A 113,263-nucleotide genomic window follows, 5' to 3' on the forward strand; every position below is an offset into this window, starting at 1 on the left:
AATAAGCCGATATGGCCAGAAAACCCGCCTCAATCGGCCAAAATCCCACCGCACGACAGCCAGTCTGTAAAAAAATCAGACCCACAGCAAGCAACTGCGCCAACGCAGAGCGAATTTCAGCAGCCTGCTAATTCATTTCCATTTGTCGCGCGCCGCGTCGTCGGCGTCTCTCGCCGTGACCCACTCGCCGGTGGCGCCATCCCGACCATGCTCCTTCTTCCAGAAGGGGGCTGCGGTCTTCAGGAAATCCATGACGAAATTGGCGCCGTCGAACGCCGCCTGCCGGTGCGGCGCCGCTGCAATGACGAGCACGATATTCTCGCCCACGGCGATCTTGCCGTAACGGTGGATGGCGGTGAGGCCGAGAAGCCCGAAACGGGCAATGGCGAGATCGCCGATGCGGGCCATCTCCGCTTCGGCCATGCCGGGATAATGTTCGAGTTCGAGCGCCGAGAGCGCCCCGCCTTCATCGCGGCAGAGGCCGGAAAAGGTGACGACGGCGCCGATGCCGGGCCTGTCCTTGGAGAGGCGGTCGACCTCGGTTTGAAGGTCGAAGTCCTCATGCTGGACGCGGATGGTGGGGGTGATGATCATGATAACATCCCCAACTGTTTTGATGCAGTAGCGGAAACTATGGAGAGGGCGTGCCCTGCCAACCCTCCTCTGCCTTGCCGGGCATCTCCCCCACAAGGAGGGAAATTACGGGCGGCTTGACCATCGTGCCCATCTTCTGTTTTTCCGGGCTGCGAGGTTGATTGGTTGGGGAAGTTCGTGCTTCCAGCCAATCTCCCTCCTTGTGGGGGAGATGTCCGGCAGGACAGAGGGGGGTAGCGACACGGCACCACCATCACTGTCTCACCCCCCCGTCATCGGAGGAAATATCCCGATCTCGCGCGCGCCTGATATCGGCTCGTCATGCTCGACATGCTCCATGTCGAGCGCCACGCGGATCACCTCGGGATATTGAAGCGCGGTCTCATATTCTTCGCCCAGCGTCTTCAAATGATTCAAGAGATCGGTAACGGTAACGACGGAGGAGGGGAGGTCGATATCCTCCTCGCTCTTGCCGATGCGCTCACGCACCCATGCGAAATAGACCAGCCGGGTCATTCCTCGTTATCCACGATATGTTTCACCCCGGCGCGGAAATAATCATAGCCGGTATAGATGGTCAGCAGCGCGGCGATCCATAAGAGCGCGATGCCGGTCTGCGTCGTGTAGGGGAAAATCTCGTCGCCGGCCGGGCCGGCGAGCAGGAAGGCGATGGCGACGAGTTGCAGCGTCGTCTTCCACTTGGCAATGCGCGTCACCGGCACGCTGACCTTCAGCGCTGCCAGATATTCGCGCAAGCCCGATACCAGGATCTCACGGCAGAGAATGGTGATCGCAGCCCAGATCGACCAGCCGGCAATCGTCTGGTCGGCGGCGACCAGGAGAAGGATCGAGGCGACCAGCAGCTTGTCGGCGATCGGATCGAGCATGCGGCCGATATTCGACGTCTGGTTCCAGATGCGCGCGAGATAGCCGTCGAGAAAATCGGTGATCGAGGCGATGACGAAGATCCACAGCGCCACCCAGCGCGCCGTGTTGCTGATCGACAGCTTACCCTCGATGAAGAAGCAGAGAACGATCAGCGGTACGGCGAGAATACGGCCGTAGGTCAGAAGATTGGGAATGCTGTACGCACGCGATGCCATGGGATCGTTTCTCTGAATTGATGCGCCGCTACAGCGCCGCGCGGCTTTTCAGACGCGCAAAGGACGCTGTAACACTTTGAACCTGCGCATCGTGCTTTCCAATCGATTCCGATTTTCGGGCCGATGCGGTAGATGACGGCTTTGGCTGCGGACCGTCAACATTCTTTCTGTCTTTTCACTGCCTTTGCGTGGAATTTGCGACGGACACCGGTTATTTCGCGGCGTCGTCGTGGAAATGGTTATAGACCTGCTTGGCGACGGCTTCCGATATGCCTTCGACCGTCATCAGGTCGGAGAGCGCCGCGCGAGAAACCGCCTTCGCCGTGCCGAAATGCTGGAGCAGCGCGCGTTTGCGCGATGGCCCGATGCCGCCGATCTCGTCGAGCGGGTTCTTGATCATTTCCTTCTTGCGCCGTGCCCGGTGCGAGCCGATTGCGAAACGATGCGCCTCGTCGCGCATGCGCTGGACGAAATAGAGCACCGGATCGCGCGGCGGCAGGGTAAAACTCTCGCGTCCCGGCGGGAAGAAGCGCTCGCGCCCGGCATCGCGGTCGACGCCCTTGGCGATGCCGATCGCCGTCACGCTGTCGGTGATGCCGAGCTCGGTGAGGATGGCGCGTACCGCGGCCATCTGCCCCTGGCCGCCGTCGATCAGGATCACATCGGGCCAGGCCGGGAAGGGCATGTCGGCGGCGTCGGGCGCGGCGGTCTGCGCCGTCCGGTCGGGAATGCCTTCGTCCTTGATCAGCCGCGAAAAGCGCCGCGTCATCACCTCCTTCATCATGCCGAAGTCGTCGCCGGGGGTGATGTCGGTCGATTTGATGTTGAACTTGCGGTACTGGTTTTTGACGAAACCTTCCGGCCCCGCGACCACCATGCCGCCGACGGCATTGGTGCCCATGATATGCGAGTTGTCGTAGATCTCGATGCGCTGCGGTGCATAGGCAAGCCCGAACGTGTCCTTGAAACCTTCGAGCAGCCGCGATTGCGACGCCGTCTCGGCGAGCTTTCGCCCATGCGCCTCGCGCGCATTGCCGACGACATGGTCGACCAGATCGCGCTTCTCACCGCGCTGCGGCGCGAGGATCGAAACCTTGTGAGCGGCCTTTTGGCTGAGTGCGGCCGCGAGCAGTTCCATCTCCTCGATCGTTTCCGACAGCATGATCTGCTTCGGCACCGGCTTGTCGTCGTAGAACTGAGCGAGAAAGGCATTCAGCACTTCGGCGCCGGAAAGCTGCGGATCGGCCTTCGGGAAATAGGCGCGGTTGCCCCAGTTCTGGCCGGTGCGGAAGAAGAACACCTGGATGCAGGAAATGCCGCCCTCATGGTGGATGGCGAAAACATCCGCCTCCTCGACGCCGGCTGGATTGATGCCCTGATGGCTCTGCACATGCGAAAGTGCTGCCAGGCGGTCGCGATAGATCGCCGCCCGCTCGAAGTCGAGGTCCTCGGCCGCCTGGTTCATCGCTTCGGCCATATGCGACTTCACCTTCTGGCTCTTGCCGGACAGAAAGTCCTTCGCCTCCTGCACCAGTTCGCCGTAACCACCATCGCTGACCTCGTGGGTGCACGGCCCGGAACAGCGCTTGATCTGGTAGAGCAGGCAGGGGCGGGTGCGCGTTTCGAAGACGCTGTCGGTGCAGGTGCGGATCAGGAAGGCGCGCTGCAGCGAATTGATCGTCCGCCCGACCGCGCCGGCCGAAGCGAAAGGTCCGAAATAGTCGCCCTTTCGCGCTCTCGCACCGCGATGCTTGAAAATGGCCGGCGCCCGATGGTCGCCGGTGATGAGGATATAGGGAAAGGACTTGTCGTCGCGCAGCAGCACGTTAAAGCGCGGCCGCAAGCGCTTGATCAGATTCGCTTCCAGGAGGAGCGCTTCGGTTTCCGTGCGCGTCGTCACGAATTCCATGTTCGCCGTCTGCCGCACCATCTGGGCGATACGGTTGGAATGCACGCGGCCGACGGCGTAATTGCCGACGCGCTTCTTCAGGCTGCGCGCCTTGCCGACATAAAGCACGTCGCCGTCGGCATTGAACATGCGGTAGACGCCGGGGCTGTTCGGCAGCCGCTTGACGAATTCGCCGATCAGTTCCGCGCCGATGAGCCCGGTCTCGTTGAGGCTGCCCGCGTTCCAGTCGACCGCAGTCGCAAGCGGGGCGGCGGCGGAAACATCGCCTTCCACCTCGATATCGTCTTCGCTCTCATCCGTATCATCGTAGAGAACGCCGCCATCCGGCAGCTTTCGTCCGTTCATTCCGTAATCTCCGCCACATCGGGCGTCTGCCAGGCGAGGTGCTGGCCGCCATCGAGGGCAATCATCTGGCCGGTGATCGAGGGCGTGTCGAAGAGAAAGCGAATCGTCTGTCCGAACTCGCCGAATCCCGGCCCCGCCTTCATGATAAGCCCGTCGATCTGTGCCTGGAAGTCCTCTTCCGACTGCCGCGCGCTACGCACCGTCGGACCGGGGCCGATGGCGTTGACGCGCAGCTTCGGCGCAAAGGTCTGTGCCATCGTCTGCGTCGCCGTCCAGAGTGCGCCCTTCGAAAGCGTGTAGGAATAGAAGCCGGGGTTGAGCGCCCAGACCCGCTGGTCGATGATGTTGACGATCAGTCCGTTCGCATCGTCGGGCAGTTGTTCGGCAAAACCCGCAGCGAGAATCGAGGGCGCCCGCACATGGATGTCGAAATGCTGCGCCCATGCCTGCGCATCGAAACTGCGGGCCGAATCCTGGCGGAAGATCGAGGCGTTGTTGACGAGCAGGTCGATCGACCCGAGAGCTTCTGACGCTCTTTTCATGAGCGCGCTTGTTTCGCCGATATCGGTAAGATCGGCCATAAGCGCGATCGCCCGATATCCCTTCTGCCGCAATTCCGCCGCCAGCTCTTCGGCTTCATCGATGGAGCCGTTCGCGTGGATCGCAACGGAAAAGCCATTTGCAGCAAGGTCTTCGGCGATTGCCCTGCCTATTCTTTTAGCGGCCCCAGTTACAAGGGCCGAGCGAAGTCTTTTGTGGTTCAAAATCCTGCCTTCTGATCCCGCGAGTCTGTCTGCTGACTATATAGGCGCGGGCGGAGATTATATAAATAGGCCGTCGCGGTTGCGTCCGTGAGCAGGATATTCTATGTATTATTTAAGAATGCGATTTCTTAAAATAAGTATTTTAAGATTAACTCTTCGGTATGGTTAATGAAGTGTATGTTGCACTCAAGCAACATCGAATTTCGGCCACGCGGCAGCCACAATGATATCACAATTTGGCTCTTTCAAATCCGCATTTGAGTTCCAATTTCAGTCTCGATCCGGAAGGGACATCTGGCAATATCCCGCCAATGCTTCACTGATAGACAGATGGCAAGCAAAGCGGGACTGAAAGGAGACTAAGTATGCGTGTACTCATTGCTGGCCTCATGGCCTCCGTTTTTGCAATTGCGGGCGTCTCGGCAGCTCAGGCGGCCGATGCCGTCGACCAGGTTCCGGAAGCACCGGTCGCCCAGGACGCTCCGGTCAAGCCGGCCGGTAGCTGGGAAGGCTTTTACCTCGGCGGCGCCGGCACCTACAACATGGGGGACTTCGGTTCCGACCGTCACACCTATGGTTTCGGCGGCCAGGTCTTCACCGGTTACAACTGGCAGCAGGGCCAGATCGTTTATGGCGTTGAATCCGATCTCGGCTACAGCGGCGACGACGTCTCCTCAGACGGCGTCAAGAACAAGTATGGCTGGAACGGCTCCGTCCGTGGCCGCGTCGGCTACGACATGAACCCCTTCCTGCTCTACGGCACCGCCGGTCTTGCCCTCGGCAACGTCAAGGTTTCCGACGGCACCTCGGATGAAAGCAAGACGAACTACGGCTATACGGTCGGCGCTGGCGTCGAAGCCTTCGTGACCAACAACATCACGACGCGCCTCGAATATCGCTACACCGACTACCAGAGCAAGGACTACGACCTCGACTCCGGCAGCTTCTCGCGCGGTTACGACGAGAACAGCGTCAAGCTCGGTATCGGCGTCAAGTTCTAAGCCGAACAGAACCGTCCAAGCATGGAAAAGCCGGGCACGTTGCCCGGCTTTTTGCTGCTTCCTTGTTGTTGCCGGCGCTCACGCCCGACGAGCCGACTGCTCTCAGCCCTGGGCTTTCAGTTCGCCATGGGCGGGGAATTTCTTGTCGAACTGCCGCAGCCAGTCGACCAGCGGCGCATGATCGGCTTCCCACTGGTCCTTGAAGCGCAGCTCGAGATAATCGAGCGTCGCGGCCAGCGCGAAATGCCCGCCGCTGAGCTTCTTGCCGAGCTTCGGCGGATCGGCGCTGAGGTGAGCAAGCCCGCTCGTCGCCTTTTTCCATTGCCGGTCGATCCAGGGCTGATGGACCTTTTCCTCGTCGCGGAAGCGTCGCTCGTAGATGATGGCGAGCAGGCAGTCACAGATGCCGTCGCAAAGCGCCTCGAGGATTTCCGCATCCGTGCGCTTGCCCTTCTTCGCAGGATAGAGCTTGCCCTTCGTCAGCCGGTCGAAATAATGCATGATCGCCACGCTGTCGTATATCGACACTCCGTCATCGGTCAGCAGCGTCGGGATCTTGCCGAGCGGATTGTTGTCCACCAGGATCGCCGGTCCGGTATTGGTGTCGACCCGAATGGCGTTCACCCCTAGGCCGAGAAAATGCGCGGCCATCCGCACCTTGTTGGAATAGGGCGAGGCGGGCGAACAGAGCAGCTTCATGGGATACCTGATCAGATTGTGGACCTGTGGCGCGGACTATTCCCGAACCCGGTTGCCGGGTCAATCGTCCTTGATCGCCGCCTTGTTCTCGCCGCGCAGCCAGAAGGCCCGGTGCGAGGCAAAACGGTCTTGCGCCAGATGGTCCTTCAATGCCGGCAGCAATTGATGCAACTCGTCCTTCAGCGTGAAGGGCGGGTTGACGATGACGAGGCCTGAGCCCGTCAATCCGGTGATGCCGCGGTCGCTGCGGACCGCGAGTTCGGCGCAGAGCATTTTCGGGATGTCGAGCGCCTGCAGCGCCTCGTGGAATTCCTTGATCGGCGCACCCTTCTTCAGCGGATACCACAGGCAATAGGTGCCGCCGGGAAAACGGCGATAGGCCTTTTCCAGTCCCTCGGCGAGGCGCTGATATTCGTCCTCTTCCTCGAAGGGCGGATCGACGAGCACGATGCCGCGCTTCTCCTTCGGCGGCAGGTGCGCGCCGAGCGCCAGCCAGCCGTCGAGCTCGGTGATGCGGGCGTGGTGATCGCCCTCGAACAGCCGGTGCAGCCTGACGAAATCTTCGGGATGGAGTTCCATTGCCGACAAGCGATCCTGTGGCCGGAACAGCAGCCGCGCAAGTTTCGGCGATCCGGGATAGAAACGGACGCCGCCCTCAGGGTTGAGTTCGCGGATGGCGGAGAGATACGGCTCCAGCAGTTCGGAAACCTGAGGGCCGAGATCGGCCTCCATCAGCTTGCCGATGCCTTCGAGCCATTCGCCGGTTTTCTGCGCTTCTTCGGACGAGAGGTCGTAGAGCCCGATGCCGGCATGCGTGTCGAGCACGCGGAATGCCCCATCCTTCTTTTGCATGTAGCGGATCAGCCGCGCCAGCACGGCATGTTTCAGCACATCGGCAAAATTGCCCGCGTGATAGATGTGGCGGTAGTTCATTTTCGCTGATGTCCGTATGAATTCGCGTCATGGGGAAGTTTTGTGGCTTTTGGCCGTGCAAGCCTTGGAATATACAAATGCCATGAACATTGCGACCCCCATCCACGCCAAATCCCCGAAGTCGGACACCAGGGTAGGCCACACGGCCTGTCCGCACGACTGTCCCTCCACCTGCGCGCTGGAGGTCGATATAGCAGAGGATGGCCGCATCGGCCGCGTGCGCGGCGCCGGCGACCATTCCTATACCTCCGGCGTCATCTGCGCCAAGGTCGCCCGTTATGCCGAGCGGCTCTACCATCCCGAGCGGCTGATGCATCCCTTGCGCCGCGCCGGCGCCAAGGGGGCAGGGCAGTGGCAGCAGATTTCCTGGGACGATGCGCTGGATGAGATCGCCGAAGCCTTCGTGAAGGCCGAGGCAAGGGACGGCAGCGAGGCGATTTGGCCCTATTTCTATGCCGGCACCATGGGCTGGGTGCAGCGCGATTCGATTGATCGCCTGCGCCATGCCAAGCGCTATTCGGGCTTCTTCTCTTCGATCTGCACCAACCCCGCCTGGACCGGCTTCACCATGGCGACCGGCACGCTGCGCGGTCCCGATCCGCGCGAGATGGGCCGCACCGATTGCGTCGTCATCTGGGGTACCAACGCGGTCTCGACGCAGGTCAACGTGATGACCCACGCCATCAGGTCGCGCAAGGAGCGCGGCGCGAAGATCGTCGTCATCGACATTTACGACAATCCGACGATGAAGCAGGCCGACATGGCCTTGATCGTCAAGCCGGGCACCGATGCGGCACTTGCCTGTGCCGTCATGCACATCGCCTTCCGCGACGGCCATGCCGACCGTGACTACATGGCGAAATATGCCGACGATCCCGCGGGGCTCGAAGCGCATCTGAAAACCAGGACGCCGCAATGGGCAGCAGATATCACCGGCCTTTCGGTCGAGGAGATCGAAGCCTTCGGCCGCCTCGTCGGCACGACGAAAAAGACCTTCTTCCGCCTGGGCTATGGCTTCACCCGCCAGCGCAACGGCGCCGTAGCCATGCATGCGGCCGCCTCGATCGCCACCGTTCTCGGTTCCTGGCAATATGAGGGCGGCGGCGCCTTCCATTCGAACAGCGATATCTTCCGCATGAACAATGCGGAGCTGACCGGCCGGCCGATGAAGGATGCCGATATCCGCATGCTCGATCAGTCGCAGATCGGCCGCGTGCTCACCGGCGATGCTGTGGCGCTACGCCATCGCGGCCCGGTGAGAGCAATGCTGATCCAGAACACCAACCCGGCAAACATCGCTCCCGAACAGCGCCTCGTCAGACGCGGCTTTGCCCGGGACGACCTCTTCGTCGCCGTGCACGAGCAGTTCATGACCGAGACGGCTGATATCGCCGACATCGTCATCCCGGCGACGATGTTCGTCGAGCATGACGACATCTACCGGGCCGGTGGCCAGAACCATATCCTGCTCGGGCCGAAGCTGGTCGAGCCGCCACCTAGCGTGCGCACCAATCTCTTCGTCATCGAGGAACTGGCCAAACGCCTCGGCGTCGCCGATCGACCCGGCTTCGGTTTTTCTGCCCGCGAAATGGTCGACCGCGTCCTCGAATCGAGCGGCCTGCCGGATTACGACCATTTCCTCGAACACAAATGGTTCGATCGTCAGCCCGCTTTCGAGGAGGCGCATTATCTGAACGGCTTTGCCCATCCGGATGGCAAGTTCCATTTCCGCCCGGACTGGATCAATCAGCCGGCGCCGAACAAGCCGCCGGCGGCGATCGGCGTGCTCGGGCCGCATGCCGAGCTTCCGGCTTTCCCCGATCAGGTCGATGTCATCGAAGTTGCCGATCGCGAACATCCCTTCCGTCTCGCCACGTCGCCCGCCCGCAATTTTCTGAATTCGAGCTTCTCCGAGACCAAGACGTCTCGTCAGAAGGAAGGCCGTCCTGAGGTGATGATCAATCCCGCCGACGCTGAAGCCAATGGCATCGCCCACGGCGATCTCGTCCGCATCGGCAACAGTCGCGGCGATCTGCGCATCCACGCCCGCATCACCACCGAGGTGAAACCTGGCGTTTTGATCGCCGAGGGCCTCTGGCCGAACAAGGCGCATGTCGATGGCGAGGGTATCAACGTCTTGACCGGCGCCGACCCGGTCGCGCCCTATGGCGGGGCGGCCGTGCATGATAACAAGGTCTGGCTTCGCAGGGACGCAGCATGATGCAGCCGAAATCGCGGGTGAAGATCGTCAGCGAGGAAACGCTGTCGAATGGTTGGACAAAGCTGAGCAGTTATCTGCTCGATTATATCGACCGCAAAGGCGCGACCCAGCGCTTGAAGCGGGAGGTTTATCACCGCACGCCCGCCGCCTGCATCCTGCTTTATGATCCGAAGCGGGATCTCGTCGTTCTCGTCCGCCAGTTCCGGCTTGCCGTGCATCTGAACGGCGATCCGGCCTGGATGATCGAGGTGCCGGCCGGCCTTCTCGATGACGACCATCCCGAACAGGCGATCCGCCGCGAGGCGATGGAAGAAACCGGTTACCACCTGCGCGATGCGCGTTTCCTCTTCAAATGCTACCCGTCGCCGGGCGCGGTCACCGAAGTCGTCCACTTCTTCGTCTCCCTGATCGACATCGCCGACCGGGTCGCGGAAGGCGGCGGCCTGGACGAGGAGCACGAGGATATCGAGGTTCTCGAAGTCCCGCTCGACGAAGCCGCCGGAATGATCGAAGACGGCGAGATCTTCGACGCCAAGACGATCATGCTGCTGCAATGGGCCATGTTGAACAGGAATGATCTTCGATAGCGGATGCGGCGATCGAGGCCTCGTTCGCCAAATTGCCTGCGGGGCGATCCCATTACCCGCGATCGTCTTAGTTTTCGCCGCGAACTCGCATCATCTGCCGAAAGGCACGTCGCTTTAATACAGGTGTTGCGTTGATGATGCGCATGACGCCGCGCATGGCAGCGAGCTGGACTGTGCCGACAATCGGCCGATGAGCCGGATCGCTGGCATCCATATGCCTTTTCGATTCGAGTACTGCTTCGGTACTGTAGCGAAGCATTTCGGCTTCATAGGCGCGTATGGCTTCGACGAGCGGCTTTTGACCTCGGTCCGCCTCGACCAGCATATGCCCAAGCAGAGCGGCATCGCGAAGCGCCGTATTGGCGCCGGCGCCGCGTCCAGGTGTCATCGTATGGACGGCGTCACCGAGCAGTGTGACGTTCGAACTCGTCCAAGGTTTCAGCGGCACGGAAGTCCTGACCTTGACATCGTGGATGGTCGCGGGCTCCGTCATACGGATGAGCGCGCGCAAGTGCGGATGCCAGTCCCGAGCAAGCTCCAGGCCCAATTCTCTCAATTGCTCTCCGCTCAGGCCGGCCGTATCCCGCGGGCAATTCTGCCGAGCGCCCCAGATGCCCCAGCCGATACTGTCCTCGTCGAGCGCTTCGACGAAATCCGGCCAGCGAGCGGCAAAATCAGGGTTGCTGCGGCTGTCGGCGAACTCGAGCGAGTGAATAATCGCGCCGAACCCCATCGGCGCCATAATCATCGACATGCCTTTCAGCATCTTGTCCGACAGCAGAGCTTTCGCCTCGACCGTCATAGGAATTTTGCCCCCGAGCGACACGATCCCCGTGTCTTCCAGACGCGCTTCCGGCAAGTATTGCCTGCGCACAGCAGAGTTCGTGCCGTCAGCGCCGACCAAAACATCTCCCGTCGCCAGACTTCCATCCTGAAAGCAAGCGGTGACGGACCCGTCGGCGTTACGTCCGTACCCCTGAAGCGCTTTGCCGAAGGAGACGTTGTCTTCAAGCCCCCTGAGCAGAACCCGCCTCAGCGTCTTTCGAACGACGTTCTTTTCACCGTCAAGAGTATTCGCAGCCGCATCACCGATGTCGAAGCTCAGCACCTCACCAAGCTGTTCCGTCAACATGTTGAAATAGCATGGCGACCTGGCGCATGTGGTAAGATAGAGGTCGTAGAGTTCGTTGGGTATACAGGCCTTTAGCGCTCGGCTCCCAGCCGGGCTGATACCGACGCGATAGCCGCCGGTGTCGGCGTTCGGTGCGATGTCGCGCTCATACACCGCAATGCAAACGCCAGCCTGTTTAAGCAGATGAGCGAGTGCCAAACCGCCAGTCCCGGCGCCGATAATCAAAACCTTCATGGTGCTAGTCCTTGTCGAGCTTGGAGTGGGTGGAGAACTCGACGGCAATCTGCCTGAGCCACTCGTCTGTCCAGGTGATGCGCCCGGCGCGCAGGTCCCCGATGACGCCATTGACCCAAGACAACTCGGTCGCGTGAAGCGCTCGGAGATATTCCATCTCAAGTAGGAAGAGCCTTGGTACGGCCTGCGCCTCCCGCAGGAGCCCGTCGATCCGCCGAAGTTCCGACTCGATGGCTTTTGCCCGGTGCTCAAGCAGACCCAACACATCGTTCGGCGTCAGCAGAGCAAGAAATGATACGGCTGCGGGGAATTCCGGATATTCCCGCGTCAAGGTCGACAACATCTCGCGGATCCATGCCAGCGCAACGTCGCGGCCCTTTTCGGTGATCTCGTATACGGTCCGCTCGGGACGCTTGTCATCCCGGACTGTTTTCTGCTGGGCAATCAATGCCTCGCGCTCGAGCCGATGGATGGTTTGATAAAGGCTCGCCCTCTGCGTGACGTTGATCACTTCATCCTTGCCGCGCTCCTTGATGAGCCGCTGCATTCGGTAAGGATGCAGCGGCTCTTCCATGAGCATTGCAAGGACAGCGAGCGCGACTGGTGAGCGTTTGATTAAGGTCATAGTCATAGTATTACTAGTTAAGTTATAACTAGTCAACTGGCTGTTGGACAGGGTACTCGGTTGGATCGGTGACCGTGAATTCGTGGAGCGGCGCATCGGACCATTTCCAAAGCGCAAGTTTCCGCTTTAAGGTGAGTGTGCTCGAAATTTCATACGACTGTCACGAAGCGGTTCTATCCGCTGCGGTCTGTCAATCATCCGATGCGGTCAGGAGAAAGCCCATGTGGCTCAGCAATTTCACCCTCGTTCTCCCAAACGAGGTGGTGAGTGAAGGTTCCGTGCGTGTTGAGGACGGCGTCATTGCCGAGATCAGGCCGGAGCCGGTTGCCGGGGCGGCGATCGACGGCGGCGGCCGGCTGCTGATGCCGGGCTTCGTCGATCTGCACGGCGACATGATCGAGCGCGAGATCGCGCCGCGCCCGAACGCGACGATGCCGATCGATTTCGGCATTCATGAACTCGACAAGAAGCTTGCCGCCGCCGGTGTCACCACGGCCTTTGCCGCCGTCTCCTTCGCCACCGAAAGCGTCTATGGTCACGTCCGCTCGTTGGAGACGACCTCGGCGGTCATCGAAGGCATCAACCGCTTGCGCGACAATCTGCTGATCGATCACCGCGTTCACGCCCGCTACGAAATCACCAATGTCGGCGCCGCTCCGGCGCTCGAACGCCTGCTGAATGCCGACCAGATCGACATGGTTTCGCTGACCGACCACACGCCGGGCCAGGGCCAGTACAACAACCTGCAAAGCTACATCCTCAGCATTTCCGAGCGCCGCGCCGTCTCCGAGGAAATGGCAGCCGAGATCGTCGCCAAGCGCATCGCCATGCGCAACAATCCTGACATCGAGGCCAAGCTGAAGGAGATCGTCGCGCTGTCGCTGAAGCACAAGCTGTCGCTGGCCTCGCATGATGATGACAGCGTCGAAAAAGTCGCCGAGATGCACGACCTCGGCGTCACCATCAGCGAGTTTCCGGTGACGGCGCCCGCCGCAGAGGAGGCGCGCCGGCGCGGCCTCTGGACGCTGATGGGAGCGCCGAACGCGCTGCGCGGCCAGTCGATGTCGGGCAATCTCAGCGCCCTCGATGCCGCAAGGGCCGGTCTCCTCAGCGTCATCGCCGCCGACTATCACCCGGCCGCCTTCGTGCCGGGCATCTTCAAGCTCGCCGACATGGTGGAGGGTGGACTGCCGGCCGCCGTCGCCATGGCCACCGGCAATGCCGCCCGCTCCGCCGGCCTCCTGGATCGCGGCGAAATCGCCATCGGCCAGCGCGCCGATCTGGTCGTGGTTGAGCCAGGCGAGGTCCATCGCATCCGTGCGACGTTCCGCGCCGGCCGCTTCGTCTACAGCGACGGCACGCTGCATCCTATACATGCGCTGGCGGCATAGCTCAACTCCCTGCTGAGGTGCCTGGAACGTCTGCGAAGTCACGGTGCATCACTCGTCCAGTGAGCGCATAAATTTCACTTGCAATTGAAAATTCAATTTGTAATCTACGCTCGTCGACAACGGTTACCGCAATTGCAACTTCAGGGCGCTGGATTCCGTCCGGCGGGCCACTGGGCTGGGGAAATATGAATAGCTTTGGGACCGGCAAACGTTGAGTCCGAATGCCTCGATCGAGAGAGTCGACGCCGTCGACGATTCTGACTTGTCACACGGCATCACTATCCCAGCGCCAGCTGATGGGGATCTCGATATGATGAGCCAAGGTTTGGGTGAGCCATTGCCAAGTCCCGGTCGGACTGCACGATGGTGGCTCAGCGTACCATACGGTTTGGTGATGCGAGTCTCGCTAGCAAGGCTCGCAAATTGAAGAACTACTTTTTCTTTCTGGATGAACTTCGGGGGGTAGCTGCGCTATCCGTGGTTCTCTTGCATGCCAGCCAGGCTTTCGGATTCGGCCTTAATTCCCACGCCTCTCTGGCCGTGGATTTCTTTTTTTGCCTTAGCGGCTTCGTTCTCGCTCATAGGTACGATCAAAAATTAAAGTCGGGCGTTCTGCGGAGCAGTGCATTCTTCCTGAAGCGTCTATTGCGCCTTTACCCCTTGATCGTGGCTGGTGTCGGCTTGGGCGTTGTCGCGTCGCTATTTACTTCAACACCGAGTATCCCACTCGCCGACGTCCCGATTCTGGCTCTAGGTGCACTACTCCTATTGCCGTTAGGGCTTCTGGCGGGGCAAGAGGCGTTCGCGATCAACAACCCACTTTGGTCGCTCTGTTTTGAGATGTTCGCCAGCGGGGTGTACGGATCAGCCGCTCGCCGGAGAATTCGTTTCCAGCATGAGGCAGCGGCGCTCATATTATTGGCAGCAGCGCTTTTCCTGGTCGTCACCATCGAAGGTTCTATTGGTCCGGTCGGCTTTGCCAGCTGGCAAGCGTTCCTTGAAGGGTTTGTCAGGGTCGGCTTTTCGTTCCTTGGTGGTGTTCTGATTTTTCGCTGGAAAATCAGTCGTCTTGTCGGAACGGTTCCACCTCAGATCCCGCTTTTCATCCTGATAGGGGTTTTATTTTTCCCCTTTGCTGTCTCCAAAAACATGTACGATTTCTTCTGTATCGCTATCATAATTCCGATCGTGGTCGTGCTAGCGGTTGCAGTTCCGCTGAACAAGGAGCGGCCGTTAGCGGCATATCTGGGACGGTTGTCCTATCCGCTCTATATTGTTCATCAGCCCATCATTCGACTCGGCGCTGAGTTCCAAAACCTTGGCGACGGAAGTGTGCCATTGCCGATTGCGGTAAGCGGCACCCTCTTAGCTGCCGTTGGGGCGGCACATTTTCTATCCACCCGTTTCGATGAACCGATTCGCGCCTACATCGGTCGGAAATTTTCGACAGAGATATAAGTGACGCCTTTGAATAGGAAGTTGACGGCGGTCGCCCTCAGCATCGTCGTCCTGCTTGGCAGTGTAGCGGCAGGTCTCGCCGCCGCGACACATCCTTCGGCGCCGTCATTGCCTCTGGAACGGTCGTTGTTGCCCTAAGCGCGGTCGCCGATCAGCGAAATCAGTTGGGCCTGGGGCGCAGCGGCCGAAGCTTCGGCGCCGACGGCCTTGCCGCCTTCCATCGTCACGCGGCCTTCGGCAAAGAGCCGCAGCCCTTGCGGATAGATCTGGTGTTCGATGGTGAGCACGCGCGCGGCAAGGCTTTCGGCCGTGTCGCCTGTGAGAATCGGGACGGCGGCCTGGCCGATCACCGGCCCTTCGTCCATGCCTTCGGTGACGAAATGCACCGTGCAGCCGGCGATCCGCATGCCGGCGTCGATCGCCCGCTGATGTGTATGCAGGCCCGGAAACAGCGGCAGCAGGGAAGGGTGGATGTTGAGCATCCGGCCTTCATAACGCTGGATGAAGGTAGGCGTCAGCAGCCGCATGTAGCCTGCCAAGCAGAGAATGTCGGGGGACAGCGTGTCGAGCGCGGCAAAGATCGCCGCCTCGTGCGCTTCCTTGCTGGCATAATCCTTGCGGGGAAAGGCGAAGGTGGCGATACCCTCGGCTGCCGCCTTGGCGAGCCCGCCGGCATCGGCCTTGTCGGAGATCACGCCGACGATTTCTGCGGGGTAGTCGGCGGCCTTCGCCGCCGCAATCAGCGCCATCATGTTCGAGCCGCCGCCGGATATGAAGACGACGGCGCGTTTGCGCGGCGAACTCATATGGCAAGCGTGCCCTTATAGACCGTGCCGGCAGAACCCTCATCGCGGGCGATCATGCGCCCAAGCGTGACGACGGTCTCGCCCTCGGCTTCGAGTGCGGCGGAAACGGCCGCGACATTCTCGGCGGCGACGACGGCGATCATGCCGACGCCGCAGTTGAAGGTGCGCAGCATTTCATTCGCTTCGACGCCGCCGGTCTTGGCGAGCCACGAAAACACCTTGGGAACCCTGACGGCGGCAAGATCGATCTCGGCCGCCAAATGCTTCGGCAGCACGCGCGGAATATTTTCCGGGAAGCCGCCGCCGGTGATGTGCGCCAGCGCTTTGATGGCGTCGGTCTCGCGGATCACCTTCAGAAGCGGCTTCACATAGATGCGGGTCGGCTCAAGCAGGGCCTCGCCGAGCTTCTTGCCGTCGGCGAACGGCGCCGGCGCATCCCAGTCGAGACCGGACAGTTCGACGATCTTTCGCACCAGCGAGAAGCCATTCGAATGGACGCCGGAGGAGGCAAGCCCGAGGATCACGTCGCCCTCGGCGATATCGCCGGAGGGGAGCAGCTTGCCGCGTTCGGCAGCACCGACGGCGAAACCGGCGAGATCGTAGTCGCCGGAGGAATACATGCCGGGCATTTCGGCGGTCTCGCCGCCGATCAGCGCGCAGCCGGCCTGCCGGCAGCCGGCGGCAATGCCGCCGACGATGGCCGCGCCCTGGTCGGGGTCGAGCTTGCCGGTGGCGAAATAATCGAGGAAGAATAGCGGCTCGGCGCCCTGCACGACGAGATCGTTGACGCACATGGCGACGAGGTCGATGCCGACGGTGTCGTGGTAATCGGCATCGATGGCGATCTTCAGCTTTGTGCCGACGCCGTCATTGGCGGCGACCAGAACCGGGTCGGTAAAGCCGGCGGCCTTGAGGTCGAACAGCCCGCCGAAGCCGCCGATCTCGCCGTCGGCGCCGGGGCGGCGCGTCGAGCGCACCGCCGGCTTGATCTTCTCGACGAGGAGGTTGCCGGCATCGATGTCGACGCCCGCATCGCTGTATGTCAGGCCGTTTTTCCCAGACTGGCTCATGCTGGTCTCCGATGGCTATTTCTGGCGGCAGACGCGCCGCGTCATCTGCCGGTCGCAATTGCATGACAGGGGCCTTTATGCAAGCGCCGCATGGCAAAAGCCCCCAATTTCCCGCGTCTTCCCCGAGCCTTTTCGGGATTTGGCGCGGCAGGGTTGACCATCTTTGCGCCTGCATCCTATGTGCTGAATGGCCGCTTCGGTTCGGATGCGGCTTTTGGTCGGCGGCGAGCGAACAGCGGGGAAGCGATGCCACAGCAAGTCAGCGGCAACAGTCTCAAGCGTCAGATATTCTTCTGGCTGGCAGTGCTCGTCTTCTTCATCGTCTTTCTCTATGTCTTCAGCTCGATCCTGCTGCCTTTCATCGCCGGCATGGCGATCGCCTATTTCCTCGATCCGGTGGCCGATCGGCTGGAGCGTCTGGGCCTGAGCCGCATGATGGCGACGGTCGGCATCCTCATCTCTTTCGTCATTATCTTTGCGCTGGCGCTGATGATCCTCATTCCCGTGCTCGTCAGCCAGTTCAACGATTTCGCCGAGCGTCTGCCGACTTATATCAGCCAGCTGCAGCAGTTCATCAGCCAATCGCAGAATTCGCTGCTGCCGGATTGGGTCAAGAGCCAGGCCGGCACGATCAAGGACAATTTCTCCGGCATTCTCTCCGAAGGCATGGGCTTCTTGACCGGGCTCTTCGCGCAGATCTGGAATTCCGGCAAGGCGATCGTCGACGTCATATCGCTGCTTGTCGTCACCCCCGTCGTCGCCTTCTATATCCTGCTCGATTGGGACCGCATGGTCGACAAGGTCGATCAGTGGATCCCGCGCGACTATATCAGCGATGTCCGCCAGATCGCCAAGGAGATCGACCAGGCGATCGCCGGCTTCATCCGCGGCCAGGGCTCGCTCTGCCTCATCCTCGGCATTTATTATGCTGCGGGCCTGTCTCTCGTCGGCCTGAACTTCGGCCTGCTGATCGGGCTCTTTGCCGGCATGATCAGTTTCATTCCCTATGTCGGCTCGATGGTCGGCCTCGTTCTCGCCATCGGCGTGGCGATCGTGCAGTTCTGGCCGGATTATCCCTGGATCGGCCTGGTGCTCGCCGTCTTCTTCAGCGGCCAGTTCCTCGAAGGCAATATCCTGCAGCCGAAGCTCGTCGGCTCCAGCGTCGGCCTGCACCCGGTCTGGCTGATGTTTGCGCTGTTTGCCTTCGGCGCGCTCTTTGGTTTCGTCGGTCTTCTGGTCGCCGTGCCGGCCGCCGCCGCCGTCGGCGTGCTTGTTCGTTTCGCGCTTTCGCGTTACCTTCAGAGCGATCTTTATTTTGGCGTGTCGCCCACTGGCCGCACCCGAAAGACGAAATCAGTTCCCAATGAATGACGTGAACAACGCTGATCCGAAGCGCAAGGCCGGAGAGCAGCTACCGCTGGTCTTTTTGCACGATGCTGCAAGCGGGCGCGACGACCTCCTGGTCTCGGAGCGTCTCGCCGCCGCCGTTTCGATCGTCGATGCCTGGCCGGCATGGCCATCGCCGGTCGTCGTGCTCGCCGGCCCGGTCGGTTCGGGAAAATCGCATCTCGCCCGCATCTGGCGGGAACTGAGCGGCGCAGTCGACATCCATCCCGAACTTGGCTCAGACGCCGCGGTTGCTGCCGCCGCCGGTCCCGTACTGTTCGAGGACGCCGACCGCCTTGGCTTCGACGACAATGCGCTGTTTCACGTCATCAACAGCGTGCGCGAAAATGGCACCGGGCTGTTGATGACCAGCCGTCTCTGGCCGATGTCCTGGCCGGTTTTGCTGCCCGATCTGCGCTCGCGCCTGAAAGCTGCAACCGTCGTCGAAATCGGCGAACCCGACGAGGCGTTGTTGTCGCAGGTGATCGTCAAGCTCTTTGCCGACCGGCAGCTTTATATAGATGACAAACTCGTGCTCTATATCGTTAACCGGATGGAGCGGTCGCTGAATGCCGCCCAGACGATCGTCGAAAGGCTTGACCGGCTGGCCCTGTCGCGGGGCACGAAAATCACCCGGTCTCTGGCCGCCGAAGTATTGAATGAATTGGGAAATTCGGAGCCGGCCGATTGACTGTCACAGTTCCGTCGTGAAACTGATATAATTGCCTTCGGCGATTGAGAACGGGGTAAACGGTCTATGGATAGCGCAGTCGCAGAACATCAGGAACTTACTCCGCAATCCAACGACAACACTCCCCCGCTGGAAGAGCTGCTTAAGAGCCCCGAGCGCTTCATCAACCGAGAATTCTCTTGGCTGCAGTTCAACCGCCGCGTCCTGGAAGAAACGTTGAATACCGAGCATCCGCTGCTCGAGCGCGTTCGCTTCCTGTCGATCTCGGCCGCCAACCTCGATGAATTCTTCATGGTGCGTGTCGCCGGCCTCGAGGGTCAGGTGCGCCAGAACATCGTCATCCGCAGCCCCGACGGCAAGACGCCGGCCGAGCAGCTCGATTCGATCCTGCAGGAAATCGACCATCTGCAGATGGAGCAGCAGGCCTCGCTGGCCGTGCTGCAGCAGTATCTCGCCAAGGAAGACATCCTGATCGTCCGCCCCGGCGCTTTGAGCGATGCCGATCGCCAGTGGCTGGCCGCCGAATTCGAACAGGCGATCTTTCCTGTCTTGACGCCGCTGTCGATCGATCCGGCCCATCCGTTCCCGTTCATTCCAAATCTCGGCTTCTCGATCGGCCTGCAACTCGTCAGCAAGAATGGCCGCGATCCGATGACGGCGTTGCTGCGCCTGCCGCCGGCGCTCGACCGCTTCGTCCGTTTGCCGGATGATGGAAACACGATCCGCTACATCACTCTGGAAGATGTCGCCAACATCTTCATCCACCGGCTCTACCCGGGTTACGAGGTGCAGGGCTCCGGTACGTTCCGCGTCATCCGCGACAGCGATATCGAAGTCGAGGAAGAGGCCGAGGATCTTGTCCGCTTCTTCGAAACGGCGCTGAAGCGGCGCCGCCGCGGCAAGGTCATCCGTATCGAGACCGACTCGGAAATGCCGGCCTCGCTGCGCCAGTTCGTCGTTCAGGCGCTTAATATCCCCGACAATCGCGTCGCCGTTCTGCCGGGCCTTCTGGCGCTGAACACTCTGTCCGAGATCACTAAGGCGCCGCGCGAGGATCTCAGGTTTCCTTCCTACAATGCGCGATTTCCCGAGCGCGTCCGCGAACATGCCGGCGATTGCTTCGCCGCCATCCGCGAAAAGGACATGGTCGTCCATCACCCCTACGAATCTTTCGACGTGGTGGTCCAGTTTCTTCTCCAGGCTGCGCGCGATCCTGACGTCCTGGCGATAAAGCAGACGCTGTACCGCACCTCCAACGACAGCCCGATAGTCCGCGCGCTGGTCGACGCCGCCGAAGCCGGCAAGTCGGTGACGGCGCTGGTCGAGCTCAAGGCTCGGTTCGACGAAGAGGCGAACATCCGCTGGGCGCGCGATCTCGAGCGTGCCGGCGTGCAGGTCGTCTTCGGCTTCATCGAACTCAAGACCCACGCCAAGATGTCGATGGTTGTCCGCCGCGAGGAAGGCAAGCTCAGGACCTATTGCCACCTCGGAACCGGCAACTACCACCCGATCACCGCGAAGATCTACACTGACCTGTCCTATTTCACCTGCAATCCGGTCATCGCCCACGACATGGCGAACATCTTTAATTTCATCACCGGCTATGGCGAGCCGGAACAGAGCATGCAGCTCGCCATCTCACCCTATACGATGCGCCCGCGTATCCTGCGCCACATCGACGAAGAGATTCAGCACGCCAGGAACGGCGCCCCGGCGGCGATCTGGATGAAGATGAATTCGCTTGTCGATCCCGACATTATCGATGCGCTCTATCGCGCCAGCCATGCCGGCGTCGAGATCGATCTCGTCGTGCGCGGCATCTGCTGCCTGCGTCCGCAGGTGCCCGGCCTTTCGGAAAAGATCCGCGTCAAGTCGATCATCGGCCGCTTCCTCGAACATAGCCGCATCTTCTGCTTCGGCAACGGCCACGGCCTGCCATCCGACAAGGCGCTGGTTTACATCGGTTCGGCCGACATGATGCCGAGAAACCTCGATCGCCGCGTTGAAACCATGGTTCCGCTGACGAATCCGACCGTTCACGAGCAGGTCTTGTCACAGATTATGCTCGGCAACGTGATTGACAATCAACAAAGCTACGAGATATTGCCCGACGGTACGTCGCGGCGCATGGAAGTGCGCAGGGGCGAGGAACCGTTCAATGCGCAGCAGTATTTCATGACCAATCCGAGCCTGTCGGGCCGTGGTGAAGCTCTGAAGTCCAGTGCGCCGAAGCTGATCGCCGGCCTGCTCGAAGGCCGCAACAACAAGTAAAACTGGACCAAATGGTTGAATCTGAAGCCCAGGGGCGCCTTCCGGGGATCGCCCCGGTCTCCGTCGTCGATATTGGATCGAATTCCATTCGTCTAGTCGTCTACGAAGGCATGTCCCGTTCGCCAACCGTCCTCTTCAACGAAAAGGTTCTCTGCGGCCTCGGCAGGGGTATTGCCCTTAGCGGCAAGATGGATGAAGACAGCGTCAGTCGGGCTTTGGTGGCGCTGCACCGTTTCAAGGCGCTGTCCGATCAGGCGCGCGCCGCCACCATGTATGTATTGGCGACGGCCGCCGCGCGCGAGGCGAGCAACGGTCCTGATTTCATCCATCAGGCCGAAACCATCCTTGGCCGCAAGGTCCGCGTGCTCTCGGGCGAGGAGGAGGCGAAATTCGCCTCGCTCGGGATCATCAGCGGCTTTTACAATCCCGATGGCATCGCCGGCGATCTCGGCGGCGGCTCGCTGGAGCTGATCGATATCAGGGGCAAGGAAGTCGGCAAGGGCATCACGCTGCCGCTCGGCGGCCTGCGCCTGTCGGAATATGCCGGCGGCTCGCTGTCCAAAGCCCGGACCTTTGCCCGCAAGCAGGTGAAGACGGCAAAGCTGCTGTCGAAAGGCGAGGGGCGCACCTTCTACGCCGTCGGCGGCACCTGGCGAAATATCGCCAAGCTGCACATGGAGCTCACCAACTATCCGCTGCACATGATGCAGGGCTATGAGGTCTCGCTCGAAGCGATGATGCTGTTCCTCGAACAGGTGGTCAGCGCGCGCGATTCCAAGGAGCCGGCGCTGCAGGCGGTGTCGAAGCACCGCCGTTCGCTGCTGCCCTTCGGCGCCGTCGCCATGAAGGAAGTGCTGAGCGCGATGAAGCCGTCGGTGATTTCCTTCTCGGCGCAGGGTGTGCGTGAGGGATATCTCTATTCGCTGCTGTCGGAGGGCGAACGTCGCCTTGATCCGCTGCTTGCCGCTGCCGGCGAACTGGCGATCCTGCGTGCGCGTTCGCCCGAGCATGCCCGCGAACTGGCGGAATGGACCGGCCGCATGATGCCTCTCTTTGGCGTCCAGGAAACGCAAGAGGAAAGCCGCTACCGTCAGGCCGCCTGTCTGCTTGCCGATATCAGCTGGCGTGCCCATCCCGACTATCGCGGCCTGCAGGCGTTGAACGTCATCGCTCACTCTTCCTTCGTCGGCATCAGCCATCCCGGCCGCGCCTTCATCGCGCTCAGCAACTATTACCGTTTCGAAGGGCTACACGACGACGGCGCAACAGGCCCGTTGGCGCAGATCGCCACACCCCAGTTCATCGAGCGCGCCAAGCTGCTCGGCGGCATGCTGCGCGTCGTCTACCTCTTCTCGGCCTCGATGCCCGGAATCGTCAAGAACCTGATCTTCCGCAAGTCGTCGAACCCGGACATCGACCTCGAATTCGTCGTGCCCCCCGAATACCGCGATTTCGCCGGCGAACGCCTGGACGGCCGCCTGCAGCAGCTGTCGAAGCTGACGAACAAACGGCTGGCGTTTCTGTTCGAGTAGGGCGGTGCAACGGTCGCTGTGCCGTGCCGGCCCCCTCTGGCCTGTCGGCCATCTCCCCACAGGTGGGGAGATCGGCTGGGCGCAACGGTTTCCCAAAACAATTGCCGTTGCAGCGCGACGAAACGGTAGAGAGGTGGGAAGGCCAAGCCGCTTGTGATCTCCTGTGGGGGAGATGCCCGGTAGCGCAGAGGGGGGGCTGGCACGGCATGCCGTACGATGTACCCGCCCAACCAGACGAAAAAGACGGCGCTCACGCACCGCCCCTCCATCTCCCATCAAACCCAAATTACTTCGCGTTCAAAAACTCACCAACCTCAAGCAGGCTGAACTCATTATTATCGGCCTTGTCGACGGCGCGGCCGGCTGAAAAGGGCAGGTTGTTGTCGTTGCCGATGATGATGTGGGTGGCGTCGACGCGGTCGACGTTTTCGATCGTCACGAACGGCATGTCGTAGACGCCATCCTTGCTGCCGGCCTTCTTCTTGTTGTCGGGGTCCTGAATATTCAGGAGGTCGATATAGCCGATCTTGCGGACGGCCTTGCCAACATTGGCGTCGTTGAACTCGATCTTGTAGACACGCTTCAGCTCGGCCGGGGCTTCGAAGCAATCCGGCTTTGGCTGCTTCGGGTCGGCGCAGGCCTTGTCCTTGGTGCCGGCGCCGCTGTCGCGCTCGATGACGAGAGCGGTGCTGTCGTCGAGCATGTTGAAGTCGCCGATCGACACGCCCTTGTCTTCGAACGGATAGAGCCAGCTGCGGCCGGTCCACTTCTTGGCGGCGACGTCGAACTCGATCACGCGGACGGCGGTGTGGCCATCGGCCGTTTCCATCTGGCCGTCATCCTTGTAGATGGCGCCTTCGAGCAGGCCGTAGAGCTTGGAGCCATCCCTAGACATGGAGAGGCCCTCGAAACCGCCGGAGCGCTTCAGGTTGAAGACCGGCATCTTCGCGGTCGGGTTGCCCGGAAGCTGGATCAGCGGATTGTCGGGCGAAAGCACCGGCTTGCCGTCGAGCGTCGTCGCGATGACGTCGGTGAGGCGGCCTGCCGTGTCGAACTTCAGGATATAAGGACCGAATTCGTCGCCGAGCCAGAAACCGTCGGCAACCGGCTGGATCGATTCGATGTCGAAGTCGGCGCCGGTGAGATAACGCGTGTCGGTGCCTTCGAGCACGATCGGGAAGGGGGCGATCTTGTTGGGATCGGAGAGGAAGAGGTTCTTGACGACGTCAGCCTTGTTGGTCGCCCAGTCGAATTTCATCTGGTGCAGGAAGAGCATGGAGTCGGAGGAATTGGCCTTCGAGCCGAAGCCGTTGTCCGTGAGCGTCCAGAAGGTGCCGTCGGCCATCGTCTTGATGCCCGAGAAGCCTTGGATCGCTTGACCGTCGAAGGGAAGCTTCAGTTCGGTGACGCGTGCGCCATCCTTGCCGGGCACCGTGCCGAGCGCCTCGGTGCGCTTGCGGTCCGCCGTCGTGAACTTGCCGGAATGCTTGAGGAACTCAGGAGCATCGGCCGGAGCTGGAACCATGGTGTTGGCAGGAAGGATCGCCTGGCCGGCGAGCTTGGCCGGGAACTGCTGTTGGTCGGCGTAAGCGGAGCCCGCGACCAGAATGAAAAGCGATACGGAAGCAAAAAGAATGGTCTTCATAATATCCCCATGGAACGGATGCGAATGGCTTCCGCTTAGCAGGGCTTCCGTGTCAGCGAATTGACGGTTGGGTGAAGCTTTGGTGACGCGCAGCAGAACGGTCGCTCAGCCGTGCAGAATGACCGCCGGCTTATTCAGCACGGTGACCGCACGCGAAGAAAGCGCCATGACGCCGAGCGCCTGGCCGCGTCCCTTGACGGCATGGGTGCCGAGATCCTCGCAAGCGATGTCGTCGGGAAAGTTCATGCGTCGGGCAAGCTCAGTGGAGATCAGCACCGGCCGGTTCAGAGTGCGGCAGAGCGTCTCCAGCCGGGCGGTGGTGTTCACCGTATCGCCGAAATAGCTGATCTTGTGATGGTCGACGCCGATTTCGGCGGTGATGATCTCGCCGCCGTGAAGAGCGGCCCGCAGCTTCGGTACATGTCCGTAGCTTTTCCGCCAGCCGGCGGCATTGGCTTCGATATCGGCGAGGATGTCGAACATACAGCGCACGCAACGCGCATTCTTGACGCCGCGGGCAAGCGGCCAGGTGATGATCGCCGCATCGCCGACATAGTCGTTGATCATGCCCTTGTGGCGCCTGACCGGCTCGGCGAAGGTCGCAAACAGCGAGCTCAGCAGCTGCTGCGCGCGGAGGTCGCCATGCTTTTCGGCAAAAGCAGTCGAATCGACCAGATCGATGAAGAGGAATACACGCTCTTCCCTGACCGGATTGCGATAGCGGCTGACCAGCATGCTGAGGAATACCTCGCGGCCGAGCAGTTCCCGCACGCGCAGGATGAAGATCAGCGCCGAGCAGACGGCAAGCGCATAGAGGAAGACCTCGTAGGGCATGATGACGAGATCGAGGAACGACGTCGGCTTCACCATGCCGACTGCCGAGAGCAGCAGTGCGGCGCAGGCAAAGCCGAGGCTCATCAGGATTTCGTAGATCACCAGTTCGCTGATGATGAAGGCGAAGGTCGGCAGCCTCTGGATACGTCTGTACATCCCGCGGAACAGCGCCTTGCGCTCGAAGGCGACGATCGGCATGCCGATGAACAGCGCGAAGATTGCGCCGACAACGGGCGTCTGATTGGAGTAGAACATCAGATCATAGACGACGCCGCTGGCGGCCAGAACGATCGTGATCAGGATCCAGTTCTGCGTCGGAGATATTTCCCGCATGCCGTCCTTCGCCAAATAATGGTTCTTCCAGCCATTGTTTCAGCTGGGAAAAAAGCGTCAAGCGAATTCGATGCGGTCTTACAGCGCCGCGCGTCAGACAGACGTGCGGAGCTGTAACACTTTGAAATCACGCTAGAGGCTGATGGTCTCGACCTTCCGGTCGACGAAGCGCAGAGCGATCTCACCCTGGATTAGTTGCAGCGCCGGCTCGCCGAAAAGATCGCGCCGCCAGCCGTGCAGGGCAGAGACTTCGGCCTTCTCGCCTTCGGCGGCGATCCTGTCGAGATCCTCGCTGTTGGCGATCACCTTCGGCGCCACCCCGTGCTTTTCCGAAATCAGTTTCAACAGCACTTTCAGCAGTTCGACGGCAGCAGCGGCCCCTTCGGGCGCCTGCGCCTGGCGCGGCACATGTGGCATATCGGCCTTCGGAAGAGCGAGTGCTGTGTTGACGGCCTCGATGACGGCGGCGCCGGAGGTCGAGCGCTCCCAGCCTTTCGGAATGGTACGCAACCGGCCAAGCGCCTCGGTATCCTTGGGCTGCTGCTGGGCGATCTCGTAGATCGCGTCATCCTTCAGCACCCGCGAACGCGGCACATTGCGCGCCCGCGCCTCGCGTTCGCGCCAAGCGGCAACATATTTCAGGATCGCCAGTTCCTGCGGCTTGCGCAATCGCATCTTCAGCCGCTGCCAGGCATCGTCGGGATGCATGTCGTAGGTTTCGCGCGCCTCGAGAATGTCCATCTCCTCGGAGAGCCAGGAGGTGCGGCCTTCGCGATCGAGTTCCGCCTTCAGCGACAGGTAGACATCGCGCAGATGGGTGACGTCGGCCAGCGCATATTCCAGCTGTTTGTCGGAAAGCGGCCGGCGGCTCCAGTCGGTGAAGCGCGACGACTTGTCGATGTGGACGTTCTTGATCCGGCTGACCAGCTGGTCATAGGAAACGCTGTCGCCGAAACCGCAGACCATGGCGGCGACCTGCGTGTCGAAGATCGGATGCGGAATGAGATTGCCGCGATTGAAGATGATTTCGATATCCTGACGCGCCGCGTGAAAGACCTTCAGCACCTTCGGATCGGCCATCAGCTCGAAGAAGGGGGTGAGGTCGATGCCCTTGGCCAGCGGATCGACGAGGACTTCGGTTGTCGGGCTTGCCATCTGGATCAGGCAAAGCTCCGGCCAGAAGGTCGTCTCACGCAGGAATTCGGTGTCGATGGTGATGAAGTCGGACTTGGCCAGCTCTTTGCAGGCGGCCGCCAAATCGGCGGTGGTTTCGATCATATCATTTCATTCGCAAGGAAAAGGTCGGTTGAACCTTCCTTCTCCTTTCGCTTCGATATGTCAATACAACAGCATACGCTTCGAGCATTGCTGGGCAAGAATCACGTCGAAACTGAGGCAAGGCCAAGACCGCCGCCGTCGCAACGAGCGCACGCTGCCTCAACTCACCCTGAGATAGCTGGTCATCCCGGTTTTCTGATGCTCGATGATATGGCAATGCAGCAGCCAGTCGCCCGGATTGTCGGCGACGAAGGCGAGCTGCACCTTCTCGTCAGGCTGGATGAGATAGGTATCGGAGACGAGCGGCATCACCTGCCTGGTCGAGGAGATCACCGTGAAGCTCATCCCGTGCAGATGGATCGGATGTGCGTGCGGCGTGGTATTCTCTAGGTTGAAGACATAGCTCTTGCCGAGCTTCAGTTCCGCCAGCGGTGCTGTCGGATCGGGCGTGTCGCCCGGCCACGGCACCTTGTTGATTGCCCAGAAACTGTAGCCGAGCGTGCCGCAGATGCTCTCGACGGCGGTGTTCTCGGCCGTGGCGCTCAGCACCAGCGGGATCTGCTCGGCGGCGGAAAGATCCGCCTTCGCCACCGGATTTTCGGCAAGCGGCCCGAGATCGCCGATATCGCGCTTCAACGATGATCCGACTGCGCGCAGGCTGGCGATCGTCTTCGGCGTGGTGCCGCGTATATCTTCGAGCGTCGCGACAGCGCCTTCGCTGTCCGGTATGCGCACGGCAAGATCGAGCCGCTGACCTGGGCCGATCTGCAGGAGATCGAGCGGAAAACGCTTCGGTACCGGATTGCCGTCGATCGCAATTACGCTCGCAACCGCCCCTTCCATCTTCAGTGAAAAGATCCGCGTCACGTCGGTGACGGCGATGCGCAGCCGCACCAGCCCGCCCGCGGGCGCGTCATATTGCGGCTCCTGCTGCCAGTTGGCGGTGCGCACGGTGCCGTAGGTCCCCGATTTGGCAGCGTCGCGCGGCTTGAAAGCGGCGATGAACTGCCCGTCGCCGCCGAGCCGCCAGTCACGCAGGTTCAGCACTATTTCCGCATCGATTGCTGGATCGGCCGGATCTTCGACGACGATGACGCCGGTCATGCCATGGCCCATCTGCGTCAGCGTGTTGCAATGCGGATGGTACCAAAACGTGCCGGCATCGGGCGGCGAGAAGGCATAGTCGAAGCTGTCGCCGGTATAGATGTAGGGCTGCGTCATGAACGGCACGCCGTCCATGCGGTTGTCGATGCGAAGCCCATGCCAGTGGATCGTCGTCGGCTCGTCGAGTTCGTTTTTCAGCCGCGCCGCATAGGGTCGCCCCTTTTTCATCCGGAGAACCGGCGGCATGCCGTCCTGGCCCCAGCTCATAATGTCCCGGGTCGGTCCCGCCTCGGTCAGCATGGCCTCGGTCTTTACCGCCGTCAGCAGCTGCGGCTCGGGGGCTGCCTCGGCAAGCCCGAATTTACCGGCAATGCCGATACCGACGCCATAGGCGCCCGCGACAGCGGATGCCTTGAGAAGGTTGCGGCGGGTCAGGAGAGGCATGCGGAGGCTCCACAGTGATAATGCCAAATCCTTTTAAAGTTGACCCGCTCCTTCATCAATACGGGAAGTGCGGCCAATCTGCCGCGGCATATGGGGCGCGCCCCCGCCACAAACGGGTGCCAAACGCGCGGGTGGCACGCGCCAAGCCTTGACAAATCGGAGCGTCCATGCGCTTTTCCGCCCGATTTTCTTGTCGGCGCTTGAGGGTTCTTGGAGCCCTTGCTGCCGTCTTAAGCCACATGCCAGGATTTGAGATCATGCATCGCTATCGCAGCCACACATGCGCCGCCCTCCGCAAGACGGATGTCGGCTCGACCGTCCGCATCTCCGGCTGGGTCCACCGGGTCCGCGACCATGGCGGCGTTCTCTTCATCGACCTTCGCGACCATTACGGCATTACCCAGGTCGTCGCCGATCCCGACAGCCCGGCCTTCAAGATGGCGGAGACTGTGCGCGGCGAGTGGGTGATCCGCATCGACGGCCTCGTCAAGGCCCGCACCGACGACACCGTCAACAGGACCATGGCAACCGGCGAAATCGAGCTCTACGCTCAGGAGATCGAAGTGCTCTCCGCCGCCAAGGAATTGCCGCTGCCGGTCTTCGGCGAGCCGGACTATCCGGAAGACGTTCGCCTCAAGTACCGCTTTCTCGATCTTCGCCGCGAAACGCTGCATAAGAACATCGTCAAGCGCACCCAGGTCATCTCGGCGATGCGCCGAGAAATGGGCAATGTCGGCTTCACCGAATATACGACGCCGATCCTGACGGCCTCTTCGCCGGAAGGCGCACGCGACTTCCTCGTACCCTCGCGCATCCATCCCGGTACCTTCTACGCTCTGCCGCAAGCGCCGCAGCAGTATAAGCAGCTGCTGATGGTGGCGGGTTTCGACCGTTACTTCCAGATCGCGCCGTGCTTCCGCGATGAAGACCCGCGCGCCGACCGCCTGCCGGGCGAATTCTACCAGCTCGACCTCGAAATGAGCTTCGTCACCCAGGAGGACGTCTGGGACACGATGGGCCCGCTGATGACAAGCGTGTTCGAGGAGTTTGCCGAAGGCAAGCCGGTCACCAAGGAATGGCCGCGCATCCCCTATGACGAGGCGATCCGCAAATATGGTTCGGACAAGCCGGACCTGCGCAACCCGATCGTCATGGAAGCCGTGACCGAGCATTTCGCCGGCTCCGGCTTCAAGGTCTTCGCCGGCATGATCGCCTCGAACCCGAAGGTTCAGATCTGGGCGATCCCGGCCAAGACCGGCGGCTCGCGCGCCTTCTGCGACCGCATGAACGCCTGGGCGCAGAGCCAGGGCCAGCCCGGCCTCGGCTACATCTTCTGGCGCAGCGAGAACGACAAACTCGAAGGTGCCGGCCCGCTTGCCAAGAACATCGGCGAGGAGCGCACGGACGCCATCCGCACCCAGCTCGGTCTCGGCGATGGCGATGCCTGCTTCTTCGTCGCCGGCGAGCCGGAAAAATTCTACAAGTTTGCCGGCGAGGCTCGCACCAAGGCTGGTGAGGAACTGAACCTCGTCGACCGCGACCGCTTCGAACTGTGCTGGATCGTCGATTTCCCCTTCTTCGAATGGAGCGAGGAAGACAAGAAGGTCGATTTCGCCCACAATCCGTTCTCGATGCCGCAGGGCGGCCTGGACGCACTGCAGAACCAGGATCCGTTGACGATCAAGGCTTTCCAGTATGACGCCGTCTGCAACGGCTTCGAAATCGCCTCGGGCTCGATCCGTAACCAGTCGCCGGAAACCATGGTCGCCGCCTTCGAGAAGGTGGGCCTCAGCCAGCAGGATGTCGAAGACCGTTTCGGCGGCCTCTACCGCGCCTTCCAGTACGGCGCACCGCCGCATGGTGGTGCTGCCTTCGGTATCGACCGCGTTGTCATGCTGCTCGTCGGCGCGAAGAACCTGCGCGAGATCTCGCTGTTCCCGATGAACCAGCAGGCCCAGGATCTGTTGATGGGCGCGCCGAGCCCGGCAGCGCCGACACAGCTGCGTGAACTCTCGATCCGGCCGATCCCGCTGGTCAAGAAGGACTGAGGATCGTCTGATCCCCAATGCAAATGCCCGGCGACCGATGTCGTCGGGCTTTTTGCTGTCGTTCACAATGCCGCGTAGATCGCCTCGCGTAGATCGACCGTGAACTTGCCCCACATGCCCTCCAGCGTCGTGTTCGTCAGCGCAACGACGGTCAGCCCGTTGACCGGGTCGATGAACCAGCTGTGGCCATAGACGCCGCCCCATTTCAGCGTGCCCTTGGGGAAGGGGACGCCCGCCTCGGCCGGATCGGTGATGACAGACCAGCCGAAGCCAAAGCCGGAGCCGGGTTCGTGCTGCTGGCGGTGCCCGCCGGCCTGGTCTGTCATCATTATCCGTACGGTTTCCGTCGATAGCAGCGGCGCGCCACCGCTACGGATGGTTTCGAGTACGGAAAGCACGTCAGCCGCCGTTCCCGCCATGCCGGCGCCCCCGGAATGATAGGAAGCGGGGTCGAAGATGCGGTTCGGCGCGAAACGGATGGGACCCATCTGCGACATCACCAGCGCATTCTCGCCCATCAGCGCCGGTTCCGGCGAAGCGTCCATATAGGCCGCCGCAAGCCGGTTGCGGTCACGAACCGAAAATGCGGTGCCGGCAAGCCCAAGCGGTCTCGTCACCAGTTCGGCAACGGCCCCACCCAAGGGCATGCCGGTTTCCGCCTCGATGATGCCGCCGACAACATCCATGGCAAGGGAATACTGCCAGTCGCTGCCCGGCGCGAAACGCAGCGGCACGCTGGCGATCCGCCGCAGATTTTCGGCGAGCGGCAGTCCCGGTTGATCGAGGCCGTCGGAAATGCCGGCGCTGATATAGGGGCCGCCGTCCTCTTCGGAGAAGCCGTAGCCGAGGCCTGATGTGTGGGTCAGCAGGTGGCGGATGCGAATGGTTGCTTCGCTGCCGTCGGGCAGCCTCGGGCGGAACTCCGGCAGCCATCGGGTCACCGGGTCGTCGAGCCCGATTCTCGCCTGCTCGACGAGCCGCATCGCAGCGATGGTGACGATTGGTTTGGTGATGGAGGCTAGCCTGAAAATCGTGTCCTCGCCCATTGCCAGATCGTTTTCGCGGTCGGCGAGGCCGGCTGCGCGGCGATGGATGATCTCTCCGTCGCGGGCGACGAACACGACCGTCCCGACCAGCCGCTTTTCGTCGAGCGCGTCTGCTATTGCCGTATCGACGGCAGCCGAAAGCAAGGAATTCCTGTCGGCATTCGCCGTTTCGAGGGGAAGACTCATCAGATCAAACCTTCTATAATCACAATGACCATTCCTGAATTAGACAAGTGGAGCGGGATTTCTAGAGTGATCGTTGTGAAAAATAGTGCAGACGTGAAAAATCCTACCGCCCGCCGCCGCGGTCGCCCCCCCGCCTTCGACCGTGAGACGGTTCTTTCAGCCGCCCGCGAGACCTTCTGGGCGCACGGATACGAGGGCGCCTCGATTGCCGATCTGACGGCGGCCATGGGCATCACGCCGCAAAGCCTCTATGCCGCCTTCAACTCGAAGGCCGATCTCTATCGTGCGGCGCTGGAGCAATATCGGGCGCTGGGCGCCGAAACCTCTTCCGCGCTCGGCGAGCCGATCGATACCGTCTCCGCCTTCGAGCGGATCTTGCGGGGCTCGGCCGCAAGGTTTTCGGCGCCGGAACATCCGAAAGGCTGCATGATCTCGACGGCTGTGCTGAACTGCGCCAGCGAGAACGATCTGATCGCCGACCACGTGGCGGCGCTGCGTCGTCGGTGGCTGGAGGCCTATGCGGCAAGGATCGAGCGCGGCATTCGCGAGGGCGACATCAGCGCCGAGGCGAAGCCTCGCGCACTTGCGCGGTTCCTCGGCGCTATCGTCCAGGGCATGTCGGTGCAGGCGAGGGACGGCGCATCGCTTGAGGAATTGCTGGAGATCGCAAGTCTCGCCATTGCCGAACTCGCCCGCCACCGCGCCTGAAAACGAGAAGGCCCGACAGATCGTGACTGACACCAGCTATTGGGGTCAGTCACGCACTGCCGGGCCTTTCGTCATCAGATCGATGCGATCAGTCGTTGGCCGAAACCTTGACGCCGAGCACCTGCGGCAGCGTATTCGGAGCGCCCATGGCGGCACCGACGATCGTCGGGAACGGCACCGGCTTTTCAGGAGCGGCCTTGACAGTCAGGCTCTTCGGATCGTCGAGGAAGGTATTGACCGCTGCCGAAACGGCATTCTGCAGTTCCGGGATATTGAGCTGCGCCAGCATGATCGGCGTCATCGCCTTCAGCGAATCCGCCATCTGCTTGCCCGACATGTTCTGCTGCGAGCCGGCATAATCCAGCGCACGCTTGGTGATCGAGGCATCTTCGAAACGCACCTGCGCGGCCTCGAAGGAAAGCTGCTGCATCAGGCCGAGCATGGCGAGGCCCAGCGCCTGCTGCGACTGGTCCTTGTTCGCACCAGCTTCGGATTCCTTCATCGCATCCTGCATCGATTTCATGAAGGCCATCGTATAGCCCGAGATCTTGAAGCCGAGGTTCAGCTTGCCGACGTTGGTGAAGTCGAAGGCGAATTCCGAAACGTCGATCGTGCCGGGGGCGAGTTCCCAGGCGCCCTTCATGGTGATGTCGCCCTGGACGTGTTGCAGGGCGAGCTTCTCGATCGCATCCTTGCTCTGCGCATCCTCGGTCTTGGTGAGATCGGCCTTCATGCTTTTGAAGGCGCCGTCGAAATCGAAGCCGGATTCGTCTTCGCGCAGCGTCAGGTTCATGTTGGTTTCGAGCAGCGAGAACACTTCCGCCCCGTCCTTGACCACCTTCACCGGGCCGGTGTGGGCGGTTTCATAGAGCATCATCGTGTCGAGCGTGTCGCCGCCCGCCGTTGCCGGCACGGAGATGCCGCCGAGCGTCAGCTCCTGCGCCGTCACGGTAACGCCGTCTCCCGTCTTGTTGATGTCGGGGAAGGCCGCTTCTTCGATGTAATAGCCGCCATCCTCGTCTTCTTCGACGCCGGAAAGGGTGATTTCGCCGATCGGCAGGCTTTCGCCACCGGTCGGCTTGACGGTGACATTCTTCAACGTCACGGTCGTGCCGTCGATATCGACGGCCTCAGCGGCAATCGTCCCGCCCTGGGCGGCATAGGCGGCATTGATCTTTTTCAGCAGATCGGTGCCATCGAGAGCGAAAGCCGAGCCGGCGAGCGAGAAAATGGCGGCGCCCGACAGCATCAGCCGCGTTGTCCGGTAAAAGTTCATGGGGTGATTCCTCTGGTGGCGTGATGGCGGTTGGAAATCTGCAGTTACGCTACTACGGATTGGGCCTGCTTTATATTTGCGGACTTCTAAATTTCCGTTGAAAGGAACGGCAAACGAAATCCGAATTGCGGCGGAACGTTTGTCTCATCCTTTGATGTCGGTGCCAAGACTTCATCCACAGCTGCTATGACCTGGATTCCTTGCCCAGCAGCCTCTTCTGGGCTAGTCAGAACCTATGGGACAAGAGATTTTGCCGCCTTCCGGCGGAGACGACGATCACATCCAACCGGTCGACCTCAAGGCGGCGCTCGAGCAGCGCTATCTCGCCTATGCGCTGTCGACCATCATGCACCGCGCCCTGCCTGACGTGCGCGACGGTCTGAAGCCCGTTCACCGCCGCATCGTCTATGCGATGAACGAGATGGGCTTGCGGCCGACTTCGGCCTTCAGGAAATGCGCCAAGATCGTCGGCGAGGTGATGGGTAACTACCATCCGCACGGCGACCAATCGATCTACGACGCGCTTGCTCGTCTCGCCCAGGATTTCTCGCAGCGCTACACGCTGGTCAACGGCCAGGGCAATTTCGGCAATATCGATGGCGACAGTCCAGCCGCCATGCGTTACACTGAATCGAAGATGACGGCGGTCTCCGAACTGCTGCTCGAAGGCATCGATCAGGATGCCGTCGATTTCCGCGATACCTACGATGAGTCGAATTCCGAGCCGGTCGTCCTTCCCGGCGCCTTCCCGAACCTGCTCGCCAACGGTTCCTCCGGCATCGCCGTCGGCATGGCGACCTCGATCCCGTCGCACAATGCCCACGAACTTTGCGACGCCGCACTGCATCTGATCAAACATCCCGATGCGACCGTCGAAAAGCTCGTCGAATTCATTCCCGGCCCGGACTTCCCGACCGGTGGCATCATCATCGACAGCCGCGACAGCATCATCGAGAGTTACCGCACCGGCCGCGGCGGTTTCCGCGTACGGGCGAAATGGCAGACGGAAGATCTCGGCCGAGGTGGCTACCAGATCGTCATCACCGAAATTCCCTTCCAGGTGCAGAAATCGCGGCTGATCGAGAAGATCGCCGAACTGCTGATCGCCCGCAAGCTGCCGCTGCTGGAAGATATCCGCGACGAATCGGCCGAGGACATCCGTGTCGTCCTGGTGCCGAAGACCCGTAGCGTCGATCCGACGATCCTGATGGAATCGATGTTCAAGCTGACGGAGTTGGAAAGCCGCTTCCCGCTCAACATGAACGTGCTGTCCATGGGCCGCATCCCGCGGGTCATGGCGCTGAACGAAGTGCTGAAGGAGTGGTTGGATCACCGCCGCGAGGTCCTGCAGCGCCGCTCGCGCTTCCGCCTGGCGGCGATCGACAGGCGCCTCGAAATCCTCGGCGGCCTTCTGATCGCCTATCTCAACATCGACGAGGTGATCAAGATCATCCGCGAGGAGGATGAGCCGAAGCCGGTGATGATGGCGCGCTGGGATCTCAGCGACATTCAGGTCGAGGCGATCCTCAACATGCGGCTGCGCGCCTTGCGCAAGCTCGAGGAGTTCGAGATCCGCAAGGAATTCGACGAACTCACCAAGGAAAAGGGTGAGATCGAGGCGCTGCTTGCCTCCGACGACAAGCAATGGCAGACGGTCGCCTGGGAAATCGGCGAAGTGAAGAAGAAATTCGCCAAGGCGACCGAGGTCGGTCGCCGCCGTACCCAGTTTGCCGACGCACCCGAAACCGACGAGGAAGCAATCCAGCAGGCGATGATCGAGAAGGAACCGATCACCGTCGTCATTTCCGAAAAGGGCTGGATCCGCGCGCTGAAGGGCCATATCGCCGATACGGCGACGCTGACCTTCAAGGAAGGCGACGGCTTGAAGCTGGCCTTCCCGGCGCAGACGACGGACAAGATCCTGATCGTCACCACAGGCGGCAAGGCCTTTACGCTCGGCGGTGACAAGCTGCCGGGCGGTCGCGGTCACGGCGAGCCGCTGCGCATCATCATCGACATGGACAACGACCAGGCGGTGCTGACCGCTTTCGTTCACGATCCCTCGCGCAAGCGGCTGATCGTCTCCACAGCCGGCAACGGCTTCGTCGTTCCGGAGGCCGAGCTGGTCGCCAATACCCGCAAGGGCAAGCAGATCATGAACGTCGCGCTGCCCGAGGAAACGCAGCTGCTCGTGCCCGTCGGCGGCGATCATGTCGCCGTCGTCGGCGAAAACCGCAAGCTGCTGGTCTTTCCGCTGGCGCAGGTGCCGGAAATGTCGCGCGGCAAGGGCGTGCGTCTGCAACGCTACAAGGATGGCGGCATTTCCGACGTCCGCTGCTTCGCGATATCAACCGGCCTCGTTTGGGAAGACAGCGCCGGCCGCACCTTCACGAAGAACAAGGACGAGCTTGCCGAATGGCTGTCCGACCGCGCCACCGCCGGCCGCACCGTGCCGAAGGGTTTTCCGCGCAGCGGTAAATTTGCCGGCTGAGGCGAGACGTCTTGGCTGTAACGCTTTGATTTTCTGCATAATTCTTTAGATCAGTACCGATTAGAGGAATTATATTTCCGTGCCCGGCTCTTGGCGGGCGTGGCAAATCCTCTATCTAATTCCTGTCAGCAAAAATAGGATAAGGCCGGTTTTCGCAGGCGGGCGAAATGGCCGCGACCCGTGCACTTGAAAAAGTGCGCGCGCCCTTACCGGAGGAAAATCGATGCCCGCCAGCACCATCAAATTGCATGTGAGCCAAACCTACAGCGTGCCGCCGTCTGTGGTGTACGACGCCTGGCTCAACCCCGAAATCGCCCGCCGCTTCCTGTTTGCCACCGACGACGGTCATGTCATCCGCGCCGATATCGATCCGCATGTCGGCGGTCGTTTCTTCGTCGTCGACCGCCGTCCCACAGGCGACGCCTTTCACCAGGGTGTCTTCCTGGAACTGAAGCGCCCGCAACGCATGGTCTTCAGCTTCTCCGTCGAAGAGCATGATCACAATTGCGACCGTGTCGAAATCGACATCGAGCCTCTCGGCGGCGGCAGCCGTCTGACGCTGACCCACGAAATGTGCGCCGAGTGGGCCGAACACGAGGAGAAGACCCGGCGAGGCTGGGCGCATGTGGTCGAAGGGCTGGGCAGGGAGCTGGAACAGCAGCAGATGAAGGCTACGGGTTGAGCGGTACGCTGAAATCCCTGAGGAAGCGGGCAGCACCTTCTTCGTCGATCTCGCCGGCGGCGACGGCAAGCACGAAGGCGTAGAGATTGGCGTCGGTCGTTTCGATCTCGTAGCCGTTTTCGAGAAGGAAAACACCTGCAGTTACGATCGTAATCCGCTTGTTACCGTCTACGAAGGCGTGGTTGCGGGCAAGGCCGAAAAGATAGGCGGCGGCGAGTTCGATGACGTCGTCGCAGCCACAATGCGCCTTGTGCATCGGCCGGTCGAGAGCAGACCCCAGCGCGCCATCGTCACTCAATCCAGCAAGTCCGCCGAAGCGATCGATCTGCATTTTCTGCAGGCTCTCGACCAAGGGCCTCGTCAGGAATTTGAAGGCCATTATTCGGCGAGCTTTTTCAAAGCGACCTTATACTTGTCCATGAAATATCGTGCGGCCTCGAGCTGACGCGACAAATCCTCGTCAGTCGGCTTCAAAGTGATGCCGCCATTTTCAACCTGCATTTCCAGCGAATCACCGGTCTTCAATCCAAGCCGGTCGAGAACCTCCTTGGAGATGATAATTCCCTCGGAATTGCCGATCCTACGGATCGTGACGTTCATCGTTTTACCCTCAGTGTAATAACGACGTTATAACATGGAGACAAAGAGAGGACACATCTACTCCGCCGGTTGCGGGATGCTTCTCCGCCGCGCCATCCAGACCGAATGTGCCGCGATCGCCGCCACCAGGATGCCACCACCGACCAGGGTCATGGTTGCCGGGGTTTCCGCAAAGATCAGCCAGACCCAGATCGGTGCGAGCACGGTTTCGAGCAGGTAGAACATGCCGACTTCGGGCGCGGAGAGGTAACGCGGCCCCGTCGCCAGACACCAGAAGGCAAGCGGCATCACGACCGCGCCGTTAAAGAGGATCCAACCGGGATGCTCGATCGAAAAACCGCCGGCCGGCATGACCAAGGCGAGTCCGACCGCCGCCGGCAGCACCGTCGAAAGCAGCGAGGCAAAGCCCATGTCGCGGCGGGAAGCGCGGCTGATGGTGATGGCGGCGGCAATGATGAAGGCGGTCAGCAGCGCCATGATGTCGCCGAACAGATGGCCGCCCGAAAGCCCGTCCCGCACGATCAGGCCGACGCCGAAGATCATCGTCGCCATGGCGATCAGCGTTGCCGGCGCCGGCCGTTCTTTCAGGAAAATCCAGGAAAGAAGGGCGGCGAACATCGGATTGAAGGCGACGATGAACACGACATTGGCCGTCGACGTGTTGAAGACGGCGAGAAGAAAGATCACCGTCGTCAGTCCGTAGAGCAGGCCGGTGACGAGGCCCGGCCAGCCCGGCACGAGCAGCGGCCAGCGCCCGTTCAAGATCCGCAGCACTGCGACGACCAGCAACGTCACACCCAGCGTCGCGATGCTCCTCGCGGCAAGGATCGACCACAGCTCGCCGTCCGCAAGCCGCATCAGCGGAATATCCATGGAAAGCGCCAGCCCGCCGATCGCCGTCAGCAGGAGGCCCTTCCGGTGATCGGAAAGAGCGGTGGAGAACATTCAGTCGTGGGGGCTTTCGGGCATGGATGCGGGATCGAAACGTTCCCAGCCGCGCGGCGTCAGATGTTCCTGCGGCTGGAAGCGTGTCTTGTAGTCCATTTTTCGCGATCCTTGAACCCAGTAGCCGAGATAGACATGCGGTAGGCCGAGCGCCTTCGTGCGCCTGACATGGTCGAGAATCATGAAGGTGCCGAGCGAACGCCGCTCGAGATCGGGATTGAAGTAGGAATAGACCATCGATAGCCCGTCGCTCATCGTGTCGGTAAGAGCGGCGCCAAGCAGCTCGCCCTTCGGCCGCTGCTCCAGTCCGGAGCCTTCTTCACGCTGGCGGTATTCGACGATTCTCGTATTCACATGCGTGTCTTCGACCATGATCGCGTAGTCGAGCACCGTCATGTCTGACATGCCGCCCTGCTGGTGGCGATAATCCAGATAACGCCGGAAAAGCGAATATTGCTCGCTGGAGGGCTGGGCTGTAAATTCGGTGGCGATGACATCGGAGTTGGCGGCAAGCACCCGCTTCATCGATTTTGTTGGCTCGAATTCCTGGGCGAGAATGCGCACGGAAACGCAGGCGCGACAGGATTCGCAGGCCGGGCGGTAGGCGATATTCTGGGAGCGGCGGAAACCGCCCTGCGTCAAGATGTCGTTCATCTCGGCAGCGCGGGGCCCTACCAGATGGGTAAACACCTTACGCTCCATCTCATGCGGCAGATACGGACACGTAGCCGGAGCCGTCAGATAAAACTGCGGAGATGGCGTTGTCTGCGTATTCATCTGTCGCGGAAATTTCCTTTGTCGAGACCGTGCCGTTTCCTGACAGCATGACCTAAGAATAAAAAACGTCAACAGCGGGACGGTTCTCGCCGTTCATATCGGTCTTCTAATTTTAGATATGGAGCGCTCGCGCCCCCGGGCAAAGAGAAAGCGGAGACTTTATTTCGTCTCCGCCTAGTGGTTTCAGCCGTGATCTCGGCCCAACGCTCAGGCCGTGCGGACCGTTGCGGTGCCGACCAGCAGGTCGTGGATGAGACGGCTGCGTTCGGTAAACAGGCCGGCAAGCAGGATGAGCGGCGTCAGCACCGAGTTGAGGATCCAGAACAGCGCCAGATGCACGATTGCCGTCAGGAAATCCATCGGCCGACCGTCGACGCGCACGATGGCGATCCCCATTGCGCGCATGCCGAGCGAGGCCTGGCTCCGCCCGCCGACAGTCAGGCCGAAGTAGATGCCGGCGACGATGACGAAGAGGGCAGGGTAGAGCAGGAAGCCGAGCCCGAGCGTGACGATCGACAGGAAGAACAGCACGATCGCCGCGGGGATGCACAGCAGCAGCACGATCAGATAGTCGAGGATGAAGGCGAAGACACGGCGGCTCAACACGCCGCTATAGGTGCGCCAGTCCTCCGGTGCGGCATAAAGCGGATTGGGGTTGTAGCTCATCTCAATCTCCTGCGGAAAAGCGATGCCGCAGATATGGTATCGGCAGAACCAAATACAACATTTCTGCCGGATTCATCGCCTGCTGAGGATTTTCGCCACCTCGATCGCGAAATAGGTGAGGATACCGTCGCATCCCGCCCGCTTGAACGACAGCAGCGTTTCGAGCATTGCCCGTTCGCCATCGATCCAGCCGTTCATCGCCGCCGCCTTGATCTGGCTGTACTCGCCGGAGACCTGGTAGGCGAAGGTCGGCAGGCCGAAGGCCTCCTTCATCCGCCAGCAGATGTCGAGATAGGGCAGGCCGGGCTTGACCATCAGCATGTCGGCGCCTTCCTCGACGTCCAGGGCCGCATCGCGGATCGCCTCGGTGCCGTTGGCCGGGTCGATATAATAGGTCTTCTTGTCGCCTTTCAGCAGCCCGCCGGTCGAGATCGCCTCGCGATAGGGGCCGTAGAAGGCGGAGGCGAATTTCGTCGCATAGCTCATGATGCCGACGCTCTGGTGGCCGGCCGCATCGAGCGCCATGCGGATCGCACCGATGCGTCCGTCCATCATCTCCGATGGCGCAATGATGTCGGCGCCCGCATCCGCCTGCATCACCGCGGCACGTGCTACCTGATCGACCGTCTCGTCGTTGACGATCTCGCCGTCTCTCAGAATACCGTCATGGCCGTGGCTGGTGAAGGGATCGAGCGCGACGTCGGTGATGACGCCGATATTGGGCACCGCCTTCTTGATCGCCGCCGTCGCCTGATTGATCAGATTGTTGGCTTCGAGGCTGTTCGAGCCGGTCTCGTCGCGCAGTTCCATCTCGATGTTCGGAAAGGTGGCAATCGCGGGAATGCCGAGGCCGGCCGCTTCGCGTGCGGCCTCGACCGCCTTGTCGATGCTCATGCGGTTGACCCCCGGCATGGCCGCGATCGGATCGACGATGCCGGAACCTGGCACGATGAAAATCGGCCAGATCAGGTCGTCGACCGTCAGCCGGTTTTCCTGCACCAGCCGGCGTGTCCAGTCCGACTTGCGGTTGCGCCGCATGCGGCGATGGCCGGTGATGTCGTCGACGAGATGCGTCCTGTCCTGCATGATATCTGCCCCCTGGGCCATTCCATTTATTGGAGCGCTCATTATCATGGCGCCTTGAAAATCCAAACCGGGCGATTGGCCGCGGCGGAAAAACCTGGCGCATAATGCCGAAATCAAAGTCGATTTTTCGGCATTATGCGCGCACTCGATATGATAGAGCGTCGTTTGCGCGTCGACAGACGCGTGGCGCTCTTTAAGAAGATGCAACCCCAAACCGATGTCTGCGCTATGGAAACCGATTCCCCGACGATACCGAAACGCACACTGGCGGATATCCTCTTCATTCTCTTTCTGAGACTGGTTGCCATATCCTGCTTCTGGTTCGGCCTGCAATATTGGGCAATGCTCGTCGGCTATTCGCTGGTCGGCGCCGGCCGCTTCGATCTTTTGAGCCTGCCATGGAAGGTGGCGAGCACCAGCCTCGCCGTACTTTTTCCCGTCGCCTCCCTCGGCCTCTGGCTCACCGTCTCCTGGGGTCCGGTCATCTGGGTGCTGGCTGCCGGCGGGCAAATCCTGATGTATGGCCTGTTGCCGGATATTTTCGGCCCCAACAGGCTGATCATCCTGCTGCATGTCATTGTCGCCGTGGTTTACTGGATTTTCCGCCTGCTGCTCTGGTTGGAAAAGCGCCGCCATCGCCGCCAGGTAAGTGTTGATTTACCCTGAGACAACGTGGGGTTACCGGTAAGGCTCCGTTAAGCCTGCGGTTTAAGTCGAATTTTATATGTATTCGATAGGGTCTCACTCAAGGCGGGAAGAAAACACACCGCCAAACAAACAGTGAGGCAGTCAATATGAACACGAAAATCAAGCCGCAGGCGGTATCGAACTTCCGTGACCAGCAGGATCAGGGCATCCGTGATCTTTACATGGAATCCCTTCATCTTGTTGAACGTCTTCACCGCCGTCTTCTCGACGTCATCAAGGACGAGTTCGACCGTCAGGGTCGCAGCGACGTCAACGCCATCCAGGCGCTGCTCCTTTTCAACATCGGCAATTCCGAGCTGACCGCCGGCGAGCTGCGCTCGCGTGGCTACTATCTCGGCTCCAACGTTTCCTACAACGTCAAGAAGCTGGTCGACCTCGGCTTCATCAACCACCAGCGCTCGCGCATCGACCGTCGCTCGGTCCGCATCAGCCTGACCGAAACCGGCCAGGACATCGCCGAAACGGTCGGCAAGCTCTACGAACGCCACATCACCTCGATCGACAAGGTCGGCGGCATCGGCACCGACGAATTCACCCAGATGAACAAGCTGCTCCAGCGTCTGGACCGCTTCTGGAACGACAGCATCATGTATCGCCTCTAAGACCCTTGACCTCCTTCAGGGTTGCAGAAAACCGGACGTGTCCCTGCGCGTCCGGTTTTGCCGTTTGCTGTCGAGTGGCATCTTTGCAACGCAAAGGCGGGCAAGCATTATCGCGGTATTCAAGCCGTCTTTTAGCCGTTATTAACCGGCACGGTTTAGCGCGTCATGGTTCGTTGTGTCGTATTTCCGGTAGCCGGGTCATCCGTCTTTCGGCCCGATAACACGAATTGGCCATATTGGTGTGGCAGCGGAAGGCTTAACAACCGGCGCTTTCAATGGACCGATCAGGACGCTCAGGCTGTCGCATCGCAATCTTGTGATGGGGCAAGCGGAAAGTTTTGATGTGCCGGGACAACAAATGCACGGAGATCTGCGTTAAAGCGCAGTGATATCTCAAAGAGCCGCGGCTTCTCTTTATCGCCGCATTCAGTGGTTGGGACTATGTCGAAGAAAAACGGAATTGAAGCTCTCTCGCGCCGCGCTTTCCTTGCGTCCGCGGCAACGGTTGGCGCCAGCGCGATTGCCGCACCGGCCTTCGCGCAATCGGCGCTCGATACGCTGATCAATGCACCGCGCCGCGGCAACTGGGACGACCAGTTTGACGCCAAGGCGGCTTCGCGTACGGCAAGCGCCGTCGTTTCCAATACCCCGATCCTTGGGCCCCAATCGGTCGCCAGCGCCCAGCAGGCGATCACGCAGTATCAGCAGATCGCGGCTGCCGGCGGCTGGCCTGAAGTCAATCCCGGCGACCAGCGCCTGCAGCTCGGCGTCAGCCATCCCGCAGTCCAGGCGCTACGCCAGCGTCTGGCGATAACCGGCGACTTGCCGCGCGAGGCCGGAATGTCGAGCGCCTTCGATTCCTACGTCGACGGCGCCGTCAAGCGCTTTCAGGCACGCCACGGCCTGCCGTCCGACGGTGTCCTCGGCGAATTCACGCTGAAGGCGCTGAACATCCCGGCCGACGTTCGCCTGCAGCAGCTGAACACCAATATCATCCGCCTGCAGACGTTTCCCGAGGACCTCGGCCGCCGCCACGTGATGGTCAACATTCCGGCTGCCTATGTCGAGGCCGTTGAAGACGGCAGTGTCGCAACGCGCCACACCGCGGTTGTCGGCCGCTTGAGCCGCCCGACTCATCTCGTCAACTCGAAGATCTACGAGGTCATCCTCAATCCTTATTGGACCGCGCCGCGCTCGATTGTCGAGAAGGACATCATGCCGCTGATGCGCAAGGATCCGACCTATCTCGAAAAGAACGCCATCCGCCTGATCGACGGCAAGGGCAATGAAGTCGCCCCCGAGACCGTCGACTGGAACGGCGAGGCGCCGAACCTGATGTTCCGTCAGGACCCCGGCAAGATCAACGCCATGGCGTCGACCAAGATCAACTTCTATAACAAGAACGGCGAGTACATGCATGACACGCCGCAGCAGGGCCTGTTCAACAAGCTGATGCGCTTCGAATCGTCGGGCTGTGTCCGCGTCCAGAACGTGCGCGACCTGACGAACTGGCTGCTGCGAGAGACCCCCGGCTGGAACCGTCAGCAGATGGAGCAGGTGATCGCAACCGGCGTCAACACGCCGATCAAACTCGGCACCGAAGTTCCTGTCTATTTCGTCTACATCTCGGCCTGGGGCATGCCGGACGGCGTCGTCCAGTTCCGCGACGACATCTACCAGATGGACGGCAATGCCGAGCTGGCGCTCGATACGACGGCCGGCATGGAACAGCCGGTCCAGTAGGCGGCGGCCTCTGCATCGCATCTTCAAACCGCGCCTTCCCGGCGCGGTTTTTTATGCCGGGGCGGGCGCTCGGTAACGTGACCGCTCGTCTTCGGCGCGGCGCGGCCGCAAAAGAGCGGAAGCGCGCGGTTTGCTCAGCAAATGTCGTTCTTCGTATTGCCCTTGCCACAGCGGAAGGCTAATACCTCAGCGCATTCCAGTTGAGGAGCCCGCCCATGACCAATGCTTCCACCGAGTCCTTCTTCAACCGCTCGCTTGCGGACGTCGATCCCGAGATTTTCGGTGCGATCGGAAAGGAACTCGGTCGCCAACGGCACGAGATCGAACTGATCGCTTCCGAGAACATCGTCTCCCGCGCCGTGCTGGAAGCTCAGGGCTCCATCATGACCAACAAATATGCCGAGGGTTATCCCGGCAAGCGTTATTACGGCGGCTGCCAGTTCGTCGATATCGCCGAGGAGCTGGCGATCGAACGCGCCAAGACGCTGTTCGGCGTCAATTTCGCCAACGTCCAGCCGAATTCCGGCTCGCAGATGAACCAGGCCGTGTTCCTGGCGCTGCTGCAGCCCGGCGATACGTTTATGGGCCTCGACCTGAATTCGGGCGGCCACCTCACGCATGGTTCGCCGGTCAACATGTCCGGCAAGTGGTTTAACGTCGTCTCCTATGGCGTGCGTGAAGGCGACAACCTGCTCGACATGGATGAAGTCGAGCGCAAGGCCAAGGAAACCAAGCCGAAGCTGATCATTGCCGGTGGCACTGCCTATTCCCGTATCTGGGACTGGAAGCGGTTCCGCGAAATCGCCGACTCGGTCGGCGCTTACCTGATGGTCGACATGGCCCATATTGCCGGCCTCGTTGCTGGCGGCCAGCATCCGTCGCCATTCCCGCATTGCCATGTTGCGACGACGACGACCCACAAGTCGCTGCGCGGCCCGCGCGGCGGTGTCATCCTCACCAATGACGAGGATCTGGCGAAGAAATTCAATTCGGCCGTTTTCCCCGGTCTGCAGGGTGGACCGCTGATGCACATCATTGCCGCCAAGGCCGTCGCCTTCGGCGAGGCGCTGCAGCCTGAGTTCAAGGATTACGCCGCCCAGGTCGTCAAGAACGCCAAGGCTCTTGCCGAATCGCTGATGGCGGGCGGCCTCGACGTCGTCTCCGGCGGCACAGACAACCATCTGATGCTGGTCGACCTGCGCAAGAAGAACGCCACCGGCAAACGCGCTGAGGCAGCTCTCGGCCGCGCTTACGTCACGTGCAACAAGAACGGCATTCCCTTCGATCCGGAAAAGCCCTTCGTCACCTCGGGCGTACGTCTCGGCGCGCCGGCCGGTACGACGCGCGGCTTCAAGGAAGCCGAATTCCGCGAAATCGGCAATCTGATCGTCGAGGTTCTCGACGGCCTGAAAGTCGCCAATTCCGATGAAGGCAATGCCGCCGTCGAAGCCGCCGTGCGTGGTAAGGTGGTCAACCTCACAGACCGCTTTCCAATGTACGACTACATGGGATAAGGAGTAGCGATGCGCTGCCCCTATTGCGGTTCGGAAGATACTCAGGTCAAGGATTCGCGCCCGGCGGAGGACAACACGTCCATCCGCCGGCGGCGTATCTGTCCGGATTGCGGCGGCCGTTTCACCACCTTCGAGCGTGTGCAGCTGCGCGAGCTGATGGTCATCAAGAAGACCGGCCGCAAGGTGCCCTTCGACCGCGACAAGCTGGTGCGCTCCTTCGAAGTTGCGCTGCGCAAACGCCCGGTCGAGCGTGACCGCATCGAGCGCGCCGTTTCCGGCATCGTTCGCCGGCTGGAAAGCTCCGGCGAGACCGAAATCTCCTCCGAGCAGATCGGCTTGCAGGTGCTCGAAGCGATGAAGAGCCTCGATGATGTCGGCTTCGTGCGCTACGCCTCGGTCTATCGGGATTTCTCGCTCGCCGAGGATTTCGAAAAGGTGATTTCCGAAATCAACGCCAAGATCGCCCGCGACCCGCTGGATAGGTGAGCCATGAGCGTCACGCCGCATGACGAGAATTTCATGGCGGCGGCGATTCGCCTGTCGCGCCGGCATCTCGGCCGCACCGCCACCAATCCCTCCGTCGGCTGCCTGATCGTCAGGGACGGCGTCATCGTCGGTCGTGCGGTCACCGCTGTGGGCGGCCGCCCGCATGCCGAGACGCAGGCGCTCGCCGAGGCCGGCGCGCTTGCCCGCGGCGCCACCGCCTATGTGACGCTCGAGCCCTGTTCGCATCACGGCAAGACGCCGCCCTGCGCCGAGGCGCTGATTGCCTATGGCGTTGCCCGCGTCGTGATCAGCGTCACCGATCCCGATCCGCGCGTCTCCGGCCGCGGCATCGCCATACTGGGCAATGCCGGCATCGAGGTGGATTCCGGCGTGCTGGAGGCGGAAGGCCGGCGTTCGCTCGCCGGTTATCTCACCCGCCAGACGAAGAATCGGCCCTATGTGACTCTCAAGCTTGCCGTTTCTGCCGACGGCATGATCGGCCGTCAAGGGGCGGGCCAAGTGGCGATCACCGGCCCAGAAGCCCGCGCTGAGGTGCAGGCGCTGCGCGCCGAAACCGACGCGATCCTCGTCGGCATCGGCACCGCGCTATCAGACGATCCGCTGCTGACGGTGCGGACGCCAGGTCTTGAAGCGCAGTCACCCATCCGCATTGTGCTCGATCCGTCGCTGGCATTGCCGCTGACGAGCAAGCTGGTCACGACGGCGCGGCAAGTGCCGGTGATCTTGGTCGCGAGTGAGGATGTTTCGCCATTGACGGCGGATGCCGAGGGGTTACCCCCCTCTGTCCTGCCGGACATCTCCCCCACAAGGGGAGAGATCGGCAAGGAGCGAGACCCGAATTCCCCGGCTTCTGTTAGCAACGGATCGTCTTCGCCGGATGTGGAGCTGGGAGCGAGCGCCCAGCCAATCTCCCCCCTTGTGGGGGAGATGCCCGGCAGGGCGGAGGGGGGTAACGCACCCGCCGCCGCTACGGACTTGGACTCCCGACGCACCGCACTCGAAGCCGCCGGTGTCGAGATCGTCTACTGCAATCCCTATCGCCCGGAAGTCCTGTTGCCGGCCTTGGCAACACGCGGGATTTCCTCGCTCCTGGTCGAGGGCGGCGCCAAGACCGCGCGGCTTTTCCTCGAGGCGGGCCTCGTCGATCGCATCCAGCTTTACCGGGCGCCTTTCGTCATCGGCGAAGGCGGTATTGAATCGCCGCTTGATGCAACCGACATACCATCGGGTTTTGCCCATACGGGCACGCTGATGTTCGGCGAAGATCGCCTGGACGAATACGAAAGAGGGCTTTGATGTTTACCGGAATAGTCACCGATGTCGGCACGGTCGAATCCGTTTCCCCGCTGAAGGAAGGTATCCGGCTGCGGGTCGCGACCGCCTATGACCCGACGACAATCGATATGGGCGCCTCGATCTCGCATGCCGGCATTTGCCTGACCGTCACCGCACTTCCTGACGAAGGCAGCAACGGCCGCTGGTTCGAGGTTGAGGCCTGGGAAGAGGCGTTGCGGCTGACGACGATCGGCACCTGGCGGGAAGGCAGCCGCATCAATCTCGAACGGTCGCTGAAGATCGGCGATGAACTCGGCGGCCACATCGTTTCCGGCCATATCGACGGCAAGGCGGAAATCCTCTCTGTGACATCGGAGGGCGACGCCACACGCTACCGTCTGCGAGCGCCGGAGCATCTGGCCAAATTCGTCGCCCCCAAGGGGTCGATCGCCCTCGACGGCACCTCGCTGACGGTCAATGCGGTCGACGGCACGGATTTCGACGTGCTGCTCATCCGCCACACGCTCGAGGTCACCACCTGGGGCGAGCGTAAGGCCGGCGATTTCGTCAATTTCGAAGTCGACACCATGGCGCGTTACGCCGCCCGGCTGGCTGAATTCCCGAGCGCCTGAATCGAAAACCTGTACCGGTTTCCAGGGCGCGCGCCGGTCAAATAGCTCACCAATCCGGGGACAGCTTCGTCAGATACTGGCCGTAGGCGCTCTTGCCGAGCTTCTCCGCGAGCTTGGCGAGGTCGCCCTGCGAGATGTAACCCATGCGCCAGGCGACTTCCTCGGGGCAGGCGATCTTGAAGCCCTGGCGTTTCTCCAGCGTGCTGACGAAACCTGCGGCATCGTGCAGGCTGTCCGGCGTGCCGGTGTCGAGCCAGGCATAGCCCCGGCCCATCAGCTCCACGAAAAGCTGGCCGCGCTCAAGATAGGTGCGGTTGACATCGGTAATTTCCAATTCGCCGCGCGGTGACGGCTTCAGGTTGGCGGCGATATCGACCACCTGCTGGTCGTAGAAATAGAGGCCGGTCACCGCCCAGTTCGATTTTGGCTCTTTCGGTTTTTCCTCGATCGACAGCGCATTCATCTTTTCGTCAAAGCCGACAACGCCATAGCGTTCCGGATCGGTGACGTGATAGGCGAACACCGTCGCTCCTTCCCGCCGGCTCGTGCCGGACTTCATGATTTCCGGCAGTCCGTGCCCGTAGAAGATGTTATCGCCGAGAACGAGTGCCGAGCTGTCGCCGTGCAAGAAGTCGGCGCCGATGATGAAGGCCTGGGCGAGGCCGTCCGGACTCGGCTGTACGGCATAGGTCAGCGAAATTCCCCATTGCGAGCCGTCGCCGAGAAGGCGCTTGAAGGCTTCGACGTCGTGAGGCGTGGTGATGATCAGCAGCTCCCTGATGCCCGCGAGCATGAGCGTCGTCAGCGGATAGTAGATCATCGGCTTGTCGTAGACCGGCATCAACTGTTTCGAGACCGCCTGCGTGATCGGATGCAGACGCGTGCCTGTGCCGCCGGCGAGAATAATGCCCTTCATGCCCATCTCCTTAAAGACCTTTATTCAAAAGGTCTTGCATGACAATCGTCATAGACTGCTTCCACTCCGGGAGCCGGATTCCATATGTCCTGGCGAGCTTGTCGCCGTTGAGACGTGAATTGGCGGGACGCTTCGCCGGTGTCGGATAGTCCGCCGTTGGGATGCGCTCGACGCCGATGTTTCTGCCGCCGGATTTAGAAAGCTCCGTGAATATCTCTTCGGCGAAATCAGCCCAGCTTGCTTCGCCGCTGCCGGTCAGGTGAAAGGTGCCGCGGAGCGATGGCGCAGGGTCCGCTACGATACGGGTTGCTATCGCAAGAATCGCGTCGGCGATGTCGAGTGCCGAGGTCGGGCATCCCGTCTGATCGGCGACAACACGGAGATGATCGCGCGTCTCGGAAAGTCGCAGCATCGTTTTCAGGAAATTGGTGCCAAAGGGCGAATAGACCCAGGCGGTGCGCAAGATGACGTGGTTCGGGTTCGCCGCCGCGACGGCCGTCTCGCCCGCAAGCTTCGAACGTCCGTAGACGGAGATCGGCGCCGTCGTATCCTCTTCAGAATACGCGGAGGCCTTGTCGCCGCTGAAGACATAGTCGGTCGAAATGTGGATGATCGGGACCCTGATCCGCGCGGCAGCCTCGGCAACCGCCCCGGCGCCCGCCGCGTTGACGGAAAAAGCAAGCTCGGCTTCGCTCTCGGCCTTGTCGACCGCCGTATAGGCGGCGGCCGAGACGATCACATCCGGGCGCAGAGCCGGAAAGGCGGCTGCGATGCTTTCGGGATTCGCGAGGTCCATTTCCGGGCGCCCGACCGCGCTGATTTCGACGCCCGTTTCGGCGCCACGTCTGAGCAGCGACTGAACGACCTGGCCCCGTTTGCCGGTGACGGCGATGCGCATCGCTATCCTTCCTTGAAAACGCCGAGGCGTTCGCCGGAGTAGACGTTTTCGCGCAGCGGCCTCCACCACCATTCGTTTTCCAGGTACCAGTGCACGGTCTTCTCGATGCCGGTTTCGAAGGTCTCTTGCGCTTTCCAGCCGAGTTCGCCTTCGAGTTTCGAGGCATCGATCGCATAGCGTGCGTCGTGTCCGGGGCGATCCGTGACGTTGGTGATCAGACGTGCATGCGGTGCCTTGTCACTGTAGACGCCGTCGAGAATAGCGCAGATGCGATGAACGACATCGATGTTCCTGCGCTCATTGCGGCCGCCCACATTGTATTTTTCGCCGGGGCGCCCTCTGGATGCAATGGTGAAGAGCGCGCGGGCGTGGTCTTCGACATAGAGCCAGTCGCGGACATTTGCGCCGTTGCCGTAAACCGGAAGAGGCTTGCCCTCCAGCGCGTTCAGGATCGTCAGCGGAATGAGCTTTTCCGGGAAATGGAACGGGCCGTAGTTGTTGGAGCAATTGGAGACGACGACGGGCAGGCCGTAGGTGCGGTGCCAGGCGATCGCCAGATGGTCGCTCGCGGCCTTGGAGGCGGAATAGGGCGAGGACGGATCGTAAGGCGTCGTCTCCTCGAACAGGCCCTCATCGCCGAGCGAGCCGTAGACCTCGTCCGTCGAGACGTGCAGAAAGCGGAAGGCACTCTTGCGGCGGGCGTCAAGCCCATCCCAATAGTGCCGTGCGACATCCAGCAGGCTGAATGTGCCGACGATGTTGGTCTGAATGAAATCGGCCGCGCCCGAGATCGAGCGGTCGACATGGCTCTCTGCCGCGAGATGCGTGACGGTATCAGGGCGGAAGGACTCGAATGCTTCCTGCATCCCGGCGCGGTCGCAGATGTCGGCGCGCAGGAATTGATAGTTCGGCGCCGATTCGACGGATGTCAGCGATGCCAGATTGCCGGCATAGGTCAGCGTGTCGACATTCATTACCTCGGCGCCGATCTCGCTGACGAGATGGCGCACCAATGCCGATCCGATGAAGCCCGCTCCGCCCGTGACCAGTATGCGCATCGTCGATCAATCCTGGGGTTGCTGTGCTGAATAGGAAAAATGGCCTGGCAGATCGGCGAGCCGCGGCAGCGTCTTGTCCTTGTCGGACGACACCATGTCTCTCTCATCGAAGGGCCAGCGAATGCCGATCACCGGATCGTTCCACGCGATGCCCCGATCATGCTGCGGGCTGTAGGGTGCGGTTACCTTGTAGCTGATGACGCTGTTCGGCTCGATCGTTGCGAATCCGTGTGCGAAACCGGCCGGTATCCAGAGCTGCTTGCCGGTCTCCGGCGAGAGCTCCTGAGAGAGCCATTTGCCGAAGCTCGGTGATCCCTCGCGAATATCGACGACGACATCCATGATCCGGCCGGCAAGGCAGCGCACCAGCTTGCCCTGTGCGAAGGGCGGGATCTGGAAATGCAGCCCCCGGACGGTGCCGGCCTGCGCCGAAAGCGATTCATTGTCCTGGATGAACGTGACGTCGGCCACATTTTCCCGGAACCAGGCATCCTTGAATACCTCGGAGAAGTAGCCGCGGTGATCGCCGAAGCGTGGCGGCGTAATTGCGACGATGCCCTCGATGGCCGCGGCCTCAATGCGCATGACGTACCTTTTCTGCGGCCTTCATCAGGCGCCAGCCTTCATGACGCTCATCAGCATGTCCGCCTGCGAGCGGCTCCGCATGGCCGCAAGGCCTGTCGCGGCAATGGCATCGCGCTCGTCGGCATCTGCGATCAGCTTGTAGCAGCGCTTGATCATGTCGTCATAGGGCTCAATTGCCAAGCCGCCGATGAAGGGTTGGAGGTCTGGATCGTTGATGTCGCCTTCCGTCAGCACGCAAACGCGATTGGCGAGCAGATAGGAAATGCGGACGATCTCGAAGACGCCGCTCGCATAATGATGGATGTTTATGACGATCTTGGCGCGGGCAATCGCCGCATCGCGTTCCGCACCATAGATGTTGAAGAGATGCGCGACCTTGAGCCCGCCGGCCTTCAGCGTCGTCAGGATATGGTGGCGGCGTTCGTTTATCGAGCCGTAGAAGAGCACTTCGATATCTTTGACGGGGGCGTGCTGTATCTGGCTGAGGCAGCGGCTATAACCGATTTCGAGGACACCGGCGTGATCAATGCCCTTTGCGGCGAGATTTTCCCGGTTGCGCGGGCTGTAGTCGAGAACCGGAAGCGATTTCAGGATCGAGGTGTAGCGCGAATTGATCCAGATGCTTTCTTCGGACACCTGCTCTAGATTGATGACGACGCTGTCCTTCGGCAGATGGCTGACGATTTCGGGGGCGAGAAGATTGCCGCCGTAGATGATCGGCGCACGGCCGGCGAATGCGTCCATGTCGCGGACGATCGGTGCCGAGCCGCCGAGTTCTTCGAAGGCGCCTTGCAAGCCAAGTGCGACTTCATCGAAGGCGTGGCTGTGATTGTAGTTTTCGGGCGTCACGATCCAGATGCAATGACGGTCCTTGTGTGCCTGCCACCCGCCGGCAAAGGGCTGCAATGCGTTGTGGAGCGGCTGCTCGATTTTCGGCGCGGCTGGCATAGCGGGCCTGTCCGTCCGTACCTGCAGCTGCTGCACCGGAGAGGCGCCTGAAGCCTGCGGAGCATGGGCGCGCATCAATTCGCGGTCGCCGATGAATTGGCCGCGCGGCATCCAGCCGGGCGGATCATCAGCCCCCCAAATCAGATGCGGCTGCTTGATGAGCGGCTGGCGGCCTTGCTGCCACGTGGTCAGGAGAGCCTCGTCACGGCTCCGTAGAAAGGCTTCCTTGGCGGCGAAGAGGCCATGCAGCAACCGGCCGAGGCGGACACCGAACTTCCATTCGAAATCGGCAACGGTCGGTACGAAGGCGGCGATCTTCAATCCGGAGGCGATGGCCTGCTGGACATAAAGCCCGAGCAGACGCTCGATCACGAAGGGGCGCATCGTCGCGTTGGCATCGCGTGAATAGTGAGCCGTGCCGGCATAGGCGGTGCCCGCGGCCGTGCCAGCGCACGCCTGGTTTTCCAGCGACTCGAGAATGCGTTCGCAAAAGGCGATATACCCGGACCAGAATTTCCGATTGCCGCAGAAATAGTTGCAGAACATGAAGGCAGTCTTGTCCTGCGGCGGCGCGATCGGATAGCCGAGCTCCTGGATATGCAGAAAGATCGGCTCCATGCCGGGGTGACCGCCAAGCAGCGAATGTTCCCAGACATTGCTGTAGATCGCCGCGTGGCCGATCAGCGGATTGTAAAGATAGGCATCCGCACCCTCTGCCCTGGCCTTTTCCGCCTCGGTGACAAAGGACGGGAAGCTCGTCACCGACTTCATCTCGAATTTGCTGGAGAGTAGCCCCCAGAACACGTCGTCGCCGAGGCCGATCGCCTCGTGATGCTGATGCAGGGTGAGGAAGAGCTCATATTCGCGGGTCGTAGCGTGCGTATTGAACGAGATGTCGAGCGGCATGGCAGCGGCATCGAGCTGACTGCGCTGCGAAGGATCGAGATAAGGCTGATAGATAATCACGGATCCCGTGCCGGCAGCCTTCTCCGTGAGAAGCGCCAGATCAGGAAGACCGGCCGGTAGAGCGGAAATGGGCTGATTGATCGTCAAGGTTTTGTCCTTCGCGAATGGTTACCGTCTGCATAGGCAATCCGCAGAACGGCAATTCGAGCCTGTTTGGTGCCTACTATTTGAGTTGAAGCTTGCGCCACACTGTTCGCAGAACTTTCGCTGATCAGCCTGGAGGGGTGTGGGAACTCGACGATCCGCAGTCAATTTCTCTAGCCAGATTTATTGGCTCAGCCGCTCCTGCTGCCAGTGCCGCAAAGAGTTGCGATGTTACGTTTGGAATTGGGCCGCTCGGTTTATACGCCGCTTTTATAGACCCCATCATTCGATACGGTAGCGATATCCCCGAACAAGGACCCAGGTAGGCTATTGCCATAGAGTTCGGCTATCCGTTTGATGAGAAGATAGCTTCCCAGACGCTCCTGGCAAAATGAGATCGCACGTTTCTGCACGGGATCTTCGGCTTGAAACGGTTGATATCGTTTCGCAAATTCAAAAGACGGCGCGACAAGGCGCACAAAAGTTTCCAGCCACCAGTCCGTCGGATACGTGCCGAGTTCAATGCCTCCTGGAACGAAAGTGCTGGAATTAAAAAAATGCAAAGCTTCGGCTTGCGTTAAACAGTTTGCTTCGATTGAGAGCGCCGTATATCTCATAAAGTCAACAATACTGTGAAAGCGTGCATAGTGTTGAGATATGTTATGGAGATTTAACGGCCGAGGTAGAAAGAAACTTTCTGAAAAAAGCGCCGGATTCTCCGGTCTTGTGATGTCTGCCTCTTCTGACGTCGTTGTATTCATCCCGGGATATTCGGGATTCGGTGTTCCTATTTTTAGTCGCGTTAGAAATTTACGATACTGCCAGATAGTAATGTTACGAGGTTTTACTGATTCTTCCGAAACGACTTTTGCAATGACTATCGTTCCAAGCGATCCCGACAATTTCGCGTGAAGCTCCTCCGGCTCACTGAAAAAATCATAACCGGCAATGACGTCCATACCCTTGTTTTCTAGAGGAAGTTTAGAATTGAGCCATATGATTTTCGAGCCCGCGGGAGGAGGGTAGCTCGGCAAATCCTTATGGCAAACAATGTAAATGGTCATATTTGTAATTAGCCTCTTATGGATGGGGCGTAAGGGGGCGAAGGTATCTGCCTCTGTGGCGACCCTAAAGCGCGTTCCTTGCGCGTAGCCGGTGCGAAGGACCCATTCGGGGATGAAGTCGGGTGCCGCAAGCTGAGGTCGTCGACATCCTTTTGCTTGAGCTTGCTGTTGCCGTTGGCGATATCGGCAAGTGTCAGCAAGCCCACAATGGCGCGCGCTGCGCTGCCCGTTTGGCGGAATTCCCTAACGCGAAAACTGAATGATCTCGCCGTTATACTGCGTGCGCGTAGTCTCGCGAAAACCGAGTTTGGCTGCGACCCTCAACGAGGCCTGGTTTTCCGGGCTGACGATGCAGCTCATCGGTTTTCCCGGGAAATAACTCTCCGCCCAGCCGATCAGGGCGGTCAGCGCCTCGGTGGCATAACCGCGGCCGTGCGCCGAGGGCATCAGAGCCCAGCCGACCTCCATCGTTCCCTCGATCGACGGCGTCATCTCCCGGCGGGATTCCATGAAACCGGCCTCGCCGATGAACCGGCCGCTCGCCTTTTCGATGATTGCAAGGAAGCCGAAGCCCATATGGTGCCACATGCCGGCAAGGCGCAGCATGCGGCTCCAGCTCTGCTCTCGCGTCGACGGTACACCGCTGATGAAGCGGACGACGTCTTCGTCCGCCCATAGCACTGCATGCATCTCGAAATCGGCGAGGCGGTGAGGGCGGAGCGTCAGCCGTTCCGTTTCGAGGGTCGGAATGTCGGTCATATCGGGTCCTTCACGCGCCGGGTTCGCCATCCCAATAGTCGAGATCGCCCTCCGGCCGTCCGATATGGCGGAAGCGCCCGGGGTTGCTATCGTCGCTGTTGGTCTCGGCCCTGTTGGTTTTGGCCAGAAACTTTCCGGAATCGGGATATTCGACGATTTCGGTCTTCGCCACCGTCGAAATGCCGAGATAAACGAGCGGTGCAGTGCCGGTATTGATGATCTGGTGCGCCGTCTCCGGCCCACCGGCCGGCGCGCCGAGCACGTCTCCCCCCTTGATCGCATGGCGCTCGTCGCCGAAGCGGTATTCGCCGGCGCCTGCTATCACATAGAAAAGCTCGTCTTCGACGTGGTGATTGTGGAAGGGGCAGCCCGATTTGCCCGGCGGCACTTCGTTGTAGCTGACACCGAGACCGGCCAAGCCGAGAAGCGTGCCGAACGAAGTATCGGCGCTTTCATAGAACTCGCCCTGTTTCCAGTGGTCGAGTTTGAGATCGGCGGTATTGATCACCGCGTTCGGTTCCGTCGCCATGATGTCCTCCTGTTGCAGGGAGAGAAGCCATCATCGCGGCGAATAATTCAATGCTTATTTGGGCCTATCTGGGAAATCCCCGGCATGGGCGGAGAGGAGACCGCCGCCCATGCTTTGAGCGCCGCGCACCGATGGGACACGATGCTCTGAAGCGTCAGCGGACGTAGAAGGTCAAGCTTCCGTCGGCTGCCTGTTCGGCATTGACGATGTTACGGACATCGACGCCTTCATTGTTAAGCCGATAGGCAAGCGACCCGTTGGCGTCGATCGAGGCCTGGATGCCGTGAACGGCCTGGCCGGAACGTTCCGGCGCCGAGCGCGGACCGGTCGTTTCGTCGTCGAGGTTACGCCAGTTATGGACCTGCTCGACGTTGAAATCGTTGCCGTGGAAGCTCCTGAGTGTCTGCTCGATACCTTGGGCAGTGTTCATCCCAAGGCTTTCGGCCCGGCTGACGCCGGCAAATCCGAGGGAGGAGAGGGCGGCGGCGATAGTAATGGTGACAACGCGGTTCATGATAGTATCCTTTCATCTGCTTTGACGGTCGACTGTCGTTGCAGGGGATCGTCTGCGTCACGACATGGAATTGGCGTTGTCCCTTTCGCGATTCAATGGGTTAAGTCACTGAAAATCCATTAAGAATTGTTCATGAATACGGCCTTTGAATTGCCGTTTTCCAGGCATCCGGAAAAGCTGATTTCAAAGGCTTGCCCGCTGACGCGGCTATCCCTTTGCTGATATTTCAATTTTGGCGTTGCGGCATCGGGCGAAAGTGCTTGCCATTCCGGCGAAGGCATGTTTTGACCGCGGCCTGCCGAGTGGAAAACGCCCCGCAAAACGAAGGTGAACCATGCCGAGAGAGACCGCTCCCCATATTTTGATCGTTGAGGCCCGCTTCTACGACGACATGGCCGACGCCTTGCTCGAAGGCGCCACCTTCGCATTGGAACAGGCCGGCGCCACCTTTGAGGTCGTCACGGTTCCCGGCGCACTGGAAATTCCAGCGGCGATTGCCATGTCGCTCGATGGAGACGACAATGGTGGAACGCATTATGATGGCTATGTCGCGCTTGGCATGGTCATCCGCGGCGAGACCTATCACTTCGATATCGTGTCGAATGAATCCTCGCGGGCTTTGATGGATCTTGCGGTCAGCGAGTCCCTTGCCATCGGCAATGGCATTCTGACCGTCGAAAACGATGAACAGGCATGGGCGCGTGCGCGCCGCTCGGATAAAGACAAAGGCGGATTTGCCGCTCGCGCAGCTCTGACCATGATCGAGCTGAAGCAGAAATTGGGTGCATAACGAATGAACGACGACAAGACGGAACGGCCGGTCAAGACTGCAAACCAGCGGGGCGCTGCCCGCCTTGCTGCCGTTCAGGCGCTTTATCAAATGGATGTCGGCGGCACTGGTGTCCTGGAGATCGTCGCCGAATACGAGGCGCACCGTCTTGGCCAGGAACTCGACGGCGCGACCTATCTGAAGGCCGACGCCGCTTGGTTCCGTTCGATCGTCTCCGGCGTCGTGCGCGATCAGACCCATCTTGATCCGCTGATTGCTGCGGCCCTGCAGGATGATTGGGCTTTGTCGCGTCTCGACAGCACCGTGCGCGCCATCCTGCGCGCCGGCGTCTTCGAGATCACCGACCGCAAGGACGTCCCGGTGGCGGTCATCGTCACCGAATATGTCGAGATCGCCCAGGCCTTCTTCGATGACGACGAGCCGAAGCTCGTCAACGCCGTGCTCGACCGCATCGCGAAGCAGGTCCGCGGCGAGGCGAAGAAATAACTCCTTAGCCGCCAAACAATCTCCCGCCTCTTTCTTTGAACTGCAACGGTTTTTCGCCTGTTGCGGTCTTGACGCCACGTAATCGACCAAGCAATCTCCGCACCGCTTAGCTGTGGCATTTCTGTGGAGAGGAAAGGCGATTCGGCGGCGTTTTTGCCGGAGAAGGAGTGATCTCCGGCCTATGGGAGGAAAGAGCGAAATGACCATTCTTTTATGCGTAATTGCATGCGGTCTGCTCTCGGTGGTCTATGCCGCCTGGGCAACTCGGTCGGTGCTTGCCGCCGATCAGGGCAACAGCCGCATGCAGGAGATCGCGGGCTATATCCGCGAGGGCGCTCAAGCCTATTTGACGCGCCAGTACAGAACCATTGCCCTTGTTGGCGTTGTCGTTTTCATCGCAGCCTGGCTGCTTCTTTCCGCCACGGCCGCCATCGGCTTCCTGATCGGCGCTGTGCTTTCCGGGGCTGCCGGCTTCATCGGCATGCACGTCTCCGTCCGCGCCAATGTGCGCACCGCCCAGGCTGCTTCCGCGAGCCTTTCCGCCGGCCTCGACATCGCCTTCAAGTCTGGTGCGATCACCGGCATGCTGGTGGCTGGCCTGGCACTGCTCGGCGTCTCCATCTACTATACCATTTTGACCTTCGGCCTCGGCCATGAGAGCGGCTCGCGCGAAGTCGTCGATGCGCTGGTGGCGCTGGGCTTCGGTGCTTCGCTGATCTCGATCTTCGCCCGTCTCGGTGGTGGCATCTTCACCAAAGGCGCCGATGTCGGCGGCGACCTTGTCGGCAAGGTGGAAGCCGGCATTCCCGAAGACGATCCGCGCAACCCGGCAACGATTGCCGACAATGTCGGCGACAACGTCGGCGACTGCGCCGGCATGGCCGCCGACCTTTTCGAGACCTATGCGGTTTCCGTCGTCGCCACCATGGTCCTCGCTTCGATCTTCTTTGCCGGAGCGCCGATCCTCCAGTCTGCGATGATCTATCCGCTGGCGATCTGCGGTGCCTGCATCATCACCTCGATCATCGGCACCTTCTTCGTCAAGCTCGGCTCGAACGGCTCGATCATGGGCGCTCTTTACAAGGGCCTCATCGTCACCGGCCTGCTGTCGATCGTCGGTCTCGGCGCCGCCACCTCGCTGACGGTCGGCTGGGGCTCGCTCGGCACGGTCGGCGGCGTCGACATTTCAGGCGCGCACCTCTTCTTCTGCGGCATCGTCGGCCTCGTCGTCACCGCGCTGATCGTGGTGATCACCGAATATTATACCGGCACCGGCAAGCGTCCGGTCGTCTCGATCGCCCAGGCCTCGGTCACCGGTCACGGCACCAATGTCATCCAGGGCCTGGCCGTCTCGCTGGAATCGACGGCACTGCCGGCGATCGTCATCGTCGGCGGCATTCTCGCCACCTACCAGCTCGGCGGCCTTTTCGGCACCGGCATTGCGGTCACGGCGATGCTGGGTATTGCCGGGATGATCGTCGCCCTCGACGCATTCGGACCGGTGACGGACAATGCAGGCGGTATCGCCGAAATGTCGCATCTACCGCCGGAAGTGCGTAAATCCACGGATGCGCTCGATGCTGTCGGCAATACGACCAAAGCCGTCACCAAGGGTTATGCCATCGGTTCCGCCGGCCTCGGCGCACTGGTTCTTTTCGCAGCCTACTCCTACGACCTCAAATATTTTGCGGCGAATGGCGACAAGTTCCCTTATTTCGCCGGCATAGGCGAAATTTCCTTCGATCTTTCCAACCCCTATGTCGTGGCGGGATTGATCTTCGGCGGTCTCATTCCCTACCTCTTCGGCGGCATCGCAATGACCGCCGTCGGCCGTGCGGCCGGTGCGATCGTCGAGGAAGTTCGCCGTCAGTTCAAGGAAAAACCGGGCATCATGGAGGGCACGGAAAAGCCGGATTACGGCAGGGCCGTCGACCTTCTGACCAAGGCCGCCATCCGCGAGATGATCGTGCCGTCGCTGTTGCCGGTGCTGGCGCCGATCGTCGTCTATTTCGGCGTTCTTCTCATCTCCGGCTCCAAAGCCTCGGCCTTTGCTGCGCTCGGCGCATCGCTGCTTGGCGTCATTATCAACGGCCTCTTCGTCGCCATTTCGATGACATCGGGTGGCGGCGCCTGGGACAATGCCAAGAAGAGCTTCGAGGATGGTTTCGTCGACAAGGACGGCGTGCGTCACATGAAGGGCTCGGATGCGCACAAGGCCTCGGTCACTGGCGATACCGTCGGCGATCCCTACAAGGACACCGCCGGCCCCGCCGTCAACCCGGCGATCAAGATCACCAACATCGTTGCGCTGCTGCTGCTCGCCGTTCTCGCCGGTTGAGCCATCGTGTGCAGGCACCGCGGTTCGCCGCGGCGCCTGACACGGAGAAGAACGCTGTAACGCCTTGAATTATGAAGTAAAAAACCCGCCGGAGCTGCTCCGGCGGGTTTTCGTATGAGGTGTATTCGATCAGCGCAGGCTGCTTGGGTTCTGCGGCGTACCGCCGGCGCCACCGCCGAACAGGCTGCGGGCAGCGCTCGCGGCACTGCCGCCGGAGAGCATCTGCTGCAGGAAGGTGAGTTCCTTGCCGCCGGTCGGCGTGACGCGCCCGACCGTGTCGAACACCTTGCCGTCCTGCAGGGTATAGTTGGCGCGGCGACTGACGACGCCGTCCTTGTCGAAATAGACCGCCAGAACGCTCTGATCGACGACTTTCAGTTTCTGGAAGGCGACCGCACGCGTGCGTCGCTGCGAAATGTAATAGAAGACTTCACCGTCGAAGGTCGCCGTCGTCGACGGGGTGCCGAGCGAAAGCAGCACCTGCTCGCGGCTCGAGCCCTCCGGAACGAGGTTCAGCGACTGCTGGTCGGCGACATATCCGCCATTGAGCACGGTGCTGGTCTGGCAACCGGAAAGAGCGGTGGTGGAGGCGATTATGAAGGCAATGGCCGCACTGCTGAAGAATTTCACGTCAGACTTGAAATACCGTTTCTTCAACGACATCTACTCCCTTGAGTATCGATAGCAGCCATTTTGGGCCTTGCACGCTTTACCTCCTGCAAAACCATTGTGGCCATTCCGGGTCAAATGTCCCGAATTCGCTTCGCTGACGCATCGAAGGCGTCGTCCCGAAACTGGCCATGATCGGCATTGCAATTCGCGCCTGCTTCGGTAAACCAGCTTTCGAAATCATGCAACAAGGCCAGAGGCCAGCCGGCGTGAAGAATGAGGCATTTCCGGAAAAAACAATGATCTTCGGGCTCTTCCGTAAGAAAAACAACAATCAAGCAATCGTCGACAGGCAATATGCGGCGCTGACGGCGGCCGCGCGCATGCCTGAGATTTATCAGCGGCTCAATGTGCCGGACACGGTCATGGGCCGTTTCGAGATGCTGTCGATCGTCATGATTCTATTTTTTCGCCGCACGCGTGCTTCCGGCACCAGCGGCCAGGAGATCGCCCAGGAGATCGTCGACGCTTTCTTCCAGGATATCGACTATTCGATCCGTGAACTCGGCATCGGCGACAACAGCGTGCCGAAGCGGATGAAGAAGCTCGCCGGCATGTTTTATGGCCGCCTCGAAGCCTATTCGAAGGCGATGGACACGGGCGATGCCGAAGCGCTCTCTGGGGCACTCACGCGCAATATCTACCCGGAAAGCTCGGCACCGGCCGATATGTCCGGCCTCGCCGGGTGGATGATCGCCGCGGAAGCGCATTTGTCCGCCATTGCCGAAGAGGAGATCGCCACCGGTTCGGCAGCGCTCCCACCGGTCGCCACCCCACCGGTCACTTGGCCACCGGTCGATTGAAGGAGGAAACGATGAAGAACAATCGGGACGATGTTCCCTTCTCCTATCACGTCAAGGTCGGCCATATCTCGGCCAACCCCGTCGAGGTCCACGTCGAGGCAGACGCCAAGGAACTGAAGGGGCTTGCCGAGACCTGGAACATTGTCTCGGTCGACAATCTCAGCGCCGACCTGCAGATCGCCCGCTGGAAACGCGACGGCGTGCGCATCAAGGGCCGCGTAAAGGCGAAGCTCGTCCAGTCCTGCGTCATTACGCTGGAACCGGTCGAATCCGCCATCGACGAGAGCTTCGAGCAGATCTTCGTGCCGGACGGCTCCAAGCTTGCCCGCCAGGCCGGTAATGACGCCGGCGAGATGTTGCTCGATCCGGACGGCCCTGATCTGCCCGAGACCTTTGTCGGCGATACGATCGATGCCGGCGAGTTGGTTGTCGAATTTGCCGCTCTGGCGATCGATCCCTATCCGCGCAAGAAGGACATCGAATTCGACGGCCATATCGAGGATGGCGGCGAAGACGACAAAAAGCCCTCGGCTTTCGCTGCCCTCAAGGATTGGAAAAAGGACTGAAGCGTCTCTGGCATTTGACATAATTCAGTTGTAAGCGACGCCAAAACCGGTATTTTGGCCGAAATTTCGCCATCGGCGAAAAGAAGGATCAGGGACGCGTGATCAGAATATCTCTCGACCTCATGGGTGGCGACTTTGGTCCCCAGGTTGTCATTCCCGGCGCCGCCAAGGCGTTGGATCGGCATCCGGATATTTCCTTCGTTTTCTACGGTCTCAAGGAACAGTGCGATCCGGTTCTCGCCAAGTTTCCGAAGCTTAGGGAAAAATCGCTCTTTCACGATTGCGAGCTTGCCGTCAGCATGGAGGAGAAGCCGAGCCAGGCGCTTCGCCGCGGCCGCTACATCTCCACCATGTGGCGCTCGATCGAGGCGGTGAAGACGGGGGAGGCCGATGTTGCGGTCTCGGCCGGCAATACCGGGGCGCTGATGGCGATGGCGAAGTTCTGTCTGCGCACGATGGCCAATATCGAGCGCCCTGCGATCGCCGCGATCTGGCCGACGCTTAAAGGGGAGAGCATCGTGCTCGACGTCGGTGCGACGATCGGCGCCGATGCCCAGCAACTGATGGATTTTGCTCTGATGGGCGGCGCCATGGCGCGGGCGCTGTTCGAGGTCGAACGTCCTACGGTCGGCCTTCTGAACGTCGGCGTCGAGGAAATGAAAGGCCAGGAAGAGGTCAAGGAAGCCGGTCGGCTGTTGCGCGAGGCAAACATCGATTCGCTTGAATATTCCGGCTTTGTCGAGGGCAACGACCTTGGCAAGGGCACGGTCGACGTCGTCGTCACCGAAGGGTTTTCCGGCAATATCGCTCTGAAGACCGCTGAAGGCACCGCCAAGCAGATCGGTGAATATCTGCGTGCCGCCATGTCGCGCACGCTGCTCGCCCGCATTGGCTACCTCTTCGCCAAAAGCGCCTTCGACATGCTCCGCGAGAAGCTCGATCCGAGCAAGGTCAATGGCGGCGTGTTTCTCGGCCTGAACGGCATCGTCATCAAGAGCCATGGCGGGGCGAATGCCGAAGGCATCGCCGCGGCCATCGAAGTCGGCTACGACATGGCCAAGAACGGCCTCAATCAGAAAATAGAAAACGATCTTAAGAAATATCATGCCAAGCGGCTGCCCCCCATGGGCCCGGAAGCTGCATGAGCAATGGGGTTCAATCGACTATGATCCGTTCAGTGGTTCGCGGGTTCGGAGCCGCACTTCCGAAGCGCGTGATGACCAATGGTGACATGGAGGCGATCGTCGACACGTCAGACGAATGGATCGTCCAGCGCACCGGCATCCGCCAGCGTTATCTCGCTGGCGATGACGAGACGACGGCGTCGCTCGGCGAGGCCGCGGCGCGCGCAGCCCTTGCCAATGGCGGCCTGACGCCTGATGATATCGATCTCATCATCTGTGCCACCTCGACGCCGGATAACACCTTTCCGGCAACCTCGGTCAATATCCAGAACCGCCTCGGCATGAGTCACGGCTTCGCCTTCGACGTCCAGGCCGTCTGCACTGGTTTCGTCTATGCGGTGACGACGGCGGACGCCTATATCCGCGGCGGGCTTGCAAAGCGCGTTCTCGTCATCGGCGCCGAGACTTTTTCGCGCATTCTCGACTGGAACGACCGCACCACCTGCGTGCTTTTCGGCGACGGCGCCGGCGCGATCGTGCTCGAAGCGACCGAGGGCGAGGGGACTGTTGCCGATCGCGGCGTGCTGACCGCGCATCTGCGCTCGGACGGCTCTCACAAGGAAAAACTCTATGTCGATGGCGGACCGTCGACGACGGGCACCGTCGGCAAGCTGCGCATGGAAGGCCGCGAGGTCTTCAAATATGCCGTCGGCATGATCACCGATGTCATTCAGGCGGCTTTCGATTCGACCGGCACGACAGCCGATGACCTCGATTGGCTGGTGCCGCACCAAGCCAATCGGCGCATCATCGACGGTTCGGCCAAGAAGCTGAATATCGATGCGGCGAAGGTCGTCATCACAGTCGATCTGCACGGCAATACCTCGGCGGCCTCGATCCCGCTTGCACTTGCGACCGCTGCTGGCGATGGCCGCATCAAGAAGGGCGACCTGGTGATGCTCGAAGCGATGGGCGGCGGCTTCACCTGGGGCGCCGTTCTGCTGCGCTGGTAGGCACGAATCCTAAAAAACTGGCGGCGAACAAGAGCTTGACCGTAAGGCGCAAGACAAATACTCTTCATGCGATTTCACAAAATATTTGTAGTGGGCGGGGAAACCATGACCGGAAAAACAGTGACGCGAGCAGACCTGGCGGAATCCGTTTTCCGAAAGGTCGGGCTTTCCCGGACCGAGTCTGCGGAACTTGTGGAAACCGTCATCGACGAAGTTTGCAACGCCATCGTGCGTGGTGAAACCGTCAAGCTTTCCTCCTTCGCCACCTTCCAGGTGCGCGACAAGAACGAGCGGATCGGCCGCAACCCGAAGACTGGCGAAGAGGTTCCGATTTCCCCGCGTCGGGTCATGACCTTCAAGGCGTCGAACGTGCTGAAGACGCGCATCCTCAAGGCGCATGTGTCTCGCAAGGTCAAGCTGAAGCCGCAGAATCCGGCCTCTTGATCATCTGCTTCCCGTTTCTAAACAGCATTTTTTCTCTCCGCACTGTCCTGCGTTGTGCGCAACGTCGACACATGACTTGAATTGTCGGCGCCAAACCGTTGAAATATGATGAGTCGCCGTAGGATCGAGCCGCGAGGTCGCGTAGCAGCATGACGTTGGACAAGAGCCCCGATGCCTTTCGCACCATCAGCGAAGTCGCAGACGATCTTGATCTGCCGCAGCATGTGCTGCGCTTCTGGGAGACGCGTTTTCCCCAGATAAAGCCGATGAAGCGTGGCGGTGGCCGTCGTTACTACCGGCCCGAGGATGTGGATCTCCTCAAGGGCATCCGGCATTTGCTCTATGATCATGGCTATACGATCAAGGGCGTGCAGAAGCTTTTGAAGACCAACGGCAACAAGTTCGTCATATCCGTCGGCCACGGCGATCTTGCCAGCGTCGAGGCGCTTGCGTCGGGCGTCCAGGAGGCTATTGCCGGTGAACCGCGCGTCGGCATGGCCGATGAAGACCAGATTGTCGGCCGTGCCAAGGCGCCGATTACCCGCCGCTTCTTCAACTTTGTGGCTGGCGACGACGAGCAGGAAGTCTCGATTGGCAAGTCGAGCGTCGGCAAGGAAGACCGGGCATTGCTGCAGGAAGCGCTCTACGACCTGCTGGAATGCAAACGCCTGCTCGATCAGGTGCGCTGACCAGAAAACAACTCTTTGCATTTATGCATCGTTAACCCGGAACCGCAGCCCACGTCCGGGCGACATGCATTAGGCTTCGGTAAGCCGCTTCATCGCCTGTTCGAGTTCGCTGAGCTGGAAGGGTTTTTGCAGTACGGGCAATGTGCTTGGGCTGCTGCCAGCAGGGGCGGCGCCATATCCCGTCGCGTAGATATAGGGTTTGCCGCGTTCGTCGAGCAGTTTTGCAACCGGCAGCGAACTCTGCCCTGCAAGCGAGACATCCAGAATTGCAGCGTCGAACTCCGTCTCCCTGGCTGTTGTCAGCGCCCGTTCCAGATCGGGCGCACTGGCGCAAACCCGGTAGCCGAGATCGGCGAGCATGTCCTCAAGTAACATTGCAATTAGCGCGTCGTCTTCGACGATGAATATGTCTTTCATGTTCCCATCCACCCATTCCCCTTGCTGGGCATGGAAATATGTGGACCCCTTGCACGGCTCGTCAAGGTGTCGTGGCCGGCAGTGCGAGAATCAACATATTGCCGGGTGAAATTCGATGTGTAAAAGCTGGGATGCCGTTTGCGCAACGGCTCCTGCATAATTCCTTAAATCCGAATCGATTTAAAGATAAAATCATGCGGAAAATGAAAGAGTTACAGCCTCCTTTGCGCATCTGAAAGACGCGCGGCGCTGTAAGAAGGGATCTGGAATGGATTTGCTGAGTGCCACGGATTGGCTGCGTCATAGGCCGGGTTATACATATCCGCTGGCCGTTGCCTTCGTTGGCCTGACTTTTCTTCTGAGGCTTGCCGCCAGCGACTATCTCTCCGGCTTCCCCTTCTTGAGCTTCCTCCCGGCGATATTGCTGGCGAGTTTTATAGGCGGCGCAGGGCCGGGCCTTGTCGCGGCCATACTTGCCGCTTTCATCGTTCAGCAGTTTTTCGTCGAGCCGCACAATATCTTCTGGCCGGTCAGCGCCGGCCAATGGGTAGGTCTCTCAACCTATCTCGTCAATGCCGCGATCATCATCGGCCTAATGGAGACGATCATTATCGCGCATGGCCGGCAGAGCCGCCTCCGCAGTGAGCTCAACAGTTTCAACACGCGCCTCGAACACACGGTGGTCCAGCGCACCGCCGAGCTCCGGCACGAGATGGAAGAAAACGCAGCCGCTCAGGCGCAGGTGCGCCAGCTGCAGAAGATGGAGACGATCGGTCAGCTGACAGGCGGGGTCGCCCACGATTTCAACAACATGCTGGCGATCATCATCGGCAACCTCGATCTTGCCCAGCGGCGCCTCACCGGAAGCGAGGACCCCCGCATGCTGCATTCGATCCAGAATGCCAAAGACGGCGCCCAGAGGGCCGCGGTACTGACCGCCCGTCTTCTCGCTTTCTCGCGCCAGCAGCCGCTCGCCCCTGAGGTGATCGACCTCAACAAACTGGTCGGCGGCATGTCGGAGCTGCTGCGCCGTACACTCGGCGAGCAGATCCGGATCGAGACCGTGCTTGCCGGCGGCCTCTGGCCGAGTTTTGCCGATCTGAGTCAGCTTGAGAACGCTATTCTGAACCTTGCCGTCAACGCCCGCGACGCCATGCCTGGCGGCGGACATCTGACAATCGAGACCGCCAATACCGAACTCGATGAGCGATATTCCCGGATGCATTCGGAGGTCGAGGCCGGCCAATATGTGATGATCAGCATGACCGACACCGGCACTGGCATGTCGCCTGATGTAATCGAGCGGGCGTTCGATCCGTTCTACACCACCAAGGGACCCGGCAAGGGCACCGGTCTCGGCCTCAGCCAAGTCTACGGCTACATCAAGCAGAGCGGCGGCCACATCAAGATCTATTCGGAGATCGACAGGGGCACGACGGTGAAGATCTATCTTCCGCGTCGTGTCGGGGCGACCGAAGCTCGGTTGACTGCGGCCGGCGCCCAGCCTATCCCCCAGGGCAGCGTCAACGATACGATCCTGGTGGTGGAGGATGATGAGAACGTCCGCACCATGACCGCCGAAAGCCTGCATGAACTCGGTTACACCGTGTTGCAGGCGGCAAGCGGGATGGAAGCGCTTCTCGTTCTCGAAGAAAATCGGGAAGTCGACCTGGTCTTTACCGATATCGTCATGCCGCAAATGACCGGACGCCAGCTGGCCGATATCGTCCAGCAAAAATGGCCGGCGATCCGGATACTCTACACAACGGGCTATACCCGCAATGCCATCGTTCATAATGGGGTGCTCGATCACGGCGTCTCCTTGCTCGCCAAGCCCTTCAGCCTGGAGCAACTCGCCCACAAGATCCGCGAACTCCTGAATGCGCCGGCAAGGACGGAAGGCGAGCGGACGTGAAGCCGCCAGAGTATGATGCCGAAAGTTAGGCCCACCGGGCCTAAAATCATCCTGTTCTAGGCAACCGCACCACTATTGCCGATCGCTTTATTCCAGCACCTGGATCACACGGTGCGTCTTCGGCTCGACGATGACACGCCGCTCATTGACGACCGTATAGCCGTAGCCGTCCATATCCGGCACGGTGTGCACTTCCACGGTATCGGGCAGCGTCGCACCGACGGCGATATCGCCTTCATAGACGACGGATGGCGTGTTTTGCTCCATCACATAGGTGCGCACCTCGCCCGGCAACACGACGGAGCCGGTCGCTGCGGGATCGGTGACGATGACGGTGCTCTGCGCGAAGGCGGCGGAGCCGATGGTCAGCATGGCGGCCGCAGCCAGCATGATCTTGCGCATGGAATGTTCTCCTTGTTCAACCTGAGACATCAACGCAACGCCGCCCATGCGGCATAGTTCCCGTGCTGCCTTCGCGAGTGCGGAAGCAGGCGCAATCTCGGCAATTCAGTTGTTGCTAAATAAATTTATGCACCATACGGTTGAGCTGTTCGAATCACGTTCAATGCGAGTTCGTTCAGCGGCACCTGCGGCGGGTTCTTTACTCTTCGTTAACCATGTTGGCGATTTATACCCTGTGAACGGCCGGTTGGTCGTTGATTCGAAGGTCCGTCGCGTTTCGGCTTGCGAATGGATATCTGGAAAGACGATTGCGGCGGCTCGAGACATGCGTTTGCGGAGGACGATATCGCTGGTGGCTGTGGCGGGCATGATGGCCGGCTGCACGTCGACGGGCGGTGTGCGCCAGCCCTCCGGACCGGAGACCGTGGCGCCTGAAAAGGCGCTGGTCCTGCCACCGCCGGGCGGCCCGTCGATCGTCAGCGTCGTCGAGCGTAAGCGTGGCAATGGCGTCGAGCAGACGATCTCGCTGTTTACCTCATCCTCGGTGCCAGGCCAGAACTTCCTGAATGTCCAGTTTTTTGGCGCGTCCGTGGCCAATCCCGGCACCGGCAATGCCGGCTACAGCATGATCAACGAGAGCGGCATTAGCCGCGAGGTGGCGCGTTCGGCCCCCGGTGTGCCGATGGCGACGTCGGCGACCTTCCTGCAGAACGCCTATGGACCCTTCGGTTATGCCTCCGGCCGCAGCCGTGGCGGCGACAGCTGCATCTTTGCCTGGCAGCAGATCCGCTCGAGTGCGGCCGCCAATACTCAGGCGCGCAATTTCGGCATGATCCAGCTGCGCCTGCGTCTCTGCGATGCGAACGCCAGCGAACGTCAGCTGCTCGGCATCGTCTATGGCTATACCATATCGGGCACTTTCGACGGGGTGATCTGGAACCCTTACGGCAATCCGCCGCCGGCCGATGTTGCGCTCGGACGCACCGGCGCGCCGATTTATCCTGACGAGGGCGGCTATCGCGCCAGCCCGATACCGATCGGCTATGAGCCGGCGCCTGCCATTGTCAGCCGGCCGCGGGCAGTTCCGGCCCGCAGCGCTTTGCCACCGGCGCAAGGCGCCGCACCGATGCCGGCGCCCATCGGCCCGCGCGTGCCGCTGCCGGGTGAGGCGCCTCAGGCGAGGATAACGCCGGATGCGGCAGCCGCGCCGGACGAACAAGCTGGACAAACTGCAAGGGCGATCGGCGTCACCGTGCCGTCGCCAGACTGTATAGGCGACGCGGCCATGACGGCCGCCTGCCGGAGATAATCAGCATGCCCGGCGCGCCCGACGGTGCGCCGGTTGAGCAATTTCGAAGGAACGTCGATGCGCAAAGCCCGCAGTGTCATCATCTGGGCCGTGGTTTCGCTCTGCATGATCGTGCTGATCACGCTGCCGGTCAACTTGCAGACCCAGCTGATCACCAGCATCACCGTCGTGACCGTCATGGCGCTGATCAAGATTTTGAAGGGTGAGGGGACCTGGCGCCTGGTGGCGCTCGCCTTCGGCACGTCGATCGTGCTGCGCTATGTCTACTGGCGCACCACCAATACGCTGCCGCCTCTGAACCAGCCCGAGAACTTCATTCCCGGCCTGCTGCTCTATCTTGCCGAAATGTACAGCGTTGCCATGCTGGCGCTCAGCCTGTTCATCGTCGCGACGCCGCTGCCGTCACGCCCCTCGCGTGCCGCCAATCCCGGGCGTTTGCCGCATGTCGATGTCTTTGTGCCATCCTACAACGAGGATGCTGGGCTTCTCGGAAACACGCTGGCTGCCGCCAAGGCCATGGATTATCCGGCCGAGAAGCTGCATGTCTGGCTGCTCGACGATGGCGGCACCCTGCAGAAGCGCAATTCCGGCAAGCTGCTCGAAGCCCAGGCCGCCGCCGCCCGCCATATCGAGCTGAAGAAGCTCTGCGAGGACCTCGACGTCAGCTATCTCACGCGCGACCGAAACGAGCACGCCAAGGCCGGCAATCTCAACAACGGCATGAAACACTCGACCGGCGAACTCATCGCCGTCTTCGATGCCGACCACGCGCCCGCCCGCGATTTCCTGCTCGAGACCGTCGGCTATTTCGAGGACGACCCGAAGCTCTTCCTTGTCCAGACCCCGCACTTCTTCATCAATCCCGATCCGCTGGAACGCAACCTGCGCACCTTCGACAAGATGCCGAGCGAGAACGAAATGTTCTACGGCATCATCCAGCGCGGCCTCGATAAATGGAACGCCGCCTTCTTCTGCGGCTCGGCCGCGGTTCTGAGCCGCAGGGCGCTCGACTCCCAGAACGGCTTTTCCGGCATCAGCATCACTGAAGATTGCGAGACGGCACTGGCGCTCCACGGCGCTGGCTGGAACAGCATCTATGTCGACAAGCCGCTGATCGCCGGCCTGCAGCCGGCCACTTTCGCGAGCTTCATCGGCCAGCGCAGCCGCTGGGCGCAGGGCATGATGCAGATCCTGCGCTTCCGCTTTCCGCTGCTAAAGCGCGGCCTGTCGATCCCGCAGCGCCTCTGCTACATGTCCTCCACGCTTTTTTGGCTCTTCCCGTTCCCGCGGACGATCTTCCTGTTTGCGCCGCTCTTCTATTTGTTCTTCGATCTGGAAATCTTCACCGCCTCCGGCGGCGAGTTCCTTGCCTATACGCTGGCCTATATGCTCGTGAATCTGATGATGCAGAACTACCTTTACGGGTCGTTCCGCTGGCCGTGGATTTCGGAGCTCTACGAATATGTCCAGACCGTGCATCTGCTGCCGGCAGTCATCTCCGTCATGCTCAATCCGAGGAAGCCGACCTTCAAGGTCACCGCCAAGGACGAATCGATCGCCGTCAGCCGCCTGTCGGAGATCAGCCGTCCGTTTTTCGTCATCTTTGCGGTGCAGATCGTCGCGCTCATCATTACCATCTACAGGATTTACGCCGAGCCCTATAAGGCCGACGTCACGCTGGTCGTCGGCGGCTGGAACCTCATCAACCTGATCATGGCCGGCTGCGCGCTCGGTGTTGTGTCGGAGCGCGGCGAGCGCGCCCTATCCCGCCGCGTCCGCGTCAACCGGCGCTGTGAATTCGGCGCCAACGGCAAGTGGTATACGGCCTCGATCGAGGACGTCTCCGTTCACGGCGCAAGGCTTCATATCTTCAACAAGAATCTCGACGACATGCTCGTCGGTGCCGTCGGCGAAATCCGCTTCCGGCCCTATAGCGGCGCGGATCTGGAGACTCTGCCGCTCATCGTTCGCAATATCGAGCCGTCGGGTGACATCAGCAATGTCGGCTGCCAGTACGTGCCGAAAAGCGCCCTCGATCATCGCCTGATCGCCGACCTGATGTTTGCCAATTCCGGCCAGTGGACCGAGTTTCAGGCCTCGCGCCGCCGCAATCCGGGCCTGATCCGCGGCACTATCTGGTTTCTCGGCCTGTCGTTCTACCAGACGAGCCGCGGCCTCGTTTACTTCTTCCGCAGCATGCGGCCGGAGCGGGAAGCCCAGCAGCAGGCGGCAAAGGTCAACGCCGGATGAGAATGATCGTCGCCGCCTCGCTTTTGCTGCTGAATGCCTCCGCCTTCGCCCAGGCGCAGACGGCACCCTTCGACATGTCCGGCGAGCGGCCGCCCGGTGCCGCCGTTACCCCGAGATTGACATCGCCGACCCCGCCGGCAGCGACCCAGCCGGCAACGGCCGTGCCCGCAGCGGCCGCGGTTCCCGTCACGCCACCGGTGTCCGTACCACCGGCACCCGCAACCCAGGCTGCTCCTGCTCCTGTGCCTGCACCCGTCCCCCCGGCGATCGCCGTTCCGCCGCAGCCGACGGTGCCGGCGCCCCAGCCGGCCGCGGCGGCAAATGCCGCTCTGCCTCCGCGCTCCGGCGATGTCCGCCGCTATGTTGTGCCCTTTTCGAAACTCGGCCTCGGCGGCGAATATGACCGGCGGTCATGGACCGTCTATCTGACGCCGGAACAGGCGGCCGCCAAGGCGAGCTTCACCTTCGCCTACCAGAATTCGATCGTCGTTGCCCCTGAGGCCTCGGCGCTGACCGTCTATCTCAATAACCGCCCGATCGGCCAGCAGCGCATCGGCTCGGCGGACGGTTCGTCGAAAGTGACTTTCGAGGTTCCGCCCGGTCTGCTGCAGCCGGGCGCCAATCTCGTCACCTTCGAAGCCGCTCAGCGCCACCGGACCGATTGCAGCATCCAGTCCACCTATGAATTGTGGTCGAATGTCGATCCGGCCGGAACCTATCTGAGCTTTGCCGGCAGCGATGCCGCCCAGTTGGCGAGCGCCGACGCGATCCGCGCCATCGGTGTCGACGGCGCCGGCAAGACCGAGTTCGATATCGTCGTCCCGGCGCTGGAGCAGCCGGGAACCACCAAGCCGCTGCTACGGCTGGCGCAGGGCCTCGCGGTGCTGAGCAGCATGCCGAACCAGATCTTTGCCTTCAGCACCGCTTCGCTTCCGGCCGGTGGACCGGGTAAGCTCAGCGTGCTCGTCGGCACCGCGGCGGAACTGCGGCCGCTCTTTCCCGGCCTGCCGCCCGGCGCCGAAAGCGCTGCACTCGCCGCCTTCGTCACCGATCCGCGTAGCGGCTCGCCGGTGCTTCTGATCAGCGGCCCCTCCTGGCAGGCGGTTTCCTCGGCGATCGATATCATCGTTTCGCCGACGGACAGGTCCGCAGATGTTCGCCGCGACGTGCTGACCACCGAGCGCTGGAGCGCGCCGAACGCGCCGCTGGTTTTTTCCGACACGAACATCGCTCTGTCTCAGCTCGGTGTGAAGACCACCGAATTCTCCGGCCGGCGGTTGCGCACCAGCTTCAATATCGCCGTGCCGGCTGACTTTTATGCCAATGCCTATGGCGAGGCGAAGGTGCTGCTCGACGCCGCCTATACCGATAACGTGCTGCCCGGCAGCCACATCGATATCTACGTCAATGACAACATCGCCTCCACCGTGCCGATCACCACGACCACCGGCGGCATTCTGCGTCATCTGCCGATCCGCGTGACGATGCGGCACTTCAAGCCCGGTCTCAATTCGGTGGCGATCGAGGCGATCCTGATGACCAAGGACGATGCGGCTTGCGCACCGGGCGCCACCGCCGCTGCCAATCCGCGCTTTGCGCTGTTCGATACCTCCGAGCTGCACATTCCGGATTTTGCCCGCGTCGGTCAGCGGCCGAATCTGGCCGCCATGGCCGGCACCGCTTATCCCTATGGCCGGGCTACCGAGCCGACGCCGCTGTTCATCGACCGCATCGATGCCGACACCCTTTCGGCCGCCGCAACCCTGCTTGGCCAGATGGCGATCACTGCCGGCCATCCGATCGCTGTCGAAAGCGTCGCCTCGCCGAATACGATCGGCGATCGCGATGCCATCTTCATCGGCTCCATCTCGCAAATGCCGGCAACCGCGCTGTCGCAGACCAATATCTCCACCGCCAGCCAAGCCTCCTGGCGTCCCGTGACGGACGCGCAGACGGGCGTCGTCGATACCGGCACGGCCTTCGAGGAGTGGAATTCCAAGGTCAGCGGCGGTCTCCTGCACAACCGTATCACGGCCTTTCGTGAGTGGCTGTCGCGTAATTTCGACATCTCCCGCAATTCGCTGCAGTTTGTGCCCGGCGCCGAGGAAATCTTTACGCCGCCAAACGTCGCGACGCTGCTGGTTGCCCAGGGCTCCAGCCCCGCGGGAACGGGCTCATGGACCGTGGTGGCGGCGCCGTCGGCGAAGGATTTGCGTGAAGGGCTCGAGGTTCTGACCGCGCAGCTGAACTGGCCGCAGATATCAGGCCACATCACCACCTATTCGAGCAAGACGGGCAAGATCGAGACGCTGCCTGTCACCCGTTTCGATTTCGTGCCGTCGATGCCCTGGTCGATCGCCAACTACCGCCTGATCGCCGCCAACTGGCTATCGACGAATATCCTCTCCTACGCCTTCCTGCTGGTCATCTTCCTGCTGTTGATCGGCCTTACGACGTCGAGAATGCTCAAAAGACTGGGCCGGTCGAAATGAGAGGGTGGCGCGCGCTCCTGCTGGCAGCAACGGTCGCGCTCGCACCGAGCCCGTCCGTCGTCGCGCAGCAGGCGATGATCAATGCCGGCGCATGGTCGGCCTACAAGGCGAAGTTTCTCGATCCGACCGGCCGCATCGTCGATAACGGCAATGGCAATATCAGCCACAGCGAAGGCCAGGGCTACGGCCTGCTGCTCGCTTACCTCTCGGCAAGCCCCGCCGATTTCGAGCAGATCTGGTATTTTACCCGCACCGAGCTGCTGCTGCGCGACGACGGGCTGGCGGTTTGGAAATGGGATCCGAGCGTCAAGCCGCACGTGACCGACACCAACAATGCCACGGACGGCGACATGTTGATCGCCTATGCGCTGGCGCTGGCCGGCACGGCATGGAAGCGTGAAGACTATATCCTCGCCGCCTCCCGTATGGCGCAGGCGCTGCTTGCCGAAACCGTCGCCAGCTCGGAGGGTCGCACCTTGCTGATGCCCGGGACCGAAGGTTTTACCGGCAGCGACCGTGACGACGGCCCCGTCGTCAACCCGTCCTACTGGATTTATGAGGCCATCCCGGTGATGGCCGCGCTCGCTCCGTCGGATGCCTGGAAAAAACTGTCGGACGACGGCGTGGAGCTGTTGAAGACGATGCAGTTCGGCCCGCGCAAGCTTCCCGCCGAATGGGTGAGCCTGCACGATAAGCCGCGGCCGGCAGAGGGGTTCGACGCCGAATTCGGCTATAATGCCATCCGCATCCCGCTCTATCTCGCACGTGGCGGCATCCCCGACAAGGCGCTGCTCATCCGCTTGCAAAAGGGGATGTCGCAAGACGGCGTTCCCGCCACCATCGATCTGACCACCGGCCGGCCGAAGACCGTGTTGCCGGACCCCGGTTATCGAATTGTTAACGATGTTGTGGCCTGTGTTGTCGATGGGACCAAGCTGCCGGGTTCGGCGCTGCAGTTTGCGCCCGCACTCTATTATCCGTCCACCCTTCAACTTCTCGGGCTGGCCTATATCGGGGAGAAGCATCCGGAGTGTCTGTGAAGTCTTCTCTCGTGGCGGTCTCAGCGGCAGTGATGGTGGCGACCGTCGTCACCGGACTGAAGGACCGTGCCGCTCTGCAGGAAAGGTTCGGCCTTGGTTCTGTTGGCAGGCCGGCGCCGGAGCTGATGATGATGGGCCGCATCAAGCCGACCGAGGTTGCCGGCAATTCCGAATTCAACGCGCAGCTCGTCGCCGACAAGATCGAGGCGATCACGTCTTCGCCGCCATCGGCATTGGATATGCCCGATCCGAATGCCGTCGCGCGGCAGCCTGCAACACCGCAGCCTGCGGTGCCCCAACCTGCCACGCCTCAACCTGCTACGCCTCAGCCGGCCGCTGAGCTCGCGCCGGTCGCGCCCGCCATCGTGTCCGCGCCGCCGGCGGCGCAGCAGGCCGCCGCGCCGTCGCCGCCTGCCGTCGATGAAAGTGCGCTTCGTTATTTCGCCAGCCGCGGCGACAAGGTGCGCCTGCAGGCTGAGATCTCCCGACTTCAGGCACTCTACCCGACCTGGGTTCCGCCGGCCGATCCGCTCGCCGTGCCGCAGAATGGCGACAAACAGCTCGAGGCCATGTGGCAGCTTTATTCCGATGGCCGTTACGCCGAGCTGCGCAAGGCGGTCGCCGACCGTCAGGCCACCGATGCTGGATGGCAGCCGCCCGCCGATCTGCTCGACCGCCTCGACGTCGCCGAGGGCCGCGCCCGCCTCGTCAACGCTTCCGAGCTCAAGCAATATGCGACGGTGGTCGATATCGCTGCGGCAACCCCGAGCCTGCTCACCTGCAGCGAGGTCGACGTTCTCTGGCGTGTCGCCGAAGCCTTCGTCCAGACGGAGAGGGTGCAGCGCGGCCAGGACGCCTATACCTACATCCTGATGAGCTGCGCCAATCCGGCCGAACGGCTGGCGACCGTCGAAAAGGCCTCGACATTGCTTGCCTACCAGCCGATGCAGGCGCTGCTCGCCCTCGAGAAACCTGCGAGCGACGGCAGCAGGGAATTCGACGCGATCCGCGACAATCTCGCCCGACGCTTCATGGCCGAAGGCAATGACGATCCGAAGCTCGCCATTGCGCCCGATTACGTCGCCCGCCTCGAAAAACTCGCCGGAACCGAGGGGCTTGCGTCGGATGCGCTGCTGCTCGGCTGGCACCAGCTTCGCCGCAACAATGATGCCGATGCAGAGAAGTGGTTCCGCGCCGCCCGTGCCAAGGAGGATACGGCCGCCGCTTCGCAAGGGCTGGCGCTGGCGCTGATCGCCCGCAAGGCTCCTCAGGAGGCCGAGGATGTGATGTTCCGCTGGCGCGCCGATTCCGATGATGCGACAGCAACCTATCTCGCCGCCACCGCCAACCTGATGGCGTTGCAGCCGCCGGCCGATCTCGCCGAAGATGTGCTGCATCGCATCGCCGCCGAGGTCATTGCCCGGAAATATGTGCCGACGGCGCAGCAGTTCGGCTGGTATGCCCGCTCGCTCAACCAGTTCCAGACCGCCGCACGCTGGTTCGAGACCGCACTTGCCTGGAAAGCCGATGACGAGCCATCCGCCTATGGCCTTGTCGTCACCCGCGACCAGCTGAACGACAGCAAGGGCGTGCTCGACATCCAGCATGCCTGGGCCGGCCGGTCGACCCGGATCACCAATCTCGAAGACACCTCCTCTTTGACCCAGAATGTCGGCACGCAGCCCGGGCAGGCAAAGCTTGCCCCGCAGCAGCCGGTTCAGCCGACGCAGCGCCCGGCTGCCGCCGAGCCGCTTCCGGCCGAGCGGCCGGCGGCACAGCAGCCCGGGCCGGAGGTCGCCGTTCGCACGGCGAGGCCGGCGATGCAGACGGTGACCGTTGAGCGCGGTGCGCGCCAGCCACGCGGCTGCTCGACGACTGTAGATGCAGGACAGCTCAGCCCGGCAAACGCGCTGTCGCGCGGCTGGTGCCTGATGGACATCAACCGACCGATGGAGGCGATCTCCGCCTTCGAGATCGCACTGAAGAGCCCGATCCGCAAGGACCGTGAAGACGCAGCCTATGGCCAGAGCCTTGCCTATCTGCGTGCCGGCCTCTCCAGCAATGCCGCCGTTGCTGCCACCAAGGCGCCGCAGAACCGCCAGCGCGCCGCCGAGCTTCAGGTGGCGATCCTCGCCGACCGTGCGCTTTCGGCCTTCGACGCCGGGCGTTATCGCGAAACCCTCATCTATCTCGATCAGCGCGCCCAGCTGCAGCAGGAGCGCATAGACCTGATGGTCTTGCGCGGCTACAGCTATTTCAATTTGAAAATGTACGGCGACGCGACGCGTATCTTCGAAGCCGCCGCCGCGACCGGCAACCGCGACGCCACGCGTGGTCTGGCCGATGTTCGCAGCGTCACCCATCCCGAAGTCAACGACTGACGTTGACGCCGCCACCGCTCTCCGCTACTCGCCTGCTTGGGGGCCGCCCCGGCCTCCCGCGCCCCAAGGAAACGCCCGTGCCCGCTCTCCGTGACATCCTCGACAGGTCATATGACGCCTTCCTCTTCGATATGGACGGAACGCTGCTGAATTCGATCGCCGTCGTCGAACGGGTCTGGAGCGACTGGGCAAGACGCCACGGCTTCGAACCGGAGGTTTTCCTGAAGACGATTCACGGCATCCGCGCCTCCGACGTTATCCGGGGGCTCGGCCTCCCAGGCGTCGATCCGGCCCATGAGGCGGACCTGCTGCTCGCCGAGGAGATGGAAGACGTCGCGGGCATCGTCGAGATCCCCGGCGCCATCCGCTTCCTCTCCGCCATCGCCGATGGAAAATGGGCAATCGTCACCTCGGCGCCGATCGAGCTCGCCAGGCGGCGAATGGCGGCCGCCGGCATCCCGATGCCGAAGGTCATCGTCAGCGGCAAGGAGGTCAAATCCGGCAAGCCCAGCCCCGAAGGTTATCTGCTTGGCGCCAGCCGCCTCGGCGTCGATCCCGCGAGATGCCTGGTCTTCGAAGATGCCGTCGCCGGCATTCTCGCCGGCGAGGCCGCCGGCGCCGATGTCACCGTCATCACGCAAACCCACGCCACGCCCTTCGAAACACCACATTTTTCGATCGCCAACTACCAGGCATGGCAGCCCCGCCAAACCGCCGAAGGCCGGCTGACGCTCACCGCGATCTGACCATTCCGACAAACCGCCTCCTTTTTGTTGGGGGCAAGGTTTTTCCGCTTGCATTGCACGCGCTGAAAAACTAAACGAAACAAGCCGTTTCGGCAGGTCGGGGCGTAGCGCAGCCCGGTAGCGCACTTGACTGGGGGTCAAGGGGTCGCAGGTTCAAGTCCTGTCGCCCCGACCATTTATCCCCTTGAAATCCCAGTCACAATGTCAATTTTCGTTGCCTTGCTAGAGGCGGAAACGGGACGTGGCGTTGGCAAGTATGCGGAAACGGGAACCGGAAATCCCGAAAAAGTCCCCAACGAAAATTTTATCTGTTCATGCTATTTGCCCGCCCGTGCGCCGCCCCTGCAGGGGCGGGGGCTTGCGATTGGCCTTCAGTGCGGTTTCTGAGCGATCGCAATCATCGATTTCGCCAGGAGCGGAATCCTCCCGACATATTCGAAATCGACGTCTTCGAAACCTGTTTCATGCAGGAGGGTGCTCAGCGTTTCCGGAGACCAGAATTTGATATGGCCGTGATTCTTGAGAGGCATGAAATGGTCATCCATCTTGCCGCTCACGGCCAAGGCCAGATTTTTCCAGTAACCGTGAAACGGCGTCGACATGACCGCGATGCCGCCCGGCTTCACCAGATCGTACATGGTGGCCGAGAAAGTCTTGGGATCATAAACGTGCTCCACGACCTCAAGGCTTATCACCGCATCGAAGGTCCCATACCGGCTGGAAAGATCTTCGTAACCGGAGCCAATTTCCAGCGGAAGATCGGGGTGGGCCGTTCTCGCTTTGGCAATTCCGTCCTCGGATGGATCGACACCGATGACATCATAACCCTTTCCCGCAAGCACGGCTGCAGCACCGCCGGCACCACAGCCGAGGTCGAAGACCGACGTTTCGTTTGCCTGCTGGAAACTGTTCTCGAGAACATCGACAACGGCTGGCAAAATGTAAGAATGGGCGGTCGCCGGCTTGGCGTGTACATAGGTCGTCGCGTCTAGTTCGATAGACATTTTAACTCCTGAAGATGTGAGCCCGCCAACACAATAATACGCAACGCAATCGTACGGCGGACTTTGACGGCAGTGTGGTGTCGTTGTGGTATTAACGTGATTAGCGCCGAAGGCGCTCCTGGCAGCTGGTGCCGCCGGTCGATTTGCGGTGCCGATCATGACGCAGATCCCCAGCTGTTGATCGGCCGTTCAGACCAAGGTCGCCTTCGTCTCAAGGACGGTTGATCGACAGGGTAGCAAAGAGATGCAGAGAACGTGCCGCAATTCAGCTTGTCCCATCGCAGGTCAAAAACAATCGCTAATTCGACGGCGGCCTTGTAGCTATTTAAAGTAAACAATGCAGGAAATACCCTTAACGGCTGTGATTTTGAAATAAATAATTCGGTTTCTTTAGGGATAACTCAGTTAGATGGGGCTTGAAGTTTGCATTGTGCTAAGATTATACACAAGTTAAATTCGAATTATCCAATTTGAATTTAAAAAAGACGAAAGCTCTTCGCATTCGTGCAAATACGTGTAGATTAACAGCGTCCCTGTCACAACGAGCCTGATGCGAGCGCATGGCGGATATGAAACAGAATTTAACTTGCAGGCAAGCCCTCGCCAGTGCGTTCCAGGCCCTGACAGACGAGGCCGTGAAAGCCGGCTGGTCGGAGGGCGATGTCGCACTTGCGCTTGCGGAAATTGCCGAGGAGCGTGTGATCGAGGTAACCGCCAAGGTGATCATGGAAGGCTCCATTCACCCCCAGTTCGCCGCCGCTGGCCGCCACACCGGCTAATCTCACAACAACAATCCCGCCGTCTTCGCCGCAGTGATGAAGGAAGTCTGTGCTGTGCGCGGGCTGCGCAGCCCGTCGAGTGCATCCAGGCAATGCTGGCGCGCAATGCGATAATGGCGCCCACGCTTGCTCGGCCATTGTTTGAGATATTCGACGGCTTCCCAGACGGTGGAGACGATCAGGCTGCTATCTGGGGCAAAGACCCGGATGGGGGAGGGAAAGCGAATTTCACTCAATATCTGCACTCACTGATTCCTGGCGCGGTCCCAACGCGCGGGGCAAAAATTTGTTCCCTGATTTTGTTCCGTGGAAATTTGCGTAGTTGCTAAAGTTCAAGCCGTCGCGCATAATCATTTTGCTGGTTGCGGAGGGCGGCCGGCAATGCAAGCGTGAATGCGTTTGCCCTCGGAGGAAATGCGGCGTGATGTTACGATCATCAATCCATCCGCATGATTTACCGTTGTTTTCGGAAGATCTCGATCTGCTGTCGCAAGTGCTCGACAAGGTCTGCGAGGACCGCGGTCTTGTCAGGACGACGCCCGAAGCCGAGCGGATCGGTGCGGTCATCATTCAGCTCTACAGGCAGGGCGTCAAGGACGGCGGCAAGCTCGCCGATCTGGCCAAGACCTACCTCTGACGCTCAGTTCTGCTCGATCGAGACACCGTTCTTGCCGATGCTCATCTCGATCCCCTGCGGCTTGCTCTCCTCACGGTAGATATAAGCGCCGAGGCCGATAACGGCGACGACGAGAACGCCGATGATGACGTAGAGTCCATTGCTGCGGTTCAACTGACTGCCCCTCAATATCCTTTAGGACAGCGGAAACGGCCGAACGCCTATTTGGTTCCATTAATGCATGTCGCCGGGAAGTGTGCAGCGGTTCCCGGATAACGACATGCATAAAAACAAGGAGCTAAAGCGCGTCGTATGAATCAAGTTAACTGCGACGCGCTTTAGAATAGCGATTTTAAGCCGCGTCGGCCTAATTCTGAAGGCCCATTCTAAATTGAAGAGTTAGAACACGATGCTGTCCGAAAACCGCGCAGTTTTCGGCACCATGCGCTAATCGTCATTGGCGGCGTTGAGGTTCTCCGGCCGGATACCGTCGTCGCTGAACGTACGTGCGCGCAACCGAATGCCGGGGCCGCCTTCATCCTGGTTGCCGCTGGACAGGAAGATGATGCCCTGCGCCTCGAGCGTGCTGCGAACATCAAACAGCGCGTGCGGCTCGCCCGCAAATTCGCCATTTTCCAGCGCCGCTACGGTCTCGATCGGCAAGCCACTTGCGGCGGCGAGCTCTTCGATACTCATTCCGATCATCGCCCGCGCGCCACGTATCTGTGTTGCTGTTATCATACCGCAAAATCTAGCGCATTCACCGTAGTTCTCAAGTGGCGCGAGCCGATCATGCGTCCTTCAATTTTACACCAAATAGATCGTCGTGCATGCGCTCGACCGCGACCCCCATTCCTCCCATCAGCGCGGCGCGGTTCCCAAAGCGGCTGATTTCGATGCGCGGCGGATAAGGCGTGCAACGCGGCAGGAAACCCCGGATCGCATTTACCAGTTCGGGTCTTGCACCGATGCTGCCGCCGGTGATCACCAGTTCAGGATCAAGCGTTGCTCCGATGGCCGCAATGGCGACTGCGACCAGCCTTGCCGTCTCTTCAATTGCCGCCACGGCGCTTGTCTCTCCCGCATTGAAGGCGGCGAAGAGGTCGGCCACGGTCGATGCGTTGCGCCCGCCGAAACCCGTGTAGCGACGAAGCATCGCGACACTGCCGACCGCGCTCTCAAATGTTCCAAGCGTAAACCCGCCAGGATCGAAAGCGTCTCCGCCGATCGGGAGATAGGCGATTTCGCCGGCCGCGCCCCGCGCGCCGCGCAGCAGAGCACCATTGGCGATAATGCCCATGCCGACGCCGGTTCCGAGAGCGATGAAAGCAAAATTGCCGGTCTCGACACCGTGTCCCCGCCATCGCTCCCCTTGCGCCGCCAGGTTGACATCGTTTTCGACGATCACCGGCACGCCCATCCTGTCGCTGAAGACCTGCCACAGATTCATGGCGTCGATGCCGGGAATGTTCGGTGCCACATTGATATGGCCGGTGGCGGGATCGAGCACGCCGGGACTGCCCAGAACGACGAGACGGAGCTTGTCGGCGGTCGTTCCGACAGCAAGCGCCAGTTCAACGATCACATCGCTGAACTGATTGACGAGATGCATTCCGCCCCGTGGGTCGGTGGCCACTTTGGTTTCGGCGACGACGTTGCCCAACAGATCGCAGATCGCCGCAGCAATCTTGGTGCCACCGAGATCGATGGAGACAGCCAGTCCTGCTCGTGCATTGATTTCATAGATGATCGCATTCCGGCCGGGTCGACCATCGGTCTGTCCGATCGGTTTCAGCCAACCATCATCTTCAAGGTCGCGCACGACATCGGAAATCGTCTGTTTTGACAAGCCGGTCAGCTTGGCAATATCGGCGCGGGAGATCGACCCGCTGGCCAACACGGTGCGGATCACGGCATTGGTTGAAATTTTTCGTGCGATTGGAGTCTGTACGACAGAAGAGGTCATTGCTATCCGGCCAGCTCGTTGCAATTAGTTCGGAGCACATACTTAATTAGCGCGATATTGGCTTTCCAATATCGCGAAAGGCGAAATCTGAAGCTCTACCTGATCATCTCTGCCGGTTTTCAGTACACTATAGCTCTCTATTTGTCTACGTCCTTGACAAGCGGAAGGCTACCTGTAGGCTGGGATCAATTGCGGGGATTGCCAATGATAAAGCCCTCGACTGACGGACAGCTTTTCGCCGAAGAGGGCGTTTTATTGCCTGTAATGGCGCCACGCCTTCAGGCGGATGTTCATCCGGATGGATACGCTGATCTTGCTCTCTGGGGCGCCGGCAGTCTGGGGCGTGTGAGATTTTCTGCCGTCGGGGGGCCTTATACCTATGCCCCGAACCGAATGGTCTGCGAACATGGCGGCGTATTCGTCGCGCAGTCGCTGCCGGTGATGTTGATCAGAGGCGTGCGTCTCCAGGGTGTATATCCGGCGCGCCGTTGCGCCTGGTGGCATGAGCCGGATGAACAAGGCGCAAGCGCGAGGCTCACTCGGACCGATCATCGGCGGATTTTCGAAATGGGCTGGGGTGTGCTCATCGTGGACGCTCTCGGCTCGGATCTTCGGATTGCCGTCGGCGCATCGAGAGGCGAAGCCGAGAAAGCTCTCAGCCTCACCAGCCAGGCCATCATTACGGAAGCCGCTGAATATGTTGCACGTTGTGATCTGACGCCCGACGCCGACGCGCTGATGCGCAGCATGGTCAGCCAGGGGATACATGCCGCCCTTTCCAGCATCAGACGTGATGAACACGGCGCCTTCGCTGGTCTTGCCGCAGGGCAGGCCTATAGTGCTCCGGCGCGGACCTATTACCGCGATGGCTATTGGACGATGCAGCCTCTTCTGACGCTTGCGCCGGAGGCGGTGCGCGACGAGATCCGGCTGCTCGCCAAGGGGGTCCAGCCGGATGGAGAAGCTCCAAGCGGCGTAATCTTGACCGGGCCTGCGCAGTCAGAGGCTTGGCAGCGCTTTGTCGCCGACAGCAAGGCCAATCCCAAAACCCACAAGAGGGCGGTTCCGGAGTACCACAACCGTCCGCAAGATTGGTGGAGCGACCACTTCGACAGCCCGCTCTTCTTTATTCTTTTCATTGATGACTATTTCAGCGCAACGAAAGATACAGCCGAGGTGCAACGGCACTGGCCGATCGTCAAGGCAATCGTGGAGCGTTATCTCAGCATGGCCGGTCCTGGCAGCGTTCTGCCGCTGAAGCCGCGCAACGACCGGGACTGGGCGGACAACGTCTATCGTGAGGGTCTGGTCTCTTACGATCTGGGTCTTTTCGTAGGCGCCATGGACGCGGTGGCAAGGCTTGGAGACAGTCTCGATCCGACGCTTGCCGAACGCGCACGCATGACCGTAAATCTTGCCCGCGAAGAAATCGGAGCCAAGCTCTATGTGCCGACAACGGGAGGATATGTCGACTATGGAACGCCTGGCGCTTTTGTCGAGGATCATCTGGCTCTCGACAGCCTGACCTTGTCGCGATTTGCTGCGATTTCCGGGCAGAAGGCGGTTGGCTTGCTGAGAGCATTTGAAACGAGACTCGAAACGCGCAACAATCAGGAGCAGCCCTATGGCAGCTGGGGTGTGATGTGCGCCTATCCGCCGTTCAAACGGCCAAGCGATCTGCGATCCAAGACGGCTTTTCCCTACCGCTACCATAACGGCTCGGACTGGCCCTATTGGGATGGCGCCTATGCCGAAGAACGCCTTCGCCACGGACTTGGCGGTGCGCGCTATGCACTGACACGCTGGTGGGAAACCTGCCTCGAGAATGGCTGGATCGGTGCGGTGGAATATTTCTCCCCGCCTTACGGGCGAGGCTCCCTGCTTCAGGGCTGGAGTGCCATGCCGGCGGCAGTTGTTTTAAAATACGGGCTTGACGCCGCAAATGCGGAGCCAATCTCATGAACATGACGGCTCGCTCGGTTCTAAAGCAATTCCAGCAAAAGCGTGCAGCGGTTTTGCTGGGAAAAGCGCGACGCGGTTTGGCCAGCGAATTGCGTGAAAATAACGAGCTAGAGCATTTTCGTGATTCAAAGAAAAACGGAAATGCTCTAGTCGGATCCCTCATCGATCCGCATGGCGAAGGCGACGGAACCGTCCCGTTCGAGTTCGGAAAAACCAAGATGACGGTAGAAACCTCTGGCGCGTTCGTTGTTAGGATCGACCCCGAGATGCACAGCCTTTACCCCGTGATTGCGAAGCGCCTGAAGCTCGGTGCTGATCATCCTGCGCCCCCAGCCGCCTGCCTGAAGTCCGGGAAGAATGTTGATGTGAAGATGCGCGGGATAATCGTTTTGAAGCCACGTCGTCCCGCTTCGCGGATTTTGAATTCGCTCGATCACATCGGCGTCGCGCGGATGGCTGGGTGTCAGTCCGGCGATCTCTCGGCGGACGAACGGCCACCAGTGTGTCGCCAAGTCTTTGTCGAACCCGCCGGTATCGGCCGCTCCGACGACATAGCCGACCGGCCGGTCGCCCTGAACGAGAACAAAGGCAAGGTCTCTGGCAAACTTGAGATAGGGTACCGACCAGATGTAACCGGGCAGATGCGGGTCGCTATAAAGCGCGCTGGCATCCTCGCCGCCATTGGCGGTTTTCAGGCAGATGTCGAAAAGAGCTTCGACATCCGCTTCAATCGCCGGGCGGATGAAGCAGTTGCTGTCCATACCTTTGCCACCTCCTGCGTGGCGCTTTGTCATTGTAGGTCGCGAGAGAGATTCATGCATTGACGATTACCTCAGATTCGCAGGCCCGGCAAAGGTCTGGAAGGAAACGTTCGGCCGGTGCCAGGCGCAAGGCTCGGATGGGGAGTGGAGAATAAACCAAGTGAGGTGGAGCAGATGAATAGAACCGTGAAATCGATCAGCATACTGCCGGCATACCGATTGAAAGCAGCTGTCGCGCTTGCAGGCGCGGCGCTTATGAGTTTCGGCCTTTCCGCGGCCCGCGCCGACGATCTGGCTGTGTGGGATGACCAAACCTTCGAAGGCCAGAGCGCGGTTATCGAGCAACTGAATAAGGAGTTCGAAGCCGCCCATCCCGGTGTAACGATCAAACGCACCGCCCGCACCTTCGATGACATGAAGCTGACGCTGAAGCTTGCGGTTTCGGCAGGGGATGGCCCTGTCATCACCAAGGTCAACCAGGGCGCCGGCGACATGGGCGCGATGATCAAGGAAGGTTTGCTCCTGCCGGTTGACGAGTACATCAAGACATATGGCTGGGATAAGCGGCAGTCGGATTCCGTGCTTGCTCGAGACCGCTGGGATGGGCCAAAATTCGGGGTCGGCAAGACCTACGGCATATCGGGTCTCGGCGAGATCGTTGGCCTCTACTACAACAAGAAGATCCTCGACGACGCAGGCGTTAAACTGCCGCAGTCCTTCGAGGAGCTTTTGGCTGATCTTGATAAGCTGAAGGAAAAAGGCGTCGCGCCCTTCATGATGGGCTCGGCAAAGCAGCATCTCGCCCTGCACATGATCGGTGCCATCGATCAAGCGCATATCGACGCGGCCAATCGCGGCGAACTTGATGACCTGATTTACGGCAAGGGCGGTTCCTGGAACACCAAGGGCAATATCGAATCCGCCAAACTCGTGCAGAGTTGGGCACAGGGAGGCTATTTCTATCCTGGTTTCGAGGGCATCTCGGGTGACGACGCCGTCCAGCTCTTCATTTCCGGGCAGGGCGCGTTCCTGATCTCCGGGACCTGGTATTTCGGCGACATGCAAAACAATCCGGATATCGGCTTCATGGCCATTCCCGCTCCGAAGGGCATTTCCAAGCCCATGAGTGTCGGAGGCGTGGATCTTGCCTGGGCGATAACGAGCCTTGCCAAAGACAAGACAAAGCAGGACTTGGCCGGCGAGTATATCGACTACATGGTTTCGGAAAAGGCCGCTGAAAGCTGGGCCAATGCCGGCTACCTTCCCGCAACATCGCTCCCGGCGGATGCAAAGCCCAAGCTCACGCCGCTCCTGACCTCTGGCATCGAGATGTGGAAAACACTCAATGCCAACGATGCACTCGGCCATTACCCCGATTGGTCAAGCCCGACGATGCTGAAGACGATAGACGACAACACGCCACTTCTCTTGTCCGGCAAGATCACGCCCGAAGCCTTTGTCGATGCCATGGACAAGGATTATCAGGCGTACTTGAAGGATAAGAAATAAGGAGCACGGACGCTGGTCGTGATCGCCAGCTCGGTGGTCACGACCGCCAGCTCGGCGGTCCAACCGGCGTCCCGTTCGCCACGTTAAAATGAGCGCTGCGAGTTCACGCCTTGCTGCGCGATGACCAGAGCTTTGGCTTCATGGAGTACTGGATGAAACGCTCCGCACTTGATGGAACGCAACATACCAATTTCATCTATTTATTGCCTGGATTGCTGCTTTACGCGGCGTTTGTCTTTGGACCGATTGTCGCGGCTTTGGGATTGAGCCTGACCAGTTGGGACGGCTTGAGCATGCCGAGGTGGGTTGGCCTCGGTAATTATGCCGATCTCTTTTCCGACAGCCGTTTTTACATCGCCTTGCGTAACAACGCCGAGCTCATGATCTTCTACTGTGTTCTGCCGCTCGTGCTCGGCATAACGCTTGCTGCCTGCGTCTGGAATCTGAAGCAGCGCGAACAACTCGCGCTCAGAACGTTCCTGTTTCTGCCCTATATCATGCCGACTGCCGTGTTGGGCATCATCTGGGCATGGCTCTACAATCCTGCATTCGGCCCGTTCAATCAGTTTCTCAGAGCGATAGGACTGGGCAGGTTCGCATTACCGTGGCTCGGAGATTTCAATTTTGTGCTTCCCGCGGTCGGGATCGTTGCCACATGGTATTTCTTTGGTTTCTGCATGGTCATCTTCCTCACCGGAATTCAGCGTATCGACCCGTCGCTGTTCGATGCTGCCAAGGTCGATGGCGCTTCGGCGCGAAAGACATTTTTCTGGATAACGCTGCCGCTTCTCATGCCTGAGATAAGGGTGGTTTTGCTTCTGACGGTGATAGCATCGATCAAAAGCTTCGACCTGATTTTTACAATGACCCGCGGCGGACCGGCAAACGCGACGCTCGTGCCGAATATCTACATGTATCAGCTCGGCTTCGAGCTCAATCGGTTCGGCGCTGCGGCGGCCATCGCCATTGTCGGCGCGTTGCTGACATTCGCAATCAACTATGCAATTCACCGGCTGGTCGGCTCTAGAAGCAAAGGAGTGGCTTGATGAGCCGTTCGTCCAACATCCCCGCCGCGCTCTTCCTTCGCCTTCTCCTCTGGCTTCTTGCTTTCGTAACGATCACGCCGTTCCTGCTTCTGCTGCTGACGTCGATAAAGAGCAAGGCTGACGTTCTCAGGGGTGCTTTCGCATTGCCGGCCTACCCGCATTTCGAAAATTATGTCGATGCCTGGAATGCCGGACATTTCAACATCTACTTCTGGAATTCGATCATCGTTGTCATACCCGTCGTTGCAGTAAGCGTCTTTCTAGGCCTGCTGACCGGTTTTGCCTTTGCCTACCTGTCATTCCCGCTCCGGCGCACGCTGTTCGCGATCCTGACGCTCGGCATGATGGTGCCGGCCGAGGCCTTCATCATCCCGCTTTACTATGAAATGCGATACCTTGGGCTGATCAATACCTATGCGGCGCTTATTATCCCGCAGATCGCCATGTCGATACCGTTCTCAACGATCTTCCTCGCCAGTGCGATGCAGCAATTGCCGGAGGAAGTTCTCGAAGCGGCGGTCCTCGACGGCGCCGGACGCTTTCATATCCTTCGCAAGATCGTTATCCCGCTGATGATACCGGCAATGTCGACACTGGCGCTGTTCCTGTTCATCTGGACCTGGAACGAGTTTCTCATTCCGTTCATTCTGGTCAACGACGACGCCTATCGGACGCTGCCCCTCGGCATGCTGTTTTTCCAAGGGCGTTACACTGTCAACACGCCAGTTCTGACCGCCGGCGCGGTGATCGTGATTTTCCCGCTCATCCTGACGTATCTGGTTTTCCAGCGGCGGTTTATCGCCGGCTTGACGGCGGGCGCGACGAAATAGACTGCGACATTATCGGAGCTATGGCCTCCGGCCACGCCTGTGGCGCACTTCTAGTGCCGCACAGCCCCAGACAGTGCCGAGCAGCAGATAGACATGGCGCCAGTGGTCGATATCGATGACGTTGCCGATCGTCGCATGGCCGAGAACCGAGATCCAGGCGATCATCAGGAAGGGTTGCCACGGGCGGTCGAGCAGCAGGTATCGGAAGCCGAGCGCAAGCGTCCAGATGAGCATGCCGACATAGCTAACGAAGCCGAGCCAGCCATAGGTGGTGAGCGATTTCAGCCAGATATTGTGCTCGTCCTCGGGAAACATTGTGCCGAACACCAGCGGGCCGATGCCGAGCGGGCGCTCCATCATCATGGTGAAGCCGATCCGGTGGCGCTCGAAACGGCCGAGATGCTCGCCGTCATATTGCTGCACCAGCTGGGCGCGCGCCGAAAACAGTTCGGCGACCTTCGGAATCTGCAGCGCCACCAGCAGCGAAGCGACCAAGATGATGATCGCCGCCAGCGACAGCACCAGCACCCTGAGGCGAAAGGCGCCGCTGCGCTCCTTGAGCAGCATGATGAAGATCAGCAGCCCCACGCCGAGCGCGAACAGACCCCAGGCGGCGCGGGAAAAGGACAGGAAGATGCCGAGCGCAAGTACGAGCAAGGCGGCAGCCTTCAGCGGTGATTTCTTCAGGTCGCCCACCAGAATGCCGTGGACGAGATAGAGTGATGGCGGCACCAGGAAGGGGCCGAAGACGTTCGGGTCCTGGAAGGCGCCCTTGGCGCGGTCATAGAGTGTGAAGATTTCCGCGCCTGGAAAGGCATGGAAATAGCCGAGTATGCCGAGCGCTGAGGTGGCGACGGCGGCGAAGGTCCAGGCGTTGAAGATCAGCGGCAGCCGCTTGTGGCTATCCTCGATAATCGCTGCGTAGAAGACCGCCGTCAGCGCCAGGAAGGTCGACACCGCAATATACATCGGCCCTGTCGCCAGATCCTTCATCTGCGTCAGCGACAGCATGCCGCCGATATTGAAGGTGAGCAGCAGGGCAAGCAGCGGCGCCACGCCGCGCGAAATCCTGAGGCCCAGGATGAACCAGAGGCCGATCAACCCCGCCATCCAGAGTTCGTAGGGTGCCGGCTCGTCGATCACGAAACCGGAAAGGAAGACGCCGAAGGCGACGAAGGCCGAGCCGATCAGGCGCAGCGTCATCCGCTGCGGCTGGGCGACACGCGGATATGTCGCCTCGATCGCGGTCAATAGGCGTTTTCCGTATTGAGCAGCCGGATCGGCGTCAGGAACAGGATCTTGAGATCGAACCAGAGCGACCAGTTCTCGATGTAATAGAGGTCGTATGCGGTGCGGAACTTGATCTTCTCGTCATTGTCCACCTCACCGCGCCAGCCATTGATCTGGGCCCAGCCGGTGACGCCGGGCTTGACGCGGTGGCGGGCGAAATAACCCTCGACGACATCGCCGAAGGCGCGGTCGCGGGCTTGGGCGAGAACCGCATGCGGGCGCGGCCCGACCAGCGAAAGCTCGCCCCTCAAGACATTGAAAAACTGTGGCAATTCGTCGATCGAGGTCTTGCGGATGAAGCGGCCGACGCGGGTGACACGCGGATCGCCCTTGGTGACCGCGGCCTTTCCCGTAGGGTCGGCCATATTGGTGTACATCGAGCGAAATTTGAAGACGTTGATGATTTCGTTGTTGAAGCCGTGGCGCTTCTGCATGAAGAAAACCGGGCCTTCGGAGGTTGCCTTGATGGCAATCGCCGTCGCTACCATCAGCGGCCAGAGCAGCGCCAGCGCGACGACGGTGAAGAAGATGTCGAAGCCGCGCTTGGCGACGGAATCCCAGTCGCGGATCGGCATCTTGAAAATGTCGAGCATCGGCACCGAGCCGACATGCGAATAGGCGCGCGGCCGGAAACGCAGCCGGTTGGCATGCGCGGCAAGGCGGATATCGACCGGCAGAACCCAGAGCTTCTTCAAAAGGTCGTAGATACGCGCCTCGGCCGAAAGCGGCAGAGCGATGATCAGCATGTCGATGCGCGTCAGCCGCACGAATTCGACGAGTTCGGCCACGGTGCCGAGCTTCGGATAGCCTGCGACCATGATCGGCGAGCGCTTTTCGCCGCGATCGTCGAAGATGCCGCAGATGCGGATGTCGTTGTCATCCTGCTGTTCGAGGATGCGGATCAGGTCCTTGGCCGGCTCACCGCCACCGACGATGACGGCGCGGCGCTCCATGATGCCGTTGCGCGCCCAGTTGCGGATGCCGTAGGTGACGAGGAAACGCTCGGCGGCAAGGAAGAGCGCGCCGGCTGCAAACCAGGGTATAAAGGCGTCGACGACCATCGCCCATGTGCTGCCGCGAACCAGAGCGAACAGGCCGACGGTCAGGAGAAGCGCGATCGTCCACGAAGCCAGAATGCGCGGGATCAGCCGCAGCTTGGCCCGAAGCGCTGGGATGGTGTAGGTGTCGGCAAGCTGGAGGCCGATGACGGTCAAGGCCGAAGCGATCGCCGCCATGCCCGCCCGCATCCAGGAGGAATCATGGCCGTCGCCGGGCCAGAAAGTGTGAACGATCAGGGCGATCGCGAAGAGCGCCAGGAATTCCAGCAGCCGCAATTGCCCGATGATGATGACAGGCGAATTGGTTCCATCGCGGAACTGTTCGGCGATCTGCCGGGCATAGGGGTTGATTTCGGTCGGGCCGGAAGGTTTTTCCTGACCCGCGTCGCCGCGCACCTCGATGTCGGAGACCTGCTTGCGCAGTGCTTCCACGTCGAATTGATCGCCTTTTTCCAGCTTGTTCATGGGGCTTTTTCGCTCGTTGTCACCAAGCGAAATACCAGAAAGCCCCTAAGAAATATTTACGAGGCGGCGGGCATTGCTTGACGGTCGGCGGCACCGACGAGTTCATGGTACAATTTCAGGACATCGCGTGCCATGACGGCGGAGGAAAACACCGCCTTCACCGCCTCGGGCTTCGGCATCGTCCTGGCGTGCCAGTCGGGTGTGCTCAGCGTTTCCGCCATGACGCGCGCGAGATCGTCGGAATTCCCGGCCTCCACAAGGGCTGCGCTGTCGGCGCCGAGCACCTCGGGAATGCCGCCGACACGGCTTGCGATGATCGTCTTGCCGGCGCCGAGCCCTTCGAGCACGATATAGGGCATGGCTTCGGCGCGCGAGGGAACGACAAGGTTCTGCGCCATGGAGAAGGCTTCGTGGACCCGCATCGCCGGTAGCATGCCGATGCGTTTGCCGAGGCCGCGCTCGACCATCATCTCGCGGTAGCGATCGCGATCCGGCCCGTCGCCGATCATCAGTGCCGACAGCGGCCTGCCGAGCAGCCGTTCGGTCTTGGCGAAGGCATCGACAAACAGATCGGGACCCTTGAGGTCCCGGAGCATTCCCACATAGATGAAATGCACCGCATCCGAGCGGGTCGGGATCGGCTCGAAATCGCGCTCGGCGATACCGTTATAGATCAGTCTCGTCTTCGTCCGCGGCTTACCCACTTTGCGCGCATAGGTGTCGCGCTCGTATTCGCAGATGAAGACCAGCGCATCGGTGAAATATTCCTGCAGGCGCTCCATCCTGAGGACGAACTGTCCACTGAACGAGGAACGCGAATAATGCAGGCTTCCACCATGCGCGGTGTAGAGGCGGGCTACGCGATACCTGTTCACCCGCAACGCTGAGCCGGCAAGTCGCGCGAGCACGCCGCCCTTGGCGCCGTGTCCGTGCAGCACATCCGGCCGCAAACTTTTGATTTTCTTGTATGTATCCCACATCGTCGCAATATCTGACGGACTGATCGAGCGCCGGATCGGCACGCGTGTCAGGCCGAGCGAGAGATAGGGACGGATATCGTCGAACAGGCTGTCCTCGTATTCGCCGCCAGTCGAGCTGTCACAGAGGATGCCGATTTCATGACCGGCCTTGCTGTGCTCCTCGACGAGGTCGCGGACATGTCGGAAAATCCCGCCGACCGGCGACCTGAAGCAATGGAGGATGCGGAGCGGCTGCTGTTCTGCCATCATTCAGAAGAGCCGTTCGCGAACATAGATCGTGTCGCCGGCGATAATCGGCCCCGATATGTTGATGCGGCCGGTCAGCACTCGTCCGTTGATCTTGCGGGTGACGTCGACCATGCTCTGGTTGGCGCGGCCGGTAAAGCCGCCAGCGACCGCGATAGCATTCTGCACCGTCATGCCGGGGACATAGGCATACTGGCCGGGTTGGCCGACTTCGCCCATGAGAAAGATCGAACGGTAGCGATCGACATCGATGGTGACGTCGGGATCGCGAAGATAGCCCTGTTGCAGTTTCTGAGCGATTTGCCCCGAGAGCTGCTGCAGAGTTCGGCCGCGGGCAGGGACCTGGCCGATGAGGGGGAAGGCAATATAGCCGGCCTGATCCACCGTATAGGTGTTGGTCAGGCTCTGCTGGTCGAAGACGGTAACGCGCAACCGATCGCCGCTGTCCAGCGTATAGGGCTGGATAGTCGCCTCGTTGAAGGCCTTCGGAGCCGGCTTGTACGTCGTGCAGCCGCCCAATGCTGCCGTCATGGCTGCAAGGCTCAGGGCCAAAAGGATCTTGGGCTGGACGACAGACATCCGTTTGTGCTCACAGAAAATGAACTCGGTAGAGCCGTTATCGATCCGTTAGGGTTAATGCCCGGTAAAGGCCGCTTGCAATTTCCTGGTTTCCTTCATCGCTCCTTAGAACAGGATGATCTTAGGCCGGATCGGCCTCAGATCTGAATCCTGTTCTAAATTAAAAGTCAGAGCATGATGTCGCCCAAAACCGCTCACACTTTTCGGCATCATGCTCCGCTCATTACTCCGCAAGATTGCCATTAACCGTTGAGTTACCATGGTCGTTTACGCTTGCGGCACCTTTGTTGTGGAGTAAGAGCATGTCCGGCGTAGCGCGTGATCAGGATGTGGACATCGACCTCGGCCAGTTGGTCCGCGCCGTCTGGGCGCGCCGTCTGCGGATTCTGGCGATTACCCTCGTGGGGGCGGGCGTCGCCTTTACAGGCGCCAAGATCATGTCGCCACAATTTCGCAGCGAAACGCGCATTCTGATCGAACCCCGCGCGCCGGCCTTCGCCAGCACCCAGCAGGCCAACGACGCCAGCGCCGGTCCGCTGATGGATGAGCTGAATATCGCCAGCCAGGTGCAGCTGCTGCAATCGGCCGATCTTCTCAAGAAGGTCATCAACGACCTGAAGCTCTATAACCTGCCGGAATTCGACGATGCAGCCGACGGCTCGGCGATGAGCAGCATCCTGGTGAAGCTGCATCTGAAGAAGAACCCGCTGGAGAATCCGCCGGAAGAGCGAGTGATCGATGCCTTCGTCGAACGCCTGCAGGTCTACCAGGTGCCGGGTTCACGCGTCATCGGCATCAGTTTTACTTCGAAGGACCCGAAGCTCGCCGCCGCCATTCCGAACGCCATGGCCAATGTCTATCTTTCGACGCAGAGCGGCGCCAAGCTCGATTCCAATTCCGAAGCGACGCGCTGGCTGGAGCCGGAGATCGAAGGCCTGCGTGGCAAGGTCAGCGAAGCCGAGAAGAAGGTCGCTGAATATCGCACCTCCCACGGGCTGCTGCAGACCAACGGCACGACCACCTTTCCGGCCCAGCAGCTGAACGATATCTCTGCTGAGCTGACCCGTGTGCGCGGCGACAAGGCCAATGCCGAGGCGAGGGCGCAGGCGGTGCGCAATGCGCTGTCTTCGGGCGAGGCCTCCGACACGCTGCCGGACATCATGTCGTCCCAGGCGATCCAGCGGCTGAAAGCGACGGAATCCGGCCTGCAGTCGCAGATTTCAGACCTGCAGACCAGCCTTCTCAACAATCATCCGCGGCTGAAAAGCCTGCGTGCCCAGCTCTCCGATATCCGGGCTCAGATCCGCCAGGAGACCCAGAAGATTCTGGCGAGCATCGACAACGAATCCAAGGTCGCAGATCTGAGAGCGAGCGAGCTTGAGCGGCAGTCGGATACGGTGCAGGCCAATAGCGCTCGCGCCGGTGAAGACGAGGTCGGTCTTAATGCGCTGGAGCGCGAGGCGACCGCCCAGCGGCAGCTGCTCGAAACCTATCTGGTGCGCTACCGCGAGGCTGCCTCGCGCGCCGACAGCAATTCGAGCCCAGCCGATGCCCGTATCGTTTCCAAAGCCATCGAGCCGGTCGATCCCTATTTCCCGAAGGTGGTGCCGATCGTCGTCGTCGCGACCGTTGCGACATTGATCTTGAGCGCCATCGTCACCATGCTGGCCGAACTTTTCAGCGGCCGGGCGCTGCGTGCCGTCGATGCGTCCCGTGAGGCGATCGAGGCCGAAACGCTCGTCGAGGACAGGGATACCCCGCAGGCCGCTCCCGTTATCGCTGTCGTCAGAAAGCCCGTCCGGCCGAGCATGCTCGCCGTGGTCGCCGACGAAGATCCGGTCGAGGACGTCAAGGCTGCCGAGGCGGCGCCGGAGGACGAGAACGAATTCTCAATCGCCTCGGTTGCGGATTATCTCGCAGGCAGCCGGGCGCCGCTGGCAATCGCAATATCTCCGACCGGTGACAATGGCTCGGCGGCAACGGTTTTGCTGACCCGCATGCTCGCCGACGCCGGCCGCCGCGTCATCCTGATCGATATGACCGGTTCCGGTTATCCCACAGAATTGATGGCCGAGGACCAGGCCGCTCTTGGCGTCACCGATCTGCTATGCGGCGAGGCCGCTTTTGGCGACACGATCCACGGCGACCACCTTTCCGATGCCCATCTCATTCCCCAGGGCCAGAGTGACGTTCGCCGCGCCATGCGCGGTGTGGACCGGCTGTCGCTGCTGCTCGATGCGCTTGCCGCCGCCTACGACCTCGTGGTGGTCGAATGCGGTTCGGCCGATGTCGCCGGCGTCTCGCGGCTGACGCGCAGCCGCGACGTCGAGATCATTCTCTCCCTGCCGGAAGTCGAGGAGACGATCTTCGTTGCCCTGATGACGGAATTCCAGGCTGCGGGCTACGAGCGCGTCGTGTTGATGTCGGGTGGTGAAGCGGCGGAGCAGAGGCTCGGCCAGGCCGCCTAACGCATGCCGCGCAAAAGTGTGCCGCGGTTTTGCGGCAACGACATGCGTAAGACAAAGACCGCTTAGCCGAGCCGTGCTCGGATGCTCTGCGTGAACTTATAGAGCTTCGGGCGGGCCTTGATATGGGCCTTGCCGCGGGTGACGATCCGGTGCGCGGCGCCGGCGAGAACGCCGAACTGCGAGACCGGCAGCACCACGTCGTAATGCGCGGTCTCCACAGGCGCCCAGGAACGCTTGTAAGTCTGGTCGCCAAGGCCGAAATCGAACAGCGCCACGCCCTTGCCATGCAATCCCGAAATGGTCTGCCAATAGAGGAATTCGCCGGGGCTCGTATCCGGAACGAGCTCTTCGTCGATTGCGCCGAACTGGCAGATGATGTGGTCGCCCTTGCGCGAAATCCCTGAAATTGCGGCGACCCGGCCCTCATTCTCACTTTTGAGCCGCAGCACATGCATCTGCAGCCCGAAATACCGCCGGTCGTCATCCCGCTTGTCGATGAGGCCGTGCAAAAAGGCCCGCGTTTCCTTGTCGGCGAAGACGTCGGGCAGGCCGAGGCTGGCGAAGCGGGCGCTCTTCAGGCGGAAAAAGATATCGAGCAGACGGTGCTGTTCTTCCGAAGTCTCGGGGACAACGTATTCGACGCCGCCGGCCGCCTCGAGACGTTTCGATTGAACACGGAATTTCTTGCGCCGGTTCTTGGCGTTGAGCTGCTTCAGCGTGTCCTCGAAAGCGGGAAAGAACGGCAGCTGATAGGCATGATTCTGGTTCTGCACCATCGGCAGCCCCGCAAGCGGGGTCGGTCGTCCGCGCCATTCCAGCGGAATGTTCTGCAGCAGCAGCAGATCGGCCCGACCCTTGAGCGCCTGCTGCAGCTGACCGGCGAACTTGCCGGGATCGATGGTCCCGCCGGCCTCTGCAAAGCTCTCGGAGAACAGGCCGGTATTGATATTGCTGTGATCGGCGGCGATGAACTTCGCGGTCGCAAGCCCCCGAGACTTGATGATTTCGACCGGCAGAATGAATGCCGTCTGACCCGCATAGGTGCCTTTGAGGATCGCCAGCGGCCGCTGAAAGGCGCTCACCCAGGCGGCGCACCAATCATAGCTCTGATGGAGTGACTGGAGATTGTCGCGCTCCAGCGCTCGCCAGTCGTCCTCCAACGGCTGCATTGCGTCGAAGACTTCGATATCGACTTCGGCCATGGCGAGTTTCATGCTCAGCTGACGCAGGCGCGAAATGGCCGTTTGGGCCAGCGCCACGTCCTCCGACGGCTGTTCATGAACATCGAGCTTTTGCGTCTGCACGGGTGGTTTTCTCCGGTCAAGAATGCTGAACGGGAAGGTAGGTATGCCAGACGTATATTTGGTTTAACTGCACGCGTCGGGCGAGGTTTTCCGCCGATCACGGTTATTCGGCCGTTAATGGCCTATTGCTGCGGCGGTCCGGCCATCCATTTGATGATCACCATTGCCGGCAATACCCAGAGCAGGCCGGTGAGCAGGAAATAGAGCAGGTGTCCCCACCAGGGCGCGTTGCCGAGCGCTGCCACCGCGATCGTGTTCGCCACCAGCGCATAGACCAGCACGAGCACGACGATGAGGATCGTGCCGATGAATTTGCGGAGGCGAATGGGCATCGTTTATCTCTCGGCATGGACAGGGCGAGCCGGCGCGACGGCATGCCGCAAAGGTTCGGGGCTTGTTTTGCATGAGCCGGTGGGGCAAATCAACTGCCGGATAGAAGGAGACATCATGGCTGTCGCAAACCCGACCACGGAACAGGCGATCCTGAGCGAAGTGCGCAAGCAGGACCGCGACCGCCGCGCCTTGCGTTTCTGGCTTGGTTTCGTGCTTTTGGCGCTCTTCTGTCTCGTGCTCGTCGGTGGCGCCACGCGGCTAACCAATTCCGGCCTGTCGATCACCGAGTGGAAGCCGATCCACGGCGTCATCCCGCCGCTGTCGGCTGCCGAATGGGAGGAGGAATTTCGCCTCTACCAGCGCATTCCTGAGTTTCAGCAGTTGAACAGCTCGATGACCGTCGACGAGTTCAAGGGCATTTTCTGGTGGGAATGGGCGCATCGGCTGATCGCCCGTGGCATCGGCGTGATCTTCGCGCTGCCGCTCATCTTTTTCTGGCTGACGGGGCGGATTGAAAAGCGCCTGCGCTGGCCGCTCGTCGGCATTCTGGCGCTTGGTGGCCTGCAGGGTTTTATCGGCTGGTGGATGGTGTCGTCTGGCCTGTCTGTCCGCACCGACGTCAGCCAGTACAGGCTAGCGACGCATCTCGTCATGGCCTGCCTGATCTTTGCCGGCTGCATGTGGATCATGCGCGGGCTTTCCAGGCATTCCAGCGATCCGGCGCCGGCGCGAAGCTCGCGCGGTTTTGCCGCCGCGATCGCCGTTTTCGCACTGTTCCAGATCTATCTCGGCGCGCTGGTGGCAGGGCTCGACGCCGGTTTTTCCTACAATACCTGGCCGCTGATGGATGGCGCCGTCATCCCGTCGGATCTGCTGATCCAGCAGCCCTTCTGGATCAACGCCTTCGAGAACCCGAAGACGGTGCAATTCATCCACCGCATCGGCGCCTATACGCTCTTCGCATTGACCTTGATCAACATGGTGATCGCGCTGCGCGCCGCACCATGGACCACCCATGCCCGCCGCGCCGTCGTGCTCTTCGCGCTGGTGACCCTGCAGGCCGCAGTCGGCATCGCCACGCTGCTGATGCAGGTGCCGCTTCACTGGGGCCTGCTGCATCAGGCCGGTGCCCTGGTGGTTTTCGGTTTCGCCGTCGCCAACTGGCGCGGCTTTTACGGCGAATATCCGCATGGGACGATGATCACAGAGCGCGATTGAATCATCCTGTTCTAACGCAGCACCCCATCGAGCAACGGCATGCCGATGATCGCGGCGCCGGCGATCAGCACGTAGCAGGCGATGCGGAAGGTCCGCTCCTCGGCGAGTCCGAACAGTTTCGAGCCGCCGTAAAGCCCGACCGCATAACTCGGCAGGATGATGGCGGTCAGTGCGAAGACGGTGGGCACGAACAGTCCGCCGATATAATAGCTGATGGCACTGAAGACGGACGAGATCGAGAAATAGAGAACGACGTTCGCCCTGACGCGCGTGAAGTCGCTTTTGCCGCCAAGCCAGTAGGCGACAACAGGCGGCCCGCCGAGCTGCGCGGCGCCGCTGAAAAGCCCGGCGATTAGGCCGATGCCGCTGCTGAGTGCTGCCGAAGGCGCGCCGTGGTATCGCCATCCCGATGCGAGAAGCGCGAGTAGGGCGATCGCGATGATGGTAATGCTCCAGCGCAAAAGCAGCGGGTCGAGCAGCGCCAGCATCGCCGTGCCGGCCGGGACGCCGAGGGCCGCACCCGCCGCCATGACGAAGACCTCGGGTCGGTTGGCGCCGCGCCATGCGGGCGGGATCATCCCGACTGTCGCAATGCCGTCGATGACGAGCAGGATCGGCGAGACCAGCTTCGGCCCGACGATCGCGCCGGCGAGCGGAATGAAGATCAATGCGGCGCCGAAGCCCGAAAAACCGCGGGCGAGCCCGGCGACGACGGCGAACGCCATCAGCGCATAGATGCCATGGTCGGGCAGGGCGGCGGCAAACCAGGCGTGCACGCCGGCGATGAGCACATCGAGCGTCATGACGTCAGGAGGCGAGCATCAGGTCCATATTCTGCACGGCAGCACCCGAGGCGCCCTTGCCGAGATTGTCGAGCAGCGCCACCAGATTGACTTGCGAGGTGCCTGGCGTGCCGAAGACGAAGAGCTTCATCGTGTCCTTGCCTTCGAGCTCGACGGCGTTGATGCGGGGCAGGACCTTGCTTTCGGCGAGCGGCACGACGGTGACGATATCCTGGCCGGCATAATGGGCGACGAGGGCTGCATGGATGCTCTCCATCGTCGTGCCTTCGGCGAGGTCGCCGAGATGCAGCGGCACCTGGACGATCATGCCCTGTGCGAACTTGCCGACCGACGGCGAGAAGATCGGCGCGCGGTCGAGCAGTCCGTGCACGGTCATTTCAGGCACATGTTTGTGGGTCAGCGGCAGGCCGTAGAGGAAATGTGGTGCGGTGATCGCATCCGGGTGATCCGGGTTTTCCATCTGCGCGATCATCTGCTTGCCGCCGCCGGTATAGCCGGACACCGCGTTGACCGTCACCGGATAGCCGTCCGGCAGCATGCCGGCAGCACGCAGCGGCCGGATGAGGCCGATCGCGCCCGTGGGGTAGCAGCCGGGATTGGCGACAAAACGGGCCGCCTTGATCCTGTCGGCCTGCGCGCTGTCCATTTCGGCAAAGCCATAGGCCCAGCCGGAATTGACGCGGAAGGCGGTCGAGGTGTCGATGACGCGGACGTTATTGTTGGCCGAAACCATCTGCACCGCTTCCTTGGAAGCGTCGTCAGGCAGGCAGAGAATGGCGATATCGGTGCTGTTCAGCATGTCCTCGCGCATGGCCGCGTTGCGCCGCTCGGCCTCTGGAATGGACAGAAGCTCGACATCGCGGCGGCCAGCCATGCGCGTGCGGATCTGCAGACCCGTCGTGCCGTGTTCGCCGTCGATGAAGATTTTCGGTGCCATGTTAGACCTGCGCTTTCAATGGGTTCAGAAGGTTTCCGGATTCACTTTGGGATGATACGTCAGCCTTGTGACACGGCGATGGCGCGTCTCTCGGCATGAAGCCCCAGCATATACATCGCCACCGTTGCCCCCGCAATGGCGGTGATATCGGCATGGTCGTAGGGTGGCGACACCTCGACGACATCGGCACCGCGAATATCGAGCTGGTGCAGGCGCTGCAGCACCGAGAGGATCTTGGCGCTCGATGGGCCGCCGGCAACCGGCGTGCCGGTGCCCGGTGCAAAGGCCGGATCGAGGCAATCGATATCGAAGGTGAGATAGGCCGGCGCGCCGCGCGTATGCGAGATGATCGCCGAGGCGATATCGCCGGCGCTCATCTCCTCGACCTGATGACCATAGAGAATATTGACGCCGAAATCCTCCGGCGCATGGGTGCGGATACCGACCTGGATCGAGCGGTCGGGATCAATGATGCCCTCGCGGGCGGCCCGTGCCACGAAGGAACCATGGTCGATGCGCCGTTCTTCGTCGAACCAGGTGTCCTGGTGCGCGTCGAACTGCACAAGCGCGAGCGGCCCGTGTTTTGCCGCGTGGGCTTTCAGCAGCGGCCAGGTAACGTAGTGATCGCCGCCGAGCGTCAGCAGAAAAGCGCCGCTGTCGAGGATGACGTTGGCCTGGCGTTCGATGGCATCAGGCGTATCCTGATGATTGCCGTAGTCGAGCAGGCAATCGCCGTAATCGATGACGGCCATCTCGGTGAAGAGATCGCGGTTGAAGGGATATTGCGGATCATTGTCGAAGATCGCCGAGGCGCGCCGGATCGCTTGCGGCCCGAAGCGCGTGCCCGGCCTGTTCGAGGTCGCGGCGTCGAAGGGAATACCCCAGACGGCAACGTCGACGCCGGCGAGCTCCTTGGTGAAGCGGCGGCGCATGAAGGACAGCGCGCCAGCAAAGGTCGGGTCGCTGGCGGCGGAGGTGAGGCTGGTCGCCGTGAAGGCATGATCAATCGATCTGTTCGCCAAGTGATGCTCCTTTTTTCGGTCGCAAAACCATAGTCGCGTTCGATGCGGACGCTGCATTGCATGACGCCGTTCGATGCCTGGGCGTCGGGCGGGTCTCTTACGAAGGAATTGACCGATCCCCTGCGCGCAGAAAGGGGTAGGCGAGGCGCGGGCAGATTTCAAGCAATCGTTCGGATGACGGCCGCTCGTATATCGTCGAGCCGCCGTCATCCGCTCCTGTCAGGCCGGCCGCCGCAGGGACCACAATCCGGCCAGAGTCGTCAGCGCGGCCGCACTGACGTAGCCCACGAGTGGCCAGGCGCTGTCGCCGCCGAGCAGGAGCACGAAGGCGGTTCCGGCAAAGCCGACGATGATGCTCTCGACACAGAAATAGAACGCGACCGCCGTTCCTGCCGTGTCGCCAAAGGCGTTGAGCGCGCCGTTGGCGGTGACTGCCGTCGTAAGGACGATGCCGATCGCGATGATCCACATCGGCATGACGAAGCTGACCAGGGAAGGCTGCAGAAACAACTCTCCAAAGGCAAGCAGCACGGCGCCGAGAAGCAGCATTGCCATGCCTCTGGCAAGGCTGCCGGCAATGCCCCAGCGCATGACGAAGCGTTTGGCGAAACGCGCCGTCACGATCATCACCAGCGCCACTGTGGCAAAGACGAAGCTGAAGCCGATTTCGGAGAAACCGGCTTTATCGATCAGCACACGGGGTGCCGTCGAGAAGAAGACGAAGAAGGCCCCCATCGCCGTGCTGAAGCCGCCGGTATAAACCCAGAAGGGAAAGCTTGTGAGGATCGGGCGGAGAGCGATCTTCGCGGTAACGGTGGGGCGGGTTTCATGCCACCGCATGCCGGCATTGAAAAGGGCGGCAACCGAAAGCAGGCCGATGACGAGGAAGATGGCCCGCCAGCCGAAGCGATCGGCGATCAAGGCTCCGGCGATCGGGCCTAATGCAGGCACGAAGGAGAGGATGGAGCCGAGAAGGCCATAGATCGTGATGCTTTCGGGACGTCCGGCGTAAACGTCACGCACTGTTGCGAAGGTTGCGACGAGGACCGCCGACGCACCGACTGCCTGCAGCAATCTCAAGGCCACGAAGAGCGGCGCCGACGAGGAGCCGGCCAGCAGGAAGGAGGAAGCGGCAAAGAGTACCGCCCCTGCGAGCAGGACGGGCCGTCGTCCGACAATATCGGAAATCGGGCCGAAGATGATCTGCCCGGCGCCGAGGACGAGCATGTAGAGGCTGAGGGTCAGTTGGATGACATCAGGCGAGGTGCCGAGCGCCTCCGGCATGACCGGCACGATCGGCAGATAGATATCCATGGCAAGAGAGGTCAGGATGTCGAAAGGCGCCATCAGCAGCAAGGCTGCCGGCACGGAATAGGTCCAGCGCTGGATTTTGGAATAAGACATGGGAAAGAACCCGCTCAAATGATTTCATTCGGCGGCGATCTGTCTCTTCATCAGTATCGGGATTGGTCGGACAGACGCCGCAACAACAGGGCAGAGTTGTTGCGGCCTATTTGTCTGCGGACTTGGTTGTCCCCATGATGCAACCCTGATTGCGGCTTCGCTCATTCTCGAAGCCCTTTGCCAAGTTTCTACCAGCAGAACGGCAATGCGACAATGACATGCCGATGCGCTTCCGGTTGGTTTAAACAGCGCCAAACAAAAAAAGGCCGGGTTTCCCCGGCCTTCGTAAATTCCGTCTGTCCGAAGCGATTAACGCTTGGAGAACTGGAAGGAGCGGCGGGCCTTTGCCTTGCCGTACTTCTTGCGTTCGACGACGCGGCTGTCGCGGGTCAGGAAGCCGCCCTTCTTCAGCACCGGGCGCAGGCCCGGCTCGAAGTAGGTGAGCGCCTTGGACAGGCCGTGGCGAACGGCACCGGCCTGGCCGGACAGGCCGCCGCCGGCAACGGTTGCGATGATGTCGAACTGGCCGTCACGGGCAGCCGCAACGATCGGCTGGCGCAGGATCATCTGCAGCACCGGACGAGCGAAATATTCCGCGAATTCCTTGCCGTTGACGATGATCTTGCCGGAGCCCGGCTTGAGCCAGACGCGGGCGACGGCGTTCTTGCGCTTGCCGGTCGCGTAGGAGCGGCCGAGCGAATCGACCTTGCGGACGTGGGCCGGAGCAGCAGCTTCGGAAATCGTGCCGAGATCCTTCAGGGAGGAGAGGTCAGCCATGATCAGGCGCTCCTTACATTCTTTTTGTTGAGCACGGCAACGTCGAGGGCGACCGGCTGCTGGGCTTCATGGGGATGGGCGGAGCCGGCGTAAACGCGCAGGTTCTTCATCTGGCGACGGCCGAGCGGGCCACGCGGAACCATGCGTTCGACGGCCTTTTCGAGGACGCGCTCCGGGAAGCGGCCTTCGATGATCTGGCGCGCGGTACGTTCCTTGATGCCGCCGGCAAAACCGGTGTGCCAGTAATAGACCTTGTCGGAATATTTCTTGCCGGTGAAAACCACCTTGTCGGCATTGATGACGATGACGTTGTCGCCGTCGTCAACGTGGGGCGTGAAGGTTGCCTTGTGCTTGCCGCGCAGGCGCATAGCGATGATGGAAGCGAGACGGCCAACGACCAGCCCTTCGGCGTCGATGATCACCCACTTCTTCTCCACCTCTGCAGGCTTCTGGGAGAAGGTTGCCATAGTGAATACTCTCTTTTGAGACCCTTGGCCCGAGGGCTTGAAGGGCGTTTCTTGTTGCTTGGATTGACAGGCTCGAGGCATGCCAAAAAGAAAGCAGCCCGGACAGGCTGCGTTCTGGCGCGGTGTATAGAGGGAATATGACATTGGGTCAATATCGACGTTCCTGAGGTCTGGAAAAAAGAGTAAGCAAAAACAATGAGTTAGTTATGAGGTATTGTGTTACCACAGATTTGCCGGCGAAAGAGCTGCCGTGCTTGACGCTTTTCGCATCCCTGCTGGGTTTGAAAGAGCATGCCGCGGTCGAAGCGGCCGCTAATCTTTGAACTCGCGCAGGCATTTCATCATTTCCCGAAGGCCGCGTGTCAGATGCTTGTCCCGGCGCAGAACCATGCCGAGGCGGCGCGTGAGCTTCGGCTGCAGCGATGAGGTCGTCACGAGGCCGGCGCGGTCGCGCTTCAACGCCAGTCCCGGCAGGATCGACCAGCCGAGCCCGACGGCTACCAGTTCCTTGATCGCTTCGATGCTGCCGAACTCCATGGCCGGTCGGATCCTAGTGTCCGGTGCGGCCAGCCACGCGTCGATTGCCCGTCGCGTATTGCCGCCCTCATAAAGCAGCAGCGTCCTGTCGCGCATGAAGGCGGCGTCCGGTCCGCCGTCGGGTATCAGGCTGCCCGCCGGAGCGACGGCCAGCAATTCTTCCTCGTAGAACGGTTCGATCTCGAAGTTGCGCCCTGAGGCCGGCAGGGCAACGACGGCGATATCGAGGCTGTTGGCCTCCAGATCGCGCAAGACGTCGTCGGCATCGCCGATGCGCACGGTGATTTCCAGGCCGGGCATGGATTTTCGGGCGGCGGCAATGGCGTGAGGAAGCAGGTGGATCGACGCCGTGCCGCCGCTGCCGATGCGCACGCGGCCGCTGGCACCGTCTCTGTGTGGCATCATCGCTTCCTCAGCGACGGCCGATTGCTGCAGCAATCGCCTTGCATGCACCAGCAGGTCGAGGCCTGCCGCGGTGGGCTGCGCTCGCCGGCCGACGCGCTCGATCAGCCGGACACCGAGCCGCTGCTCGAGCCCCTTGACCTGCAGGCTGACGGCCGGCTGCGTCAGTCCCTCCATGTCGGCGGCCGCCGTAAAGCTTCCGAGATCGGCGACGTTGACGAAGGTTGCGAGCTGATCGAGGTTGAGCGCCATACCAAAGATTTCCTTATGTGTATCATAACTTCCATAAGCTTCCTTCATGTGGGTTTCCAGCCCATCCTTCTGGTGTTGAAGAGAGGTGGAAGAGATGGCCATGGAATTGAGCGAAATCCTTGAGCGCGATATCGTTCGATCGAAATTTTGCCGGTCGGCGCGCAGGGGCCGGCGGCTGCTGGCGGCAATCGAGCATCACCTGGAAAAGCGCCGCAGCCGCCGCACGCTTTGCGAGCTCACCGACGACGAGCTTTGCGATGTCGGCCTGACCCGTGCTGAGGCGAAGGCTGAGATATTGAAATCCTGGTTCTGGTCTTGACTGCGGCCGCTGCGGACAGAGCATATCCTGCTCGAAATTGCCGCAGCCTTGTGGCAGAACACCTGTCCAAAGCAATTCCTGGAAAAGCGCGAAGCGGTTTTCCGTTCGGAAGGGCGTTAAAACAAAAAGTTAGAGTGGTTCTGCGTTTCCGTAAAAGCTGAACTGCTCTAAAATCGAGCGCAGGGAGCAGCATCATGGCCGAAATCCTATCCTTCCCGGACGCAGACAGGGCGGATGGGTTACTGGTTCGCTCGCTGCGCGACGGCGTGCTGCGCCTCGTGCTCAACAACCCGCCGGCCAATGCGCTCTCGATCGCGCTTCTCGAAGCGCTGATGGCCGAGCTCGATAAGGCCGGCTCGGATGCGGATGTGCGCGTCATCGTCATCGCCTCGACCGGCAATGTCTTTTCCGCCGGGCATGATCTCAAGGAACTCACTGCCCACCGCGCCGATGAGGACCGGGGAGCCGGTTTCTTCGAGAGGGCCTTCCGGCTCTGCGCCGATCTGATGCTGAAGATCGCGCATCTGCCGAAGCCCGTCATCGCCGAGGTTGACGGGTTGGCGACGGCGGCCGGCTGCCAGCTCGTCGCCTCCTGCGATCTGGCGATCTGCACGGATACGTCGACATTCTGCACGCCGGGCGTCAATATCGGCCTGTTCTGTTCGACGCCGATGGTGGCCGTTTCCCGGGCCGCCCATCGCAAGCAGGCTATGGAGATGCTCTTGACCGGCGAGACGATCGACGCCTCGACCGGCAAGGATTTCGGCCTCGTCAACCGCATCGTGCCGAAGCAGTATCTGGCGCAGGTGGTTTCCAAATATGCCGGAGTGATCGCCAGCAAATCGCCGCTGATCCTGAAGATCGGCAAGGAAGCGTTCAACCGCCAGCTCGAACTGCCGGTTGAGGCAGCCTATGACTATGCCGCTAGAGTGATGGTCGACAATATGCTGACGCAGGATGCTGAGGAGGGCATCGGCGCCTTCCTCGGCAAGCGCACGCCGGAATGGAAGGGCGAGTGATCACGCCAATTTCAGAACCAGCCCGCCGATGGCGATGACAACACCGGCGACGTAGCGCCAGACGCTGGCTTTTTCCTTGAAGACGGTGATCGAGATCACCAGCGCAAAGAGGATCGCGGTTTCGCGCAAGGCCGCGACGGTTGCGAGCGGGGCTTTTGTCATCGCCCAAAGTGCCAGCCCGTAGGAAGCGATCGAGCCGGCGCCGCCGATCAGGCCGCGCCACCAGTTGCGACGGACGTGACGCGTCACGGCCAAGGTGCCGCGTTGCGAAACCGCCCAGGAAAACAGCAACACCGGCGGCAGCAGCGACATCCATAATGTGTAGGAAACCGCATTGCCGGAAAGGCGTGCGCCGATGCCGTCGACATAGGTGTAGCTGGCAATGACGCAGGCATTGGCAAGCGAGAGCAGGATGGCGCGGCTGCTGCCGCGCCGTGCCTCCAGAGCGAGTGTCAGGACGCCCGCACAGATTGTCATCGTGCCCGCGAGAGCGCCGCCGGAAAGATTTTCCTTCAGGATGAAGCCGCTTGTCGCGGCGATCAGCAGCGGTGCGCAGCCGCGCATCAGCGGATAGACGAGGCCGATATCGCCGGCCCGGTAGGCAGCGGCGACCAACTGGAAATAGGCGAACTGCAGGATGGCCGAGACGCCGATGAACGGCCAGGCCGCGCTTTGCGGCAACGGCAGAAATGCCAGGAACGGCAGCGCCGAAACCGCGCCGCCTGCAGAGATCAGTGCCGCGTCGAGAGATTTATCGCTGCCGGCCTTGACGATGGCGTTCCATGTCGCATGCAGCAGTGCGCCGAATAGAACCAGCAGGATGACGTCGAGTGGCAAGGGAGTAAATCCGGAAAAGATGCGGGAAGTGGAAAACGCCTCGCCTTCGGCGTTTCAAATTCCTGAAAAGACAACTGGGATTTGCACGAAAATACACGGCGGCGGTCGCGGTCGCGTTCATATACGAATAGCATTCTTTCAGTGTGGAAACAATCGCGGTGGATTGAAGCAATTTTTACGTGCGCTCGACATGCGTTCAATCCAAGCGATCCTTTCAACTATGAGATGTTTCTAATGGACACGGGAACGGAACGGGGGATTATCAAGAACATAAGCAGAAATGATCCGGGGGAATTAGGCAGGTGATTATTCTATGCTGCTGAAATATAGATATTATTCTATAACTTTGACATACTGAAAATTTTAAACTTTTGATTGTGCCATCGTCGATAAGTCGCACCACGGGATTGAGCTTCGGCCTTTCGCAAAGGCGAAAGTCCTGCAGACTTCCCGCGGCCGTCAGGAGGGCGAAACCATCACAATTGATGATGTGGAACGAAAAGCATCCCGTCAAGGTTGTCGATATTCTGGCAATTCAGGACCGGGCAGCGGGGATTGTCTTTCGAGGGGATATGCGTCCATTCCGCATAATCGGTCGCATCGCAATAATTGCTGTTGCGGACATAACGATCGTAAAGCGGCAAGCCACGGGGAGACTGATAGCGGAAGATCACCGCGCCCTGATTGTGGATGGCGGCGCGCACGCTGGCGCAGCTCATGGCAAGCGGATTGTAGCGCGAGATCGCCAGCGCCGGCGATGCGGCGAGCACGAGCATGAGGGCAAGAGCGATTTTTTTCATCGAATCATCCTCAGGAAGTAACCAATTCATATATACGGAAAAGACACGCAGCCGGTTTCGCGGAAACGCAAAAAAAACTGCGGGCCGCGCTGGAGGGCTTTCGGGAGTGGAGAAACGACCATGGACCACGACGACTATACGGATGATTATCTCGCCGGAATCCTGCATTCCGTAAAGACCATCGCGCTGACCGGCGCTTCGCCCAATCCGGCGCGGCCGAGCAACGGCGTCATGGGTTATCTGCTGTCGCGCGGCTACGAGGTCATTCCCGTCAATCCGGGGCAGGCGGGCAAACAGATCCAGGGCCGCACCGTTTATGCCCGGCTCGCCGACGTGCCCGTGCCGATCGACATGGTCGACGTGTTTCGCGCCGCCGAATATCTGGATGGGGTGGTCGAGGAGGCGCTGGCGCTGAGACCGCTGCCGCAGATCATCTGGGCCCAGCTTGGCGTCCGTGACGATGGGGCTGCCGCAAAGGCGGAGGCCGCCGGCATCAAGGTGGTGATGAACCGCTGCCCGGCGATCGAGTATCCCCGTCTCATTGCCTGAGTTGAGGTGCGATGAGACGGATTTTCCACCAAACGCCCAAGGGTTGAAACGGATCGCGATTAACTTTCGTAGACGACAGGCTATGATCCCGCCCGTCAGCAACAACTGGAGGACGACATGGCCAAGAACGATCCGGGATTCAATACGTTGGCGATCCATGCCGGCGCCCAGCCCGACCCGGCGACCGGCGCGCGTGTCACGCCGATCTACCAGACCACCGCCTTCGTCTTCAATGATTCCGATCATGCCGCGGCTCTCTTCGGCCTGCAGGCCTTTGGCAACATCTACACCCGCATCATGAACCCGACGCAGGCCGTGCTCGAGGAGCGCGTCGCAGCGCTCGAGGGCGGCACGGCGGCGCTTGCCGTCGCCTCCGGCCATGCCGCGCAAATGATCGTCTTCCACACCATCATGCGCCCAGGCGAGAATTTCATCGCGGCCAACAGGCTCTACGGCGGCTCCATCAATCAGTTCGGCCATGCCTTCGAGAATTTCGGCTGGCAGGTGCGCTGGGCCGATCCCGCCGATCCCGCGAGCTTCGAAAGCCAGATCGACGACAAGACGCGCGGCATCTTCATCGAAAGCCTGGCCAATCCCGGCGGCACCTTCGTCGATATCGCCGCCATTGCCGATGTCGCGCATCGCAACGGCCTGCCGCTGATCGTCGACAATACGATGGCGACACCCTATTTCATCCGCCCGATCGAGCACGGCGCCGATATCGTCGTGCATTCGCTGACGAAGTTTCTCGGCGGCCACGGCAATTCCATGGGCGGCCTCATCGTCGATGGAGGCACCTTCGACTGGTCGAAATCCGGCAATTACCCGATGCTGTCGAGCCCGCGGCCGGAATATAACGGCATGGTCCTGCACGCAACCTTCGGCAATTTCGCCTTTGCGATCGCTGCCCGCGTGCTCGGCCTGCGCGATCTCGGCCCGGCGATCTCGCCCTTCAACGCTTTCCTGATCCTGACCGGCATCGAGACACTGCCGCTCCGGATGCAACGCCACAGCGACAATGCGATCGCCGTCGCCAAATGGCTGAAGGCGCACAGCAAGATCGCCTGGGTGAATTATGCCGGCCTCGACGACGATCCGAACCATGCCCTGCAGCAGCGCTATTCCCCAAAGGGCGCAGGCTCCGTCTTCACTTTCGGCGTCGAAGGCGGCGTTACGGGTGGCTATGAGGCGGGCAAGACGCTGGTCGAGGGGCTGGAGCTCTTCTCCCACCTCGCCAATATCGGCGACACCCGCTCGCTCGTCATCCACCCGGCCTCGACGACACATCGGCAGTTGACCGAGGAACAGAAGACCGCCGCCGGCGCCGGCGCCGACGTGGTACGCCTTTCCGTCGGCATCGAGGACGTCAAGGACATCATCGCCGACCTCGAACAGGCGCTCTCGAAGATCTGAGTGGCCATGGCAAATTTCATCACCCTCGGCATTGACGGCGTCGAACCCGAGTTCGGCGCCCCGGAGCCCGGTCGGATCATCTCAGGCGATCCGCATTTCCGCACCTGGAACCTGGAGGAGGCCGAAGGCGGGCTCTATTCCGGCATCTGGGAGGCGACGCCGGGCAAGTGGCGGATCGTTTATGAGGAATGGGAATATTTCAGCCTGCTGTCCGGCTATTCGATCGTCACGGAGGAGGGCGGTGAGCCGGTTCATCTGAAGACGGGCGACCGGATGATCTTGCGACCCGGCTTCAAGGGAACGTGGGAAGTCGTTGAAACGACTCGCAAGGATTATGTGATCAAGGTTTAAGCAGCGCCAGCAAACCGGCGCTGACGATGGCGGGCCTGTCCCGATTTGCGGCGATGACGGCCCGTCTTTCTGCGGATGGCTGCGCTTCTTTGCCGGATAGAACGCTTTTAACCAATCCCGTTAATCGGGTCTACATCGTCAAAATGCTATATCTTATCTGCAGCGCATAGCGGACATGATGTCTCCTGCCGTCCCCACAGACATGGCCTTGCAATTAATCTTTCCGGAATATGCATGTCGTCGAATCTTGCAGGTAGGCACGTTCGCACCCAGACCTCTTCCATCATTGCGACAACGGTCTGTTTCCTTGTCGTCGCCCTCATCCTGACCGGCCTGATGGCACATGTCGTCGTCAAGATGACCCGGTCGGCGAATGAGATCGACGATGCGCGGGCCACGCGCGCCGCCCGCGCGGCGATCGGAGCCTTTGTGGCTCGTCTGAGCGGGACGACGACGGACAATGCCATATGGGACGATGCCTATAGTGCGGCCTCCTCTCCTGCCGCCGCCGACTGGGCCTATGAAAATTGGGGAAAGACCAGCGAGGATTACGCGCTCTATGACGGCGCGATCGTAATCGGCCCTGACCGGTCGTCGATCGTCTCCGCATATGCCAAGGGCAAGCCCTTCGAGCCGAGCGCCTTTTTCGGCGAAGGCTTTTATCGGCAGATCAACGCAGCCGCCGATCCCGAGCGGGCGCCGATGGTCAACTTCATCAAGACCGAAAGCGGTATCGCCCTGCTCGCATCGCAGGCGATCCAGCCCTTCGAAGCCTCCGGAGAGCTTCCGAAGCTCAGCACGCTGAGCTTTTACAAGGAATTTACCCCCGAGGTTCTCGACGCGCTCTCGAACGAACATGAACTCGAAGGCTTGCACCTTGAAACGAAGCCCAGGCCGGAATTTCTGAATACGCCGATCACCGACATGAAAGGGGCCGTCATCGGCTACCTCGTATGGCCGAGCAAAGCGCCTGGAAGCACTGTGTTTCATCGGGTAACGCCCTATGTCGCTGCCGCCGTCGCCATTCTTGCGCTGTTCCTGATCGGCGTTCTGATGGTCGGGACGTCCGAGGCACGGCGCCTGCGCCAGCTGGCGGAGGCAGCGCTTTTCGAAGCCGGCCATGACAGCCTGAGCGGCCTGTTGAACAGACATGGACTTCTCAGCCTGCTGGAAGAGTTGGACAATTCGGGCTCTTCGCCACCCCGGCTCTATCTGGTCGATCTCGATGGCTTCAAGGCGGTCAACGATGCCTGGGGGCATGCGGTCGGCGATGATTTGATCCGACTGGTTTCGAACGCGCTGATGGCCTGCCACCCCGAGGTCGTCGCCGCGGCTAGGCTGGGGGGCGACGAATTTGCGCTGGTGCATGTTGGATCTGCCACGTGCGAAGATATGGAAAAGACCATTCTCGCGCTGTTTGCCGAGCCCTTCAAAATCGGCGGACGAACGATCGAAGTTGGAGCAAGCATCGGAGCTGCCGCGCGCGACGGAGGCATCGAGCCTCTGGAGCTTCTCCGCAGAGCGGACATGGCCCTCTATCGCGCCAAGGCAAGTGGCAGAGGCCAGGCGATCGAATACGACCCCGAACTGGACGAGGAACGCCAACGGGTCGCCGAACTGGAAGGTCTGTTGAAGCACGCCATCAGCACTGGTGCGATCGAGGCCGTTTTCCAGCCTCTCGTTTCCGCCACAACAGGCGCTGTCACTGGTCTTGAAGCGCTGGCGCGCTGGCGAACGTCAACCGGAAACATCAGCCCGGAGATTTTCATCCCTCTCGCCGAGAGGTGCGGCCTCATCGATGCGCTTGGCGTTCACATGCTGAGGACATCAATCGAGCATGCCAAGAGCTGGCCCGATCTGGCACTGTCGGTGAACGTCTCGCCAATCCAACTCTGCAATCCCGAATTTGCCGCGGAGGTAATCTCGGTCCTGCGCGAGCTCGATTTCGATCCGAAGCGCCTGACCTTGGAGATCACCGAAGGCGTTCTGATGACAAATCCGGATCAGGCCCGGCGGTCGATAGACCAGCTGAAGCGCGTCGGGATAAAGTTCGCGCTGGATGACTTTGGCTGCGGCTACGCCAGCATCGGCGCATTGCGGCAGTTCGGGTTCGATCGCATGAAGATCGATCGCTCGCTTGTGTCCGCTCTCGATGAAGGCGCCAACGGCGCCGATGTCCTTCGGGCGACCATTTCGCTGGCGACCGCTCTGAAGATTCCCGTGACCGCCGAAGGTATCGAGAACAGCCGCCAGGCGGCGATCTTGCGAGAGGCTGGCTGCGATCAGCTTCAAGGCTATCTGATGGGAAGACCTATGTCGGCGCACGACATATCCGGCAGGCTGCAGGAAGACTCGGCCGCATGACGCGCGATCGATGGGTCGCCCGCCTGAGGGCGAGTTCACCATCGTCATCGTCACCCACAACATGCAGCAGGCAAGCCGCATCTCCGACAATACCGCCTTCATGTATCTTGGCGAGCTGATCGAATACGGCCCGACCGCTGAGATTTTCCAGTCGCCGAAGGTCAAGCGCACCGAAGACTACATCACCGGCCGTTACGGCTGATCTGCGAGGCTATGGATCACCACCACAAATCCAGCCGGTCCAGCCCGTGGAAATGGTAGACGTCCTTGACTTCAGGCGTCTTCGCCAGCTTGAGACCGGCAAGCCTTGCGAACAGGATCGGGAGCACGACGTTGAGCTCCAGCCGCGCCAGCGGCGCGCCGATGCAGAAATGGATGCCGGCGCCGAAGGAGAGGTTCGCCGCCTCGTTGCGGTCGGGCCGGAAGGCCAGCGGATCGGTGAACTTCGCCGGGTCGAGATTGGCGGCGGCGAGGATGAGGCTGACCTTGTCGCCGCGCTGGAAGGAGACGCCGTCGATT

At 60.9% G+C, this 113,263-nt stretch carries 106 protein-coding genes, 1 tRNA gene and 2 pseudogenes (1 of these 109 cut by a window edge); 52 read left to right on the forward strand and 57 right to left on the reverse strand.

The genetic code is table 11. The features are described from left to right. Positions 1–132: 132 nt before the first annotated feature. From HJB82_RS09310 to HJB82_RS09330, 5 genes are all read right to left on the reverse strand, one after another. A complete protein-coding gene (locus HJB82_RS09310; protein WP_221115266.1) occupies positions 133–594 on the reverse strand; it encodes a molybdenum cofactor biosynthesis protein MoaE in 462 nt (153 codons plus the stop codon). A 261-nt stretch (positions 595–855) separates the two neighbouring features. Continuing rightward, entirely contained in the window at positions 856–1,110 is a 255-nt protein-coding gene (gene moaD / locus HJB82_RS09315; RefSeq protein WP_207583687.1) for a molybdopterin converting factor subunit 1, read from the reverse strand. Continuing rightward, positions 1,107–1,697 (reverse strand): CDP-diacylglycerol--glycerol-3-phosphate 3-phosphatidyltransferase, encoded by a 591-nt coding sequence (gene pgsA / locus HJB82_RS09320; protein WP_164008748.1) that lies wholly within the window; start codon positions 1,695–1,697, stop codon positions 1,107–1,109. The genes moaD and pgsA overlap by 4 nt, the downstream gene beginning before the upstream one ends. A 211-nt stretch (positions 1,698–1,908) precedes the next feature. Then, the gene (gene uvrC, locus HJB82_RS09325) at positions 1,909–3,951 is read right to left on the reverse strand and encodes an excinuclease ABC subunit UvrC (RefSeq protein WP_221139869.1); all 2,043 of its coding nucleotides are present in this window, start codon (positions 3,949–3,951) and stop codon (positions 1,909–1,911) included. Continuing rightward, the gene (locus tag HJB82_RS09330) at positions 3,948–4,715 is read right to left on the reverse strand and encodes an SDR family oxidoreductase (RefSeq protein ID WP_221139870.1); all 768 of its coding nucleotides are present in this window, start codon (positions 4,713–4,715) and stop codon (positions 3,948–3,950) included. Before HJB82_RS09330 ends, uvrC begins: the two co-directional genes overlap by 4 nt. A gap of 365 nt (positions 4,716–5,080) precedes the next feature. On the opposite strand from HJB82_RS09330, the gene HJB82_RS09335 reads away from it, so the two are divergent. Beyond that, entirely contained in the window at positions 5,081–5,716 is a 636-nt protein-coding gene (locus HJB82_RS09335; RefSeq protein ID WP_207583690.1) for an outer membrane protein, read from the forward strand. 102 nt (positions 5,717–5,818) lie between these two features. On the opposite strand, the gene HJB82_RS09340 is transcribed toward HJB82_RS09335, so the two are convergent. Together HJB82_RS09340 and HJB82_RS09345 are read right to left on the reverse strand one after the other, a co-directional pair. Further along, positions 5,819–6,415, reverse strand: a complete 597-nt coding sequence (locus HJB82_RS09340) for a glutathione S-transferase (RefSeq protein WP_207583691.1) — start codon at positions 6,413–6,415, stop codon at positions 5,819–5,821. Positions 6,416–6,475: 60 nt separating this feature from the next. Continuing rightward, entirely contained in the window at positions 6,476–7,348 is an 873-nt protein-coding gene (locus HJB82_RS09345; RefSeq protein ID WP_207583692.1) for a 23S rRNA (adenine(2030)-N(6))-methyltransferase RlmJ, read from the reverse strand. 16 nt (positions 7,349–7,364) lie between these two features. Between HJB82_RS09345 and HJB82_RS09350 the strand changes: the two genes are divergently transcribed. Both HJB82_RS09350 and HJB82_RS09355 read left to right on the forward strand, forming a co-directional pair. Then, positions 7,365–9,569: a molybdopterin-dependent oxidoreductase gene (locus HJB82_RS09350; protein WP_221131508.1), complete on the forward strand. Its 2,205-nt coding sequence runs from the start codon at positions 7,365–7,367 to the stop codon at positions 9,567–9,569. After that, positions 9,566–10,156 (forward strand): NUDIX domain-containing protein, encoded by a 591-nt coding sequence (locus HJB82_RS09355; RefSeq protein WP_207583694.1) that lies wholly within the window; start codon positions 9,566–9,568, stop codon positions 10,154–10,156. The genes HJB82_RS09350 and HJB82_RS09355 overlap by 4 nt, the downstream gene beginning before the upstream one ends. 67 nt (positions 10,157–10,223) lie before the next feature. Here HJB82_RS09355 and HJB82_RS09360 read toward each other — a convergent pair whose 3' ends face one another. Then, on the reverse strand, positions 10,224–11,522 hold the full coding sequence (locus HJB82_RS09360) for an NAD(P)/FAD-dependent oxidoreductase (protein WP_221139871.1): 1,299 nt from the start codon (positions 11,520–11,522) through the stop codon (positions 10,224–10,226). A 4-nt stretch (positions 11,523–11,526) separates the two neighbouring features. Then, positions 11,527–12,147 (reverse strand): PadR family transcriptional regulator, encoded by a 621-nt coding sequence (locus tag HJB82_RS09365; RefSeq protein ID WP_259669589.1) that lies wholly within the window; start codon positions 12,145–12,147, stop codon positions 11,527–11,529. A 221-nt stretch (positions 12,148–12,368) separates the two neighbouring features. Between HJB82_RS09365 and HJB82_RS09370 the strand changes: the two genes are divergently transcribed. Both HJB82_RS09370 and HJB82_RS09375 read left to right on the forward strand, forming a co-directional pair. After that, a complete protein-coding gene (locus tag HJB82_RS09370) occupies positions 12,369–13,538 on the forward strand; it encodes an alpha-D-ribose 1-methylphosphonate 5-triphosphate diphosphatase (protein ID WP_207583697.1) in 1,170 nt (389 codons plus the stop codon). 363 nt (positions 13,539–13,901) lie between these two features. Then, complete coding sequence (locus tag HJB82_RS09375) at positions 13,902–14,996, forward strand: acyltransferase (protein ID WP_221115262.1); 1,095 nt, start codon at positions 13,902–13,904, stop codon at positions 14,994–14,996. Between the two features lie 134 nt (positions 14,997–15,130). Here the strand turns inward: HJB82_RS09375 and purN are convergent, their stop codons facing one another. Then, entirely contained in the window at positions 15,131–15,802 is a 672-nt protein-coding gene (gene purN / locus HJB82_RS09380) for a phosphoribosylglycinamide formyltransferase (protein WP_207583698.1), read from the reverse strand. Continuing rightward, a complete protein-coding gene (gene purM / locus HJB82_RS09385; RefSeq protein WP_221115261.1) occupies positions 15,799–16,872 on the reverse strand; it encodes a phosphoribosylformylglycinamidine cyclo-ligase in 1,074 nt (357 codons plus the stop codon). The genes purN and purM overlap by 4 nt, the downstream gene beginning before the upstream one ends. A 246-nt stretch (positions 16,873–17,118) precedes the next feature. Here purM and HJB82_RS09390 point away from each other — a divergent pair, with 246 nt between their 5' ends. The 4 genes from HJB82_RS09390 (at position 17,119) to ppx (ending at position 22,752) form a co-directional block, all read left to right on the forward strand. Further along, the gene (locus HJB82_RS09390) at positions 17,119–18,243 is read left to right on the forward strand and encodes an AI-2E family transporter (RefSeq protein ID WP_221115260.1); all 1,125 of its coding nucleotides are present in this window, start codon (positions 17,119–17,121) and stop codon (positions 18,241–18,243) included. After that, entirely contained in the window at positions 18,236–18,949 is a 714-nt protein-coding gene (gene hdaA / locus HJB82_RS09395) for a DnaA regulatory inactivator HdaA (RefSeq protein ID WP_207583701.1), read from the forward strand. Before HJB82_RS09390 ends, hdaA begins: the two co-directional genes overlap by 8 nt. Positions 18,950–19,015: 66 nt before the next feature. Then, on the forward strand, positions 19,016–21,220 hold the full coding sequence (locus HJB82_RS09400; RefSeq protein ID WP_207583702.1) for an RNA degradosome polyphosphate kinase: 2,205 nt from the start codon (positions 19,016–19,018) through the stop codon (positions 21,218–21,220). Positions 21,221–21,231: 11 nt separating this feature from the next. Beyond that, positions 21,232–22,752, forward strand: coding sequence for an exopolyphosphatase (gene ppx, locus HJB82_RS09405; protein ID WP_207583703.1), 1,521 nt, complete (start codon positions 21,232–21,234; stop codon positions 22,750–22,752). 286 nt (positions 22,753–23,038) lie between these two features. Here the strand turns inward: ppx and HJB82_RS09410 are convergent, their stop codons facing one another. The 4 genes from HJB82_RS09410 to HJB82_RS09425 form a co-directional block, all read right to left on the reverse strand. Further along, the gene (locus tag HJB82_RS09410; RefSeq protein WP_221131511.1) at positions 23,039–24,397 is read right to left on the reverse strand and encodes an esterase-like activity of phytase family protein; all 1,359 of its coding nucleotides are present in this window, start codon (positions 24,395–24,397) and stop codon (positions 23,039–23,041) included. Between the two features lie 105 nt (positions 24,398–24,502). Further along, positions 24,503–25,564, reverse strand: a complete 1,062-nt coding sequence (locus HJB82_RS09415) for an adenylate/guanylate cyclase domain-containing protein (RefSeq protein WP_207583705.1) — start codon at positions 25,562–25,564, stop codon at positions 24,503–24,505. Positions 25,565–25,696: 132 nt separating this feature from the next. Beyond that, positions 25,697–26,842, reverse strand: coding sequence for a ribonuclease D (gene rnd, locus HJB82_RS09420; protein ID WP_207583706.1), 1,146 nt, complete (start codon positions 26,840–26,842; stop codon positions 25,697–25,699). A 159-nt stretch (positions 26,843–27,001) separates the two neighbouring features. Next, positions 27,002–28,390 (reverse strand): multicopper oxidase family protein, encoded by a 1,389-nt coding sequence (locus HJB82_RS09425; protein WP_221139872.1) that lies wholly within the window; start codon positions 28,388–28,390, stop codon positions 27,002–27,004. 257 nt (positions 28,391–28,647) lie between these two features. On the opposite strand from HJB82_RS09425, the gene aspS reads away from it, so the two are divergent. Then, the gene (gene aspS / locus HJB82_RS09430) at positions 28,648–30,438 is read left to right on the forward strand and encodes an aspartate--tRNA ligase (protein WP_221139873.1); all 1,791 of its coding nucleotides are present in this window, start codon (positions 28,648–28,650) and stop codon (positions 30,436–30,438) included. Between the two features lie 62 nt (positions 30,439–30,500). Here the strand turns inward: aspS and HJB82_RS09435 are convergent, their stop codons facing one another. Beyond that, positions 30,501–31,670: a serine hydrolase gene (locus HJB82_RS09435; RefSeq protein ID WP_221139874.1), complete on the reverse strand. Its 1,170-nt coding sequence runs from the start codon at positions 31,668–31,670 to the stop codon at positions 30,501–30,503. A 66-nt stretch (positions 31,671–31,736) separates the two neighbouring features. Here HJB82_RS09435 and HJB82_RS09440 point away from each other — a divergent pair, with 66 nt between their 5' ends. Next, on the forward strand, positions 31,737–32,378 hold the full coding sequence (locus tag HJB82_RS09440) for a TetR/AcrR family transcriptional regulator (protein ID WP_221139875.1): 642 nt from the start codon (positions 31,737–31,739) through the stop codon (positions 32,376–32,378). Between the two features lie 88 nt (positions 32,379–32,466). On the opposite strand, the gene HJB82_RS09445 is transcribed toward HJB82_RS09440, so the two are convergent. Next, the gene (locus HJB82_RS09445; RefSeq protein WP_209885612.1) at positions 32,467–33,654 is read right to left on the reverse strand and encodes a hypothetical protein; all 1,188 of its coding nucleotides are present in this window, start codon (positions 33,652–33,654) and stop codon (positions 32,467–32,469) included. Between the two features lie 235 nt (positions 33,655–33,889). Here HJB82_RS09445 and parC point away from each other — a divergent pair, with 235 nt between their 5' ends. Beyond that, positions 33,890–36,145: a DNA topoisomerase IV subunit A gene (parC, locus tag HJB82_RS09450; protein ID WP_207583712.1), complete on the forward strand. Its 2,256-nt coding sequence runs from the start codon at positions 33,890–33,892 to the stop codon at positions 36,143–36,145. 223 nt (positions 36,146–36,368) lie between these two features. After that, entirely contained in the window at positions 36,369–36,827 is a 459-nt protein-coding gene (locus HJB82_RS09455; RefSeq protein WP_207583713.1) for an SRPBCC domain-containing protein, read from the forward strand. On the opposite strand, the gene HJB82_RS09460 is transcribed toward HJB82_RS09455, so the two are convergent. The 6 genes from HJB82_RS09460 to hemB all read right to left on the reverse strand — a co-directional run bounded on the left by HJB82_RS09460 (position 36,817) and on the right by hemB (position 40,901). Next, entirely contained in the window at positions 36,817–37,206 is a 390-nt protein-coding gene (locus HJB82_RS09460) for a type II toxin-antitoxin system death-on-curing family toxin (protein WP_207583714.1), read from the reverse strand. The two genes, HJB82_RS09455 and HJB82_RS09460, sit on opposite strands and share 11 nt — an antisense overlap. Then, positions 37,206–37,427, reverse strand: coding sequence for an AbrB/MazE/SpoVT family DNA-binding domain-containing protein (locus HJB82_RS09465; RefSeq protein ID WP_207583715.1), 222 nt, complete (start codon positions 37,425–37,427; stop codon positions 37,206–37,208). Before HJB82_RS09465 ends, HJB82_RS09460 begins: the two co-directional genes overlap by 1 nt. A gap of 57 nt (positions 37,428–37,484) precedes the next feature. Next, entirely contained in the window at positions 37,485–38,372 is an 888-nt protein-coding gene (locus tag HJB82_RS09470) for a DMT family transporter (RefSeq protein ID WP_207583716.1), read from the reverse strand. Continuing rightward, a complete protein-coding gene (locus HJB82_RS09475) occupies positions 38,373–39,149 on the reverse strand; it encodes an arginyltransferase (RefSeq protein ID WP_207583717.1) in 777 nt (258 codons plus the stop codon). It abuts the gene before it with no gap. A 207-nt stretch (positions 39,150–39,356) separates the two neighbouring features. After that, the gene (locus tag HJB82_RS09480; protein ID WP_207583718.1) at positions 39,357–39,815 is read right to left on the reverse strand and encodes an RDD family protein; all 459 of its coding nucleotides are present in this window, start codon (positions 39,813–39,815) and stop codon (positions 39,357–39,359) included. 72 nt (positions 39,816–39,887) lie between these two features. Then, positions 39,888–40,901 (reverse strand): porphobilinogen synthase, encoded by a 1,014-nt coding sequence (gene hemB, locus HJB82_RS09485; protein ID WP_207583719.1) that lies wholly within the window; start codon positions 40,899–40,901, stop codon positions 39,888–39,890. A gap of 228 nt (positions 40,902–41,129) precedes the next feature. Here hemB and HJB82_RS09490 point away from each other — a divergent pair, with 228 nt between their 5' ends. From HJB82_RS09490 to HJB82_RS09520, 7 genes are all read left to right on the forward strand, one after another. Continuing rightward, complete coding sequence (locus HJB82_RS09490) at positions 41,130–41,567, forward strand: DUF6163 family protein (protein ID WP_207583720.1); 438 nt, start codon at positions 41,130–41,132, stop codon at positions 41,565–41,567. Between the two features lie 128 nt (positions 41,568–41,695). Then, positions 41,696–42,211, forward strand: a complete 516-nt coding sequence (gene ldtR / locus HJB82_RS09495) for a transcriptional regulator LdtR (protein ID WP_007626316.1) — start codon at positions 41,696–41,698, stop codon at positions 42,209–42,211. A gap of 441 nt (positions 42,212–42,652) precedes the next feature. Continuing rightward, positions 42,653–43,954: a murein L,D-transpeptidase gene (locus HJB82_RS09500; protein WP_207583721.1), complete on the forward strand. Its 1,302-nt coding sequence runs from the start codon at positions 42,653–42,655 to the stop codon at positions 43,952–43,954. A 215-nt stretch (positions 43,955–44,169) separates the two neighbouring features. Beyond that, a complete protein-coding gene (glyA, locus tag HJB82_RS09505; RefSeq protein WP_207583722.1) occupies positions 44,170–45,468 on the forward strand; it encodes a serine hydroxymethyltransferase in 1,299 nt (432 codons plus the stop codon). A gap of 9 nt (positions 45,469–45,477) precedes the next feature. Continuing rightward, positions 45,478–45,954, forward strand: a complete 477-nt coding sequence (nrdR, locus tag HJB82_RS09510) for a transcriptional regulator NrdR (protein WP_003547190.1) — start codon at positions 45,478–45,480, stop codon at positions 45,952–45,954. A gap of 3 nt (positions 45,955–45,957) precedes the next feature. Beyond that, a complete protein-coding gene (ribD, locus tag HJB82_RS09515) occupies positions 45,958–47,271 on the forward strand; it encodes a bifunctional diaminohydroxyphosphoribosylaminopyrimidine deaminase/5-amino-6-(5-phosphoribosylamino)uracil reductase RibD (RefSeq protein ID WP_221139876.1) in 1,314 nt (437 codons plus the stop codon). Further along, entirely contained in the window at positions 47,271–47,882 is a 612-nt protein-coding gene (locus HJB82_RS09520; RefSeq protein ID WP_221115246.1) for a riboflavin synthase, read from the forward strand. Before ribD ends, HJB82_RS09520 begins: the two co-directional genes overlap by 1 nt. Before the next feature lie 46 nt (positions 47,883–47,928). Here the strand turns inward: HJB82_RS09520 and rfbA are convergent, their stop codons facing one another. From rfbA to HJB82_RS09565, 9 genes and pseudogenes are all read right to left on the reverse strand, one after another. Further along, complete coding sequence (gene rfbA / locus HJB82_RS09525) at positions 47,929–48,798, reverse strand: glucose-1-phosphate thymidylyltransferase RfbA (RefSeq protein ID WP_207583725.1); 870 nt, start codon at positions 48,796–48,798, stop codon at positions 47,929–47,931. A 10-nt stretch (positions 48,799–48,808) separates the two neighbouring features. Next, on the reverse strand, positions 48,809–49,696 hold the full coding sequence (gene rfbD, locus HJB82_RS09530) for a dTDP-4-dehydrorhamnose reductase (RefSeq protein ID WP_207583726.1): 888 nt from the start codon (positions 49,694–49,696) through the stop codon (positions 48,809–48,811). Between the two features lie 2 nt (positions 49,697–49,698). Then, positions 49,699–50,754 carry a dTDP-glucose 4,6-dehydratase gene (rfbB, locus tag HJB82_RS09535; RefSeq protein WP_221115245.1) on the reverse strand — a complete coding sequence of 352 codons (1,056 nt, stop codon included), beginning with the start codon at positions 50,752–50,754 and terminating at the stop codon, positions 49,699–49,701. Between the two features lie 6 nt (positions 50,755–50,760). Further along, positions 50,761–51,339, reverse strand: a complete 579-nt coding sequence (gene rfbC / locus HJB82_RS09540; RefSeq protein WP_207583728.1) for a dTDP-4-dehydrorhamnose 3,5-epimerase — start codon at positions 51,337–51,339, stop codon at positions 50,761–50,763. Next, positions 51,329–53,340 (reverse strand): annotated as a pseudogene (locus HJB82_RS09545) (glycosyltransferase family 1 protein). The gene rfbC and the pseudogene HJB82_RS09545 overlap by 11 nt, the downstream one beginning before the upstream one ends. Positions 53,341–53,594: 254 nt before the next feature. After that, positions 53,595–54,401, reverse strand: coding sequence for a hypothetical protein (locus HJB82_RS09550; RefSeq protein WP_221139878.1), 807 nt, complete (start codon positions 54,399–54,401; stop codon positions 53,595–53,597). A 243-nt stretch (positions 54,402–54,644) separates the two neighbouring features. Next, positions 54,645–55,160: a GNAT family N-acetyltransferase gene (locus tag HJB82_RS09555; protein ID WP_207583731.1), complete on the reverse strand. Its 516-nt coding sequence runs from the start codon at positions 55,158–55,160 to the stop codon at positions 54,645–54,647. A 10-nt stretch (positions 55,161–55,170) separates the two neighbouring features. After that, positions 55,171–55,689: a cupin domain-containing protein gene (locus HJB82_RS09560; protein WP_221139879.1), complete on the reverse strand. Its 519-nt coding sequence runs from the start codon at positions 55,687–55,689 to the stop codon at positions 55,171–55,173. A gap of 154 nt (positions 55,690–55,843) precedes the next feature. Then, the gene (locus tag HJB82_RS09565) at positions 55,844–56,203 is read right to left on the reverse strand and encodes a hypothetical protein (RefSeq protein WP_221139880.1); all 360 of its coding nucleotides are present in this window, start codon (positions 56,201–56,203) and stop codon (positions 55,844–55,846) included. Positions 56,204–56,537: 334 nt separating this feature from the next. Between HJB82_RS09565 and ribH the strand changes: the two genes are divergently transcribed. The 3 genes from ribH to HJB82_RS09580 all read left to right on the forward strand — a co-directional run bounded on the left by ribH (position 56,538) and on the right by HJB82_RS09580 (position 59,817). Beyond that, positions 56,538–56,993, forward strand: a complete 456-nt coding sequence (ribH, locus tag HJB82_RS09570) for a 6,7-dimethyl-8-ribityllumazine synthase (protein ID WP_003574043.1) — start codon at positions 56,538–56,540, stop codon at positions 56,991–56,993. A gap of 3 nt (positions 56,994–56,996) precedes the next feature. Next, positions 56,997–57,479: a transcription antitermination factor NusB gene (nusB, locus tag HJB82_RS09575; protein ID WP_207583734.1), complete on the forward strand. Its 483-nt coding sequence runs from the start codon at positions 56,997–56,999 to the stop codon at positions 57,477–57,479. A gap of 199 nt (positions 57,480–57,678) precedes the next feature. Further along, a complete protein-coding gene (locus HJB82_RS09580; protein ID WP_207583735.1) occupies positions 57,679–59,817 on the forward strand; it encodes a sodium-translocating pyrophosphatase in 2,139 nt (712 codons plus the stop codon). Between the two features lie 129 nt (positions 59,818–59,946). Here the strand turns inward: HJB82_RS09580 and HJB82_RS09585 are convergent, their stop codons facing one another. Next, entirely contained in the window at positions 59,947–60,480 is a 534-nt protein-coding gene (locus tag HJB82_RS09585; protein WP_207583736.1) for an outer membrane protein assembly factor BamE, read from the reverse strand. Between the two features lie 137 nt (positions 60,481–60,617). On the opposite strand from HJB82_RS09585, the gene HJB82_RS09590 reads away from it, so the two are divergent. The 6 genes from HJB82_RS09590 (at position 60,618) to HJB82_RS09615 (ending at position 65,125) form a co-directional block, all read left to right on the forward strand. Further along, on the forward strand, positions 60,618–61,289 hold the full coding sequence (locus HJB82_RS09590) for a ubiquinol-cytochrome C chaperone family protein (protein ID WP_221139881.1): 672 nt from the start codon (positions 60,618–60,620) through the stop codon (positions 61,287–61,289). Positions 61,290–61,300: 11 nt separating this feature from the next. Beyond that, positions 61,301–61,855 (forward strand): DUF177 domain-containing protein, encoded by a 555-nt coding sequence (locus tag HJB82_RS09595; RefSeq protein ID WP_207583738.1) that lies wholly within the window; start codon positions 61,301–61,303, stop codon positions 61,853–61,855. 98 nt (positions 61,856–61,953) lie between these two features. Beyond that, a complete protein-coding gene (plsX, locus tag HJB82_RS09600; RefSeq protein ID WP_164008837.1) occupies positions 61,954–63,000 on the forward strand; it encodes a phosphate acyltransferase PlsX in 1,047 nt (348 codons plus the stop codon). 20 nt (positions 63,001–63,020) lie between these two features. Continuing rightward, positions 63,021–63,992, forward strand: a complete 972-nt coding sequence (locus HJB82_RS09605; RefSeq protein ID WP_207584282.1) for a beta-ketoacyl-ACP synthase III — start codon at positions 63,021–63,023, stop codon at positions 63,990–63,992. 105 nt (positions 63,993–64,097) lie between these two features. Continuing rightward, positions 64,098–64,436, forward strand: coding sequence for an integration host factor subunit alpha (locus HJB82_RS09610; protein ID WP_003574027.1), 339 nt, complete (start codon positions 64,098–64,100; stop codon positions 64,434–64,436). 149 nt (positions 64,437–64,585) lie between these two features. Next, positions 64,586–65,125, forward strand: a complete 540-nt coding sequence (locus tag HJB82_RS09615; RefSeq protein ID WP_207583739.1) for a MerR family transcriptional regulator — start codon at positions 64,586–64,588, stop codon at positions 65,123–65,125. 69 nt (positions 65,126–65,194) lie between these two features. On the opposite strand, the gene HJB82_RS09620 is transcribed toward HJB82_RS09615, so the two are convergent. Then, complete coding sequence (locus tag HJB82_RS09620) at positions 65,195–65,542, reverse strand: response regulator (RefSeq protein ID WP_207583740.1); 348 nt, start codon at positions 65,540–65,542, stop codon at positions 65,195–65,197. 268 nt (positions 65,543–65,810) lie between these two features. Between HJB82_RS09620 and HJB82_RS09625 the strand changes: the two genes are divergently transcribed. Then, positions 65,811–67,457 (forward strand): ATP-binding protein, encoded by a 1,647-nt coding sequence (locus HJB82_RS09625; protein ID WP_221139882.1) that lies wholly within the window; start codon positions 65,811–65,813, stop codon positions 67,455–67,457. Between the two features lie 87 nt (positions 67,458–67,544). Here HJB82_RS09625 and HJB82_RS09630 read toward each other — a convergent pair whose 3' ends face one another. After that, positions 67,545–67,859 carry a DUF1236 domain-containing protein gene (locus HJB82_RS09630; protein WP_207583742.1) on the reverse strand — a complete coding sequence of 105 codons (315 nt, stop codon included), beginning with the start codon at positions 67,857–67,859 and terminating at the stop codon, positions 67,545–67,547. A 325-nt stretch (positions 67,860–68,184) separates the two neighbouring features. On the opposite strand from HJB82_RS09630, the gene bcsN reads away from it, so the two are divergent. From bcsN to HJB82_RS09665, 7 genes are all read left to right on the forward strand, one after another. Continuing rightward, positions 68,185–69,168, forward strand: a complete 984-nt coding sequence (gene bcsN, locus HJB82_RS09635; protein WP_221131521.1) for a cellulose biosynthesis protein BcsN — start codon at positions 68,185–68,187, stop codon at positions 69,166–69,168. A 57-nt stretch (positions 69,169–69,225) separates the two neighbouring features. Then, positions 69,226–71,418 carry a UDP-forming cellulose synthase catalytic subunit gene (bcsA, locus tag HJB82_RS09640; protein WP_207583744.1) on the forward strand — a complete coding sequence of 731 codons (2,193 nt, stop codon included), beginning with the start codon at positions 69,226–69,228 and terminating at the stop codon, positions 71,416–71,418. After that, positions 71,415–73,910: a cellulose biosynthesis cyclic di-GMP-binding regulatory protein BcsB gene (locus HJB82_RS09645; RefSeq protein ID WP_207583745.1), complete on the forward strand. Its 2,496-nt coding sequence runs from the start codon at positions 71,415–71,417 to the stop codon at positions 73,908–73,910. Before bcsA ends, HJB82_RS09645 begins: the two co-directional genes overlap by 4 nt. Continuing rightward, the gene (locus tag HJB82_RS09650; protein ID WP_207583746.1) at positions 73,907–74,950 is read left to right on the forward strand and encodes a glycosyl hydrolase family 8; all 1,044 of its coding nucleotides are present in this window, start codon (positions 73,907–73,909) and stop codon (positions 74,948–74,950) included. Before HJB82_RS09645 ends, HJB82_RS09650 begins: the two co-directional genes overlap by 4 nt. Next, positions 74,947–77,331, forward strand: a complete 2,385-nt coding sequence (locus HJB82_RS09655; protein ID WP_221139883.1) for a cellulose synthase — start codon at positions 74,947–74,949, stop codon at positions 77,329–77,331. Before HJB82_RS09650 ends, HJB82_RS09655 begins: the two co-directional genes overlap by 4 nt. 77 nt (positions 77,332–77,408) lie before the next feature. Then, the gene (locus tag HJB82_RS09660; protein WP_207583748.1) at positions 77,409–78,077 is read left to right on the forward strand and encodes an HAD family hydrolase; all 669 of its coding nucleotides are present in this window, start codon (positions 77,409–77,411) and stop codon (positions 78,075–78,077) included. A gap of 98 nt (positions 78,078–78,175) precedes the next feature. After that, positions 78,176–78,252: transfer RNA gene (locus HJB82_RS09665), tRNA-Pro, on the forward strand. A 196-nt stretch (positions 78,253–78,448) separates the two neighbouring features. Here HJB82_RS09665 and HJB82_RS09670 read toward each other — a convergent pair. Then, positions 78,449–79,081 (reverse strand): bifunctional 2-polyprenyl-6-hydroxyphenol methylase/3-demethylubiquinol 3-O-methyltransferase UbiG, encoded by a 633-nt coding sequence (locus HJB82_RS09670; protein ID WP_207584283.1) that lies wholly within the window; start codon positions 79,079–79,081, stop codon positions 78,449–78,451. A gap of 560 nt (positions 79,082–79,641) precedes the next feature. Between HJB82_RS09670 and HJB82_RS09675 the strand changes: the two genes are divergently transcribed. Then, entirely contained in the window at positions 79,642–79,860 is a 219-nt protein-coding gene (locus tag HJB82_RS09675; protein ID WP_207583749.1) for a hypothetical protein, read from the forward strand. Positions 79,861–79,862: 2 nt separating this feature from the next. On the opposite strand, the gene HJB82_RS09680 is transcribed toward HJB82_RS09675, so the two are convergent. Further along, entirely contained in the window at positions 79,863–80,096 is a 234-nt protein-coding gene (locus HJB82_RS09680) for a DUF982 domain-containing protein (protein ID WP_221131567.1), read from the reverse strand. Positions 80,097–80,284: 188 nt separating this feature from the next. On the opposite strand from HJB82_RS09680, the gene HJB82_RS09685 reads away from it, so the two are divergent. Next, complete coding sequence (locus HJB82_RS09685) at positions 80,285–80,497, forward strand: hypothetical protein (RefSeq protein ID WP_207583750.1); 213 nt, start codon at positions 80,285–80,287, stop codon at positions 80,495–80,497. Positions 80,498–80,500: 3 nt separating this feature from the next. Here the strand turns inward: HJB82_RS09685 and HJB82_RS09690 are convergent, their stop codons facing one another. From HJB82_RS09690 to HJB82_RS09700, 3 genes are all read right to left on the reverse strand, one after another. Further along, entirely contained in the window at positions 80,501–80,650 is a 150-nt protein-coding gene (locus tag HJB82_RS09690) for a hypothetical protein (RefSeq protein ID WP_207583751.1), read from the reverse strand. 273 nt (positions 80,651–80,923) lie between these two features. Then, entirely contained in the window at positions 80,924–81,217 is a 294-nt protein-coding gene (locus tag HJB82_RS09695; protein WP_221139884.1) for a RodZ family helix-turn-helix domain-containing protein, read from the reverse strand. A gap of 49 nt (positions 81,218–81,266) precedes the next feature. Then, positions 81,267–82,448 carry an ROK family transcriptional regulator gene (locus tag HJB82_RS09700; protein WP_207584285.1) on the reverse strand — a complete coding sequence of 394 codons (1,182 nt, stop codon included), beginning with the start codon at positions 82,446–82,448 and terminating at the stop codon, positions 81,267–81,269. Positions 82,449–82,646: 198 nt separating this feature from the next. On the opposite strand from HJB82_RS09700, the gene HJB82_RS09705 reads away from it, so the two are divergent. Continuing rightward, positions 82,647–84,404 (forward strand): glycogen debranching protein, encoded by a 1,758-nt coding sequence (locus HJB82_RS09705; RefSeq protein WP_221139885.1) that lies wholly within the window; start codon positions 82,647–82,649, stop codon positions 84,402–84,404. A 146-nt stretch (positions 84,405–84,550) separates the two neighbouring features. On the opposite strand, the gene HJB82_RS09710 is transcribed toward HJB82_RS09705, so the two are convergent. Further along, positions 84,551–85,165 carry a GNAT family N-acetyltransferase gene (locus HJB82_RS09710; protein WP_207583754.1) on the reverse strand — a complete coding sequence of 205 codons (615 nt, stop codon included), beginning with the start codon at positions 85,163–85,165 and terminating at the stop codon, positions 84,551–84,553. Between the two features lie 174 nt (positions 85,166–85,339). On the opposite strand from HJB82_RS09710, the gene HJB82_RS09715 reads away from it, so the two are divergent. The 3 genes from HJB82_RS09715 to HJB82_RS09725 all read left to right on the forward strand — a co-directional run bounded on the left by HJB82_RS09715 (position 85,340) and on the right by HJB82_RS09725 (position 88,550). Then, positions 85,340–86,674 carry an extracellular solute-binding protein gene (locus HJB82_RS09715; protein ID WP_207583755.1) on the forward strand — a complete coding sequence of 445 codons (1,335 nt, stop codon included), beginning with the start codon at positions 85,340–85,342 and terminating at the stop codon, positions 86,672–86,674. A gap of 152 nt (positions 86,675–86,826) precedes the next feature. After that, the gene (locus HJB82_RS09720; protein WP_164008873.1) at positions 86,827–87,720 is read left to right on the forward strand and encodes a carbohydrate ABC transporter permease; all 894 of its coding nucleotides are present in this window, start codon (positions 86,827–86,829) and stop codon (positions 87,718–87,720) included. Then, the gene (locus HJB82_RS09725) at positions 87,720–88,550 is read left to right on the forward strand and encodes a carbohydrate ABC transporter permease (protein WP_207583756.1); all 831 of its coding nucleotides are present in this window, start codon (positions 87,720–87,722) and stop codon (positions 88,548–88,550) included. Before HJB82_RS09720 ends, HJB82_RS09725 begins: the two co-directional genes overlap by 1 nt. Positions 88,551–88,568: 18 nt before the next feature. On the opposite strand, the gene HJB82_RS09730 is transcribed toward HJB82_RS09725, so the two are convergent. Genes HJB82_RS09730 through HJB82_RS09745 form a run of 4 tightly spaced genes read right to left on the reverse strand, consistent with a single transcriptional unit; the run spans position 88,569 to position 93,168 of the window. Beyond that, positions 88,569–89,801 carry an O-antigen ligase gene (locus HJB82_RS09730; protein WP_221139886.1) on the reverse strand — a complete coding sequence of 411 codons (1,233 nt, stop codon included), beginning with the start codon at positions 89,799–89,801 and terminating at the stop codon, positions 88,569–88,571. After that, complete coding sequence (locus HJB82_RS09735; RefSeq protein ID WP_207583758.1) at positions 89,798–91,363, reverse strand: undecaprenyl-phosphate glucose phosphotransferase; 1,566 nt, start codon at positions 91,361–91,363, stop codon at positions 89,798–89,800. The genes HJB82_RS09730 and HJB82_RS09735 overlap by 4 nt, the downstream gene beginning before the upstream one ends. A 56-nt stretch (positions 91,364–91,419) precedes the next feature. Continuing rightward, positions 91,420–92,589, reverse strand: coding sequence for a glycosyltransferase family 4 protein (locus HJB82_RS09740; RefSeq protein WP_207584286.1), 1,170 nt, complete (start codon positions 92,587–92,589; stop codon positions 91,420–91,422). 3 nt (positions 92,590–92,592) lie between these two features. Next, the gene (locus tag HJB82_RS09745) at positions 92,593–93,168 is read right to left on the reverse strand and encodes a polysaccharide biosynthesis/export family protein (RefSeq protein ID WP_207583759.1); all 576 of its coding nucleotides are present in this window, start codon (positions 93,166–93,168) and stop codon (positions 92,593–92,595) included. Between the two features lie 302 nt (positions 93,169–93,470). Between HJB82_RS09745 and HJB82_RS09750 the strand changes: the two genes are divergently transcribed. Then, the gene (locus HJB82_RS09750; RefSeq protein ID WP_207583760.1) at positions 93,471–95,636 is read left to right on the forward strand and encodes a GumC family protein; all 2,166 of its coding nucleotides are present in this window, start codon (positions 93,471–93,473) and stop codon (positions 95,634–95,636) included. Between the two features lie 62 nt (positions 95,637–95,698). Here the strand turns inward: HJB82_RS09750 and HJB82_RS09755 are convergent, their stop codons facing one another. Both HJB82_RS09755 and HJB82_RS09760 read right to left on the reverse strand, forming a co-directional pair. Then, positions 95,699–96,940 (reverse strand): GNAT family N-acetyltransferase, encoded by a 1,242-nt coding sequence (locus HJB82_RS09755; protein WP_207583761.1) that lies wholly within the window; start codon positions 96,938–96,940, stop codon positions 95,699–95,701. A 122-nt stretch (positions 96,941–97,062) separates the two neighbouring features. Then, a complete protein-coding gene (locus HJB82_RS09760) occupies positions 97,063–97,272 on the reverse strand; it encodes a DUF2842 domain-containing protein (protein WP_207583762.1) in 210 nt (69 codons plus the stop codon). 115 nt (positions 97,273–97,387) lie between these two features. On the opposite strand from HJB82_RS09760, the gene HJB82_RS09765 reads away from it, so the two are divergent. Then, positions 97,388–98,491, forward strand: a complete 1,104-nt coding sequence (locus HJB82_RS09765) for a COX15/CtaA family protein (protein WP_207583763.1) — start codon at positions 97,388–97,390, stop codon at positions 98,489–98,491. 11 nt (positions 98,492–98,502) lie between these two features. On the opposite strand, the gene HJB82_RS09770 is transcribed toward HJB82_RS09765, so the two are convergent. The 7 genes from HJB82_RS09770 to HJB82_RS09800 all read right to left on the reverse strand — a co-directional run bounded on the left by HJB82_RS09770 (position 98,503) and on the right by HJB82_RS09800 (position 105,140). Beyond that, on the reverse strand, positions 98,503–99,294 hold the full coding sequence (locus HJB82_RS09770; protein WP_207583764.1) for a sulfite exporter TauE/SafE family protein: 792 nt from the start codon (positions 99,292–99,294) through the stop codon (positions 98,503–98,505). A gap of 4 nt (positions 99,295–99,298) precedes the next feature. After that, the gene (gene argC, locus HJB82_RS09775) at positions 99,299–100,231 is read right to left on the reverse strand and encodes an N-acetyl-gamma-glutamyl-phosphate reductase (protein WP_207583765.1); all 933 of its coding nucleotides are present in this window, start codon (positions 100,229–100,231) and stop codon (positions 99,299–99,301) included. A gap of 59 nt (positions 100,232–100,290) precedes the next feature. Next, positions 100,291–101,253 (reverse strand): agmatinase, encoded by a 963-nt coding sequence (speB, locus tag HJB82_RS09780; RefSeq protein ID WP_207583766.1) that lies wholly within the window; start codon positions 101,251–101,253, stop codon positions 100,291–100,293. 219 nt (positions 101,254–101,472) lie between these two features. Beyond that, positions 101,473–102,657 carry a CmlA/FloR family chloramphenicol efflux MFS transporter gene (gene cml, locus HJB82_RS09785; RefSeq protein WP_207583767.1) on the reverse strand — a complete coding sequence of 395 codons (1,185 nt, stop codon included), beginning with the start codon at positions 102,655–102,657 and terminating at the stop codon, positions 101,473–101,475. A 309-nt stretch (positions 102,658–102,966) separates the two neighbouring features. Continuing rightward, positions 102,967–103,434: a 30S ribosomal protein S9 gene (gene rpsI, locus HJB82_RS09790; RefSeq protein WP_207583768.1), complete on the reverse strand. Its 468-nt coding sequence runs from the start codon at positions 103,432–103,434 to the stop codon at positions 102,967–102,969. Between the two features lie 2 nt (positions 103,435–103,436). Next, the gene (rplM, locus tag HJB82_RS09795) at positions 103,437–103,901 is read right to left on the reverse strand and encodes a 50S ribosomal protein L13 (protein ID WP_164008904.1); all 465 of its coding nucleotides are present in this window, start codon (positions 103,899–103,901) and stop codon (positions 103,437–103,439) included. A 312-nt stretch (positions 103,902–104,213) separates the two neighbouring features. After that, on the reverse strand, positions 104,214–105,140 hold the full coding sequence (locus HJB82_RS09800; RefSeq protein ID WP_246762738.1) for a LysR family transcriptional regulator: 927 nt from the start codon (positions 105,138–105,140) through the stop codon (positions 104,214–104,216). Positions 105,141–105,186: 46 nt separating this feature from the next. Between HJB82_RS09800 and HJB82_RS09805 the strand changes: the two genes are divergently transcribed. Then, positions 105,187–105,411 (forward strand): DUF1127 domain-containing protein, encoded by a 225-nt coding sequence (locus HJB82_RS09805; RefSeq protein WP_207583769.1) that lies wholly within the window; start codon positions 105,187–105,189, stop codon positions 105,409–105,411. Positions 105,412–105,605: 194 nt separating this feature from the next. Continuing rightward, a complete protein-coding gene (locus HJB82_RS09810) occupies positions 105,606–106,430 on the forward strand; it encodes an enoyl-CoA hydratase (protein ID WP_207583770.1) in 825 nt (274 codons plus the stop codon). Here the strand turns inward: HJB82_RS09810 and HJB82_RS09815 are convergent, their stop codons facing one another. Together HJB82_RS09815 and HJB82_RS09820 are read right to left on the reverse strand one after the other, a co-directional pair. Next, complete coding sequence (locus tag HJB82_RS09815) at positions 106,431–107,267, reverse strand: EamA family transporter (RefSeq protein WP_207583771.1); 837 nt, start codon at positions 107,265–107,267, stop codon at positions 106,431–106,433. It abuts the gene before it with no gap. Between the two features lie 476 nt (positions 107,268–107,743). After that, positions 107,744–108,067, reverse strand: coding sequence for a hypothetical protein (locus HJB82_RS09820; RefSeq protein WP_207583772.1), 324 nt, complete (start codon positions 108,065–108,067; stop codon positions 107,744–107,746). Between the two features lie 120 nt (positions 108,068–108,187). On the opposite strand from HJB82_RS09820, the gene HJB82_RS09825 reads away from it, so the two are divergent. From HJB82_RS09825 to HJB82_RS09845, 5 genes and pseudogenes are all read left to right on the forward strand, one after another. Further along, positions 108,188–108,616, forward strand: a complete 429-nt coding sequence (locus tag HJB82_RS09825) for a CoA-binding protein (protein WP_207583773.1) — start codon at positions 108,188–108,190, stop codon at positions 108,614–108,616. 117 nt (positions 108,617–108,733) lie between these two features. Then, positions 108,734–110,029, forward strand: a complete 1,296-nt coding sequence (locus HJB82_RS09830) for an O-acetylhomoserine aminocarboxypropyltransferase (RefSeq protein ID WP_207583774.1) — start codon at positions 108,734–108,736, stop codon at positions 110,027–110,029. Positions 110,030–110,035: 6 nt separating this feature from the next. Next, positions 110,036–110,380 (forward strand): cupin domain-containing protein, encoded by a 345-nt coding sequence (locus HJB82_RS09835; protein ID WP_207584288.1) that lies wholly within the window; start codon positions 110,036–110,038, stop codon positions 110,378–110,380. 234 nt (positions 110,381–110,614) lie between these two features. Further along, on the forward strand, positions 110,615–112,744 hold the full coding sequence (locus tag HJB82_RS09840; RefSeq protein ID WP_221139887.1) for a bifunctional diguanylate cyclase/phosphodiesterase: 2,130 nt from the start codon (positions 110,615–110,617) through the stop codon (positions 112,742–112,744). A 25-nt stretch (positions 112,745–112,769) separates the two neighbouring features. Then, positions 112,770–112,946, forward strand: a pseudogene (locus HJB82_RS09845) (phosphate ABC transporter ATP-binding protein); the annotation flags it as partial. Positions 112,947–112,962: 16 nt separating this feature from the next. Here the strand turns inward: HJB82_RS09845 and HJB82_RS09850 are convergent. After that, positions 112,963–113,263, reverse strand: the 3' end of a protein-coding gene (locus tag HJB82_RS09850) for a cytochrome P450 (protein ID WP_207583776.1). Its footprint extends 944 nt past the window's final position; only the last 301 of its 1,245 coding nucleotides appear in the window; its start codon lies off the right edge, out of view — the gene reads right to left on this strand; the stop codon is at positions 112,963–112,965.

The organism is Rhizobium sp. NZLR10 (assembly GCF_019685125.1).
Lineage (GTDB): Bacteria > Pseudomonadota > Alphaproteobacteria > Rhizobiales > Rhizobiaceae > Rhizobium.

Bases quoted from the DNA above. Each gene is read 5' to 3' on its own strand.
- HJB82_RS09310 (WP_221115266.1), bottom strand. From the start codon at position 594: ATGATCATCACCCCCACCATCCGCGTCCAGCATGAGGACTTCGACCTT.
- moaD (WP_207583687.1), bottom strand. From the start codon at position 1,110: ATGACCCGGCTGGTCTATTTCGCATGGGTGCGTGAGCGCATCGGCAAG.
- pgsA (WP_164008748.1), bottom strand. From the start codon at position 1,697: ATGGCATCGCGTGCGTACAGCATTCCCAATCTTCTGACCTACGGCCGT.
- uvrC (WP_221139869.1), bottom strand. From the start codon at position 3,951: ATGAACGGACGAAAGCTGCCGGATGGCGGCGTTCTCTACGATGATACG.
- HJB82_RS09335 (WP_207583690.1), top strand. From the start codon at position 5,081: ATGCGTGTACTCATTGCTGGCCTCATGGCCTCCGTTTTTGCAATTGCG.
- HJB82_RS09340 (WP_207583691.1), bottom strand. From the start codon at position 6,415: ATGAAGCTGCTCTGTTCGCCCGCCTCGCCCTATTCCAACAAGGTGCGG.
- HJB82_RS09345 (WP_207583692.1), bottom strand. From the start codon at position 7,348: ATGAACTACCGCCACATCTATCACGCGGGCAATTTTGCCGATGTGCTG.
- HJB82_RS09350 (WP_221131508.1), top strand. From the start codon at position 7,365: ATGAATTCGCGTCATGGGGAAGTTTTGTGGCTTTTGGCCGTGCAAGCC.
- HJB82_RS09355 (WP_207583694.1), top strand. From the start codon at position 9,566: ATGATGCAGCCGAAATCGCGGGTGAAGATCGTCAGCGAGGAAACGCTG.
- HJB82_RS09360 (WP_221139871.1), bottom strand. From the start codon at position 11,522: ATGAAGGTTTTGATTATCGGCGCCGGGACTGGCGGTTTGGCACTCGCT.
- HJB82_RS09365 (WP_259669589.1), bottom strand. From the start codon at position 12,147: ATGACCTTAATCAAACGCTCACCAGTCGCGCTCGCTGTCCTTGCAATG.
- HJB82_RS09370 (WP_207583697.1), top strand. From the start codon at position 12,369: ATGTGGCTCAGCAATTTCACCCTCGTTCTCCCAAACGAGGTGGTGAGT.
- HJB82_RS09375 (WP_221115262.1), top strand. From the start codon at position 13,902: ATGGTGGCTCAGCGTACCATACGGTTTGGTGATGCGAGTCTCGCTAGC.
- purN (WP_207583698.1), bottom strand. From the start codon at position 15,802: ATGAGTTCGCCGCGCAAACGCGCCGTCGTCTTCATATCCGGCGGCGGC.
- purM (WP_221115261.1), bottom strand. From the start codon at position 16,872: ATGAGCCAGTCTGGGAAAAACGGCCTGACATACAGCGATGCGGGCGTC.
- HJB82_RS09390 (WP_221115260.1), top strand. From the start codon at position 17,119: ATGCCACAGCAAGTCAGCGGCAACAGTCTCAAGCGTCAGATATTCTTC.
- hdaA (WP_207583701.1), top strand. From the start codon at position 18,236: ATGAATGACGTGAACAACGCTGATCCGAAGCGCAAGGCCGGAGAGCAG.
- HJB82_RS09400 (WP_207583702.1), top strand. From the start codon at position 19,016: ATGGATAGCGCAGTCGCAGAACATCAGGAACTTACTCCGCAATCCAAC.
- ppx (WP_207583703.1), top strand. From the start codon at position 21,232: ATGGTTGAATCTGAAGCCCAGGGGCGCCTTCCGGGGATCGCCCCGGTC.
- HJB82_RS09410 (WP_221131511.1), bottom strand. From the start codon at position 24,397: ATGAAGACCATTCTTTTTGCTTCCGTATCGCTTTTCATTCTGGTCGCG.
- HJB82_RS09415 (WP_207583705.1), bottom strand. From the start codon at position 25,564: ATGCGGGAAATATCTCCGACGCAGAACTGGATCCTGATCACGATCGTT.
- rnd (WP_207583706.1), bottom strand. From the start codon at position 26,842: ATGATCGAAACCACCGCCGATTTGGCGGCCGCCTGCAAAGAGCTGGCC.
- HJB82_RS09425 (WP_221139872.1), bottom strand. From the start codon at position 28,390: ATGCCTCTCCTGACCCGCCGCAACCTTCTCAAGGCATCCGCTGTCGCG.
- aspS (WP_221139873.1), top strand. From the start codon at position 28,648: ATGCATCGCTATCGCAGCCACACATGCGCCGCCCTCCGCAAGACGGAT.
- HJB82_RS09435 (WP_221139874.1), bottom strand. From the start codon at position 31,670: ATGAGTCTTCCCCTCGAAACGGCGAATGCCGACAGGAATTCCTTGCTT.
- HJB82_RS09445 (WP_209885612.1), bottom strand. From the start codon at position 33,654: ATGAACTTTTACCGGACAACGCGGCTGATGCTGTCGGGCGCCGCCATT.
- parC (WP_207583712.1), top strand. From the start codon at position 33,890: ATGGGACAAGAGATTTTGCCGCCTTCCGGCGGAGACGACGATCACATC.
- HJB82_RS09455 (WP_207583713.1), top strand. From the start codon at position 36,369: ATGCCCGCCAGCACCATCAAATTGCATGTGAGCCAAACCTACAGCGTG.
- HJB82_RS09460 (WP_207583714.1), bottom strand. From the start codon at position 37,206: ATGGCCTTCAAATTCCTGACGAGGCCCTTGGTCGAGAGCCTGCAGAAA.
- HJB82_RS09465 (WP_207583715.1), bottom strand. From the start codon at position 37,427: ATGAACGTCACGATCCGTAGGATCGGCAATTCCGAGGGAATTATCATC.
- HJB82_RS09470 (WP_207583716.1), bottom strand. From the start codon at position 38,372: ATGTTCTCCACCGCTCTTTCCGATCACCGGAAGGGCCTCCTGCTGACG.
- HJB82_RS09475 (WP_207583717.1), bottom strand. From the start codon at position 39,149: ATGAATACGCAGACAACGCCATCTCCGCAGTTTTATCTGACGGCTCCG.
- HJB82_RS09480 (WP_207583718.1), bottom strand. From the start codon at position 39,815: ATGAGCTACAACCCCAATCCGCTTTATGCCGCACCGGAGGACTGGCGC.
- hemB (WP_207583719.1), bottom strand. From the start codon at position 40,901: ATGCAGGACAGGACGCATCTCGTCGACGACATCACCGGCCATCGCCGC.
- HJB82_RS09490 (WP_207583720.1), top strand. From the start codon at position 41,130: ATGGAAACCGATTCCCCGACGATACCGAAACGCACACTGGCGGATATC.
- ldtR (WP_007626316.1), top strand. From the start codon at position 41,696: ATGAACACGAAAATCAAGCCGCAGGCGGTATCGAACTTCCGTGACCAG.
- HJB82_RS09500 (WP_207583721.1), top strand. From the start codon at position 42,653: ATGTCGAAGAAAAACGGAATTGAAGCTCTCTCGCGCCGCGCTTTCCTT.
- glyA (WP_207583722.1), top strand. From the start codon at position 44,170: ATGACCAATGCTTCCACCGAGTCCTTCTTCAACCGCTCGCTTGCGGAC.
- nrdR (WP_003547190.1), top strand. From the start codon at position 45,478: ATGCGCTGCCCCTATTGCGGTTCGGAAGATACTCAGGTCAAGGATTCG.
- ribD (WP_221139876.1), top strand. From the start codon at position 45,958: ATGAGCGTCACGCCGCATGACGAGAATTTCATGGCGGCGGCGATTCGC.
- HJB82_RS09520 (WP_221115246.1), top strand. From the start codon at position 47,271: ATGTTTACCGGAATAGTCACCGATGTCGGCACGGTCGAATCCGTTTCC.
- rfbA (WP_207583725.1), bottom strand. From the start codon at position 48,798: ATGAAGGGCATTATTCTCGCCGGCGGCACAGGCACGCGTCTGCATCCG.
- rfbD (WP_207583726.1), bottom strand. From the start codon at position 49,696: ATGCGCATCGCCGTCACCGGCAAACGGGGCCAGGTCGTTCAGTCGCTG.
- rfbB (WP_221115245.1), bottom strand. From the start codon at position 50,754: ATGCGCATACTGGTCACGGGCGGAGCGGGCTTCATCGGATCGGCATTG.
- rfbC (WP_207583728.1), bottom strand. From the start codon at position 51,339: ATGCGCATTGAGGCCGCGGCCATCGAGGGCATCGTCGCAATTACGCCG.
- HJB82_RS09550 (WP_221139878.1), bottom strand. From the start codon at position 54,401: ATGACCATTTACATTGTTTGCCATAAGGATTTGCCGAGCTACCCTCCT.
- HJB82_RS09555 (WP_207583731.1), bottom strand. From the start codon at position 55,160: ATGACCGACATTCCGACCCTCGAAACGGAACGGCTGACGCTCCGCCCT.
- HJB82_RS09560 (WP_221139879.1), bottom strand. From the start codon at position 55,689: ATGGCGACGGAACCGAACGCGGTGATCAATACCGCCGATCTCAAACTC.
- HJB82_RS09565 (WP_221139880.1), bottom strand. From the start codon at position 56,203: ATGAACCGCGTTGTCACCATTACTATCGCCGCCGCCCTCTCCTCCCTC.
- ribH (WP_003574043.1), top strand. From the start codon at position 56,538: ATGCCGAGAGAGACCGCTCCCCATATTTTGATCGTTGAGGCCCGCTTC.
- nusB (WP_207583734.1), top strand. From the start codon at position 56,997: ATGAACGACGACAAGACGGAACGGCCGGTCAAGACTGCAAACCAGCGG.
- HJB82_RS09580 (WP_207583735.1), top strand. From the start codon at position 57,679: ATGACCATTCTTTTATGCGTAATTGCATGCGGTCTGCTCTCGGTGGTC.
- HJB82_RS09585 (WP_207583736.1), bottom strand. From the start codon at position 60,480: ATGTCGTTGAAGAAACGGTATTTCAAGTCTGACGTGAAATTCTTCAGC.
- HJB82_RS09590 (WP_221139881.1), top strand. From the start codon at position 60,618: ATGATCGGCATTGCAATTCGCGCCTGCTTCGGTAAACCAGCTTTCGAA.
- HJB82_RS09595 (WP_207583738.1), top strand. From the start codon at position 61,301: ATGAAGAACAATCGGGACGATGTTCCCTTCTCCTATCACGTCAAGGTC.
- HJB82_RS09605 (WP_207584282.1), top strand. From the start codon at position 63,021: ATGATCCGTTCAGTGGTTCGCGGGTTCGGAGCCGCACTTCCGAAGCGC.
- HJB82_RS09610 (WP_003574027.1), top strand. From the start codon at position 64,098: ATGACCGGAAAAACAGTGACGCGAGCAGACCTGGCGGAATCCGTTTTC.
- HJB82_RS09615 (WP_207583739.1), top strand. From the start codon at position 64,586: ATGACGTTGGACAAGAGCCCCGATGCCTTTCGCACCATCAGCGAAGTC.
- HJB82_RS09620 (WP_207583740.1), bottom strand. From the start codon at position 65,542: ATGAAAGACATATTCATCGTCGAAGACGACGCGCTAATTGCAATGTTA.
- HJB82_RS09625 (WP_221139882.1), top strand. From the start codon at position 65,811: ATGGATTTGCTGAGTGCCACGGATTGGCTGCGTCATAGGCCGGGTTAT.
- HJB82_RS09630 (WP_207583742.1), bottom strand. From the start codon at position 67,859: ATGCGCAAGATCATGCTGGCTGCGGCCGCCATGCTGACCATCGGCTCC.
- bcsN (WP_221131521.1), top strand. From the start codon at position 68,185: ATGCGTTTGCGGAGGACGATATCGCTGGTGGCTGTGGCGGGCATGATG.
- bcsA (WP_207583744.1), top strand. From the start codon at position 69,226: ATGCGCAAAGCCCGCAGTGTCATCATCTGGGCCGTGGTTTCGCTCTGC.
- HJB82_RS09645 (WP_207583745.1), top strand. From the start codon at position 71,415: ATGAGAATGATCGTCGCCGCCTCGCTTTTGCTGCTGAATGCCTCCGCC.
- HJB82_RS09650 (WP_207583746.1), top strand. From the start codon at position 73,907: ATGAGAGGGTGGCGCGCGCTCCTGCTGGCAGCAACGGTCGCGCTCGCA.
- HJB82_RS09670 (WP_207584283.1), bottom strand. From the start codon at position 79,081: ATGTCTATCGAACTAGACGCGACGACCTATGTACACGCCAAGCCGGCG.
- HJB82_RS09675 (WP_207583749.1), top strand. From the start codon at position 79,642: ATGGCGGATATGAAACAGAATTTAACTTGCAGGCAAGCCCTCGCCAGT.
- HJB82_RS09685 (WP_207583750.1), top strand. From the start codon at position 80,285: ATGTTACGATCATCAATCCATCCGCATGATTTACCGTTGTTTTCGGAA.
- HJB82_RS09695 (WP_221139884.1), bottom strand. From the start codon at position 81,217: ATGATAACAGCAACACAGATACGTGGCGCGCGGGCGATGATCGGAATG.
- HJB82_RS09705 (WP_221139885.1), top strand. From the start codon at position 82,647: ATGATAAAGCCCTCGACTGACGGACAGCTTTTCGCCGAAGAGGGCGTT.
- HJB82_RS09710 (WP_207583754.1), bottom strand. From the start codon at position 85,165: ATGGACAGCAACTGCTTCATCCGCCCGGCGATTGAAGCGGATGTCGAA.
- HJB82_RS09715 (WP_207583755.1), top strand. From the start codon at position 85,340: ATGAATAGAACCGTGAAATCGATCAGCATACTGCCGGCATACCGATTG.
- HJB82_RS09720 (WP_164008873.1), top strand. From the start codon at position 86,827: ATGAAACGCTCCGCACTTGATGGAACGCAACATACCAATTTCATCTAT.
- HJB82_RS09725 (WP_207583756.1), top strand. From the start codon at position 87,720: ATGAGCCGTTCGTCCAACATCCCCGCCGCGCTCTTCCTTCGCCTTCTC.
- HJB82_RS09735 (WP_207583758.1), bottom strand. From the start codon at position 91,363: ATGAACAAGCTGGAAAAAGGCGATCAATTCGACGTGGAAGCACTGCGC.
- HJB82_RS09740 (WP_207584286.1), bottom strand. From the start codon at position 92,589: ATGGCAGAACAGCAGCCGCTCCGCATCCTCCATTGCTTCAGGTCGCCG.
- HJB82_RS09745 (WP_207583759.1), bottom strand. From the start codon at position 93,168: ATGTCTGTCGTCCAGCCCAAGATCCTTTTGGCCCTGAGCCTTGCAGCC.
- HJB82_RS09750 (WP_207583760.1), top strand. From the start codon at position 93,471: ATGTCCGGCGTAGCGCGTGATCAGGATGTGGACATCGACCTCGGCCAG.
- HJB82_RS09760 (WP_207583762.1), bottom strand. From the start codon at position 97,272: ATGCCCATTCGCCTCCGCAAATTCATCGGCACGATCCTCATCGTCGTG.
- HJB82_RS09765 (WP_207583763.1), top strand. From the start codon at position 97,388: ATGGCTGTCGCAAACCCGACCACGGAACAGGCGATCCTGAGCGAAGTG.
- HJB82_RS09770 (WP_207583764.1), bottom strand. From the start codon at position 99,294: ATGACGCTCGATGTGCTCATCGCCGGCGTGCACGCCTGGTTTGCCGCC.
- argC (WP_207583765.1), bottom strand. From the start codon at position 100,231: ATGGCACCGAAAATCTTCATCGACGGCGAACACGGCACGACGGGTCTG.
- cml (WP_207583767.1), bottom strand. From the start codon at position 102,657: ATGTCTTATTCCAAAATCCAGCGCTGGACCTATTCCGTGCCGGCAGCC.
- rpsI (WP_207583768.1), bottom strand. From the start codon at position 103,434: ATGGCTGACCTCTCCTCCCTGAAGGATCTCGGCACGATTTCCGAAGCT.
- rplM (WP_164008904.1), bottom strand. From the start codon at position 103,901: ATGGCAACCTTCTCCCAGAAGCCTGCAGAGGTGGAGAAGAAGTGGGTG.
- HJB82_RS09800 (WP_246762738.1), bottom strand. From the start codon at position 105,140: ATGAAGGAAGCTTATGGAAGTTATGATACACATAAGGAAATCTTTGGT.
- HJB82_RS09805 (WP_207583769.1), top strand. From the start codon at position 105,187: ATGGCCATGGAATTGAGCGAAATCCTTGAGCGCGATATCGTTCGATCG.
- HJB82_RS09810 (WP_207583770.1), top strand. From the start codon at position 105,606: ATGGCCGAAATCCTATCCTTCCCGGACGCAGACAGGGCGGATGGGTTA.
- HJB82_RS09820 (WP_207583772.1), bottom strand. From the start codon at position 108,067: ATGAAAAAAATCGCTCTTGCCCTCATGCTCGTGCTCGCCGCATCGCCG.
- HJB82_RS09825 (WP_207583773.1), top strand. From the start codon at position 108,188: ATGGACCACGACGACTATACGGATGATTATCTCGCCGGAATCCTGCAT.
- HJB82_RS09830 (WP_207583774.1), top strand. From the start codon at position 108,734: ATGGCCAAGAACGATCCGGGATTCAATACGTTGGCGATCCATGCCGGC.
- HJB82_RS09835 (WP_207584288.1), top strand. From the start codon at position 110,036: ATGGCAAATTTCATCACCCTCGGCATTGACGGCGTCGAACCCGAGTTC.
- HJB82_RS09840 (WP_221139887.1), top strand. From the start codon at position 110,615: ATGTCGTCGAATCTTGCAGGTAGGCACGTTCGCACCCAGACCTCTTCC.